Source organism: Yersinia vastinensis (assembly GCF_044905075.1).
GTDB lineage: Bacteria > Pseudomonadota > Gammaproteobacteria > Enterobacterales > Enterobacteriaceae > Yersinia > Yersinia vastinensis.
Genome location: NZ_CP173260.1, coordinates 3,972,828 through 4,088,170 on the forward strand (window position 1 = coordinate 3,972,828; position 115,343 = coordinate 4,088,170).

Sequence of the window (115,343 nt, forward strand, 5' to 3'; positions counted from 1 at the left end):
CCGCACCGACAAAGCTTTCTTCCAGCTCACGTAACAGTTGCTTCTGTTTTTCGCTCAAATGGACTGGTGTCTCAACAACAACGCGACACAGCAAGTCACCTTGGCTACCACCACGAACAGATTTAACCCCTTTACCGCGCATACGGAACAGCTTGCCGGTTTGGGTTTCCGCAGGGACTTTCAGCTTAACCCGACCATCCAGCGTCGGGACTTCAATCTCGCCACCCAAGGCTGCCATTGCAAAGTTAATAGGCACTTCACAATAGAGGTTATTGCCTTCACGCTCGAAGATTGGGTGCGCTTTGACTTGAACCTGAACGTATAAATCACCCGCTGGTGCACCGTGTTCGCCTGCTTCACCTTCGCCACTTAAACGAATGCGGTCACCGGTATCCACGCCCGCCGGGATCTTAACCGACAGTGTTTTAGATTTCTCAACACGACCATGACCATGACATTTATTGCACGGGTCTTTAATGATTTGACCGCTGCCATGACAAGTCGGACATGCCTGCTGCACGGTAAAGAACCCTTGGCGCATATGTACCTGACCTGCACCACGGCAAGTCGAACATGTGACAGGGGAACTACCTGGTTTAGCACCGCTACCGTGGCAAACATCACATTCATTTAGCGTCGGGATACGGATTTCTTTGGTCACACCCCGGACAGCTTCTTCCAGTGTCAGATCCATGTTGTAACGCAGATCCGAACCACGGGAGGCACGTTGACGACGGCCACCGCCAAAGATATCACCGAAAACATCACCAAAAATGTCGCTAAAATCGGCACCGCCGCCGCCAAAACCGCCGCCGCCCATACCACCTTGTTCAAAGGCGGCATGACCATACTGGTCGTAAGCTGCACGTTTTTGCGGGTCAGTCAGAATTTCGTAAGCTTCTTTAACTTCTTTGAAATTTTCGCCGGTATCATTCTCGTCCTGGTTACGGTCCGGGTGATACTTTACCGCCAGGCGTTTATAGGCCTTTTTGATTTCACGTTCATCGGCGTCCTTTTTAACGCCTAAAACCTCGTAATAATCTCTCTTCGCCATTCTCTTTTTTTCCTACCCTTAACATGCGTGCACGGGCGTAGAGTTTCCTCGACGCCCGTGCTGGTTTCCAGCAACAGTAAGGCCTACCACTGCTGTGCCCGCTTAAGGGCGATTATTTTTTATCTTTCACTTCTTCGAATTCGGCGTCTACGACGTCGTCTTCTTTCTTAGCACTGGTATCGCCAGCATCACCACCTGCGGCAGCTTGCTGCTGCTGGGCCATTTCCAACAACTTGCCAGAAACCTGCACCAGAGCCTGAGTTTTCGCTTCGATTTCAGCTTTGTCTTCGCCTTTCAGAGCTGCTTCCAGCGCTTTCATCGCATCTTCGATTGCAGTTTTGTCTTCTGCCGGCAGCTTATCACCAGCCTCTTCCAACTGTTTACGAGTACCGTGAATCAGGTGGTCAGCTTGGTTACGGGTCTGTACCAGTTCTTCAAACTTACGGTCAGCTTCGGCGTTAGCTTCAGCATCACGTACCATTTTCTGGATCTCTTCCTCGTTCAAACCAGAAGATGCCTTGATGGTAATCTTCTGCTCACGGCCGGTATTTTTGTCTTTAGCAGACACATGCAAAATACCGTCGGCGTCGATATCGAAGGTGACTTCGATTTGCGCCATGCCGCGAGGTGCAGGCTGGATGCCGTCCAGATTGAACTGACCCAGTGATTTGTTATCCTGAGCACGTTTACGCTCACCCTGAAGCACATGGATGGTTACCGCAGACTGATTGTCTTCTGCAGTAGAGAACACCTGGCTGTGCTTAGTTGGGATAGTGGTGTTTTTAGTGATAAGCGGAGTCATCACACCACCCATGGTTTCAATACCCAGTGACAGTGGCGTTACGTCCAACAGCAGAACGTCTTTCACTTCACCAGACAGAACACCACCCTGCACTGCCGCACCAATAGCTACAGCTTCATCTGGGTTAACGTCTTTACGTGGCTCTTTACCGAAGAAGTCAGCAACTTTCTTCTGAACCATTGGCATACGAGTCTGACCACCAACCAGGATAACGTCCTGAATGTCAGAAACAGATAAACCAGCATCTTGCAGAGCCACTTTCAGTGGTTCAATTGAGCGGTTTACCAAATCTTCTACCAGTGACTCAAGTTTCGCACGAGTCACTTTGATATTCATATGCTTAGGACCATTGCCATCTGCTGTGATGTACGGCAGGTTGACGTCGGTCTGCTGGGCAGAAGACAGCTCGATTTTTGCTTTCTCAGCGGCTTCTTTCAGGCGTTGCATTGCCAGTGGATCGGTACGCAGATCCATGCCCTGATCTTTCTTAAATTCATCAACCAGATAGTTGATCAGACGGCTATCGAAGTCTTCACCACCCAAGTGGGTATCACCGTTGGTTGCCAACACTTCAAAGGTTTTTTCGCCATCAACTTCGTCGATTTCGATAATTGAGATATCGAAAGTACCACCACCGAGGTCATAAACCGCGATAGTACGGTTACCGACTTCTTTATCCAGACCGTAGGCCAAGGCCGCTGCGGTTGGTTCGTTGATGATACGTTTTACTTCCAGACCTGCGATACGGCCAGCATCTTTAGTTGCCTGACGCTGAGCATCGTTAAAGTATGCAGGTACAGTAATAACCGCTTCAGTCACTGGTTCGCCCAGATAATCTTCAGCCGTTTTTTTCATTTTCTTCAGCACTTCAGCAGAAATCTGCGGTGGTGCAATTTTCTGGCCCCGAACTTCCAACCAAGCATCACCATTATCAGCTGCAATGATTTTGTACGGCATGATGCTTTTATCACGCTGCGCTTCTTCGTCCTGGAAACGACGGCCAATCAAACGCTTGATCGCAAACAGTGTATTCTCTGCGTTAGTGACAGCCTGACGTTTAGCTGGTTGACCAACCAGAATCTCACCATCTTGGGTATACGCGATAATAGAAGGCGTTGTGCGATCGCCTTCGGCGTTTTCAAGCACACGCGCAGTAGTGCCATCCATAATTGCTACACAAGAGTTGGTAGTACCCAAGTCGATACCAATAATTTTACCCATCTAGAACGCCTCCACTAAAAAGTCATATTCGGTCAAGTTACTAATCTATATGTGGGCGGATTGTGTATTTTCAACTGCCCATATTTTTACAATCAATGTTCTCACACTCAGAATTCTACTGATGTATGCCTCCGCTGATCCACGATTAGTCCCTGCGGTTGGGAATAAGATGGGGCCACGAAACTCAGCATCAAGGGGGAAGATGAAAAAAAATTACTTTTTATCACCCTCAAGATCATTGTTTCCAATCGCGCGGATCATTATGATGCCGCGCGCACTGAGGGAATAGACGACTTTTTAGTCATTCAGGCGCTTTATACTTATTCGGATAATTATCCTTTTTTATTAGCATTCTGTTACTTGCAGAGGACTTATGAACACCACCAAGTTGGCGAATCCTGGCCCATTAGGCCTGATGGGCTTTGGGATGACTACCGTCTTGCTTAACCTGCACAATGCAGGCTTCTTTCCCTTAACCTCTGTTATTTTGAGTATGGGAATTTTTTATGGCGGTCTGGCACAGATTCTAGCGGGTATGCTGGAGTACAAAAAGGGCAATACCTTTGCCGCGACAGCATTTACTTCATACGGTGCATTTTGGTTGAGTCTGGTTGGTTTGCTGATGTTGCCCAAAATGGGCATGGCAGAAGCCACTGATGCGCAATTCCTTGGCGTCTACTTAGGGCTATGGGGTATTTTCACGCTGTTTATGTTCTTCGGGACGCTACCTGCAAACCGTGCCTTACAGTTTGTTTTCGGCAGCCTGACACTGCTGTTTGCTCTGTTGGCCATTGGCAACTTCACCGGTAACCACTCACTGCTGGTGTTCGCTGGTTTCGAAGGCATTATCTGTGGTGCGAGCGCCATTTATCTGGCAATGGCAGAAGTATTGAACGAACAGTATGGTCGTACCGTTCTGCCAATTGGTGAACCAAGCCAAGCGCTACAGGTACAAGCTGTAGTTTAATTACAGCCTACTTAGCAAAGTAATATTTTACAGCCCCCTAAATATGATTTTAGGGGGCTTTTTTATGCTTATTTTTATTTATACCGCGATGAGTTACTCAGACTCATTATTGACTTATGAAGTCTAAAAAATTGAATAAATCATTAATACTATAAAATAATTAAATAGAATAATGAAAATAGATAAAGCAAACGAATAGCTCATAATATAATATCAAAATCTAGCGAATAATATGGATCGAAAACAAACAAATCCAAGGGGCGTAGATGAGCATCGCCATAAAACTATTAATAAGCATTATATGCATGATATCAAACCCCGTCTATTCAACTGAGGCAAAAATCTGTTTTTATGCCTTTGCTGATTTTGATGGAAAATCATTTTGTGCTGCTGAAAGTGAGTCAAAGTCGATTTATCATTATGATGACGATTTTGATCATGGAATTGCCTCTATTTCAGTCCCTCCGGGGATGGTTATTACTCTTTATACTGGCACTAACTTTTCGGGTACAAAAAAAACTTTTAAAAATGACATTAACCTGCAAGCATTAAAATCATCTGGTTTTTACCAAAAAATAGGTTCATATCAGGTAGAACCTGCAATTTGTTTTTATACAGAAGATCAATTCCAGGGTGATAGTACTTGTTTATCATCAAACCAACAGATTGATTTCTATCATGACAGCCAAGGAATAGTTGACTCTGAACGCCATGTCTTACTAATAAGAAATGACAGCACTAAATCGATAAAAATCCCTCAAAGAATGATGGCGACAATATATAAAAACGATGATTTTAATATTCCTTTTTTTAAATTAACAGAGAGTGCGAACGATGAAGATTTAAAAGCACTGGGAATGCACGATGACATAACTGGTGTTAGAGCCTCAAAAAGCACAGATATGAGTTGTGACCAGCAATGTGTCATTATATCCGATCGAAGTATGGAGCTGTCCGATGCATTTGGTCAGTACTGGGATGATGATCGTTTACCGAACAAACAAGTGCTGTTTGTGTTTAGCAGTAAAGGGTTAGGTGAAGATGATAATTATAGTATTAGCTTATTTGACGGCCCCAACATTAGCATAATTGATAGGCAAATTATCTTTTCTGACCAAAAAATGATTAATAAATTTTCTTTTGACCGTTATAAACACATAGACAAACTTTCGTTTATTATACAAATAAAAAATGGAACGGTACAAACTCAATATGTACAGACATTAAATAATCAGTTAATCGACATATCTCCTATTATATCGTTTGAATGGTTAAAGAAAGAAAATGAAAATCCAGTGATAGAATTAGCAAATTACAACGTTAGAAAACCCTTAGTCTTAGCTAAAACCATACTCACAGCAGATACAGGTAATAAACATTGGGGAAAAAGGGATCTGACCCAAACCAGTCAAATAATATGCGCATTCATTCCATTTTTAAACATCTATAACTATCTTACTCAAGGGAAATGCCAACAACTCGATGGGATTGTTTTCAATGCAGTACAATATTTCAGTAGCAGTACAAAAGGGAAAACACTACACATTGCTGGTAACAGCCCTCCCCTTAAGCAAGAGGCCAGTTCTACAATAGAAATGTTAAACAAAGATGATGCAAGTAACTTTCTGTCATTAACCTATATTGATAATACTAAACAAAACCAATCACTGAGCTTACCTGCAGCGGCGAAAACCTGTATGGTTTCTATCTATTCTTTACTCAATGCCCGTCAGACTCGCCAAATAAGACCTAACTGTATTGATTGGACGCTAGATATTATGACTGACTTCACTTTATTGTTTGGTCAGAGTTTAGAAACATGGAATTCTGAATATTTTTCTCGAATTGTAGATTCTATTATCAGAACAGGAAGCTCTGGCGTTGCAGTAGAAAACCAAGAAGTCGAAAAGCGATTCAGCCAAGCAATAAAAGAAAAAGTCACACAGCAAAATACTGAAAACGAACTAGGTCACATCAAAACGGCCTTCGACTATGCCCAGCTTAGTTATTTAACCTACAGCTTTTATTACACATCTGATGATACACCAGCAGTCGTAGAATTACTGCCGCTCGGTATTTATGAGTTATTGCTTGAGACATTCATATACGTACCAACTCATCCTGTCATCATGACTCAAGGAGAGCCTGTTGAACAACCTGAATTAGAATTTGAAGTGGAAATATTGCCAACACTTCCTCCAGAAGAAGAACAAAGACTCTCAGATGCTGAAATTAAAAATGCTCAAGCCATGCGAAAAAAACTCAGTGAAACTATTGCTCAATGGGGGCAACAATATCAAGGGGCTCATTTTGACCAAAGTACCAGTGACGAAGATTCTGGTCTCAGCAAAACCCTGCACGCCGGGCATATTGTCACTGGGATCATTCATCGAAGACTAATGATTCACCGGCCAGGTGAAATCTATGTGATTGTCAAATTACGCGGGAGAATTATAGCGGTTGTTCTTGCTGACCGTTTTAATAGCCGAGACGAGGTTGAACTCGTGGCATCAGCAACTCAGCCTGAGTATATATTATTTCCCAACCGTGAAGGTACAGTCAGAGGGGCAGGAACCACCGCAGTAAGAGAATTAGCTCGATATTTACAGCAGCTAGGTGCCAGAACATTATTTTCTGAAGTCATTTCCCAACCATCTGCCCGGGTCAAGCAAAAGGTCGGTTTTAATTTTAGAACCGAATTTTAAATTCTAAGGGTAAAAAAATAGCCCATAACGTGATGGGCTATTTAGCAAAATTAATTAATGGTGTTACGACTCAGCCCATCACTTTCTTTGTCATCTGAACTTTCACATCGCTGTTAATATCGTTACGCAGATAAACGCCCAGCAACAACCCCACCAGCGATAATAACAACATGTAATACGCTGGAGCCATTGGTGTCACCTTCATCAATAAGGTCACAACAATGGGCGTCAATCCGCCAAAAATAGCGTAGGCCACATTGTAAGAGAAAGAGATACCCGTAAAGCGAACTTCTGCCGGGAATGCGCGAACCATGACATAGGGCACGGCACCGACAATGCCGACACAAAATCCAGCCATCATATAATGGCTGAAGAGTTGGCTCGGATCAGTCAAATTGGTGTGATAGAACGACCATGTCGACGCAGCCAACATCAAGCTACCGACAATAAAGGTTTTGCTGGCTCCGAAGCGATCGATAGCCAACCCCGCAATCACGCAGCCAAAGACTAATGCCACAATGGCCAGACTGTTTGCCTGCAATGCCAGAGCTGGCAGAACACCGAACTGTTTCTGTAAATAAGTTGGCGTCATCAGAATAACAACCACAATACCGGCAGAAAGCAGCCAGGTCAGCAGCATTGAGACAAACACTTCTTTCTTATGATTGACGACAACCGATTTCAAAGGCAATTCGTCTGCTAAAGTTTTACGTGCCTGCATCTCTTTGAAGATAGGTGTTTCCTGCAACCAACGGCGTAAGTACATGGCGAACAAGCCAAAAATCCCACCCAAGAAGAACGGCACACGCCAACCACCATCCAAGATGGCTTGATGGCTTAATGTGGTATTCATCGCGGTAGCCACCAGAGAACCTAATAAAATCCCTGCGGTTAAACCTGCCGTTAACGTACCGCAGGCAATACCTACGCGTCGGCGTGGAACATGTTCTGCGACAAAGACCCATGCTCCGGGAACTTCTCCCCCGATCGCCGCACCTTGTAACACACGCATTAATAACAGCAACAAAGGAGCTGCAATGCCGATTGATGCGTAAGTCGGCAGCATACCAATCGCCAATGTTGGTAATGCCATCAGCAAAATGCTCAGCGTAAACATTTTCTTGCGACCGACCAGATCGCCAAAGTGTGCCATGATAATGCCACCCAACGGGCGCGCCAAATAACCCGCAGCAAAAATGCCGAATGTCTGGACCTGACGCAGCCACTCAGGCATATCTGTTGGGAAGAACAGATCCCCAATGACCGCCGCAAAAAAGACAAAGATGATGAAATCATAAAATTCTAACGCGCCGCCAAGAGCAGCCAGAGTCAGTGTTTTATAATCCTGCTTATTTAACCGGCGATTATGATTATGCTGTTGGTCAACATGAGGCTGGGATAAGTCGTTTTGAGTTGAGTTGTGTTCTTGAGGCATATGACACCGTAGTAAACCAGAGTAGGGGAAGAAAAACATTTCCAACTTTTTGTAAAGTAAACATGACTATACCGTACAAAATTCCCCACACGGTTATAATGGAGTTTTATGCTATAAAAAACTCTAATTTAGTCTTATGCACCAATAATGGCACTCTTAGGACGAAAAGACGCTACCACTTCACTGTTAGTTTCGACGTAAGGGCCATCCAATAATTGAATACAATAAGGCACACTAGCAAAAATACCGGCAACCACCACGTTTGACTGTGCGTCTTTTACACCTTCAAGGGTCTCTTTGATGGATTTAGGTTGCCCAGGTAAGTTAATAATCAATGCTTGCTTACGGATAACCCCGACTTGGCGGGATAATATCGCGGTAGGAACGAAATGAAGGCTGATTTGACGCATCTGCTCGCCAAAACCGGGCATCTGACGATCGGCAATAGCCAAAGTGGCATCTGGAGTCACATCACGCCTTGCTGGGCCTGTTCCGCCGGTGGTCAACACCAAATGGCAGCCCATTTCATCGACCAACTCACACAAAGTTTGCTCAATTAGCGTTTGCTCATCAGGGATAAGGCGAGTTTCTATTTCAAATGGTGTGGTCAATGCGCTGGTCAGCCACTCTTCCAGTGCTGGAATACCTTTATCCTGATATACCCCACTCGATGCGCGATCAGAGATGGAAACTAAACCGATACGTAATGTATTCATGTAACTACCTCGACGAAAATCCTGTTATCTGTGGCGAATAATAGCATATACAGCGTTATGGACACGGCACTCAAGCATGGATAGCAGGCAATAAAAAAGGTGGCTTACGCCACCTTTTCATCAAATAGCTGCGGATAATAACTTACCGCAAGCAAGAGAGATTACAGCAAATCAGAGATCATTTTCTCAAGTTTGCCTTGGTCGATAGCAAATTTACGGATGCCATCAGCCAGTTTATCAATCGCCATTGGATCCTGATTATGCTGCCAGTAGAACTCAGCTTCCGTCAGCGGTGCTGGTTTCGCCTGAATTTCACCGGTATAAGCTAATTTACGCTCTACCGGGCCTTCGCTCTCTGCCAATTCTTTCAACAGTGATGGTGCAATAGTCAGGCGGTCACACCCAGCCAGCTCAATGATTTCACCCAGATTACGGAAGCTTGCGCCCATCACCACAGTCTTATAACCGTGCTTTTTGTAATACTGGTAAATCTCGGTAACGGAAACAACACCCGGATCTTCGTTTGGCGCGAACTCTTTTTTGTCACCGTTAGCTTTGTACCAGTCAAGAATACGGCCAACAAAAGGTGAAATCAGGAACACACCCGCTTCAGCACAAGCACGCGCCTGAGCGAAGGAGAACAACAGAGTCAGGTTACAGTTGATGCCTTCTTTTTCTAGCTGTTCCGCAGCACGGATACCCTGCCAAGTGGAGGCCAGTTTAATCAGAATACGGTCATTGCTGATACCGGCTTCGTTATACATTTTGATCAGGCGTTTCGCTTTTGCCACGCTAGCAACCGTGTCATAAGACAGACGAGCGTCGACTTCAGTAGAAATACGGCCTGGGATCAGTTTTAAAATTTCCAAACCAATATTGACAGCTAACTTATCTGTTGCATCAACAATTTGTTGAGCATGGTCGCTGCTTTGCGCGCGAGCCCAAGCAACAGCTTCATCAATCAGTTTGCGGTATTCAGGAATTTGAGCAGCATTCAAGATCAGAGATGGGTTGGTGGTTGCATCTTGCGGCTGATACAGTTTCATTGCCGCGATATCCCCCGTATCTGCTACTACAGTGGTGATTTGACGTAGGGAAGTAAGTTTATCGGTCATGTTGTCGTTTCTCGTCGTTTGTGCATGAACTTTTGGCATGTCGCCGCTGTTTATCTCTGTCAAAACAGCTAACCATCTCATTTCGATGTTAGCCATTTCTCACAATTGGCTATTTAGACGCTCTGCCTTGTCTTGATAATAACATGCGTAAGCCGCGGTGCAAGGCAGTAAAATTGATTAAAAAAAGCGCAAATGGGCTATCTTGGGGTCGCAACCGTTTTCGCCTTTTAAAACAGCCGGAAACCGGCAGGTTAATAGCAACTTCGTCCATTCTTGTGGTGCTGAGACGATTTAGCTAAAACTATATCCTTTATGAGTAAAGCCGCCTACCTATCTTAGCAATCGACCAATCTTCTTTTAGAAGGCAGGGGCTTTTTGCTACAGTGTGTCATCTGGATAAATAGGATGTCGTTATGCTTATTATTATTTCCCCGGCCAAAACCCTTGATTATCAAAGCCCATTGGCGACCAAGAAATTTACTCAGCCTGAAATGTTGGATAAGTCACAACAGCTTATCGAGATTTGCCGTGAGCTGACGCCCGCGCAAATTAGCAGTCTGATGGGGATTAGCGACAAACTGGCGGGGTTAAATGCTGCCCGTTTCAGTGAATGGCAACCTGATTTTACACCAGAGAATGCGCGTCAGGCGATTTTGGCTTTTAAAGGCGATGTCTATACCGGGATGCAGGCGCAAGATTTTAGTGCCGCTGATTTTGATTTCGCTCAACAACATCTGCGTATGCTCTCTGGCCTGTACGGCGTGCTGCGCCCACTCGATTTAATGCAGCCTTATCGGCTAGAAATGGGGATTAAGCTGGCAAACCCACACGGCAAAGATCTCTATTCATTCTGGGGCGATCAGATAACCGAGAAACTGAATCAGGCATTAGAGCAGCAAGGCGATAACGTGCTGATTAATTTGGCCTCTGATGAATACTTTAAGGCAGTAAAACCCGCTAAATTAGCGGGTTCACTGATTAAACCGGTCTTCTTGGATGAGAAAAATGGTAAATATAAAATCATCAGTTTCTACGCCAAAAAAGCACGGGGCCTGATGAGTCGTTTTATCATTCAGAACAAATTGACTAAACCGGAGCAATTGATTGATTTTAATCTGGAAGGCTATGAGTTTGATGCCGGGCTATCGGCGAAAAACGAGTTAGTGTTTAAACGGAGTGAAACTTAAGGTTTAGCTGTCATAACTCACCTCATCCCAGATGAACCAACCGCCAAAGTAAGATGGCCACTGAACGATTATCAACCGAAACAGTGGCCCACACTTAACAACCGCACCCTAATCTATTATTTTTAACTAAAAATAGATAAAAACTACTTTGGCAAAGCCATCAAGAAACCACGTAAATCTGCAAAATCTGCCGACAGATCATGGGATAGCAGAGGCAACTGCGCACGTACTGCCAATGGTTTTGGTAACGGCAACTCCTGCCCGAGAATCTCTTCTACACTCTCTTTGAATTTCGCCGGGTGGGCAGTACCGATAAACAACCCGAATTCACCATCCTGCAATTGGTCACGCAAAACTCGGTAGGCAATAGCGGCATGGGGTTCTGAAATATAGCCCAACCCCGCCAGCTCACGCATCGTGTCTTTGGTGACCGCATCACTGACCGCGCCGTGGCCCAAATCTTTTAACTGCCAGATTTTACGACGATAGAGTTCTTCAACGCGTGGCCAGTTATTTGGCTGGCTGACATCCATCGCATTTGATAACGTCGCCACCGTCGGCTTAGGTTGCCACTGCCCATTAACCAAGAAGCGCGGCACCGTGTCATTGGCATTGGTTGCTGCAATAAAGCGTTTTACCGGTAACCCTAAGGATTTTGCTAGCAGGCCCGCCGTTAAGTCACCAAAATTACCACTTGGCACCGAGATAACCAGTTGATTGCGTGCCTCTTGTGGCAATTGAGCGACCGCTTCAAAGTAATAGCAAATCTGCGCCAGCAAGCGGCTGATATTGATTGAGTTCGCAGAGTTCAGGCTCAATTCCTGCTTTAACTCTTCATCATCAAAGGCTTGCTTTACCAGAGCCTGGCAGGCATCAAAATCGCCATCAATAGCTACGGTGTGAATATTGCCACCCAATGTGCAGAACAGTTTTTCTTGCAGTGGACTGATTTTGCCACGCGGATAGAGAATAACCACGCGTACGTTTTTCAGACCATAAAATGCATGCGCAACCGCCGCTCCCGTGTCGCCAGAAGTTGCAGTTAAGATAGTGACTGGCTGATCACCGGCTACTTCGGCCAACATTTGCGCCATAAAACGTGCGCCAAAGTCTTTGAATGCCAGTGTCGGGCCGTGGAACAGCTCCAGTGCGGCGATATCATTCTCAACCTGCGCTACCGGTGCCGGAAACTCAAAAGCCGCCTGTACGCGTTTGGTTAAAACCTCAGGGGCAATTTCACTGCCGATAAAAGCAGATAAAATGCGGCTACTACGTGTAACAAAATCCAGATCCAGCAATTTATCAATTTCGGTCAGTTCAAACTCCGGCAACTCCAGCGGAAAGAAAAGCCCCTGCTGTTTGCCCAGCCCCTGTTTGATCGCTTGAGCGAAGCTGACCTGTTCGTTGTGATCTTTAAGGTTATACAGTTTCATGCGTTATCCCAGTAGTCGTGCGCCGGCAGTATCCAGACGGCAAATATGAACAAAACCTTCGTCGTTTTGTAGGTAATGATTTTGTAGCCAGCTCGCCATGCGCTGTGCGGTTTCGCTATCATCACAGACAGCAAACAGGGTCGGGCCAGAGCCGGAAATACCACAAGCCAATGCGCCGATATCCTGCGCAGCTTGCCGGGCAGCCGCAAAGCCCGGTAGCAATTGGGTGCGATAAGGCTCGGCGATGACATCTTTCATCATTTTAGCGGCTAAATCAGGTTGCTGAGTGTGGCAGGCATGAATGAACCCTGCGACATTGCGCCCGTGCGTGATGCAATCTTGGCGGCGATATTGCGCAGGTAGAATCGCCCGTGCTTGCGCAGTAGAAACTTTAATGCCCGGATATGCCATCACCCACAGCCAATCATCAAAGCTGGGCACCTCTTGGCTGATATAGCCATCCTGCTCAAGAATTAATTGCATTCCGCCCAAATAGCACGGCGCAACATTATCAAAATGAACACTACCCGATACCCGCCCTTCCAGTTCACCCATCAGACCGAGCAAGGTGACTTTATCCAACGGCTGGCCACAGAACTCGTTCATCGCCATCAAACCGGCGACGACTGAACAGGCGCTAGACCCTAGCCCTGAGCCAATCGGCATGTTCTTTTCCAGTACCATCGCCACGGGGATCTCTTGACCAATCTCTTGGCAAAAACGCGCCCAGCATTGATAAACAATGTTTTCTTTCGGGTCGTCAGGCAGTTTACTAACAAAACGGCCTTCATTGCGCAGGCTGAAACGCTCTGCCGCCGTCACACTGACGCAATCACCCAGTAGGGTGCCGTCAATCGGCGAAACCGCAGCCCCCAGCACATCAAACCCGACGCTAACATTGCCAATCGATGCCGGAGCATAGATCTTAACCATATTTAAACTCCCAACTTCCATGATAATGTGCGTAAAAGATCGGCGAATACCCCGGCTGCTGTCACGTCATTACCCGCGCCGTATCCGCGAAGCACCAACGGAATTGGCTGATAATAGTGGGTGTAGAAGGCCAACGCATTCTCACCATTTTTAACTTTATATAGCGGATCGTTACCATCAACGGCATCCATCCGAACAATACAACGCCCTTCCTCAATAACGCCAACATAGCGCAGCACTTTGCCCTGCTCGCTGGCATCAGCCACTAAACGGGCAAACTCGGCATCCAGCGATGGCAACCGGGCAAGGAAGCTATCAACGTCACCCGATGCATCAAAACTTGCCGGCAGAACAGACTCAACCTCAATATCGGCCAGTTCAAGTTTGTACCCTGCTTCACGGGCCAAGATCAACAATTTACGGGCTACATCCATCCCAGAAAGGTCATCGCGTGGGTCCGGTTCGGTATAGCCCATGGCCTTAGCTTGCAACGTCGCCTCTGACAATGTCATCCCTTCATCCAGCTTACCGAAGATAAAGGAGAGCGAACCTGACAGAATGCCAGAGAAACGCATCAGTTCATCACCCGCATTAAGTAGATTCTGTAAGTTTTCAATGACTGGCAAACCTGCACCCACGTTGGTGTCATACAAGAATTTACGACAAGATTTTGCCGCCGCCGCACGCATCTGACGGTAGTAATTCATTGATGAGGTATTGGCTTTTTTGTTTGGTGTCACAACATGGAAGCCATCCGCCAGGAAATCAGCATATTGATCAGCAACGGCCTGACTGGAGGTACAATCAACAATCACCGGGTTGAGCAAATGGTACTCTTTCACCAGACGAATCAGGCGACTCAAGTTAAATGGCTCTTTCACTTCAGCCAGCTCGTGACGCCAGTTGTCCAGCTCAATACCGTGCACATTGGTCAGCATGGCTTTGGAATTGGCAATACCGCACACACGCAAATCGATATGGCGCTGCTTCAGCCACGGCTGTTGACGATAGATTTGCTCGATTAATGCCCCGCCTACCCCACCAACGCCGATGACAAACACTTCAATGACCTGATCGGTATTGAACAGCATCTGGTGACAAACACGCACGCCAGTGGTAACGGCATCATTACTGACCACCACCGAAATAGAGCGCTCGGATGAACCTTGAGCAATCGCGATGATGTTGATATTGGCACGAGCCAGTGCCGAGAAGAAACGAGCCGAAATCCCTCGAAGGGTGCGCATGCCATCGCCGACGACTGAAATGATCGCCAGATGCTCCATCACATCTAGTGGGTCCAGCAAACCGTCTTTTAGCTCCAGATAAAACTCTTCCTCCAATGCTCGACTAGCGCGAGATAGCTCTGACTGCGGCACACAGAAGCTGATGCTGTATTCAGAAGACGACTGAGTAATCAGTACCACTGAAATCCCACTGCGTGACATCACCGCGAAAACGCGGGCAGCCATGCCAACCATCCCTTTCATGCCTGGGCCTGAAACGTTAATCATCGCCATGTTATTCAGATTGGTGATGCCCTTAACCGGGAAACCATCGTCACTGCTTTCGCCACCAATCAAGGTACCGGGAGCTTGTGGATTCGAGGTATTTTTAATCAGACAAGGAATTTGGAACTGGGCGATGGGAGCAATAGTGCGGGGGTGAAGAACTGAGGCACCAAAATAGGAAAGCTCCATGGCCTCTTGATATGACATCGATTTCAACAATCGCGCATCGGGAACAACACGCGGGTCACAAGTATAGACCCCATCGACATCCGTCCAGATTTCACAACAATCGGCGCGCAAACACGCAGCTAACGCAGCAGCAGAATAGTCAGAACCATTACGTCCCAGTACTACCAGTTCACCTTTATCATTACCGGCGGTGAAACCTGCCATCAGGATAATATGGTCAGTAGGAATAGCACTCGAACCAATACGGCGGGTAGACTCAGTGATATCAACCGTGGACTCAAGATAGTGCCCATGAGCCAGCAATTTTTCGACCGGATCAATTACGCTAACTTGATAACCTTTGGCTTGGAACACAGCTTCCATGATAGCAATGGAGAGTTTTTCGCCACGGCAGATGATGGCAGCATTGATACTGTCCGGGCATTGACCCAGTAGTGAGATGCCGTGCAGAACATGCTTGAGTTGCGCAAATTCATGCGCAACCAACGCTTTTAAACGCTCATAATCAAAGCCGGGTTGAACATCAGCTAACCCACGTAATAACTCGGCAAAAATTCGCTCTGCATCGCTGATATTTGGCGAGATATCTTGCCCTGCGACCATTTTGTCGATCATCGCAACCAGATGATTCGTAATTTTTGCAGGAGCGGACAACACTGTAGCCACCTGTCCCTGACGCGCATTATTTTCAATGATATCGGCAACACGCATAAAGCGTTCTGCATTTGCTACTGATGTCCCGCCAAATTTCAGCACTCGCATTTCTGATTCTCTCCCGCTTTCGCGCTATTTTTATCGCAAACTTTTTTGCAAAGATTTAATTGAAAAAAAAAGCCCGCACTGTCTAGGTGCGGGCTTTTTTCTGTTGTTTCCTGTACGCGTCAGCCCGCCCCGTAACCTGTGGTTTCGGTGGTGGTAATAATCGTTGTGTTCAGGCTGATGTATCGCATGTCGTTTGTCTGTCTCATAAATAAAGTTCTCCCTCTATTGGTTAAAGCAATCGTCCTCTCAAGTCAAATTTTTTCATCCGCCAACACAAAAAAATTAACTGCTCCATAATGAGTAATCGTCTATTTCAGAGAGCATTATCAGCGAGGGTGAATAAAATTGCGGGTTAATTCCCAGAGAATAAAACCATAAAATTCCCTTTACTCACTATAAATAGCTTCAATACTTTTTTATCTTAATAGCATCAGATATGCAGGCCGATCATTGATGTGAATCTGCAGAGTAAAAATTTAAATGAAGAGAAAAATATTCATTTACCGGCTCGTCACTCGCCTAAATGATACAAAACACAACAAAAATGAAAACTTCGTCACTTCTCTTTACATTTCACCAACATTAGTGATAATTCTTCTTATGCTTCTAGACGAAATAGACCGCTGGCAAGAAAAATAGCCTCATTGGCTTTATGTCGAAAGAATATTGATTTTAAACAATAAAAATCAACAGATTAGAAAAGTCATTTTTTTGTTACGTCTGACACTTAATTTTTAATATTAATAACACTGAATCGATCACATAATTTAACCAACTATCGCTTAAGCTGGTATTCTTGTAAGTCTTTTTCACAAAAGTGTTAACGTGCTACAATTGAAATTGATATATGTCAACAAAGCGTAGTTTTGTTGGGTGGTAGATTCGGCTCACACTGTTATATTGCTGTTAATAGGGTTAGGATATGCGCCGCTTTTGTCACCTTTGGGGCTGTAGGGAGTAACACCCCGACCAAGCTAGTGATGTTGTTGACGTTGATGGAAAGTGCATCAAGAACGCGTTTACGTACTTTAGTCATGTGATGAACGGGATGACGAGTAATTAGTCAATAAAAATCCTAATATAACAAAGACTTCTGTACTTCCTATTTCTATTTGTTGGCAATTTTAGGTAGCAAACATGCAGACCCCGCACATTCTGATCGTAGAAGACGAGATCGTTACTCGTAACACCCTGAAGAGCATTTTCGAGGCGGAAGGCTATGTTGTTCATGAGGCTAATGATGGCGCAGAAATGCACCACATTCTGTCTGAGAATGATATCAACTTAGTTATCATGGACATCAATCTGCCGGGCAAAAATGGCCTGTTGCTAGCACGAGAACTTCGTGAACAAGCAAGTGTTGCCCTAATGTTCCTGACTGGTCGTGATAACGAAGTCGATAAAATACTTGGCTTGGAAATTGGTGCTGATGATTACATCACCAAACCTTTCAATCCGCGCGAATTAACTATTCGGGCACGTAACCTGCTGTCACGCACCATGAATTTGGGTAGCGTAGGTGAAGAACGTCGTCTGGTTGAGAGCTATAAATTCAATGGTTGGGAGCTGGATATCAATAGCCGCTCACTGATCAGCCCTGCTGGCGAGCATTATAAACTGCCACGCAGTGAATTCCGTGCCATGCTGCACTTCTGTGAAAACCCGGGCAAAATTCAATCCCGCGGTGAATTACTGAAGAAAATGACTGGCCGTGAGCTGAAACCGCATGACCGTACTGTTGACGTCACTATCCGTCGTATTCGTAAGCATTTCGAATCTACACCGGACACACCTGAAATCATCGCCACTATCCACGGTGAAGGTTATCGTTTCTGTGGTGACCTGGAAGAGTAAGCCTCTGCCAGCCGTCTACAATAAAAAAGCCAGCTGCAAATGCTGGCTTTTTACTTTTCTACTGTTCACGCCACGGCATAATCGGCACCGCGCTTAACGCGTTTTTCGGTGAACCGTCGACAATTCTATCGGAGTAAGTGAGATAAACTAAAGCATTACGTTTTGGGTCATAGAAACGAACCACCTGTAGCTTTTTAAAGACCAATGATGTCCGCTTTTGGAAAACCACTGAGCCGTCAGATTTTCTATTCTTAATTTTCTCGCTTAACTCAATTGGCCCGACTTGCTGACAAGAAATTGCGGCATCAGACGTATCCTCTGCCAGCCCCAATCCCCCTTTGATACCCCCCGTTTTTGCCCGGCTGATATAACAAGTTACATTTTTAACATCAGGGTCATCGAAGGCTTCAACCACGATTTTATGGTCTGGCCCCAGTAACTTAAACACCGTATCAACGGAGCCAATTTCCTCCGCATGGGCGGTTATTGCCCCAAAAGAAAGCACGCAACCAAGGAATATCCAATTTTTTTTCATACACTTACTCCATGACGTTGAATAACGTTATTCAACGTTAAATATTTTAACGAATAATAAAACATTCGTTAAAAAGCCATTTTTTAAATCTTCGATACTTTTTTAACACACAATGCCAGTAAATTCTTAAGCAGTCGGAAACATAAAAAGTTGCTACTATGCGCCAGAGCTATTCTTTTGAAATTACTAATACCCTAAATTTAGGCCGCTTTACGAGGAAGATCTATGGATCAAGCCAGTATCATTCGTGATTTGCTTAGCTGGCTAGAAAGTCATTTAGACCAGCCTTTAGCATTGGACAATGTCGCTGCCAAAGCCGGCTATTCAAAATGGCATTTACAGCGAATGTTCAAGGATGTCACCGGGAATGCTATCGGTGCTTATATCCGTGCCAGAAGGCTGTCTAAAGCCGCTGTTGCATTACGATTAACCAGCCGACCTATTCTGGATATTGCTTTGCAATATCGCTTTGACTCACAGCAAACTTTTACCCGAGCCTTTAAGAAACAGTTTGCGCAAACACCTGCGCTATACCGCCGGGCGGAAGATTGGCATTCAGCGGGGATATGTCCGCCTATCCGGTTGGGGGAATATACCTTACCTCAGCCTGAGTTCATTACCTTACCTGAGCAACATCTGGTGGGGTTGACGCAAAGTTATTCCTGTACGCTTGAGCAAATATCGACTCATCGTACTGAATTACGGACTCATTTCTGGCAACAATATCTTGGTGGTGCCGATCAAGTGCCGCCGGTGCTCTATGGCTTACATCATTCCCGGCCAAATCAGGAAAAGGATGATGAGCAAGAAATTTTCTACACTACAGCCATCGAACCACAACATGTACCGAGCAATGTGCAGGAAGGACAACCCGTTATCTTACAGGGTGGCGAATATGTGCAGTTCAGTTATGACGGACCATCGGAAGGGTTGCAGAATTTTATTCTGACCCTCTACGGCACCTGCTTGCCGCAATTAGAGTTGACCCGTAGACGTGGGTACGATATTGAACGGTTCTTCCCTCAGGGGCGGCCGAAAGAGGGGCCTCCGGCCACACTGAAGTGTGAATATCTCATTCCAATCAGGCGTTAACGCTGTAGTTCGTCAAGTGCTGGCATATCCAAGTGGGCGGTATCGCCAGCACTTTCAATGACCCATCCAGACGCTAACCACGGGCTTTCCTGATAATCGACACGTGATAGTGAACAGTTGCGCAAACGCAATCGCCGTTCAGCGTAAGCGGGTAATCCAAGCAACGTACTCAGTAAGCACCCCAACGCCATACCATGGCTCACCAACAGCGGCTTGCTGCCAGCAGGAAGCTCTAAACAGCTATCCAGTGCTGCACGCATCCTCCCCCCAAGTTCTGTCATCGACTCCCCTTGAGGAATTCGCCCCCCTTCGGTGCCGTTGACCATCTGCTTGCGCCATTGTTCTTCTTCTGGCGTTAGGCTTTCAATCGGACGCGTTTCCAGCACCCCCATATTCAGCTCGCGCAGACGCGGGTCCGTCACTATTTTCAACCCACAAGCATCAGCAATGATTTTTGCCGTTTGCTGGGTACGCCCTAGGTCGCTGGTGATAATATGGGTGATGCCTTGGCTGCGAACTCGTTGCGCAACCAAGTGCGCCTGACGTAGACCCGTATCGGTCAGTGGGCTGTCTGATTGGCCCTGAATCTGGCGCGATGCGTTCCATACGGTTTCGCCGTGGCGCACGAGATATACCTGTAGCATGTCATTTTTCCGTTATACTGCGTGAAATATACGCCAAACCTATTAAATCTATTCTGAGACTTATTATGTACCATGTTGTTGCCGCAACTACCAACCCTGCAAAGATTAAGGCTATTAGCCTCGCGTTTGATGATGTTTATGGCCCCGGCAACTATCACATTGAAGGTATTAATGTTGATAGCGGTGTTCCCCTGCAACCGATAGGCAGCACCGAGACACGCTCAGGTGCCAGACAGCGAGTGAGCAATGCACGTCAGTTACGCCCTGAGGCTGATTTTTGGGTCGGAGTTGAAGCCGGCATTGAAGATAATATGACCTTTGCATGGATGGTAATTGAACACTTACAGCTGCGAGGAGAATCGCGCTCTGCCAGCTTGATGTTGCCCGAGAGTATATTGCAAGGAATTCGCCAAGGCCGTGAGCTGGGCGACGAAATGGCAGATTTAACGGGGATATCGAATGTAAAACATCAGGGCGGTGCGATTGGTATTTTTACCGATGGCAAACTGACCCGTACCAGTGTCTATCATCAGGCACTGCTGCTGGCACTGGTGCCGTTTCATAATGAAATTTACCAGCGCCCGAAACAGTAAGAGCGGCTTATTTTGTGTCTGTCAATAACTGCGCCTCTAGCCAGCTTTTCAACTCTGGAGGGGCAGCTTTCAGACTATTTGAACCACGGGTGATGGTTGCAATACCCGCACCCAATTGATTTTTCAGTTCACGCTGGCTCAACTCCCCACGCATTAACTCTTCAATAATACGCACACGGGTTCCCAACGCTGTACGCTCATCTGGCGTCAGCATCAGTTGTAACAGGGGCAGATGGAGGTCTTGCGCAATGGCGTCTTGCAGCAGCGCAACGAAAGTCAGCCAGTGCTGATTATCTTCAGTCGACAGATTCGGATCCGTCAATCGTAGTTTTGTCATGATATGCAGCCATACTATTTAACTAGTACAGCAGCATACCATAACCTCACTTATACCCAAAGTCCTTGACGCCACAGCCAGGCGCCGATAAGCAATGATTCGGGTAAGTGCGCGCCGCTAGCCCCCGGTGTCTTCAAGGACGAAGGGGAATTAATAGCGCCGCTGCCACTCAGCATCACTCAACACCTTCGCTGGGCGATTCATAAAGTGGCGATAAAAGGCATCATAGGCCAATACGTTTTTTACGTAGCCACGGGTTTCGGAGAAAGGAATGCTTTCAATAAAGGCCACGGCATCCACCTGCCCGCCACTATTACCTAACCATGTATTGACTCGCGATGGACCGGCATTATAGGCCGCACTGGATAAAATACGATTACGGCCAAATTGCTGATACACCTCTTCCAAGTAGCTGGTGCCAATTTCAATGTTGGTGATGGGGTCAAGCAACTGGCTGCTGTTGACGTAACCAGAGATGTTATTCAACTTGACCGTATGCTCCGCAGTTCGCGGCATCACCTGCATCAGACCTGACGCCCCGACCGGTGATTGTGCTTTCGGATTCCAGGCACTTTCCTGACGCGCAATCGCCATAGCATAACTTGGCGTTATTCCTTTACCTTCCGTCGCCCGACGGAATTCTTTCGGCCATGCCAGAGGGAAGCGCTCTTCCAGATGGTCCCATAATTTAGCCACGATAGTCGCCTGAACACTCAAATCCGCCCACTTTTGGTTAAACGCGTAACGCGCTAAGGCTTCCTGTTCCGGCTTGCTGCGGCTGGCAACCAGATAGCTCCATTCGCTGCGGGCCAGATTATCCATATTCCAATACATTAACTCACGCACTCGGGCGATTTCTGGCCGCTGTGCCAGCGAAGCATCGGGCTTGGTGGCAACCTCAACATTAATGGGATAAGGAACCCCCAGTTTTTGGGCAGCAACCATCGGATAAAAACCGCGCTCCTGCATCAGGCTACGTAAAATAGCCTCGCCCTCCGCTTTCTTACCTTGCTCCAACAACAACGAAGCCCGCCAGTAGCGCCATTCATCTTTATTTTGCGCTTCTGCAGGTAGGCGAGCCATCCAAGTGGCTAACCCTTGGCGATCACCACTGCCCAAAGACATGCGAATACGACGTTCCAGTAATGGGGTTGAATGGCTGCGTAAAGTGACCTGATCCCGCCATTTAGCCTGATCGTAAGTCGCATCATTGCCCATCAATCGCCAAGCCACCGCTTCTTCCAACTCCAGCTTCTCGCTGTCACTCATTTTTTGTAACCGCGCCAACGTCGGTATCATTGCCCACGCATTTTCCACGTCCTGCCGCGCCAATCGTGTAAAGGCAATAATGGTGGCTGAACGCGTGAAATCTGTCGGCCCGACTGTACGAGCAAAACTTTCGACACTGGCTGGATCACTTTGCAATTTCGCCAGTGCGGTACCCATGGTCTGATAATCTGCAGGCAATTGTTTGAGTAAATAACTCACCAGACTGGCATTGCCCTCTTTTAGGGCCAGCTTCATACGCGCCAGTGTCGCCAAAGGGGTTTGGTGCCCGGCTTGCTGCCAAACACTGAATAATTTATCGCAGCTACTGGGTAGCGCCTGACCGTTAAGCCAGATCTCGCTGGCACCATCCCAAGCCGCTTGCTGCTCGCCTGTGGCCCATTTGGCATAGTAATAGTTACAGCGGGCCGCAGCCGGTTTTGGAGCTTGCGGACTGAATGCCAATAACCCGCGCCAATCTTCACGACGCGCTAGCTCATTCACAAACCGGGATGACAGCGAGCTTGCAGGAGGTAATGTGGGATTACGACTCAGAAAATCGTTCACTTGCGCCGCACTGACCTGACTTAAATCTTGTGTTAGCTGGCGGTATTCCAGATACGGGTACAGTGGATAGTCACGTAGCGTCGGCATCAACTGCGCCACGGTATCCATCTGATTGCTGTCCCAAGCCTGTTTAACTTGTTGATAGCGTTGCCGTTGGGCATCAATAGAGTCTGCGGATGCAACTCCTGAAGTCGTCATCAGACACACGCCAATCGCCAGATATCGCCACTTATACATACTCACTGTTTCCTCACTGGTTGTTGGCTACTGCATTTCACTTACCGCAACTTCTGATTAGCATAGTCATAATTAGTTCCGGCAGCAGGACATACTAACTAAGAGTTTCACCGGATAGCCAGCGATTACACGTACAAATAGATAGGGAAACTTAATCTTTTCGGGCTATAGATTAAATTAAGGGAATTTAAGGAAGATAACCGACAAGATAGTTCAGTGTTTAATGGCTTATTATTCACTATGTTAGCCATTATTTACGACTAAATGTTCTGACTTTATTATCTCAGATCAAGACACTATTTTGATAAAAATCTACTATCCTTGCTTAATATAACTATGTTGTTGTAAATATATCATTCAGAATCATTTTTTTTGTCTTTTAATAAAAATCAAATAATGAAGGAGCAGGCTCTTTTCATGGAAGAAAGAAGATTATTCTCTCTGCCCCGTATCGGTGAAATAGTCCGATGATTTTAGATGAAATGGATAGATAGATTTCAGATTTATTAATTTTTAAGAAGGTTCTTTCAATGCAAAACTCATCAAACCATACATCCGGAGCGAAACCCCCAGAGGGAAAGGCCTGGTATCAGCTAACTGCGGAAGAATCTTTGCAGCATTTAAATAGCCGCGAAGAAGGTTTAACTCAACAAGAAGCAGAAGAACGTCTTAAACAGTACGGTCCTAATGCGCTTCCCGCCAAAAAAAGTAAGCATCCTTTACTTCAGTTTTTAGCGCATTTTAATGACGTCCTGATTTACATTTTATTGGCTGCGGCGTTAGTCAAAGGTCTAATGGGTCACTCTGTTGATACTATTATTATCCTTTGTGTGGCTGTCATTAATGCATTAATTGGTTATGTTCAAGAAAATAAGGCTGAGAAATCGCTGAAAAGCATTCAAAACATGCTTTCCAGTAAAGCTGTCGTTATTCGTAATGGCAGCGCGCAAACCATTGACGCACAAAATTTAGTACCGGGTGATATCGTTACCTTGAAACCTGGAGACAAAATCCCTGCCGATTTACGGCTACTTGAAGCGCACAACCTCCAAATTGAAGAAGCTATTCTGACCGGTGAATCCACCGTCGTTGAGAAGCAAATCGATGTCATTGAAAATGAGTCTGTCATTGGTGATCGCAAAAACCTGCTGTTCTCTGGTACCACCATCAGTGCGGGTACGGCGAAAGGCTTGGTGATTGCCAGTGGCGGTGACACTGAGCTGGGTCATATCAACCAGATGATGTCGACAGTCGAATCAACCCGCACCCCTCTGCTACAACAGATGGACCGGTTGGGTAAAGCTATCTTCATTCTGATTCTGGTTATGATGGCTTTCTTGTTCGTCTTCGCCTTTATCTTGCGTGACCTACCTGTCAATGAACTGTTATTGGCCTTGATAAGCTTGGCAGTAGCATCCGTTCCTGAAGGGCTACCGGCCATTATTTCGATTATTCTGTCCTTGGGTGTGCAAGCGATGGCGCGTAACCGCGCGATTATTCGCAAGCTACCAACGGTAGAAACTTTAGGTGCTATGACCGTCGTCTGTTCCGATAAAACCGGTACTCTGACGATGAATGAAATGACGGTGAAAGCCGTGATTCTGGCCGAGCATTGCTACCGCGTAGAAGGCGAAAGCTATGAGCCAGTTGGCAATATTTACCCTGAGGGCAGCGATCAGCAAGCCACTCTTGAAGGGCCGTTAAAAACATTTATCACCGCGGTGAATCTATGTAATGACAGCCAGATTCAAAAGAATGACCAAGGCCACTGGACCATTACCGGTGGGCCAACTGAAGGCGCACTGAAAGTGTTGGCAGCTAAATCCGGCATTGAGCTGGGTCAGGTGACACAACACGGTAAAATTCCATTCGATTCAGCTTATAAATACATGGCCACCAGCCATCAAGTTCAGTCCGAAAACAGTATTTTCCTGACGGGTGCTCCTGATGTGCTGTTTACCTTCTGCCAGCAAGAACTGACGGATAACGGTGTTGCACCATTCCGTCGTGATTACTGGGAAGCCGAAATGGCGCGCTATGCCAAGCAAGGCTTGCGTATGGTTGCCGCTGCCTACCGCCCAATAGAACAAGCCATTAGCGAGCTAGGCCACAGCGATATTCAGCAAGGAATGGTGTTTGTCGGTATTGCCGGCATGATGGACCCACCACGCCCTGAAGCTATCGATGCCATTGCCACCTGCCAGCAGGCCGGTATTCGCGTGAAGATGATAACCGGCGACCATCAGGAAACGGCGATGGCGATTGGTGCCATGCTGGGGATAGGGAATGGGAAAGACTCCATTACTGGTGGTCAGTTGGAGCATATGGATGATAAGGAACTGGCTGAAGCGGCCGTTCGTTATGATATTTTTGCCCGTACCAGCCCGGAACATAAACTGCGTCTGGTAAAAGCCCTACAAGAGAAAGGTGAAATCGTTGGGATGACCGGCGATGGTGTAAACGATGCACCAGCGCTGAAACAGGCTGATGTGGGTATCGCCATGGGTATCAAGGGTACCGAAGTCACCAAAGAAGCGGCCGATATGGTGCTTTCAGATGATAACTTCGCCACCATTGCCAGCGCGGTTGAAGAAGGCCGTCGTGTTTACGATAACCTGAAGAAAACCATCCTGTTTGTGTTACCGACCAACTTGGCGCAAGGGTTATTAATTATCTTTGCAATATTGGTGGGTGCTGTTATCCCATTGACACCATTGCAAATCCTCTGGATAAACATGGCGACCTCCACCACACTTTCCTTCGGTTTAGCCTTTGAACCGGCAGAAAGAGGCATCATGCGCCGCAATCCACGTGACCCATCAAAACACGTGCTAGACGGCCATGCCATCTGGCGTATTGCGTTTGTAGGTACATTGATTGCTTGTAGTGCATTCGCCCTAGAAGCCTATATGGAACCTCGCGGTTACAGCACCGAGTTTATCCGTACCGTGTTGATGCAAACACTGGTGACCGCGCAGTGGATTTATATGTTTAACTGCCGCGTCATGGACAGATTCCCATTGAACAAAGAAGTCTTTGTGAACAAAGGGCTTTGGTTAGTCTCTGGTGTATTGATCCTATTGCAGTTAGCCATTATCTATCTACCGTTTATGAATACCGCTTTCGGTACTGAGCCATTACCGGCTTATTACTGGGGTGTGACATTGCTAGTTTCTATCGCGATCTTCCTGATCGTTGAGGTTGAAAAATGGGTTATCGGGCGCTTTAAACGCGCATAGAAGCCCAGCCTGATATTCATCAGTCACCACCGAAAAAGCCCGGCAAAACCGCCGGGCTTTTTTTATCGTCAATCTTTTGGGTATTACTCTTAAGATAAATCCTAACATGCCGATAATACGGCTATTATTCCGCCAATTAAATCTTATAATAGCATCGCGGCAATTTATTCTTCGACCGTAGCAATGAACACGTGAGCCTCATCGCCCTACAGGAAGCGCAAAAATGAACACCTCACCTTGCGCAATTAATGGCGTCAGCAATGATAAGCGCAATTATTCGTCCAAACTGATTATGCCACGGCGTATCGGGAGGGCCTGTGTCTGCGGTTTCTTACTTCTCACACTGTTATTCGCCTCTGTGCCTTTAATGGCAGCCAATAATGTCAGTGAAACGCTCGTTCATACCCGTAGTGATGCCGCCACCAAAATGGTGCTAGGGATTATCAGTTATTCTCGCTGGCCTATGCCGCTACCGGTCACTCGCTTATGTGTTGTTGCTCCAACAAATTATGCCGAAGAGCTGTTTAATCCCGCATTAATGCAAACTGATCATCCCATTAAAACACAGCGCTATTCACTGCCCAATGACTCAATAGCGACCAACTGTGATGTCGTTTATTTGGGGCTTATTGGAGAGCAACAACGCCAGGAGCTGGCAAGCCAACTCTCTGGGCATCCGGTTCTTACCATCAGTGAAAATTATGACGAATGCACCTTGGGCAGTGCATTTTGTTTGCTACTGGAAGACAAGCAAGCCTCTTTCAAAGTCAATATGGATGCATTAGCACGCGGTGGGGTCAGAGTTCATCCCAACGTGTTGCAACTTGCCCGTAAAAAGGCTGACGCATTATGAGTTCAATAAAAAATAAATCTGCGAGTCAGATAAAAAATCAAACAAATACGACCAAGCTCCCCACACTGGGCCGTGTATTGGGCAAAATACATTTAACGGTAGCTATTGTGTCGGTGGCGACGGCAGGTATTTTCCTGACCTTAGCGGCGTTATTTGCATTACGAGTTTATGCTGACCATAACCTACATTTAATTGCTCGCTCCATCAGTTATACCACTGAAGCTGCAGTTGTTTTTGGCGATACCGTGGTGGCTAACGAAGCGTTGTCCCTGATTGCGGCAAACGAAGAGATTGCGCAGGCCAAGATTTTAGATACCAATGGCCGGGAAGTCGCTAGTTGGACGCTGCCTGACGATGGCCCGATACACTATATGGAGCAGAGTGTTGCTCGCTGGGCACTGCCTGAACCTGTGGTACTGCCAATGGTTCATGCGGGTAATGAAATCGGCAGAATAGTGATTGTCGGCCATGGTGGCAGCTTGCTGCGTTTTCTGCTGCAAGGATTAGCCGGGCTACTTATCTGCTTGATTCTCAGCTCGGCGGTGGCGCTATTTCTGTCGCGTCGCATGCTTTTTGGCATTATTGGCTCGCTCAATCGAATCACTGAAGTGGCCCATAATGTCAGCCGTAACCGTAGCTTTGGTCAACGTGTGCCTTCGGCGCAAATTGCCGAGCTAAATGAATTAAGTAATGACTTCAATGGATTATTGGAAGAACTTGAAGTTTGGCAGCGGCACTTAACGCAAGAAAATGATTCACTGGCACACCGAGCTGCCCATGATAGCCTCACCGGTTTGGCCAATCGCGCGTTCTTTGAAGGCCGTTTAACGCGAACACTTAAAGATTGCAAAACCAACGAACACGCCGCCGTTTTATTCCTTGATGGTGATCGCTTTAAAGAGATTAATGACAACTATGGTCATGCCGCGGGTGATGTCGTGCTCACAACCATCGCCGACCGTATTCGTGCTTTATTGCGTGAGTCCGATTTAGTGGCTCGCTTAGGCGGCGATGAGTTCGCGGTATTATTGGCACCGATTCATGATACTCACGATGTTCTCACCATCGCCGAGGACATTATAGAGAGTATGACTCACCCCATAATATTGGCCGACGGGAGTGAAATTACGACCTCACTCAGTATTGGTATTGCTATCTATCCTGACCATGCGCAAACACCGGAAGAGTTATTACAACGAGCAGATGAAGCCATGTATCAGGCAAAGAAAGGTTTCCGCCCTTCTGAACGAGGTATCGTGCAACTGGCGGGCTTGACTCACACAGAACGTTCTCCAACAGAAATCTTAGGGTAGGTGACATGCTGGGTTTAAATAGTCGTCGTCAGAGAAATCCCATTTGGATTGGTTTTTTTGCACTTTTTCTGCTGGTATTAGCCGGTTGTCAGACCAAACCACAGGGGCTGACGCCAGAGCAAGTTGCTGCATTACAGGAGCAAGGCTTTAAATTAACGGATAATGGTTGGGAATTTGGATTAGCCAATAAAGTTTTATTCGACAGTGACGTCAAGAAATTGAATTCATCCGGCGTACAAACTGTTCAGAACATTGGCCAAGCATTGCACAGTGTCGGTATCAATCATTTACGGGTAGATGGGCACACTGATGCCACTGGCCAAGACAGTTATAATCAGAAACTCTCCTACGAGCGAGCCGCAACAGTCGCTGATTCACTGGCAACCATCGGTATTCCAAGGGCAAATATTGATGTGCGTGGCAGGGGGAAATTGGAACCGGTAGCTGATAATCGAACCGCAAAAGGCCGGGCAGAGAACCGCCGCGTGGCAATGATAGTCACCGCGCCGTAAGCTTTTACTCGAAAGATGACGGGTATAGTAAAACGGGCTACACTCCGCACCAGACATCCAATAAAAACTGATATATAGAGAGGCAGACGCAACGTGGCTCAATACGTCTATTCCATGCATCGCGTCGGCAAAGTAGTTCCGCCGAAACGACATATTTTGAAAAACATCTCCTTGAGTTTCTTCCCTGGGGCCAAAATTGGTGTGCTGGGCCTGAACGGCTCAGGTAAATCGACTCTTTTGCGCATCATGGCGGGCATTGATACCGATATTGAAGGTGAAGCGCGCCCACAACCGGGGATCAAAATTGGTTACCTGCCACAGGAACCAAAACTGAACCTTGAACAAACTGTACGCGAATCGGTTGAAGAGGCGGTTGGCGAAGTTAAACGCGCCCTGACTCGGTTGGATGAGGTTTACGCGCTGTATGCCGATCCAGATGCAGATTTCGACAAACTGGCGAAAGAGCAAGGTGAACTGGAAGCGATTATCCAATCCCATGACGGCCACAATCTGGATAACCAGTTAGAACGTGCTGCGGATGCTTTGCGCCTGCCACCTTGGGATGCAAAAATTGCCAACTTATCCGGTGGTGAGCGCCGTCGTGTTGCTATCTGCCGCCTATTGCTAGAAAAACCTGACATGCTGCTGCTGGATGAGCCAACCAACCACTTGGATGCTGAATCCGTGGCTTGGCTGGAGCGCTTCCTGCATGATTACGAAGGCACTGTTGTCGCCATCACCCATGACCGTTACTTCCTTGATAACGTGGCGGGTTGGATTCTGGAACTTGACCGTGGTGAAGGTATTCCATGGGAAGGTAACTACTCCTCATGGCTGGAACAGAAAGATGCTCGTCTGGCGCTGGAAGCCTCTTCCGAAGCGGCCCGTCGCAAATCTATCGAGAAAGAGCTGGAGTGGGTTCGTCAGAATCCAAAAGGCCGTCAGGCGAAAGGCAAAGCTCGTCTGGCCCGTTTTGAAGAACTTAACAGCGTTGAATATCAAAAGCGTAACGAAACCAGTGAGTTGTTCATTCCGCCTGGCCCACGTTTAGGCGACAAAGTGCTAGAAGTTGAGCATCTGTGCAAGTCTTATGGTGACCGCGTACTGATTGACGACCTGACTTTCTCACTGCCAAAGGGTGCTATCGTCGGGATTATCGGGCCGAATGGTGCGGGTAAATCAACCCTGTTCCGCATGTTGTCTGGTCAGGAACAACCTGATTCCGGCACGATTTCACTGGGCGACACTGTGCTGTTGGCATCGGTTGATCAGTTCCGTGACAACATGGATGACAGCAAAACCGTTTGGGAAGAAGTTTCCGGCGGTCAGGACATCATGAAGATCGGCAACTTTGAAATTCCAAGTCGCGCTTATGTTGGCCGCTTTAACTTTAAAGGGATCGATCAGGGCAAGCGAGTCGGCGAGCTGTCTGGCGGTGAACGCGGTCGTATCCATCTGGCCAAATTGCTACAAGTTGGCGGCAATATGTTGCTGCTCGATGAACCGACCAATGATCTGGATATTGAAACTCTGCGCGCACTGGAAAACGCCTTACTGGAATTCCCGGGCTGCGCCATGGTTATTTCCCATGACCGTTGGTTCCTCGACCGCATAGCTACCCACATCATCGACTATCAAGATGAAGGCAAAGTGGCGTTCTTCGAAGGTAACTTTACTGAATACGAAGAGTGGAAAAAACGCACTCTGGGCGCTGAAGCGCTGGAGCCACACCGTATTAAGTATAAGAAAATGACCAAGTAATGAGTTTCCGGTGAAAACCGGAAAAAGATGACCGAGTTATATCAGAGGCCTGCGATTGCAGGCCTTTTTCAATGGGAAAAAACCGCCTATTAATACGATGGCGAGCCGAATTCCTGCCGCGATAACCTCTCCCATTAAGCCGTCCGTCACCAGAATTCTATTCTGTGATCATCATCATTGTTACCCACTGAATTTTGCCAGCTTTCCTTGTCTTAAGGCAGTCAGCCGAAGGTGACAAGACTGCACACTATTTAGACTCCTTCGTCATCAGCGGTTTGTGCGCCCTTCCCGTTCTGCGCCTCCCCGCACCATCACAACGAAGGATAATAAGATGAACAATGCGATTATATTGGGGATAATTTGGCATCTGGTGGGCGCTGCCAGTGCGGCGTGTTTTTACGCGCCGTTTAAACAAGTAAAAAAATGGTCATGGGAAACCATGTGGTCAGTGGGTGGCCTCGTCTCTTGGCTCATCCTGCCATGGACAGTTAGCTATTTATTATTACCTGACTTTTGGCAATATTACGGTTCTTTCAGCATCGCCACCTTACTGCCGGTATTCCTGTTCGGGGCCATGTGGGGGATTGGTAATATCAACTACGGCCTGACGATGCGCTACCTTGGAATGTCGATGGGGATTGGGATTGCCATCGGTATCACACTGATTATCGGCACATTGATGACACCGATTCTACAAGGGCGTTTTGATGTGCTATTCGGTACCGCAGGCGGACGTATGACCTTACTAGGGGTGCTTGTGGCTCTAATAGGTGTTGCCATCGTTAGTTATGCTGGGTTACTGAAAGAGCGGGCTATGGGGATTCAGGCAGAAGAGTTCAACCTGAAAAAAGGGCTAATACTGGCTGTAATGTGCGGTATCTTCTCTGCTGGCATGTCATTTGCCATGGATGCCGCCAAACCTATGCATGAAGCGGCCAGTGCGTTAGGCATCAATCCACTCTATGTCGCACTACCTAGCTACGTCATCATTATGGGGGGTGGGGCGCTCATTAATTTGAGTTATTGTTTTATCCGCCTAGCGACACTCAAAAACCTGTCAGTCAAAGCTGATTTCTCGATTGCCAAACCACTGCTGATCACCAACATTTTGTTCTCAGCATTAGCCGGGTTGATGTGGTATCTGCAATTCTTCTTCTATGCTTGGGGCCACGCCAAGATCCCACAACAATATGATTATATGAGCTGGATGCTGCACATGAGCTTCTATGTCCTGTGTGGAGGCATTGTTGGTCTGCTACTTAAAGAGTGGAAATGCTCAGCCAGAAAACCGGTGACCGTACTATGTATTGGTTGTCTGGTGATTATTCTGGCAGCCAATATCGTTGGCTTGGGCATGGCGGCTTAGTATCCATAATTAAACGTTATTATATGGACGGGCAGAGTTGAAAAACCTGCCCGTTATCTTATGGATAGGCGTTGCGAAGGAGGGGGCTAGACAAGAGCACTGTGGTTATCACTGCCATTTTTAGCCAACGATACAGGGGAGCGAACAAAACGTTGACGATAATCTCGTGGTGTCATACCGGCCTCACGGGTAAAAACGACAGAGAAGTAATTACTGTCATCAAATCCACAGCGAGCGGCAATATCACTGATACGATGCTCACTACACCGCAAGAGAGACTTGGCATGGCACAACCGAATTTGACGAAGATAATGGTTAATACTCATCCCTGTTTGCTGGCGAAAAAGCTGCTTTAGCGAACGCTCAACCAATTTATTTTTATTACAAAAATCAGTCATGTCAAAATGAGTCCCCAAACTTTGCTGCAACGCTGACATAATTAAATCAAGTTGCTCACCATCTGGTAATAAGTGAGCTTGTTCAGCCCGATAGCGATGACGTTTCAGTACGATGGCAAGTTGCAGCAACAATGCCTCAGTCAATTGTATTGACCAAGAATCTGTCTTGCGCGACTCCTGCGCCAACTGCTGAATGATAGGCCTCGCCTGCGCCATTCCTTGTGTTGTTAACCGCCAATATCCCTGATTCTGTTCATGCCCAAAAGGTGGCAGTAACTTATGCCATTGCGCATTCAGACGAAGCCGCTCTGGACAATAAATAATATTATCTAATACCAAGTCATGTACGGATTCGTAGCTATGATGATCTTCTGCCTGGATATAGAAAACATCTCCGCAGGTAATGCGGTAAGGATGGTCGTTCAGGATATGTAAACCATTCCCCCGCCAGACAATCACAATTTCGCAAAATTGATGGGTGTGCTCTGCGAAGACTTCCTGCGGATATCGGTTGGTTACCGCCACCGGCATCTGTTCCGATGGTAAATAATCCCGGCTTTCTAACAGCAGTGGTGTCCGCATGCATACAGCCTTATTGTTATAGATTAATTAATGAGCAGAACATTATCTTGAAACTGCCAATTTTTACCGTGATACCATTCACGCCCTTATCGGTTAGCATAGAAAGGTGCTAAAGCTGACTGCGTAAATCACGAGGAGATTGTGAAAACTCCCGCTTAAATAAGGTTGAGAAGTGATTGCTGTCACCGAAACCACATTGATAGGCAATATCAGTAACACTGCTGTCGCTGTAACATAGCTGATGGCGAGCTTGTAGCAAGCGCAACCGAGTAAGATAGCGTTGAGGTGTCATTCCAGTCTGATTCTTTAGCTGGCGGTGTAGCGTTCGCAGTGGCAATGCAAAGCGGTCGGCTAATTCTGTCCACTCAATTACCTCGCTATAGTTGTTCTGCAACCAATCCAATAGTTGGCATAACCGCCCTTCCTGATCATCTCCTACTTGTGCCCGGCATCCCTGCCACAGTTTCACCAATAACTGCATAAAAACACTCTCATGCAGAGCAATATCTTCCGCCAAATCACTTTGTGGTGCGTGTTCAAGACAAGCAATCAAACATTTTACCTGCTGCAAAATCTGTCCATTTATTCGCCAATGAGAGGGGTAAACCCCCTCACTCTCTTGGGGCAGAAAATGACCAACGCCGGATAAAAAACGAAAAGCATCAGGAGCACGAAACAGCACGTTGGTGAGGAATAAGCCCTCCGTTGATTCAAACAAATGGCGATCATGGTCACGAACAAAACAGACACAACCACTGCTTAATGTATAAGGATTACCATTAAAAACATGTACGCCAGCCCCTTCTTCGACAATAACGATTTCATAAAAATCATGATGATGCTCAGGAAATGCAGGTTGTGGTGCACGAGCTTCAATAGCTACTGGTGATGAGCTGGAAGAGAAAAAATCAATACTGTGCAATACAGTCATCTTTTGCCCTCTTTCGACAGGCACGGCGAAATCGCCCTGCTTCATCTCTCGATAGTAAAAGCAGCAGTGGTGAATAAACCTTCAATTTTTGACACTAAAAGCCACTTTAGCGGCGGTTTTTTTTAGATAGGCGCGGCAATGTTGAAAAATATGCGCAAGGTCACAGGTGGGGGATGGTATGCATAAATACGAAACTGTGAGCTGTTTCACTTTCACTTTTGTCATTCTGCCAGATAGCCATAGTGGTTGGCAGTGATGAGAAGGTCGTAGATCAGGCAAATTTCTACACTGTTGGGCATCGAGAAACAACAGGCCGCTTATCATGCCCACACAATCCACATGTTCATCATCAACAGCCACATCACCAAACGCCTCACGGCACATGGTCGCGATTGACCTTGGAGCCTCTAGTGGGCGTGTGATGCTGGCAAGTTATTATCCAGATCAACAAGAGCTGACATTGCGGGAAGTCTGCCGCTTTACTAATCAGATTAAATCCATTGATGGCTCAGATGTCTGGGATATTGATGCCATTGAACAATCTATCCGTCAGGGTTTAAATCAACTCGACAGCGAAGGGATAGCGCTGGACAGCATCGGTATTGATAGCTGGGGTGTGGATTTCGTATTGCTAGATAAGCAAGGCAAGCGTGTCGGGCAGCCAGTCTCTTATCGTGATAGCCGCACTCAGGGTGTCATGGAACAGGCACAACAGACACTGAGCAGCAAGGCGATTTATCGCCGCACCGGTATTCAATTCTTGCCATTTAATACTCTGTATCAATTACGGGCATTCAGTGAGCAGCAACCCCATCTGCTTGCCGATGTCGCTCATCTCCTACTGATCCCAGACTACTTGCATTATCGCCTTACCGGCCAACTTAACTGGGAATATACCAATGCCAGCACGACCCAATTACTCAACATTGACACCGATGACTGGGATAGCGACTTACTGACTTATGCTGGCGTGCCGGCCCATTGGTTTGGCAAGCCCAGCAAACCCGGTAGAACTATCGGCTACTGGCACAGTCCCCGCGGCCAACGAGTTCCGGTCATTGCTGTTGCCACCCACGATACAGCCAGTGCGGTTCTTGCCGCCCCCCTGATTGATGCTGATGCTGCCTATCTTAGTTCCGGAACTTGGTCACTGATGGGTTTTGAAAGTGCAACGCCACTCACTCACCATCAAGCGCAATGCAGCAATATCACCAACGAAGGTGGTGCTGAAGGTCGCTATCGGGTACTCAAAAATATTATGGGTCTGTGGTTACTGCAACGCGCAACGGACGAATTACAGATTGACGATTTACCGCAATTGATTGAGCAAGCAGCGCAACAACCCGCCTGTCGCTCGCTGATCAACCCCAATGATAGTCGATTTATCAATCCGCCTAATATGTGCCGCGAGATCCAAGATGCTTGTCGCGAACATGGGTTTTCAGTCCCCCTCACAGCCGCTCAACTGGCCCGCTGCATTTTTGATAGCCTCGCCATGCTATACCGGCAAGTGGCGCAAGAGTTGGCAGAACTACGCGGACGCCCTATCAGCCATTTACATATTGTCGGTGGCGGATGCCAAAACCAATTTCTCAATCAACTCTGCGCCGATGCTTGCGGTTTGAATGTCAGCATGGGGCCAGTTGAGGCTTCAACACTCGGTAATATTGGTAGCCAATTAATCTCATTGGGCGAAGTGGCTGATGTCACTCATTACCGCCGCATCGTGGCGAATAACTTCCCTCTGCATCATTTATCCCCTCACGACAACGCTGACTTTGCCGCCCATTGGTTGCAATTCCAGTCACTGAGTCAATTACCTAAGGAACTTTGCATATGACGAACTCTATTGAACAGGCCTGGGATCTGGCTAAACAGCGATTTGCCGCTGTCGGCGTTGATGTCGATGCCGCACTGACCCGTCTTGATACGTTGCCAGTTTCCATGCATTGCTGGCAAGGCGATGATGTCACCGGCTTTGAAAACCCAGAAGGCGCATTGACCGGGGGGATTCAGGCCACCGGCAACTACCCCGGGAAAGCGCGCAATGCGACCGAACTACGCTCTGACCTTGAATTGGCACTAACATGCATTCCCGGTCCTAAGCGACTCAATTTACACGCCATCTATCTGGAGTCTGATACCCCGGTAGCGCGCAATAAAATCGAACCACGCCACTTTAGCCGCTGGGTTGAATGGGCTAAAAAACATCATTTAGGGCTGGATTTTAACCCCTCTTGCTTCTCCCACCCATTGAGTGCCGACGGTTTTACCCTGTCGCATCCAGACCCGGAAATCCGTCAGTTCTGGATTGAACACTGTCAGGCTAGCCGCCGGGTTTCTGCCTATTTTGGTGAACAATTAGGCACACCATCCGTCATGAACATTTGGATCCCCGATGGCATGAAAGACACCCCCATTGATCGACTAGCCCCCCGTCAGCGCCTGCTATCAGCACTGGATGAGGTCATCAGTGAAAAATTAAGCCCAGAGCACCATATTGATGCCGTTGAGAGCAAATTGTTCGGTATTGGTGCTGAGAGCTATACCGTCGGTTCCAACGAATTTTATATGGGTTATGCCGCCAGCCGCCAAACGGCACTGTGCCTAGATGCCGGTCACTTCCACCCTACTGAAGTGATTTCCGACAAAATATCCAGCGCCATGTTGTATGTCCCGCGCCTGCTGCTGCATGTCAGCCGACCGGTTCGTTGGGACAGTGACCACGTGGTCTTGCTCGATGATGAAACACAGGCCATCGCCAGTGAAATCATCCGCCACAACCTGTTTGATCGCGTTCATATCGGTCTGGATTTCTTCGATGCCTCTATCAACCGCATCGCCGCATGGGTCATTGGAACCCGTAACATGAAAAAAGCCTTGCTGCGCGCCTTATTGGAACCTACCGACATGCTGCGCCAACTGGAATTACGCGGTGATTACACCGCTCGGTTGGCACTACTGGAAGAGCAAAAATCTCTGCCATGGCAAGCCATTTGGGAAGGTTACTGCCAGCGTAATGACGTGCCAGTCGATGCTCGCTGGCTTGATGCCGTCCGTGAATACGAACAACAGATTCTCAGCCAACGTTAAGGACTCATGATGATGCAATCAATTCTATCTTCCTGGTTTATTGAAGGAATGATTAAAGCCACCAGCGATATGTGGCGCAAAGGGTGGGACGAACGTAACGGTGGCAATATCAGCTTGCGGTTGCTGGCTGAAGAGGTTGAACCTTATCGTCGCGATTTTTATCCTCAGCCGCGTCACGTAGAGCTGACGCAACCCGCGCCCGAACTGGCAAATAGCTGGTTCCTTGTCACTGGTTCTGGCAAGTTTTTCCGCAATGTGGAATTGAATCCGGCTGAAAATCTGGTGTTGCTGCAAGTCAGTAATGATGGCATGGCTTATCACATTCACTGGGGGCTAACTCAGGGAGGGCTGCCCACCTCTGAGCTGGCGGCCCATTTCCAATCTCATATTGTGCGGATGCAAGTCAGCGGCGGGAGTAATCGCGTCATCATGCATTGTCATGCCACCAATCTGATTGCTCTGAGTTATGTACAAAAACTCGAGAACGCCAGTTTCACCCGCCTGTTATGGGAAGGCAGTACCGAATGTCTGGTGGTCTTCCCTGATGGAATTGGCATTGTGCCGTGGATGGTGCCGGGTACTGATGGGATTGGCACTCAGACGGCGGAACAAATGCGCGAACACAGTCTGGTGCTTTGGCCTTTCCATGGCATTTTCGGCAGTGGGCCTACGCTGGATGACGCCTTTGGTTTGATTGATACCGCCGAGAAATCGGCCGAAATCATGGTGAAGGTTCTGTCGATGGGCGGCAAGAAACAGACTATTTCACGCGAGCAACTGATTGCGCTAGCGGCACGTTTTGATGTCACGCCGTTGGCTGCTGCACTGGACGCCTAATCCCTCAGCCCAAGCCCCGACCAACATCGGGGCCATCATCATCTATGCATTATTTGAGGAGTACAGTATGAGTTTCATGTTGGCACTGCCGAAAATCAGCTTGCACGGCACCGGTGCAATCGGCGATATGGTTAACTTACTCAGCGACAAACGGTGGGGGAAAGCACTGATTGTGACTGATGGGCAATTGGTCGAGCTGGGATTGTTGGACAGCTTATTTGTTGCGATGGAGCAGCACCAGTTACCTTATGCGCTGTTTGCTGAGGTATTTCCTAATCCTACCGAAGAGTTAGTACAGACGGGTTTTACTGCCTTCACGCAGCATCAATGTGACTATCTGATAGCCTTCGGTGGTGGCAGCCCCATTGATACCGCTAAAGCGATTAAGATACTGACGGCCAATCCGGGGCCATCTACAGCTTATTCTGGCGTGGGTAAGGTCAAACAAACCGGTGTTCCACTAATCGCCATCAACACCACAGCAGGGACTGCAGCAGAATTGACCAGTAATGCCGTTATTATTGATAGTCAGCGGCAAGTGAAGGAAGTGATTATCGACACCAATATCATCCCCGACATTGCGGTGGACGACCCTTCGGTGATGCTCAATATTCCTGCCAGCGTCACTGCCGCAACCGGAATGGATGCCCTCACCCATGCAATCGAAGCGTATGTCTCGCTAGGTGCACATACGCTAACTGACCATTCAGCACTCGAATCAATCCGCCTAATTAGCCAGTGGCTGCCATTAGCAGTGGAGGATGGCAAGAATCTGCATGCTCGCGAAATGATGGCCTGTGGGCAATATTTGGCTGGCATGGCGTTTAACAGCGCGGGGTTAGGTTTGGTGCACGCACTCGCTCATCAGCCCGGGGCCACACATAACCTTCCTCATGGTGTATGTAACGCTATCTTACTGCCAGTAGTTGAAGAATATAATCGCCCACAAGCCGTCAGCCGTTTTGCTCGCATTGCGCAGGCCATGGGCGTAAACACTCAAGAAATGAGTGATGAGCAAGCCAGCCATCAGGCGATAGCGGCTATTCGTGAATTGTCGCTGCAAGTCGGTATTCCTCATGGATTCTCCTCCTTAGGTATTGAGGAAAGTGATATTGAAGGCTGGTTAGATAAGGCACTGGCCGACCCTTGCGCGCCTTGCAATCCGCGTCCGGCGAGTCGTGAGCAAGTCAGAACCCTGTACTTACAGGCACTTTGAGTGGAGATAACTTCATGATACGCAAAGCGTTTGTTATGCAAGTCAATCCAGATTCTCATGCTGAATATCAGCGTAGACACTCACCTATTTGGCCGGAACTAGCAGCGGTACTGAAAGCACATGGCGCTCACCACTACTCAATTTTCCTCGATGAAGCACGCAATTTACTGTTTGGTTTTGTCGAAATTGAATCGGAAGAGCGCTGGGATGCCGTAGCACAAACCGCGGTGTGCCAACGCTGGTGGCAACATATGGCCGATGTTATGCCAAGTCACCCGGATAACAGCCCGGTGAGCCAGCCCCTGCGCGAAGTGTTTTATTTGGAATGAAGGTTGTAATCTGAAATAGCGAACAAAGTGGAGCCGGTAGCCCCGTACTCCACTTCTCTTACGACATGTCCAGCCCCTGCACATAATCCTCAAACACTGGATGCCCAATCACCACATCGATAAAACAGCTCAATGCGGGTGAGTTCAACTTACGGCTTGGGTAGACCAGATACAGCTCATTCCCCTCAGCTTGCCACTGCGGCAACACTTCAATTAATTGCTTATTAGCCACCACTTCACGGCTTAAGAAGGCGGGAAGTAGCGTAATACCGCCATCGTTCAGTGCACATTCTCGGGCATATAACAGATTATCAGTCACATGCAGCGCAGGTACCTGCCAGCGATAAAACTCATCATCGCGACGCAAAATCAACGCCTGCCAAGCACGGTGGGCAATACAGCGATGAGTATCCAATTGGCGCGGGTGGATCAGTGGCGGGTGTTGTGCCAAATAAGCAGGAGAGGCCAACAGATAGCGCGGGGCATATCCCAGCCGCCGGCCAATCAGTGACGAATCCTGTGGTTTACCGGTTCGCAGTGCTACATCAAAACCATCTTCAACCAAATCCACCATGGTGTCTGAGACTAAAACTTCCAGCAGAACATCAGGATATTGCTGCTGAAAATCTGTTGCCAGCCGGGCGAGTAATGTGGCACCCAACCCTGCCGGTGTGGAAACACGCAAACGCCCACTGGGATTATCCTTCAGCCGTTGCAGTGCCAAATCAGCCCGCTCAGCGGCTTGTAGCATCTCCTGACAATGCACCAGATAGCGCTCACCGGCAAAAGTCAGGTTCAATTGCCGGGTGGTTCTGTTGAGCAACCGAATCCCCAGATTTTGCTCCAACTGGCTAATGCGCTGGCTGACGCTAGATTTAGGTAAACCAGCCATATCAGCCGCACGAGTGAAGCTGCCACACTCTGCGACTTTGGCGAACAGCGCCATATCTTGAAGTTGCTTAAACATGATTAGGCTTCTTAAGCATGATTGTTTATCTCAGGCGAACACTGCGTTAGTGATTGTCCATCTTATCACCATCACCAGAGTGGTCTAGACTCAGTTGATACGCTAAACAGGAGCAGGAATACCATAATGTCCATTAAAGCCATTGCCGTAAACCCACAACAACCCGCTGATTTTATTGAAATCACTTTGGATTCACCCACACCTGGCCCCTTTGATTTACTAGTCGATGTTAAAGCCGCTTCCATCAATCCAGTGGATACCAAAGTACACGGTGGTCTGAAGAAAAATGGCCTACAACAACCGCGTATTCTGGGCTGGGATGCCGCAGGTGTGGTCATCAATGTCGGTGAGAAAGTGACCGATTTTCGTGCCGGCGATGAAGTTTGGTATGCCGGTGATATCACCCGCCCCGGTAGTAATGCCACTCAACAGTTGGTTGATGCGCGTATTGCTGCTCACAAGCCAAGTTCACTCAATTGGGCGCAAGCCGCGGCCCTACCACTCACCGCTATCACTGCGTGGGAAGCACTGTTTGAACATCTGAAAATTCAGCAGGCCAGTGCAGGTAAAAGTTTGCTTATCATTGGCGGTGCCGGTGGTGTGGGATCACTGGCGATCCCTCTAGCTGCATTACGTAGTTCGGTAAAAGTGATTGCGACTGCATCACGCCCAGAATCAGCGGCTTGGTGTCGTGAACGCGGTGCAGATTTAGTCGTGGATTATCGTGAGTTAAAAACACAGTTGCAGAAAGAAGGTATCAATAAAGTCGATTATATTCTTTGTTTGAATGATACCGACGGTCACTGGCCCGCCATCAGCGAACTGATCGCCCCTCTGGGACAAATCTGTACCATTGTGGAGAACGAAAAACCACTGGATCAGAATCAGTTGAAACTGAAAAGCGCAGCTCTGCATTGGGAATTTATGTTCACTCGCAGCATGTTCTCTACACCGGATATCGCCCAGCAAGGGGAGATTTTAAAACAAGTCAGTCAGTTAGTTGATGAAGGGAAACTGCAAAGCACGCTAAGTGAAACATTGCATGGTCTGACGGTCGAGAATTTGAAAGCGGCCCACGACCTAGTGGCGGGTGGGCATATGCGCGGTAAGGTCGTGATGAGTTACTCATCAAAAGGGCTATTTTAGCCGCTATTTGATATTTGGGCAGTGCTCGAAATCCTCACGCATTCTGTGTGCGCTCTGGATTCTGCGCACTGTCCGCATGCAAGCGGCCAGGACTATTCCGCCCTTGAATGCAAAATTCACATCAATCTTCTTGCTGTATTTCACTTAATACTGATGGGCGAGCTAGCCTTTGCAAATCGGCAGCCAGTAATTGCTGAACCAGTTCGACACAGCGCAGGAAGCGCTCGTCGTAATCCGCCGACTCAACATGGACGTACTCAATATTATTGCTGCGCAGCATCTGTTCCAGTAGTTTCTGGAAAGATTTGCGGTCACGATCACTGCCGAGGCTGCGTAAACCATCAGCGACCCACGGCGTGTTGTTCTCCAACAAAATCACCAAGTCAAAACGGTATTCATCAATCAGCGCCTGCACAAACGGGTGTTCGCGCCCTTCATATTTCTTACAAAATGCCTGAGTGGTGACAAAATCAGTATCAATAAAAGCCACTTTATTGGCGTATTTAACCGCAAAATCAACATATTGCGCCTGACCCAATGCAATCTTGTCATAATCAGAATATTGCAGTGCCATCTCATCGCCCCCCAGATGAGAGAAAACATAATCACGGCCATATTCCCACGCACTGGTGGTATTGAAAATATTGGCTAACTTATTGACTAACGTGGATTTTCCGCTGGATTCCCCCCCCAATATTGCTACAGTACGCACAAAGAAAGGCTTCACTTCGGTGGGGATATAATCCCAGTAGCGGAAAGGATCACGGCGGATCTGGCGGCCACTGATATTCATAAATGAACGTTGCGGGTCGATCAGAATGGTTTCGATACCAAATTGTTCATGGTAATGCGGTGCATCCTGACTTTCGCTGGAATAAATAAAGCTGGGGACAATCCCCTTTTCCGCCATGAAGTTTTTGACGCCATGGCTCCAGACATCCCAACCATGGGGATACGGCTCAATCCCATGTTCATCAAATGAATGAATATGAATATTTTTCTGATATTTAAAGGTTTGCAGTAGCCAGCGCAAGCGGTCACTGACCGTTGGTTGCTGCGACATAGAACTATTTTCAAACAGCTCACGGTCGCGAGGCTCATCGAAACAAAGAATGATATGCAGCTCATCAACCTGACTACAAGCACGTTGAATGAGATAGATATGCCCGGTATGCAATGGGTAAAATTTACCAAACACCACGCCGACTTTTTTCTCGCGACGCGGAAATTCCAGCTCAAGGTAGCGGTGCAGAGCCTCTAGCTTTTGTGCGCTGGGGCTTTTGATTTTGTCATTGAGTAACTGACTTAAGTAACCTTTGGTCATGCCACTGGCATCGGCCACCTGCTGTAAAGTACAACCCTTTTGCTTAATCGCTGTTTTAAGATAGTCGAACTGCAGCATACCGCCTCCTTGTTTAGCACACTAAACAAAAGTAACACAGTATGCCGCGCGATGGACACGACTAAATGTGCGCTATGGCGTTACAAATCTTCCAACACTGCCAGTGCATCGGCCAGCTTCTTCACGCCGAAAACTTGCATATTCGGTAGCGGTTTCTTTGGCATATTGGCATACGGCACGATAGCGCGCTTAAACCCGTGCTTGGCCGCCTCTGAAATACGCTCCTGGCCACTCGGCACTGGGCGAATTTCACCCGCCAGCCCCACTTCCCCAAAGACCACTAAATCTTGCGGCAGCGGACGGTCACGTAAGCTTGAAACTAGCGACATCAGCAAAGCCAGATCGGCACTGGTTTCTGTCACTTTTACGCCACCGACCACATTGACGAACACGTCTTGGTCAGACATCTGCAAACCGCCATGTCGATGCAAAACGGCCAGTAAAATAGCTAATCGGTTTTGTTCCAACCCGACTGCGACTCGGCGCGGATTTGACATCATCGAGTGGTCCACCAGTGCCTGAATCTCAACCAGCAATGGGCGCGTCCCTTCCCATACCACCATCACCGAACTGCCTGCTGTGACTTCATCGCCACGGCTGAGGAAAATGGCTGATGGGTTACTGACCTCGCGTAGACCTTGCTCAGTCATGGCAAAGACACCCAGTTCATTGACAGCACCAAAGCGGTTTTTGTGGCTGCGCAGCGTGCGAAAACGTGAGTCACCGTCACCATCAAGCATCACTGAACAGTCGATGCAGTGCTCCAAGACTTTCGGCCCCGCCAGCGAGCCATCTTTGGTCACGTGCCCAACCATCACAATGGCAACACCACGGGTTTTCGCAAAACGGGTGAGATAAGCGGCGGTTTCACGCACTTGCGCCACACTGCCCGGCGACGATTGGATATCCGCCATATGCATGACTTGGATTGAGTCGATAACCATCAATCGTGGCTGTTCTTGCTCGGCAATCAGGCAAATCTGTTCAATACTGGTTTCCGACAGCATATTCAGGCCAGCAGTGGGTAACCCCAGACGATGCGCCCGCATAGCAACCTGTTGTAGTGACTCTTCGCCAGTGACATACAGCGTTTTCATGCTTTCGGAGAGTTTGCAGAGGGTTTGCAGCAGCAAGGTACTCTTCCCTGCCCCCGGATTGCCACCAATCAGGATAGCACTGCCCGGGACAACACCGCCGCCCAGCACTCGGTCAAACTCAAGAAAGCCGGTAGAGAACCGCGGCAATTCTTCCAGACTGATATCGGATAGTTTTTGTACCCGGCTAACTCCGGCATCCCCCGCGTAACCACCAAAACGCTCATGACGGGATGAGGACGTCGCCGCAGCGGCGAGCCGAATTTCAGTAATGGTATTCCAAGCATTGCAGGCGCTGCATTGCCCTTGCCAGCGCGGATAATCAGCCCCGCATTCATTGCAGACGAATGCCCGTTTTGGTGCTTTAGCCACGTTTCACCTCAATATGACGGCCTAACAATCTATTTTTTTACTTAGTGCTATCCCCAAAGCCATTGGTACTACAGCAAGGCTGCAAACAAACGCATCCCGATGAGCTGACTCAAGTCAGTGATTCGGGTAAGTGAGTGCCGCTAACACCGCTGTAGTGCCAAGGGCGCGGGGGATTATCGTTCTTCGTGCTTAAGACTCCCGGTCAAGATACACAGCACACTCAGCAAATCACCATGGCGAATCGCCACTTTGGATTTAGCGTACACTTTCGGCTTGGCGTGGAAGGCCAGACCAAGACCGGCGGCTTGCATCATTTTCAGGTCGTTAGCACCATCACCGATAGCCACGGTTTGCGCGACAGGGATATTCAGCTTCTCTGCCAGTTTGAGCAGCGTGTCGGCTTTATATTGTGCATCGACAATCGGCCCGAGCACCTTGCCTGTCAGTTTGCCGTCTTTGATTTCAAGCTCATTGGCCGCAACATCTACCAACCGCAATTTGTCGCGCAGGTATTCAGCGTAATAGGTGAATCCGCCGGAGGCTATTGCGACATGCCAATCCAACGCCTGAAGTTTACGTACTAGGCTGGTCAACCCCGGCATCAAGGGTAATTCGTCACGCACTTGCTTAAGAATATTGGCATCGGCCCCCTTCAGGGTCGCGACTCGTTGACGCAAGCTGGCTGAGAAATCCAGCTCACCCTGCATCGCACGTTCAGTGACGGCTGCCACTTCCTCACCCACTCCCGCCAACTTGGCAATCTCATCGATACATTCAATTTGGATGGCGGTGGAGTCCATATCCATCACTAACAGGCCCGGAGTGCGCAGATGCGGAATAGTGCCAAGCGGGGCTACATCTAGCCCATTTTCATCGGCCAGCGTTTTAATTCTTGGGGTCAAACTGCCCGCCAAGCGAATCACTTGGTAATCTTCAACACACCAAGCGGAAACAATCACCATGGCGGCACCGAGTTGACGTTGGAAGTGGGTAATGCGCTTTTTATCCAGTTTTCTGCCGTACAACAGCCAACCTGTATGACCAGCACGATAATCCAGCGGCATGACTTCATCACCACTGAGTGAAAGTGGTAAACCCGGCCATTGATAGATCTCTGCGGGGAGATCGCAATAGGTCAGACTATTAGACATGAACTACTCCTGTAGAAAACGAAAATCGACAACATGTACCCAGTAGATTTTGCGTTGCACCAAGGCGGCAACAGAGAAAATCCCCAAGAGCTTACTTCACTCTGTAACGGGTGTGAGTGAAGGAAGCCAACACCGCAGCAATGTGAAATATGCAGGGTAGAAATAGTGCATCAAACTATCCTATCGTAATAACTTCTGGCAACATAAAGTCATCAAATACGGCAAGGAACCTGAATGGCCAAGGCTAAATTAAAATTTCGATTGCACCGTACTGCTATTGTGCTGATTTGCTTGGCATTGCTGGTTTTGCTTATGCAAGGTGCATCCTATTTCAGCCTCAGTCATCAACTGGCCCGTTCGGAACAAGTTGAAGAGTTGGCGAAGACACTGGCAAGACAAGTCACTTTCAGCCTGTCGCCCATTATGGATACTAGCGATGATGATATTGATAGCCAAAAAGTTGATGCCATTCTCCAGCAATTGACGCAATCAAGCCGCATATTAGATGCCAGCGTATATCAGATTGACGGGACTCTGGTCGCCGCTGCTGGAGAAAACGTAAAAGTACGCGACCGGCTGGCTTTAGATGGCAAACGCCCCGGCAGTTATTTCAATCACCAGATTGTCGAACTGATCCCCGGTAAAAGCGGGCCAAGTGGATTTTTGCGCATGACACTGGACACTCACGTGCTAGCCACTGAATCCAAGCAAGTGGATAATACCACCAATTTGTTGCGGCTGATGATATTGGTCGCGCTGGCCGTGGGCATTATTCTGGCCCGAACCCTATTACAAGGTCGCCGCAGCCGTTGGCAGCAATCACCTTATCTGCTGACCGCCAATACCCCCGTCAAAGAAGATGATAATGACGATGGCGCATCAGAGACACCCACAGCTACGCCAGAAGCAGACAAAAAACCGGATGATAAATAGTGGGATGGTGTCAGGAACAGGGAATTACGCCATGCGCTCAATGATAGGTGACAATGACGCTATCTTCTCCTGCATCTGACTGGCTATAACTTTAAAGTTCACACTGATATTAGGATGGGTACTAACAGTACCCCAAAATTGTTCGGCCAGTTGCTTTGCCTGCTGCCAATGTTCACGACCAACATCAGCCGATAACGTGATATCCGGCACCATTTGTCGCATATTCCCCGTGCCTGATGGAGCAAAAGCCATAGGTAACATGTCATAGATAGGCGCAAGAGATAGGGGACGATTTTCCGGATGCAGGAAAGATAGATTTCCATGGTGCATATCAGTATTCGCAATTAACACCCCGAAAGCCCAAAACAGTCTGACTTGCTCAAGGTCAACCATACTCAGTAAACCTATCTCGGCCAATTCTCGACATACTTTCGGCCAACTGGCTACAGGTATGCCGATAAACTCGGCATTTACTGCCTCCAAAGACACCATGCCAATACGGCCACGCTGACCAAAACGGTCAAAACGCTCAACTTCCAGAAAAGTTTGTCTATCCTGATATTGCAATATGTGACTGACAGCGGCGCAATATCCTGCATTTCTTAAGGTATTTAACGCCAAAGACTCGGCAATAAGTAAATCCGCCCAACGCTGCGCGTTAGGGTTATCCTGCGCAGCAGTAAATTTGACGATAACATATGACGGAGGCTTTTCCTCATATCCGGCATAACAAGTAAATTTAGGTTGCTCCCCACCAGCTGAGGAACCCACCATTTCCCCCGCAAGCGCCATTAGAGACAATTCATTATAACGTTGCAGCTTGTCTGATGGTGGAATGGGAACAGCATCAGGCTTAACGAGCCAATGCTGATAACTTTCTTGCCCGAGCAAAATATTGCCGTTACTGTCATCCGCCATGCGAGATAGCGCGAGCAGGATATTATCTTCATTCCACCCACGAATATCCTTATTAAGCTGCAAATGTTCAGCGACAGACTTGCCCCAAATTCGGCCAAGAAACCCCTGTGGCCGCATATCTGCCAGATACCAAGGGAGGCTGTCAAATTGTTGCCATGTATTGTCATCCAATTGATGGACACAACACATTTCTGCCGGATAGATCGGGTATAAATTGGCAAAATGGCTGGCATTCCCGAAGCGGTCAATTCTGTAGAGTGGGAATTCACTAATGCCTGTAACCAGCCGAAGTAAAGCATAACGGGTCGATTTTCCTTTCCCGATCTTTAGCACTCGACTTTTTAACCCATTGATTAGACGAGATACGGTCGGCTGGCTAATGGCCAAAGCCTGTGCCAAGGAGCTTGCCGTAGCGGGGCCTTGTCGTAATAACATTTCCAAGGAAGGCATTTGAATAGCTCCATGAATAGAAAAATGAATAGAACTGTGAATAGATTTATATCGCTAATAATATGATATGTAAAGGAAGGAGGTGAAAATCAAAAGGACAGATGAATAGATTAGTGAAGATTAAAATAACGCCTAACAGAACCGAAATACTGTGGTTCGATTCTGTTAGGTTAACGAAATTACGCTTGGTCGCCCAGTAACACAGATTCTAATGCTATCTCAATCATATCGTTAAACGTGGTCTGGCGCTCGGCTGCGGTGGTTTGCTCACCGGTACGGATATGATCAGATACGGTACAGATAGTCAGGGCTTTAGCACCGAACTCAGCAGCTACACCATAAATACCTGCTGCTTCCATTTCTACACCTAAAATGCCGTATTTTTCCATAACATCAAACATTTGTGGATCTGGCGTATAGAACAGGTCAGCGGAGAAGATGTTACCCACACGGACATCAATCCCTTTCGCTTTAGCTGCATCAACCGCGTTACGGGTCATTTCAAAATCAGCAATTGCCGCGTAATCGTGGTCTTTAAAACGCAGGCGGTTGACTTTGGAGTCCGTACACGCGCCCATGCCGATGACTACATCGCGCAGTTTAACGTCAGCACGCACCGCGCCACAGGAACCCACACGAATAATTTTCTTTACACCGAAATCAGTGATCAACTCTTTCGCATAAATGGAGCAGGACGGGATCCCCATGCCGTGGCCCATCACAGAGATTGGACGCCCTTTATAGGTGCCGGTGAAGCCCAACATGCCGCGCACATTGTTCACTTCGCGCACATCTTTCAGGAAGGTTTCTGCGATAAACTTTGCACGCAGTGGATCCCCTGGCATCAAAACAACGTCAGCGAAATCACCCATTTCAGCATTAATATGTGGCGTTGCCATAATCACTTTCCTTAAAAATCAGATAATTAAAATTTATATCACTGAAATGTTAGTGTTTTCCCACAATCCCAATTCAGTAGAATTCTATTAACTAGAAGACCTAGATGAGCATAGGCAGTTTGGGTGCGGCCAGCGCGCAAAAACCGGTGCGTACACGCAGTACGCGAGGATTCTTAGCACTGCCCACGCCCAACTTGGCCCTACAGCATACTTTTTCCGTAATCCATGGGTGACAAATCAAAATACTTGGCAACCGTCTGCCCAATATCGGCAAAGGTTTCACGGTGCCCCAGTGAACCCGGCTTAACTTTCGGACCGTAAACCAAGACCGGAATATGCTCACGAGTATGGTCGGTGCCCGGCCAAGTTGGGTCACAACCATGGTCTGCCGTCAGGATCAGGATGTCATCTTCTTTCACCAGCGCCATTAACTCTGGTAGACGGCGGTCGAACAATTCCAAAGCCGCGGCATAGCCTGCAACATCACGGCGGTGACCGTAAGAAGAGTCAAAATCAACAAAGTTAGTGAACACGATAGTGTTGTCACCGGCTTTCTTCATCTCTTCGATAGTGGCATCAAACAAGGCATCCAGACCTGTGGCTTTCACTTTATGCGTGATCCCAACATGCGCATAGATGTCGGCGATTTTGCCGATAGACACCACTTCGCCGCCCTTCTCATCCACCAGTTTTTTCAACATAGTCGGTGCTGGCGGTTCAACAGCCAGATCGTGGCGGTTGCCAGTACGTTGGAAGTTGCCCGGTTTATCACCAATGAACGGGCGCGCAATCACACGACCAATATTGTAACCGCCCTCGGTCAGTTCTTCGCGAGCAATCTCACACAACTCATACAAGCGATCCAAACCGAATGTTTCTTCGTGGCAGGCAATCTGGAACACCGAGTCGGCAGAGGTATAGAAAATCGGTTTTCCGGTTTTCATGTGCTCTTCACCCAGTTGATCAAGGATCACGGTGCCTGAAGAGTGACAGTTGCCCAAATAACCCGGCAAATTGGCGCGTTTGACCAGTTTATCCAGTAACTCTGGTGGGAAGCTGTTTTCCACATCACTGAAATAACCCCAGTCGAACAAGACCGGTACGCCAGCAATTTCCCAGTGGCCTGATGGCGTGTCTTTACCAGAAGATAACTCACTGGCATAACCATAAGCACCAATGATATCTGCATTCTTATCCAGACCTACCGGGAATTTACCGGTCGATTCTTCGGCAGCTTTACCCAGACCTAAACGGCACAGGTTAGGCAATTTCAATGGGCCGCTACGACCAATATCGGCTTCACCACGGGCGCAGGCCTCGGCGATATGGCCCAACGTATCAGCCCCTTCGTCGCCAAATTTCTTAGCATCGGCGCTAGCGCCAATACCAAATGAGTCTAATACCATAATAAATGTACGTTTCATCATTCTCTCCTGCATCGGTTCGCACGCGTAGCGGCGTCCCATAAAATATGGCGTTTATTCAGTGATACGGCGATAAACCACGGGGGTTTCTTCCGGCACTTTATCACCCAAAGTAATAGCTGCTCGTACCGCATCTGCCGCCAGTTGCCAATCATCTTCATTATTGGCATGAATTACAGTGAGTGGTTGCTGACCGTCAACACGGCTCCCCAAACGGGCCATATCGGTCAGACCCACACTGTAATCGATAGGGTCTGATGCAAGGCGACGGCCTCCCCCAAGGGAAACGACAGCCATACCAAGTGCACGCGTATCCATCGCAGTGATAATCCCCGGGCGTTCGGCAAATACTGGCTTGCTCAACATGGCTGCGGGTAAGTAATGGTCATAACGTTCGACGAAATCACTCGGGCCTTTTTGTGCCGCCACCATGCGGCCAAAAACTTCCGCCGCTTTGCCGTTGTCCAATACCGTTTGCAGCTTGGCTCTGGCATCGGCATCGTCCTGTGCCAATCCACCCGACAGCAGCATTTCCACACACAGGGCCATCGTCACTTCAAGCAGCCGCGGGTTACGATATTCGCCCGTCAGGAAGCGCACGGCTTCGCGCACCTCTACCGCATTACCGGCACTGGATGCCAGCACTTGGTTCATGTCGGTCAGCAGCGCCGTAGTTTTACACCCTGCACCATTCGCGACACTAACGATAGCCTGCGCCAGATCTTCAGATAGCTGATAAGTCGGCATAAAAGCACCACTACCGACTTTGACATCCATCACCAACGCATCCAAACCTTCAGCCAGTTTCTTGGCCAAAATAGAGGCGGTAATCAGTGGGATGGAGTCCACTGTTGCGGTGATATCACGGGTGGCATAAAAGCGCTTATCTGCCGGAGCCAATGAGCTGGTTTGGCCAATAATGGCAACACCAACATCCTGAATGATCTTACGAAATGTGCTGTCATCGGGGAAAATATCAAACCCAGGAATCGCTTCCAATTTATCCAATGTCCCGCCAGTGTGACCTAAACCACGGCCAGAGATCATCGGGACATAGCCACCGCAGGCAGCAACCATCGGGCCAAGCATGAGAGACGTGACATCACCGACACCGCCAGTGGAGTGTTTGTCCACCATTGGGCCATTGAGGTTCAGACTCTTCCAGTTCAGCACGGTGCCAGAGTCACGCATTGCCATGGTGAGTGCCACACGTTCTGGCATGCTCATATCATGGAAATAGATGGTCATCGCCAAAGCAGCTATTTGACCTTCGGAAACGACGTTGTCGCGAACACCATTGATAAAGAAACGAATTTCTTCTTCGCTCAGTGGCTGACCATCGCGTTTTTTACGGATAATTTCTTGTGCCAGAAACAAGGCATCCCCCTGCTTGACATACGCCCCTCACACTCGAGGCCGGGGCATAAATATGGAAAAAGCCACACTGTGGGCAAAATAGCCCACAATGCATCTGCTCAGTTCAAAGTCTGCGATAACCGCTAGTAACCGCTGGTGTTGCTCTCACTCTGATGACCCAGAGTTGTCAACAAACTGCCCAACAGGCTAGATGCGCCAAAGCGGAAGTGGCGAGCATCAGCCCAACCGTCACCCATCAATTTATCGGCCAGTTGCAAGAATTGTGCAGCGTCTTCAGCGGTACGTACGCCACCGGCGGGCTTGAAGCCGACGGTTTCCCCGACACCCAAGTCACGAATGGTACGCATCATGATGTCGGCACTTTCCAACGTGGCATTGACGGGAACTTTACCGGTGGAGGTTTTAATAAAATCAGCCCCTGCTTTGATAGCAATCTCAGAAGCCTGACGAATTAAATGTTCTTGTTTTAACTCGCCAGTCTCAATAATCACTTTCAACAACACGTTCGCGTCAGCACAGGCATCTTTGCACTGTTTGACTAATTCGAAGCCCACTTTATCGTTACCCGCCATTAAGGCACGGTAAGGGAAAACCACGTCCACTTCATCTGCACCATAGGCAATTGCGGCGCGGGTTTCAGCCAGCGCAATGTCAATATCATCATTGCCATGAGGGAAGTTGGTCACCGTGGCTATACGGACCTCAGGTGTTCCCTGCTCACGTAATGTTTTACGAGCAATAGGAATAAAGCGAGGATAAATACAGACTGCTGCCGTATTGCCAGCAGGGCTTTTTGCCTGATGACACAAAGCAATAACTTTGTCGTCGGTATCGTCGTCATTCAGGGTGGTTAAATCCATCAAACTCAGTGCGCGTTTAGCATAATCTTTTAGACTCGCACAGGCGGTTAAATCGGTCATAAAACTCTCCAACACTATTTCAGTCCCGGCACATTACCAAGACTGAGTATGTATTTATGAGCGGACAAAGAGATCATTTAGACCTCTTTGATGATGAAAAAAACTATCTTGCTCAATACGTTGGCGAGCGGACTTGGTTCCTTGAAGATAGCCCCACGGAGATAACCCTTGGGGAGCAATTGAGATCCATCTCACCGCACTAACTTATAGCTCTATTTGAACACGTTACACGGTCATGAGATGTGTTCAAATTCACATAAATTGATAGCAACTTGTAACGCAACAGTATTATATGTGATTAAAGTCACAAAATAACCTGATTTATGCCTTAAAGACAGTAAATGCCCACTCGCATCAAGAATAGCTTATGGGCAGGAATCCACCTGATTATTGATATGAACCACAATACGAATAAATGAGAGTAATACCGAAAGTTTGGGCGCGGAAAACACACAAAACCGTCACATACATACAGTATATGACGGTGATGAGCGCGGTCCATTCGCCCTACTGATGACCGAACAGTATCAAGTCACCAAACTTAATCAGAGAGCCAAGAAGAAACCGGCAATAGTCGCGCTCATTAAGTTCGACAACGTCCCTGCGGCTACGGCTTTCAGACCAAAGCGTGCAATATCATGGCGGCGATTAGGTGCCATACTGCCTAACCCACCCAACAAGATAGCGACAGATGACAAGTTGGCAAAACCACAGAGAGCAAAAGAAATAATGGCTTTTGAATGCTCAGAAAGCACCTGCAAACCTGCGGCTTTCACTAACTCTTCGGCCTGGAGATATTGGCCAAAGTTCATAAACGCCACAAATTCATTCACAATGATCTTCTGGCCGATAAAGGAACCAGCCACCATCGCTTCATCCCACGGAATGCCGATCAGATAAGCAATTGGCGAGAATACCCAGCCGAGAATTAATTCCATTGACAGCTGCGGATAGTCGAACCAGCCGCCAATCCCGCCCAAAATCCCATTGAGCAATGCAATCAATGCAATAAAGGCTAATAACATTGCCCCGACATTCAGTGCCAGTTGCATACCGGAAGCCGCACCAGATGCCGCGGCATCAATAACGTTAGCAGGGCGATCGTCTTTATCAATCAGCGTAATAGCATCGACTTTATCGTGCGTTTTTTCAGTTTCTGGCACCATTAATTTCGCGAACAATAACCCACCGGGTGCGGCCATAAAGGAAGCGGCGATCAGATATTCTAATGGCACCCCCATTTGCGCATAACCGGCCAATACTGAACCCGCAACCGAGGCTAAACCACCACACATTACAGCGAACAATTCAGATTGCGTCATGGTAGAGATGTAAGGGCGTACAACCAATGGGGCTTCGGTCTGGCCGACAAAAATGTTCGCCGTCGCAGAAAGAGATTCGGTACGCGATGTGCCCAAAAGTTTTTGCAGCCCGCCACCTAATACCTTAATCACAAGCTGCATAATGCCGAGATAATATAAAACGGCGATTAGTGAAGAGAAGAAAACAATAACGGGTAATACGCGCAGGGCAAATACAAAACCACCGCCGCCAAAAACTTCAAACATTTTGTCGGAAACTAGCCCGCCAAACATAAATGAAATACCGTCATTACCATATGCAATAACGTTCGCTACCCCTTGAGACATCCCGCCAAGGATACGACGACCGATTGGCACATATAACACCAGCGCACCAATACCAACCTGGATAATAAATGCCCCAACTACAGTGCGGATATTAATCGCCCTAAAATTGCTTGAAAGAAGCACGGCTATTAATATCAGTACTGCCATTCCGACTAAACTCATGAGCATGTCGATAATCCTGTTAATGATTTATATTTAAATAATGTGTGTGGAGGGGATTATACTGGCATGATCTCGCTATCAAACAATCTCTGTCACAAATAAACACAACTGGAAGCAACTGTTAGACAATTAATGTGATTAACATCACATTATAAAAGTGAGGTAGGTGAAAGCAGACTAACTATTAGTGTGATTTGCATGTGTTCGCTCAGTCTACAGAACGCATTTCTCGACTGGCGGCAACTGGAATAAACGCTGACTATTCTCCAATAGATGGGCAGCAATCTCTTGTGGTGTTTCTGAGCGTAATTCACATAATACGGCAAATACATTTGCCGCCCGCTCTGGCCGGTTAGGCTGCCCCTGAAAACCCGCAAGGGGCATATCCGGGGCATCGGTCTCTAACAACAATGCTGACAGCGGTAATGTTGCCATGACATTTCGTGTTTTCTGCGCTCGTTCATAAGTGATGGTACCGCCCACGCCAATGTAATAGCCCATACGAATAAATGCCTGCGCCTGCGCTAAGCTCCCGGCAAAACCGTGTACTACGCCCGTGCGTGGCAAGTCAGCTTTACGCAAGGCGGAAGCGAGCTGATCGTGCGAGCGGCGCGAGTGCAATATCACCGGCAAATCATGCTGTTTGGCTAGCGTCAACTGAGCGCGTAATAACGCTAATTGACATGGCAACTGCGGCTCATCCATGTAGAGATCTAGGCCAATCTCCCCCACCGCCACCAATTTTTCCGTTTTATTCTCCAGCAATGATGCCAGCAGCGCTAAATCAGCTTCCTGATGTTGGGCAATATAGAGTGGATGCATACCGAGCGCGGCGAAGAGCGGCGGGTAGTTCGCAGCCAAATCAACAATACGAGAAAAGTAAGCTGCGCTGACCGCGGGCACAATGACTTGCTGCACATTCGCCTGTGCAGCACTGGCTAAACTGGCAACCTCTCTACCGCTAAAGGGGGGGAAATCAAAGTGACAATGCGTATCGACAAAATACGGCATCGGCTCGCCAGTTTGCGCCATTAGGCTGTATCACCTTTAGTTTTCGCCACGCCCGCAGGCAAAATGATCTCCGCGGGTAGCGGTTTCTTTTTATTGCGTGTCGTGGTGGGAATAATCAGCCCACTGTCTGCCACCGTCATTTGAGCAGAAAGATGATTTCCTGTGGCGTTTGCAGTATCAACCGATGTGATGATATCTGGCGACTGATTGATATCAAAAGTGGACTCATCAGTGTCGATCAACTCGGCCATCTCATCTGTCTGGTTAATATCTTGTGGCTGGATCATACGGCGAGAAAGGGAGATCGAAGGCTTGTTCTCTTTGATTTCAGCGGAGTCCATCTGATCTTGTGGCAGTAACCAGTGTCCAACCGTTGCCAAGAAATAGCGGCCACAGCGACGACCTAAATGGTAATCCCGGTTTAGGGCTGCAACCCGACTACCCAGTGCGCTACTCGCCAGTGGTTTCGGAGGGAAAATCTCAAAAATACGCAAATCACCTGGCGGTTTCTCAATGAATTGCTGGATACGATGATAGCTCTGCTCATGCTGCTGCATAATGCGCACCAGTTGTTGCAAGCTACTTTCACTCAACCAGTGCTCCATCCGCTTCATCCATTGCGGTGTATAATAAGCCTGCGAAGGTACGGTTCGAATGACCACAATGGTATCCGCCCCACGCCGATAAGCCTCTTCGACAGGAATAGCATCACTGATTCCGCCATCCTGATAACTTACGCCGTCTAGCTCAACGCCTTGGCGATACAACCCCGGAATAGCACTGGAGGCTTTAATTGCCGGTAACCAGCTTTCCCGAGTTGGAGAAATATAGGTGGGTTCGAAATCCTCACTGCGGCAAGCACACATGAGAAACTCACGACCATTCTGGAGATGTTGTTCGGCGCTGTCGATTGCCAGAGGTAACTGCTGAGAGGTGATATCTACCAACCAATCAAGGTCAATTAAGTGCCCACCACGCACAAAACGCAATGGATTGAAGAAGTCGGCGGTGGTGGTGTAACGAGTAATCACACGGCGAGCGTAACCGGGTTGACCGCAGATAAAAGCAGAAAGGTTTTGTGCCCCTGCGGAGGTTCCGATCATCAGATCAAAAGGATTAAAGCGGGCACGTTGGAATTCATCCAGCACACCGGCTGTAAAAATTCCTCGCTGCCCGCCCCCCTCGCAGACCAACGCCATTTTACCGGGTTGGTATGGTTTATAGGCGAGTGGCTCAATATTGCCGAGCGTGATAGGTATTCTGTATCCCACCATCCATCCTTAATTCCATTACAACAGGTGTCGAGGATACCCCTTCTTACCTTTGCTGTAACCATTACGCTTTACTAAAGGCGCTTACGTCCTGTAAACAAACTGATGAGGAATAGGATAATACCCACGACAAAAACAACTTTTGCGGCCCAAGCTGCCGTACCGGCTAGCCCACCAAAACCTAATGCCGCAGCGATTAACGCAATGACCAGAAATATAATGCCCCAGCGAAACATAAGCTTCTCCTTACCATTTGAAAAATGACTTCGTAAACTCTCGTTCAAGAACCATTCTTTAATGACCTCTGTCTATTTAACAGTAGCGTATTTAACAGAAGTCGTTTTATTGGGTTTATTGGATGGGTTATTTAGCTGACGGACTGATTAAAGGTATTTCGTGGATAATATGACGGAGCCACGAAATACCTAACCGCCTGATAATAATTAAGGCTTGATGCTGAGGTCGTTTTTAACGCTTTTCACGCCATCAACCGCTTTAGCAATGCTCTCTGCACGCTCGGATTGTGCTTTATTTTCAACATCACCAGATAACTGCACGACACCATCCGTTGTTTCTACTTTCACTTTACGTGAAGGGACGATGTCATCGGCCAGTAGTTTGGCTTTGATTGAGCTGGTTGTTGCAGCATCACCAGCATATTCGCTGACTGATTGCGTTTTTTGATCTTTTACATGGAGCTTATCGCTGACCGATTTAACACCTTCAACATTACCGGCGATTTCAACGGCGGTTTCAGCTTCGGCCTGAGAGGTAACGAAACCACTGAGCGTGACAACGCCATGGTTGGTTTCGACAGAGATATCTGTGCTTTTAAGGGATTTTTCTTCCAGCAAGGCACTTTTTACTTTTGCCGTTGCTGCACTATCCCCCATGTAATTATCAACTTTCTTCATGGAACTATCGAGTTTAGCACCGGTACTGTCCACAGCGTTGGAGGCTTTATTTAGCATCGTTTCTTCAGCAAATGCGCCACTACTCATCAACGCAGTACCTAAAACAATAGCCATCACTGAACGGGCAAATTTTGTGTTTGTCATCGATTTCTTCCTTTTTTGTTTTGAACCCCAAATTGGATATAACGCCCAATTTACTGATTCTTACGCCACCTTATATCGGTGGGTACTTGATGAATACTTTACGATTACTGCAGGTTAACTGACCTAAAATTGATGCAAGTCAATCCTGCTGGTATCTATAAAGATAGAGCATCTCAGGAGAAAGACAGTCGGAATAGGACTAAAGCAGGAATTTTATTACTAAGTCGGAGTTATCTTAGAGGAAAAATAGTGAGATATATTAATGAATCGGGGCACTGAGTACCCCGATAGAATGCGGCTTGCAGCTTGATTAATGTTCGCGAGTTTTACGGAAACGAACTTCCGGGTAACGCTCTTGCGTAATATTCAAATTAACCATTGTAGGGGCGATATAGCTCAAATTATCACCGCCATCTAATGCCAGATTAACTTCATTCTTACGTTTAAACTCTTCGAATTTCTTCACGTCGTCACATTCAACCCAACGGGCTGTCGAAACGTTAACGGATTCATACACCGCTTCCACGTTGTATTCACTTTTCAGTCGTGAAGAAACGACTTCAAACTGCAGAACACCGACTGCCCCGACGATCAGATCGTTGTTGGTCAATGGACGGAAGACTTGCACCGCTCCCTCTTCTGACAACTGAACCAATCCTTTCAGTAACTGTTTCTGTTTCAACGGATCACGCAAACGGATGCGACGGAACAATTCAGGGGCAAAGTTCGGAATACCAGTGAACTTCATATCTTCACCTTGAGTGAAGGTATCACCAATCTGAATAGTACCGTGGTTATGCAGGCCGATAATGTCGCCCGCATAAGCTTCTTCAAGATGCGAACGGTCGCCCGCCATAAAGGTCAAAGCATCTGAGATAACCACATCTTTCTTAATACGTACCTGACGCAGTTTCATCCCTTTTTCAAAACGGCCAGAAACCACACGCAAGAAAGCAACGCGGTCACGGTGTTTTGGATCCATATTAGCCTGAATCTTAAAGACAAAACCGGTAAATTTCTCTTCAGCTGCAACCACTTCGCGCGTGTCTGTTTTACGTGGCATTGGCGCAGGAGCCCACTCAACCAAGCCATCCAACATATGGTCAACACCAAAGTTGCCCAGTGCAGTACCAAAGAAGACTGGGGTTAAGTCACCGGACAGGAATGCTTCATGGTCAAATTCATGCGACGCGCCCTGTACCAGTTCAAGCTCTTGGCGGAACTGCTTCGCCAAATCCTCACCCACAGCAATATCCAAGTCTGGGTTATTCAGCCCTTTAACAATGCGAACTTCTTGGATGGTGTGGCCTTTACCGGTCTGATACAGGTAAGTTTCATCTTTATAAAGGTGGTAAACCCCTTTAAACAACTTACCGCAGCCAATCGGCCAGGTTATCGGTGAACACGCAATTTTTAGCTCGCGCTCCACTTCATCCAGGACTTCCATAGGATCACGAATATCGCGGTCCAATTTGTTCATGAAGGTCAGGATCGGAGTATCACGCAAACGGGTGACTTCCATCAGCTTACGGGTTCGATCTTCTACCCCTTTCGCTGCATCAATCACCATCAGACAACAGTCAACCGCCGTTAGAGTACGATAGGTATCTTCGGAGAAGTCTTCATGCCCCGGGGTATCCAGCAAGTTAACCAGACAGCCACCATACGGGAACTGCATCACGGACGTAGTGATGGAGATACCACGTTGTTTTTCCATTTCCATCCAGTCAGATTTGGCATGATGGCTAGAGCCACGGCCTTTTACCGTACCAGCGGTCTGAATGGCGTGTCCGAACAGCAACACTTTTTCGGTAATGGTGGTTTTACCGGCATCGGGGTGAGAAATGATCGCGAAAGTACGTCTTTTCGCGACTTCCTGTGCATATTCACTTGGAGACATAGTTTGAAGTTTCTACTTTTAGGCCCCCTGCTCTGGCATGACATCTGGTGCCATGCGCGATTCAGGAAAGCGAGAATCAGTGTTATAGCGCGGTATTTTCCCTGATTTAACCGGGATAGACAATTTATTATCCGTAAAACGGCACTACCCCATGGGCAACGCCATCATAATGGCATCTTCACGCCCATTCGCACTTGGATAATAGTTGCGGCGCACGGAAACCTCGTTAAACCCGAGGCTTTCATACAAGGCTATCGCGCCTGCATTTGAGGCCCGAACTTCAAGCCAAAGAGTGAAGATATTACGCGTTTCCAACTGTGCAATCACATGCTCAAGCAGCAAACGGCCATAACCTTGGCGCTGATGCTGCGGATCAATGGCAATATTAAACAGCGTTGCTTCATCCAATACCATTTGGGTAATGGCAAAGCCGACCATTTGCTGATCAACACTCAGTTTAAAATTGAGGTAGCGCTCACCCTGATTGCTCGCCAAGGTTTTTTCCGTCCACGGAAAAGCGTGGCTGGCTTGTTCAATTTGATACGCTGTGGCCAGATCGGCTGGCGTCAGGATAGAAATCTGCTTCATGATGACAAATCTGCTGCCAAAGTGCGCGCTTCGCGCTTGCGTCTTGATAAAGCCCGGCCAGTGCCGGACTGTGTAATTGTGCGCCTGCAACGGCAAGAGGTTCACTGATGCCCAATCGCCAACTGTTGCACTGTGTTTCTTCGGGTAACATCGCAACCTGATCAGGCGTCAGCGCATAAGCCTGATGCGGAGTCAGCCCTAAGCTACGCAATACGTCGCACAACAGCGGGTCATCTGATTCAGGAAGCGGGTCTGCCACAATCAACAGACGGGTATCTTCAGGCAAGCGGATGGCGATTTCCCCCTGCAAAACGGCCGGGCGGCGCAATGTCCACTGCGTAATGCCAAGCTGTTGTAACAGCAAGTCTCGTCTTGATGCCATGCCCTTTCCTATCAAAGCGACCCCTATTTCGGCGCTATGCTAGCAAACCCATCGAACATGCGCCAACAAACCTCTATAATCCCCGATTATATTATTGAGGAGCCAAAGACTGATGTCAGCATTAACCCCAGCCAGTGAAGTGATACTGCGCCATAGTGATGAATTTATAGCCCGCCACGTGTTATTTGCCGGTGACCTGCAGGATGCGCTGCCAGCGCAATTTGATGCCGCCGGGGTACGGGTTCACACCAATCAATATCACCACTGGCAATTACTGAGCAATACGCTGGAAGAGAATGTTCAATTCGGTCTTTTGGCAACAGCGGAAACGGCCGCAACCTGCGATACGCTGGTTTATTACTGGCCAAAAAGCAAGCAAGAAGCCCAGTTCCAACTGGCTAATCTGCTCTCTTTATTGCCGGTGGGTAGCGATATCTTTGTGGTGGGTGAGAACCGTAGTGGTGTGCGCAGTGCAGAAGAAATGCTGTCTGAGTTTGCGCAACTGACCAAAATTGACAGTGCTCGCCGCTGTGGTCTCTATCATGGCCGTTTGGATAAGCAGCCCGAATTTGATGCCGATGCTTGGTGGGAAAGCTATCAGATCGGTGATGTAACAGTAAAAACCTTGCCGGGCGTATTCAGCCGTGATTCGCTTGATTCTGGTAGTCACCTGCTGCTGTCCACTTTCAGCGAGCCGTTTAAAGGCAGCGTGTTAGATGTTGGCTGTGGTGCCGGGGTGCTAGCATCAGTTCTGGCGCAGCAATCGCCGAAAATCAAATGGACATTGAGTGATGTCAGTGCGGCAGCCATTGAATCTAGCCGAGCAACATTGGCGGCGAATAATATTGAAGCGCAAGTGATTGCCAGCAATGTCTACTCTGACATTAAAGGCCGTTTCGAGATGATTATTTCAAATCCGCCGTTCCATGATGGAATTCAAACCAGCCTGACGGCGGCGGAGATGTTGATCCGAGGGGCGACCGCGCACCTGCATGTCGGCGGTAAATTACGTATCGTGGCGAACGCCTTCTTGCCTTATCCTGCGCTGCTGGATGCTGCATTTGGCAGCCATGAAGTACTGGCACAGAATGGCCGCTTTAAGGTGTATCAGGCAACGGTCGGGCGCCCACCACGAGATCCTAAGAAAAAACGTTAATATTAGGCGTTAAGATAGACCATCCCTTCTGCGCCGTAGCGTTCACCTGCTGCGGCATGGAAGGGGAATACTGCATCAAGTGTTGCCAATTCTTGTGGGCTGAGTAGCACATCAGCTGCCGCTAAATTCTCTTCCAGATAGGTTCGGCGCTTGGTTCCAGGGATAGGGACAATGAAACTTCGTTGTGCCAGTACCCATGCCAATGCCAATTGTGATGGTTTAACCCCTTTCTCTTGCGCCATTTTTATCACGGTATCCGCCAGTGCCAGATTCAAGGCAAAGTTATCCCCCTGAAAACGTGGATTATTACGACGGAAATCATCAGCAGCTAAATCTTCTGGGCTGCGGATAGCCCCAGTCAAAAAACCACGACCCAACGGGCTATAGGCAACAAAACCCACACCTAAGCGTTCGCACATTGCCAAGACTGACGTTTCTACATCTCGCGTCCACAGTGAGTATTCACTCTGTACAGCAGTAATCGGGTGTACCTGATGAGCTTTTTCCAATGTTGCCGCCGAGACTTCACTCAGGCCGATATACCGAATTTTACCGGCGGTGATCAAATCAGCCAGCGTCCCTACTACGTCCTCCACCGGCACACTCGGATCACCACGGTGTTGATAATAAAGATCGATAACATCAACACCTAACCGCTTCAAACTGCCATCAACAGATTTGCGGATATAATCAGGATGACTGCTCACGCCACGAGCCGCTGGGTTTGCTGGATCACGCACAATACCAAACTTAGTGGCTAAAAAGACCTGCTCTCGCTTTCCTTTGATTGCCCGCCCCACCAACTCTTCATTGGTAAACGGGCCATACATATCCGCGGTATCCAGTAACGTGACACCCAGTTCCAGTGCTCGATGCAAAGTCGCAATGGACTCATTGACGTCCTGATTGGTTGAGTAAAAATCACTCATGCCCATGCAGCCAAGGCCAAGAGCAGAAACCAGAGGGCCATTCGAACCTAATTGACGTTGTTGCATTGTGATATTCCCCATTAGTGATGTCGGAGGAAAGTGTGGTTGTTTCGTAGAGAAAGATAAATAATGCAGATAGCTCATCACTGTTCAAAAAACACCAACAATAGGCGGACACGATTATGGACCAAATACAAGCCATGCAGATTTTTGTTCGCATTGTTGAGTTGGGCAGTTTCAGTCGAGCGGCAGAAAAACTGCAGTTGCCACGCGCCACGGTCAGCCATACCTTAAAGAGGCTCGAGCAGCGGCTCGGTGTCCGCTTGCTGGTTCGTACCACCCGGCAAGTGAATATCACCGCTGAAGGCTCGCTCTATTATCAGCGCTGTTTACAATTACTCTCCGCATTTGAAGAAGCAAACGCGCTATTCAGTCATCAACGGCTGCAACCAGAAGGAAAAGTGCGCATCGATATGCCACATTCACTGGCGCGCAATGTGGTTATCCCAGCACTGAGTGACTTTTACCAGCGCTATCCCCATATCACACTGAGTCTCAGCGCTAATGACAGCACCATCGATTTAATGCGTGAAGGCGCGGATTGTGTATTACGTGCCTGGATCCCCCATGATGAACAACTCGTCGCGCGCAATATTGGTCAGCAACCCCAAATAACCTGCGCCTCTCCTGCGTACCTCGAAAAATATGGCGTTCCGACGTCACTTGAGGATTTAGCGGGCCATCAAGCCGTAGGGTATTTCTCGCAACTCAATAGCCGTGATTATCCATTGGAATTTGTTCACCAAGGGAAAGTTGAACGCCGCGTATTGCCCGGTATGTTGAGTGTTAGTGGTGCTGATGCCTATATCGCCGCAGGTGTCGCGGGTCTGGGCCTGATTCAAGCACCTACCCCTGGAATTCATCACCAATTAGCACAAGGTGAACTGATAGAGGTATTACCCGATATGCCGCCACCGGCAATGCCATTGTTTATTATGTTCCCACCGGGGCGTTTTTTGGCCCCGCGCGTTAGAGTCCTTATAGACTGGCTAATCGCGCTATTTGCTCATTACCCACCCAGCCCTTCCGATATAGAGAACAGCGCTTAAAATTTGAAATGCTTGAGTAATCAAAGCAATTACTCAACATATGATGCTTTTTACAGCAAACGTCCCGCTTAGGGGAAATAAGTATTGACCTGTACGTGAAAATCTCTAGAATTCGCCCCCGTGGTTGCATCAAAAAGTCATGTTTCCGGTACGCGATGGTGGCGGAATTGGTAGACGCGCTAGCTTCAGGTGTTAGTGTTCTTACGGACGTGAGGGTTCAAGTCCCTCCCTTCGCACCAAACATTTCTTTCTCAATGAACAACTTCAGCAGTAAAGATTTATATTGCACAGCACATGCGATGGTGGCGGAATTGGTAGACGCGCTAGCTTCAGGTGTTAGTGTTCTTACGGACGTGAGGGTTCAAGTCCCTCCCTTCGCACCAAGCTGGTGATATAAATCCTAAGTTTTACGCAATTCATAACAAACAGTAAGAAATCATTTGGGCGATGGTGGCGGAATTGGTAGACGCGCTAGCTTCAGGTGTTAGTGTTCTTACGGACGTGAGGGTTCAAGTCCCTCCCTTCGCACCACGATGATTTCAATTATTACTGTCCGCAAACTCGTCAAATCTCTTAGCGACTTCAGGCCAGACACACTACTTTTCAATACCATCAATCAATGAATTCCGTTGTGCATCAATATGGCAGCCAGACCTCCCAATAGCGCTATGCAAGAAGGTAATAACAGGAAATGCCGTAATCGAGAGTGATACAGCATACTGACCGTTGCCAGCATCGCGATAATGATCAGCACCCGCAACTGCCCCACCGTAATATCAGCCCACTCGAGCACCGGCAGCAAAGCAAAAGGCAGCAAAATTCCCCAACCACTGGACATTAAGCGACTCAAAACACCGCTGATTCCCCATGAACGATAAGCTGCTAATCTGGCTGTAATCATCATGACGCCTCGCTCAAATGATAATATAAATGATAATGATAACTAATATCATATATCACTACTGAGCAATCTGCACCAGGAAGTTGTCATTAAAAAAAGCATTATTTAACTGAAATAGCCTTGTTGACACGACCGGGATATCAGATTTCGAAGAGTAAATTGATGAGTTGATCGACATCATGATGACAGGCTGAAACAAAAATGGTAATTTTGACTAAGAAAATTCCTAAAGCCATAAAAACGATTCAAACAAAGATAATTACTTATAAGAACTATTTATCGTGATGCCTGAATAAAATGGCTTCATGAGGATATTGTTTATTTGTCTACTGACAGCACGCCATTATGCAGAGTGAATTGAATATGAATAGCCATTCCTACGATCAGCTTTTGAAAAGTAAGCATCGGCTCTCTTTACTGCTTTTTCTATTTCTTAATGCGGCGTCAGCTATTTTCAGTATGATATTACCCTCGTCAGAAACACCGGCGATCACATTACCTGTCGTGCTGATCACCGTTATCAGCCTCGGTTCTGCTGCTTATTTATATTTTATTTCGAAGAATTATGCCGATAAATTGAATTTATTTGCAATTATCATGGGCGTACTCTGGGCCTGGCAAATCATTCTTAAATATGAATATTTGGGAACCAATGAAAATAATTACTTATTACTCAGCTTGTTTACGATTTTCTTCATCAGCACGATTGCGCTATCAGATAACTTTCTTGCCTTTTGTCTGCACACGGCACCTTCGGCACTAACCGTTATTTTTCTGGATGATTTTCAAAATATTTCCCGCATTATATTTACTATCATGCTGCCGCTCATTGGCTTCTCTTTACATCATTTGATGCTACGCCGCAGCGATGACTTCACTCGAAAACTTGTCGCACGCCTTTATAATGAAAGAGAAAAATTCAGTGATTTAAGTATGATAGACCCTTTAACCAGCTTGTATAATCGCCGGGGATTGGAAAATAAACTTGAAACACTATTAGCGCAGTCTCCTGGCAATCATTACGTACTGCTACTCGATATCGATCATTTCAAGGCTTATAACGATAACTATGGTCATACCATGGGAGATCAAGCATTGGTGCGGGTTGCTGCCGCTATTCGCGATGCTGTTCGTTCACGGGACATCGTTGTGCGCTATGGTGGTGAGGAGTTTTTGGTATTATTGACACATGTGAGCGAAGAGTACGCAAGCCAGTTGGCTGAAAGAGTCCGACAGAAAGTTTTAGGCCTTGATATTCCACATGTTTTTAACCACAAAGTCTCTACGACAGTCACATTGAGTGCTGGGATTTCGCCCTTACAATCCTATGATCTGGCATCGTCACTCAAAGCCGCAGATGAAGCACTGTATCGGGCTAAAAAGGATGGACGCAATAAAGTTGCCTTTGCCGAAGATAAATTATCTAAGGTTGAATCTTCGCCCTGATAAAATCACCGAGCACAATACTCAACTATTATTTCTTCAGTTAATAGTTGAGTTTGGCACTATTATATTTATCTTTAATTCTGTTATTAAATCGCTCCATGTCATAGGTAAAAATAAATGGTCGGCTAATTTATTGGTAGATACCCCTATTTAAGCTAATCATTATAGTCATTTCGTTTAGCACATAATTAGCTTTTTATTGATAATTAACTCCATTATTCCTATCCGTCGACCAAGTGATCTTGTCTTACATATCGATTAAGAAGATGAATAATATTCACACTCGATAATACGAGTGCAATAATGATTATCATTTATATAAATAATGGATAATTCAAGTAAAAGAACCCACTACGCAGGGAGAACACGAGGTGAATACTCAGCCCAGCAAATGGCATAGCCGCTGGGTTTAAGCGGCTGTTGTACAGCCGCTTGCCATGATGGGATCAGAATGCCACAGACCCTTGGACGAAGAAGGTGCGCGGTTCTCCCACATATTTCCCGGAGTTATTGTCGTTAGAACGCGTGAAATAGCGCTGATCAAACACGTTTTTCACCCCTGCGCCAATTGTCAAATTAGACCAAGCTGGTCCGAAATTATATTCAGCGCGGGTATTCCACACCATATATCCCGGAATGCGGCCAAACTGACCATCAGCACTTTCGGCAGTAATATACTGCGGACCTGCTCCTGGAGACTGCTGTTGAGATTGCGCATAACTATCCAAATTCCAGACCCAGTTACCCGTCTCATAACGCGTACCGACGGTATATACCTGACGTGAATAGAACGGCAAATCCTTACCGGCAAAATCACCGCTTTTGGTAGTGGCTTTGGTATAGGTGTAGCTGGAGTAAACACTCACCCCATTCAGCAGCGGGTTCACTTCGCTTAAGTCATAGCTAAACGCCAACTCCACACCTTCATGCGTTGTCGCACCCAAATTTGTCCAACCAATATCATTGCTGATGTATTGCAGTTGGTTATCAAAATCGATGTAGAACAACGTCAATTCACCGGTCATTACTGTGTCATCAAAACGGGTACCCACTTCATAGCTATGGGCTTTTTCCGCCGTCAGACCCGGCGCGGGCGCGTTACCATTGCCCCCTTTACTGAGTTGGAAATACTGCATGCTGCCGAAGGAGGTGTTGGCATTAGCAAACAACTTCCACTCATCGGACAGATGGTACATGACGTTCAGTGAAGGTAATGGCTCGCTGTATTGCTTTTCACGTCGAGTATTAGCAAAAGAATCATCCACATTGGTGCGTATATTTTCATAACGTAGACCCGGTGTGATAGTCCAGTCAGAGATATTGATTGCATCATCAATATACACAGCATGGGCTTCAGTACCGCCGGAGGTATGCTGATAATACTGTGGTGTAGCCGGCGTGGAGGTCACTGTTGCCGGATTATACCAAGGGGAGCGATAGGCTTTCTCATCCATGGTTTCATTCAGGTAGCGATACCCTACCGTCACCTCATGGGCGCTGCTACCCATTCTGAATAACTGTGAATAACTTGGCTCAATAGCATAGGTGGTGTAATTACGTGGATAAGCCACCATGCGTTTTTGGCCCTGATTAGCCCCAGTGCCTTCAGATTCAATGTTGCTACCACGGAAGCTTTTGGTGAAATACGTCAGTAACTCAAACTGCTTATCATCTTCCTGATGAGTATATTTGAATGACATATCACGACGACGTCCATCAAACTGATCATAAGGTCGGGTGGACTGGAAAGGATTCTCAGCGTATTGCGCGCGGGTCAACCCACCCGACATGCCGGCATGGGCTTCGTAATAGTGGAAGTTAGCTTGTAGCTCATCATGTTCAGTTAATTGATAGCGCGTTTTCAACATGAAATCATCAATATCAGTGTTGTCGTTATTGTCGCGATATCCCTGACCATGCAAACCAGAATAGAGTATTGCTGCACCAAAACCATTATCTGCGGTACCACCGAGTGAAGCACTGCTCAGGGTTTTTAACCCACCATGATTGGCACCTTGTGTCTGCGCACTGACTGCTCCACTGAAATCCTGTGGGATAGCTTTGGTATTAAAGTTAATGATTCCGCCCACATTTTGCGGCCCATAACGCACCGCGCCGCCGCCACGAATCACATCGACCGATTGCAGATTACCAATGGATAAAGGGGCCATCGAAAGTTGGGGTTGACCATAAGGGGCCACGGCCAGCGGGATGCCGTCCATCAGAATCGTCGAGCGAGGAGACAAACGAGAGGTTAACCCACGCACGCCGACATTCAGCGAGATATCACTCCCTCCCGTACCATTACTTTCGCGCACCTGTACCCCAGGAATACCACGAAGCGAATCCCCAATAGTCTGAGCGCCCTTTTCGTGAATACGTTGTTGGGTCACGATAGTACGAGCACCGGGGTGATTCAGAACAACAGTGCTGTTGTCGGTATTATCAAGCCAGTTGCCGACGACAGAAAGCTGGTCATTCTTATCTGTTTTAGGTTCGGCTGACTGAGCAGCAACGGGCTGGGAAGACTTCTCCGCGGCAACAGCAGGTAATGCCAGCATGACAGAAGCAGCCAGCAGGGACAGACGGGAAAACGTTAACATTTTGAGCCTATTGCGAAAGGAGGTATGTCTAATTGTTTTTTTGGAAACGCTAATCTTAATGATTACGCTTACCAAGTAAATCAATTTTGTCGCAGATAGGGAGATTATTTGCCGCCATCTTCAAAGGGCGGCAAATAATAATAACCATTAAAAATTAAATGGTTATAGGCCGTTACTGTGAATAATTAGAATGACGTTCTTATTCAATTTAGGGATGGGAAGTCACCCAAAACACCCCGGAATAATCAATCGCGGTATATTTTTTATGAATCATTTCCAAATCGGCCTGCGGATCCAGATCTGCAAATAATCCCGGGTGAAGAAACTTGGCAATCGCTTCCACCGCAACCACATTGAGCGGGCTGTCATAGAACTGATGATAGACCGCCATCACTTTCTTATCCTGCACCGATTTCAATACGCTAACGCCCGTACGCTCCATCAAATGTGCCAATTTTTTCTGTGTTGTCCCTGCATCCGTGTTGTAGCCCAAAGGTACAGCGACCGAACCTTTGTGACCGCGACTCCAGTCAGCCCCTGTCATCAAATAGAAATCAGGATTACTGACAATAAGTTGCTCGACGTTAATCTCTCCGCCCATTTCCGCAAACAGTTGGCTACCAATATTATTTCCGCCCGCTTCGGCAATAAATTGCCCAAAACTCCCCTTACCGAAAGTAGAACAACATTCCTCACCGGTCATCCCGGCATGGCGTTCAATGAAGACACTAGGACGCTGTTCCGGTTTCAGCGTTGCCACTCGTTGTCGAATTAAATCAAGGCGTTGCTGATAGAACCGCACAAAATCTTCAGCGTTCTTTTCTTCGCCAAACACTTTGCCGAGTAGCAGCATGCTGGGGACAGTATTGGTCAACGGTTGCTGGCGAAAATCAATAAACAGCACAGGAATACCGGACTTATCCAGTTGGGCTAATACACCACTGGCTTTAAGTTTTGCTAGCAATCCGGTATCAAAAATGATGAGGTCAGGCTGCAATGATACCGCTCGTTCGACGCTAAAATCCGTCACGTAGGGGTTATCAAACATAGGGATATCATTCACTTCCGGGAATTTTTTGGCATATGCCTCCACCAAGTCGGCGGCTTTCACTTTCAGTGAATTATCCCAAGCAATGATACTTTTAAGTGGGGTTTGCGGGTGAAGAATATTCAGTGCCATCAAAGCTCTGGCATCAGCCAATATCACGCGAGAAGCTGGCTGGGCTAATGTCACCTGCCGGCCAGCAACATCAGTCACCACAATAGGTGTGGCTAAAACAGAAAATGAGGCCGTTATCGTGAAAAGTATAGCGACGGATAATAAAAATCGGCTGACAGTATGACCTAGCATGAAATGTCCTTTGAAAAATAAAATGCTTTCCCCAACAGATTCCGAGTTGTCGCCTAGCGACAACTGAGCGAACTCAACAAGTTGAGATAACTCAATGAATTGGGCAAATAATGGCAGACAACAGCTCTGCATTTTAAAAAATGATGAGGAGAATGATAATCCATATCATTTCATAACTTGAATCATTCTCTGCGCTATGGCGATAAATTCTTTTTAATGGCATTTACCGGTGTTTTTCTCCATCACAGAATATTTTGTTGCTTTGCTAAACCGATTCTTCTACTTTTAGCAGCAAATAGAATTGATGAAAGTAGGGGTTTATCATGGAAAATACCATTTGGGTTTTAGGCGATGCAGTTATTGATCTTGTCCCTGAAAATTCAAATAGTTACCTAAAGTGTCCGGGCGGTGCGCCAGCCAATGTTGCTGTCGGTATTGCCAGACTTGGCGGGAAAAGTGCCTTTATTGGTCGGGTTGGGCAAGATAGCTTTGGCCACTTTATGCAGCAGGTGTTGCAGCAGGAAAATGTTGATACCCGCGCAATGAAGCTGGATCCACAGCATCATACTTCGACGGTGGTGGTTGATTTAGATGAGCACGGTGAACGCACTTTCACGTTCATGGTAACGCCAAGTGCTGATCTATTCCTACAACCTGATGATTTACCTGAATTTAAACCTAACCAGTGGTTACATTTGTGCTCTATCGCTTTAAGTCAGGAACCTTGCCGCAGTACCGCATTTGAGGCTATGCGTCGTATTAAAGCTGATGGGGGATGGGTCAGTTTTGACCCCAATATTCGTGCTGATATTTGGCGTCAACCACAGGAGTTACTCCCCTGCCTGCAACACGCATTGCAGTTGGCTGATGTAGTCAAGCTGTCTTTGGAGGAGTTGAATTTTATCTGCCCACAGCAGGATATCGCGACGGCTATGGAGCAACTCATGGCTGACTATTCTTGTAAATTACTGCTGGTCACATTAGGGGCTGAGGGGGTTTGGGTACATAACCGCCGTGGCCTGCAAAAATATCCGAGCAGGAAGATAACCCCGATAGACACCACCGGCGCGGGCGATGCTTTTGTTGCTGGGCTGCTGGCAGCGCTGGCACAAAAACCAGACTGGCATCTTAGCCCAGACCTTTCTGCCGTCATCAGCCAGGCACAGGCTTGTGGTGCTTTAGCCACGACTGCCAAAGGGGCTATGACCGCGTTGCCGAATGCGCAAGAACTGGCCTCATTCTTACAATGCAATCGCTAACCACTTAAAAAGTGACCGGATGCCGTCCTGAGTCAGCATCCGGCGTCCTCTTTAACTTGGTCAATTTTGCTAAACACCCTGTTTTGCCTGATATCTCCCCCTTTCACCACCTCATGTCACACGCCATATCACTCGATTTGCAGTCCAGATCACAATAGCTGAATCGGGTTAGCAAAATGTTTTGCTAATCCCCAAGGTTCACCCTTATGTTAGCCATGAAAAACCGGTTTAGCTGTTTAGCATAAATACAATCAATCACATACCGAGTGATATAAAAATGATGATAAAACCAAGCTATCTTGCTGTATCAATAGGACTTATCCTTTCTTGTGCAGCGACCTCCGCCTCAGCAGCCTCCTCTTCGGACAGGGATATCGAAGCCCGTCTTAATGCTTTAGAACAGCGACTACAACAAGCTGAACTTCGAGCAAAAAATGCAGAATTACGTGCCGAAATAGCAGAAAAACAAGCGCAAAAACTAGAAACTCGCACACTGGCGGCGGAAGAAAAAACCGTTCAAGTCGCTAAGCGTACCGAGAAATTAGAAAGCAAAACACAGAACGACAATGGTTTTGAGTTTCACGGCTATGCCCGTTCCGGTTTGCTGATGAACAGCTCCGGCACCGGTACACAAGGTGGCCCTTATGTTTCCCCAGCCGGTAGCACCGGTGGAGCCGTAGGCCGTTTAGGCAATGAACCCGATACTTATGTTGAAGTCAATTTAGAGAAAAAACAGACGCTGGATAATGGCGCGACCACTCGCTACAAAGTGATGCTGGCCGATGGCCAGCGTAGCTATAACGACTGGACAGCCGACAGCAGCGACCTCAATGTCCGTCAGGCTTTTGTCGAGTTGGGCACCTTGCCAACGTTCAACGGTATCTTCAAAGACAGTACCCTATGGGCAGGTAAACGTTTCGATCGCGATAACTTTGATATTCATTGGCTCGATTCTGATGTCGTCTTCCTCGCCGGCACCGGTGGCGGTATTTATGACATCAAGTGGACTGATAATCTGAAAAGCAACTTCTCGTTATATGGCCGTAATTATGGTGAGATTGAAAATGTTAACAGTGATATTCAAAGCTATATTTTCACCACTAATAACTATATTGCCGTAAATAATGGCGGTGGTAAGTTCCAGTGGATGCTGAGTGGTCTACGCGCCAAAGATAATGAAGCACGTCAGAATAGCGGCGAAACCGTCAATACTCATGCGGCGGATAAAGGTGTCCACAGCATGGTGGCCTACCACGGCGACAGCTTCTATGGGTTACGCGAAGGAACGTCGAAAACCGCGTTACTGTATGGTCATGGCTTAGGGGCCGAGGTGAAATCCATTGGTTCCGATGGCAATCTGACCAGCGGTGCCGATACTTGGCGTCTGGCCTCTTACGGTACTACGGCACTGAGCAAGAATTGGAGCCTGGCACCCGCTATTTTAGCCCAGCAAAGTAAAGATCGTTATGTTGCGGGCGATAGCTATAAATGGGTGACATTCAATGCCCGTCTGCTCCAAGAGATCACCGAAAACTTTGCACTGGCTTATGAGGGCAGTTACCAGTATATGAATCTGGACCCGCAAGGTTATAAGGATTATCACAAAGTCAGTGGCGGTTTTTATAAATTGACCTTTGCCCCAACCTTTAAAGCTGGAGATATCAGTAATTTCTTTAGTCGACCAGAAATACGTGTCTTTGCCACCTATATGGATTGGAGCCAAGACTTGGATAACTACGCCAAGGATGATGCCTTCGGTAAAAGCGATTTCGCAGCCGGTGGCCAGTGGAACTTCGGTATTCAAATGGAAACCTGGTTCTGATAATCCCCCGTCGTGTGCAGGGGGTTGGCTGCTGCGACGGGAAACCTAATTGACGACAATTTCGCGATAATATCCTGCGGCGTAGATAAACCACGGCACAGGACGCGGAATGATTATGCGAGGGATATAATGAATATTAATGAGACCGCAAAGGCTCTACTCCCGTTGCTCGGCGGTAAAGAAAATATTGTCAGTGCAGCCCATTGCGCTACCCGCCTGCGTTTAGTGCTGGCTGATGACACGTTGGTACAAAAATCGGCAGTAGAAAAACTTGAGGGAGTGAAGGGCTGCTTCAGTAATGCTGGGCAATTACAGATTATTTTCGGCACCGGGCTGGTGAATAAAGTTTATGCTGAATTTATCAAAGTCGCGGGCATCAATGAATCCAGTAAATCAGAAGCGGCTGATGCCGCAGCGCGGAAACTGAACCCATTCCAGCGCATTGCTCGCCTGTTATCCAACATTTTTGTTCCTATTATTCCAGCAATTGTAGCCTCTGGCCTGTTGATGGGCTTGCTCGGCATGGTGAAAACCTATGGCTGGGCCGACGCTAACAGCGCGCTATTTATTATGCTGGATATGTTCAGCTCCGCCGCCTTTATCATTTTGCCGATTTTGATTGGTTTCACCGCCGCTAAAGAATTTGGTGGCAACCCTTATCTGGGCGCAACACTGGGCGGCATTTTAACCCATCCGGCACTCACCAATGCTTGGGGAGTCGCTGGCGGGTTCCATACCATGAATTTCTTTGGTATGGAGGTGGCGATGATTGGCTATCAAGGCACGGTATTCCCAGTGCTGCTCGCGGTGTGGTTTATGAGCATACTGGAAAAGCGCCTGCGCAAAGTCATTCCAGATGCACTGGATTTGATCCTCACGCCGTTCCTCACCGTGATCATCACCGGCTTCGTTGCATTGCTGTTTATCGGCCCTGCTGGGCGAGTACTGGGGGATGGAATCTCACTCATACTCAGCACATTAATTACGCATGCCGGTTGGCTGGCCGGATTACTGTTCGGTGGGCTTTATTCGGTGATTGTCATAACCGGTATCCATCATAGTTTTCATGCTATCGAAGCAGGCTTACTGGGCAATCCGAATATCGGCGTTAACTTCCTGCTGCCGATTTGGTCAATGGCGAACGTTGCACAAGGCGGGGCTTGTCTGGCGGTCTATTTTAAAACTCGTGATGCCAAGATTAAGGCGATTGCGATCCCGTCGGCATTTTCTGCCATGCTGGGGATTACCGAAGCGGCTATTTTCGGGATTAACCTGCGCTTTATAAAACCGTTCTTGGCGGCGTTGGCAGGTGGGGCATTCGGTGGCGCATGGGTGGTAGCAAATCATGTCAATATGACGGCCGTTGGCTTAACCGGAATTCCGGGTATCGCCATTGTTCAGGGCAACTCTATTGTTAACTATCTGATTGGGTTGGTGATTGCCTTTGGCACCGCCTTCGTTATTTCTTTGCTCCTTAAATACAAAACGGACAGCGAATAATGCAAGAAGCCAGTTTACTTAAACATCTTACGCTGGCAGTGATGCGCGGTCAGATTCGCGCATCCCAAGACCCACATCGGCCAGACTGGCATCTGGCCCCCTGTGTCGGGCTGCTAAATGATCCCAATGGGTTTATTTATCATGCTGGCTTTTATCATCTGTTCTATCAATGGAACCCACTGGATTGCCGCCACGGCAGTAAATATTGGGGCCACTGGCGCAGCACTGATCTGGTGAATTGGGAACATCAACCCGTGGCTTTAGTGCCTAGTGAAACCTACGAAAGTCACGGTTGTTACTCTGGTTCTGCCGTCATTGCTGATGGCCTCATCACCCTGATTTACACTGGCAATGTGAAATATCCCGATGGCTCTCGTACCGCATTCCAATGTCTGGCACAGGAAAATGAGCGGGGAGAATTCGACAAACTGGGGCCTGTGCTCCCACTACCGGCGGGTTATACCGGCCATGTCCGCGACCCCAAAGTCTGGCAGCACGACGGCCTGTGGTACATGGTGCTAGGGGCGCAAGATAAGCAACTGCAAGGCAAAGTTTTACTACTACGTTCAGATGATTTGCATCAATGGCATAATTTAGGCGAGATTGCTGGCTCTGGCCTCGGTGGTCTTGGGCCTTTTGGTTATATGTGGGAGTGCCCGGACTTATTTAGGTTAGCTGAGCAGGATGTTTTGCTCTTCTGCCCACAAGGCATTCCGGCTGAAGCTGAACATTATCGTAATACTTTCCAAGCGGGCTATCTGCTCGGCAAATTGGATTATTCTCATGCAACGTTCAATCATCAAGATTTTCATGAACTGGATGCTGGTTTTGAATTCTATGCACCACAAACCACACTAGCCGCAGATGGTCGTCGTCTGCTATTCGGCTGGATGGGTATTCCAGATGAAGATGAGCTATATCAGCCAACCGTGGCCTATGGCTGGATCCACACCATGACCTGCCCGCGCGAGTTAAGTTTGCAAGGAGGCAAACTAACTCAGCAACCCGCTCGCGAATTAACCGCGCTGCGCCGCGAATATCGCCAGTGGCAAGGTCGCGCTCAAGATGCACCACATTTTTCCATCAGTAGCGCTGAAATGGTTATCGACGTGAACGCGCCCTTTGCTCTTGAATTAGGCAAAACGCTCATGCTGGAATGGGATGGCTCTCGCATAACGTTAAGCCGCAATAACCTGCGCACCGGGTTACGGGAGTTCCGCTACTGGCGTGGACAGTTGCAGCAATTACAATTACTTTGCGATCGTTGCAGCATAGAAATCTTTATTAATCAGGGGGAAGCCGTAATGACATCAAGTTACTTCCCACCAGAGCCGCCGCAGGCAATATTGACCGGAAATGCCGAACTGTGCCTGCAACACTGGTTGTTGTCTTCGCCCATGTTAGAATGAGTTATCTTTCAAGGCGACAGATTCACTCAGTGAAAAACAATAACCGGTGAAAAACAACAAACGTATTACCATCAACGATATTGCCAAGATGGCGGGTGTGTCGAAGTCGACCACCAGCCTGGTGCTCAATGGACGCAGCAAGGAATATCGTGTTTCAGATGAAACGCGGGATCGTATTATTGCCTTGGCAAGCGAACACAATTATCAACCCAGTTTCCACGCCCGTTCACTACGCTCAAGCCGCAGCCATACTATCGGGCTTGTGGTGCCGGAGATGACCAACCACGGTTTTGCCCTGATTTCTCGTGAGTTGGAAATGCTATGTCGTGAAGCAGGGTTACAGCTACTTATCGCCTGTACGGATGAAAATCCCGGACAGGAAATGATGGCCGTTAACAGTCTGGTGCAGCGTCAAGTCGATGGTCTGATTGTGGCCTCCAGCCAGCTCAATGACGGTGAATACCAAAAAATTAATGCTCGCTTGCCGGTCGTGCAAATGGACCGACTTATTGGTGATTCGGATTTGCCACTGGTGATCACTGATTCCGTGGCCTCTACCACTGCATTAGTTGAAAACGTAGCCCGCCAACATCCTGATGAATTTTACTTTCTCGGTGGCCAGCCTCGTATCTCCCCGACTCGTGATCGTTTAGCCGGTTTCCAGCAAGGCTTACAACAAGCGGGAGTTAAATGCCGCCCGGAATGGCTCTTGAATGGCCATTATCTGCCCAGTTCCGGCTATGAAATGATTGCCCAGCTTTGTGCGCAATTAGGCCGCCCACCCAAAGCGGTATTTACGGCGGCCTGCGGTTTATTGGAAGGTGTCCTGCGCTATCTTAACCAGCATCAATTAATGGACAGCGATATACATCTTTGCAGCTTTGATGATCACTATCTTTTTGATTGTTTGCCATTGAAAATTGACACTATCGCGCAGGATTGCCAAGGGCTGGCGCGGCATAGCTTTGAGATGATCACCGCCTTGATCGCCGAAACACCACTGGCACAAAATCGGCTGATTCTACCGGGGCAGATCCATTGGCGTCATCCGGGATCAAAGGCGCTAAATGAGTCATATTGAGCCGACGACGACACCGGCGCTAATCGGCTCATGGCAGCGTTGCCAAAAGCTGATGCAAGCCCAGCAATGGCGCAAGCCACACCGTGCCGTCGGGGCAACGTTCCAATCCATTTGTCAGCGAAAAAATGACTTGCTGGTGCTAGGCCAAGCGGCATTGGAAGATGCCTATGAATATATGGAATCACGCCACTGCGTGCTTTTAATTCTCGATGAAAGTGGTTGTACCCTGTGGCAATGCGGCCATCCGCAAACCATCAGCCAATTACGAGAGTTGGGGATTGATTGTGGTAGCTATTGGACCGAAGGACTAATGGGGACCAACGCCCCCGCGCTGGCCATTTCTGAAGGCCATCCGGTACAAGTCAGTGGACAGCAACATTTCAAGCAAGCACTGCATGCTTGGCGCTTTTGCGCCACCCCCGTTTATGACAACAGTGGCCGCCAACGCGCAGTGATTGTATTGGGCAGTTTACTGAACGATAACGCCGCCAGTGACTTGCCGCTGACGCTGGCGATTGCTCGTGAAATCGGTAATTACCTCCACGCCGACACTTTACTGGCCGAGACAAACCGTCATCTCAATGAACTTAATGCCCTGCTTGATGGGGTTGAAGATGGCGTAATGGCATGGGATCAACGTGGCTGTCTGCTGTATCTTAACCGCCGTGCAGCCGCAATTTTGCAACTTGATGAAACCAGCAGCCTCGGTAAGCCGGTCACTGACTTGCTCACCCTCCCCGCCTTGCTGACTCAGGCTATTTTGCATCGCAATCCCCTCAGCCATGTGGAAGTGACCTTTGAAAACCAACAGCAATTTATTCCCGCGCTGCTGACCCTTAAGCCCATTCCTGATGGCGATCGCTGCGGTTTTATTGCCTTGCTGCATCCACAAGAATTACTGCGCCAAATGGTCCACAATCAATTAGGGCGTGCCAGTTATACCTTTGACGATATGCCCGTCGCATCACTAGAAATGCGCCGTCTGGTACGTTATGGCAAACAAGCGGCGAAAGGCCGACATCCTATTTTATTGCACGGAGAAGAAGGCGTCGGCAAACAACAGCTAGGGCAGGCCATCCACAATGCCAGCAGCCGCGCAGATGGTCCGTATATTGTGTTGAATTGCCAAGCATTACCGCAAAATCTGATGACAAGGGAGTTTCTTGGCAGCGACGCCAGTGAAGGCGAATCCGGGCAACCCAGTAAATTTGAGCTAGCCAATGGCGGCACACTTTATCTGGAGCAGGTTGAATATTTGTCGCCAGAAATGCAGTCAGCACTGCTGCAAATCGTCAAAACCGGCATGGTGATGCGGGTGAACTCCAATCGGGTGATTCCGGTGGATGTTCGGATAATTACCGCCACCGGCGCGGACCTGCCATTGTTAGTAAAACAAGGGCGCTTTCGCCGCCAACTGTTCTATACCTTACAATCTTTTGAGCTGCATATCCCGCCCTTACGCCAACGCCAACAAGACATCCCGCTGCTGGTTCAGCATACACTGGCAAGTTTAGGACAACATTTTCACTGTCAGTATCAGCCCGATGACAGTGTTATCCGACAGTTATGTCAGTACCCTTGGCCGGGCAATGATCAAGAACTAAAAAGTGTGGTCGAGCGAGCTGCCATGGCGTGTCGTAACAATCGCATTAATCTCAATGATTTGCCGGAACATTTGTTAGGGGAAAAACTACTACTGGAACCGGATATGCCACAGCCCCAGCCGGTTCTATCACTGCAAGAATTAGAAAGACAGGCCATTATTCGTGCAGCCTTAGTGTGCCAAGGTCAGTTGAATGAAATGGCGGCCTTATTAGGAATAGGCCGCACAACATTATGGCGAAAAGTGAAACTCCACCGGCTGGATATCCATCAATTTAAAGGGGGCGAATCTCTGCCCGTGTAGCCTTAATTCACGGTCCAATCAGGAAAAATCATCGGCAAAGTGAAGGCTTTAAGCTGTTCAGCAGATAACTGACGACGCCCTGCATTCATTTCAGCGCCCGGCCCTGTACTGTTTGCTTCAAAGAAACGGGAATCTTGCGGATAAAACCAAATTTTCTCGCCTTGCTTATCTTTACCAGACATTTTATCCCAACCGTAAATATGATCATCCATCGTCGTATTGATAAATACAGCCTGACCGATTGCCGCCGGATCAGCATAACGCCCATCGTCAAAGGTGGTTGTTGGATGCCATGGCCGCCCTAAAGCAAAACTTTTGGCCGGTACACCCGGTTCTTTTGTCAAACGACTATTTATAAATATCAAACCGTAAGGTGACGTTTTTAATGTGCTGGGCGCGGTAATATAGCCATAGGGTGGCTCAATATCACTGCGGTCACGCGCCACAATATTACAGTTATCAAATACGGTAATACCTGAACCAAAAATAAAATCAACGTGACCACTGATTTCACAATCAGTGAAATAGCTCCGGCTACCTGTTTTGCTATAAAGCGTATCCTGATAACCCTCTAGCTTCACTTTTTTGAAACGTGCTTTATCACTATTTTCGGCTAATAATAATGCTACCGCTTGGGTATCTTTTAATTTCGTCGGATCGGTATCTGCTTTTTTCTTATTGGCAGGGAAGTCAAAGTCATTTCGAATAGTGAGATCTTCGGCAGTAAAGTTTGGCGCATTCACCAATACGGTACTGCTGCCTGACGTTCCCCATTTTTCACCTTGTGGGTTGAGCATGCCTGCGGCAGTGTTTGCGCCAATCACTGTGCCATCACGGGTTTCCCCCTTCAGTGTGATATGACTGCGTGTGATCTCCAACCTTTCAGTGTAAACCCCATCTTTAAGGAAAATAATAAACGGAGAATTATCTGCCGGGGCTGACTTTACCGCCGCATTAATCGAAGAAAACTCATTTCCCTGAGGAGCAGTAGACACGACAGCATTATATTGCGCACGGGCCTCACCTAATACCGCAAATGATACCAACCCCAACAATAGGGTTTTACTCATAAAATGAATCGGCATTTCATGATCCTTAAAGAGGAATACCGCCAGATTAAAATAACCTTGCGTTATTATTGACTTTAGGAAGATAATTTTAATATTAGAAATGCATAATCCATAAAATGAAACGCGGTTCCATTTACATGGATCACATTATTGAGAATAACCGAATACACAAGGAATAATTAATTTTTGACGAGAAATGTGCGCGAAATAAAATAATATAAATTAATATCCATTATTAATAAAATAACAAGATAACTGGAAAAATCAGATTTTAGCACCGTAGTGTCGTGGAATAGCATAGTTAAGCGTGATGTTCCGGCAGACAGCCGCTCTGAGCGAGCGCGGCTGTCTGCCGATGATCTGGATCACTGAAGCTTAAGCACTCCGACGGTTGTATCTAATATTGCAATTTGCCCATTGCGACTGCCATCAAGACACCCCTCCGCCCCGACTAGCATTGGGATATCCAACTCTTTTGCCAAAATAGCACTGTGGGACATGATATTCCCCTGACTTAAACAGATGCCTTTGACTTGTTGGTGATCAAGCCCAACCATCTGCGACGGGAATAACTCTTCAGCTACGAGTAAAATCTCACCACAGACTGAAAGTGGAACCGGGGGTAGCCCTGTTAAATGACCTAAGGTACGATTCAGAATATCGCGAATATCCAATTCCCGGACACGCAAATAATCATCATCCAGTGCCTGATAATCAGCCACCATTGCCATCAGTTCATCCTGCAATGCCGACTCTGCACAAATCAACTGCTGTGTTATCCGTGCTTTTATTGCCAAGTGAAGTTCTTCGTCATCAATTAGCATGGCATGCGCATTGAAAATAGCTGCGGCCTCAACGCTAATCTGCTGTTCTGCCTGCTGTGCCAACTGCTGTAAGTCAACGGTGGTTTGGGCCAAAGCCAAATCCAGACGCTGTTGCTGATCCACCACTTGTCCGGCGTGAAGCGTTTGCGGTAAAAAAACAGGTTTGGCAGGTAACCACTGCAACACAGGGGCATGAATCACACCGCGAGGAACCATCACACCAGTAAATCCATTATCACTGGTGGTGGTAACAGACTCCCCAAAATGCTGATGAGCCAGTTGCAGGAATGCATCCAGCGCCTCACCTGCTTGCGCACCACTGGCGAGCAAACGAATGGTATCGCCCTTACGGACTTGCAAAATAGCTAACTGGTTTAAGCTGCGTGGATTAACACATTGACCATTTTTTTCCAGCAGTAAATCTGCCGTGAAGGGGGCGAGCACTTCGACCAATTTAGCTGCAGGCCGCACATGCAGCCCATTAGGGTTGCGCACCACCCAACTGACACTCTGCGCGTCAGGCGCAACTTTAGCTGCTACAGCACTAGCGGCTGTGGGTATCGTGGTATCTTCACCTAATTGAGAAGCTTTTGCTGTCAGAGCACTCATCGCTTCAGCACACACCTCGGCCAGTGATGCCCCAGATGATGCAGCCACCACAGCGGCCAGAGTCCCTTCGACCAGCGGGGCGGCGCAGAGCCGCACATTTTGTGCCATCTCTGGGTCCAATAATTCCAGTGCGGTTTCTGCACTGAGCAGCGCACTCCCTAAGTCCATCAACACCAGCACACCTGATGGAGAATAAACCGACTCAATGGCCTCCATCACTTTAATGGCATCCGTGCCGATAGGATGATCTCGGTCGTCTACACCGGCGGCTATCGCCAACTGGCAGCCCCCCTGTGTCATTTGCTGTGCCAGTTCAGCCACACCCTGAGCCAGCAGCGCGCTATGAGAAACTACAACGAGATTGACCATCTTTCCTCCTGATAAACTTGTCGGTTGCGCCATATTAGTGGCTGGCAACCTGCCATAGGGCCTGCATCATTAACATCGCAGATGTTGCCCCAGGATCCTGATGACCAATACTGCGTTCGCCAAGATAGCTGGCGCGGCCTTTACGGGCTTGCATAGTGATAGTCCCTGCCAATGCCTGCTGGGCACGCTCGACGGTTTGCTGTAACGCATCCACCAGCGGCACGCCTTGCTGATTGGCTTGCTCAAGTTGTGCCACGACGGCCCACCAAACATCACACATGGTTTTATCGCCCGGCTCAGCTTTGCCACGCATAACCACCCCTTCCACACCATCTTTGAACATCTGACAAACCGCAGCCAAGTCCAAACTCTGTTTGGCATTAGTGCTCTGCGCCGCACGGATAAAGAATGTGCCAAATAAGGGGCCACTGGCTCCCCCAACACTGGAAAGCAGAGTCATACCGGTATTTTTCAGGATGAAGCCAATGTCTTTATCAGCAAATGAAGGTAATTTCTCGACCACTTTATTAAAGCCGCGATTCATATTCAGGCCGTGGTCACCATCGCCGATCTCAGTATCCAACTGCGTCAGAAAATCACGTTGCTCGCTGAAAACTTCAGCGCAAAGTTGCAACCAACTGACAATTTGCTGTTTGGTAAGTCCCATGGTTTTCTCCAGACACATTATTTTTTGGCGATATCGTTTTTCTAGATATACCGTTTTAAATATTTTTTCTCAGCGCAGGTGTATTCACCGGGGCATCCCACAATGACAGCAGTTCATCATCCACTTTCAGTATGGTGATAGACATGCCCTGCATATCCAGAGAAGTGCAATACGAACCAATCAGGTTGCGCTCAATGGTCAAGCCAAAATCAGCGCAACAAGCGGCCAGGCGATGCCAGACACCGTAAAGTTCAGATAGCGGTGTCGCGCCCAGATTATTCACCAGCACGATCACGCGATCGCCTTTCGCCAATGGCTGCTTAGATTGCTCCGTTTCACTCCAATCTCCCGCTTGTCTATCCCACTGACGTAACTTGCGCTTATAGCTACCGTGTTCGATTAAAGTCTGGAACATGGCATCCACCGTGTCATTCAACGAAGTGAATGGGCGGCGTTCAATACCGGGTTCACCATGGATCCCCACCCCAAACTCCATCTCATTCTCAGCCAACGTAAATGACGGTTTACCCGCTGCTGGCACAGTACAAGCCCCCAGCGCGATGCCAATGGAATGGCCCTGATTATTTATTTTCTGACCGAGTGCAACACATTCATCCAATGAATCGCCCCGAGCTGCTGCCGCCCCCAACAACTTTTCGATAATGACAGTATTGGCTACGCCACGCCGCCCTGCGGTATATAGACTGTCTTTGACAGCGACATCATCATCAATCACTAAGGTGGCAACCGCCGTACCATCGGCATGCAGCAGTTCTGCGGCAGTTTCAAAGTTAAGAATGTCGCCGGTATAATTCTTAATCAGCATCAACACCCCTTGCCCGCCATCAATAGCTTGACCGCATTCATACATTTGATCAGGAGTGGGCGAGGTAAAAATCTCACCAGGGCACGCACCATCCAGCATCCCTTCACCGATAAAACCGCAATGCATTGGCTCATGACCACTGCCGCCGCCAGACATCAATGCCACTTTACCTTTCACCGGCGCATCTATTCGCGTGATGAAAAGCGGTTCCTGATGCAATACCAACTCAGGATGGGCCTCAACCAGCCCCTGAATTTGTTCCTGTAATACACTCTCAACGCTGTTAATTAATTTTTTCATTTTATGCTCCGCGAACGGGAATGCCGGAAAATTGAGCTGCCGATGATGAGGGCACCGGCAAGCTCAGTCAGTTAGCTTGTCTATCATCGAAATCAGTTAAGGAAGGCCTGTCCTAAACTGTCAGCTACGATAATTGCGGCGTAAACACTGTCTGGTGTGACGGCAAATGGCATGTTGTGAATAGTTTCACCCTCTGCACAACTGGCTTCGGCAACGGCACGAATTTTGCGCTCGATATCCTGCGAAACGCCCATTTCCGCCAAAGTAATAGGTAAACCCAGTTGCTGGCAGAATGAGAGCACGGTTTCAATCTCTTCCATGCTGCTGTTTTGCAATACCAACTGCGTTAGGGTGCCGAAAGCTACTTTTTCGCCATGGTATAAATGATGGCACTCTTCCAGCACAGTAAAACCGTTGTGAATAGCATGAGCTGCCGCCAAGCCACTGCTTTCAAAACCAATACCACTCAGGTAGGTATTGGCTTCAATAATGCGCTCAACCGCTTCAGTCACCACTCCCGCTTCTACCGCCAGCTTGGCTTTGTAACCCTCTGCCAGCAATGTTTCGTAGCATAAACGGGCCAGTGTGACCGCCGCTAAAGTTGACGCACCACCCGCCATGCTAATGGCTTTGGCATCAAAACAGGCTTGCGCTTCAAAATAAGTAGATAGCGCATCCCCCATGCCAGCGACCAGCAAACGTACCGGCGCTTTAGCAATAATCGTGGTATCCATCAGCACGATGTCAGGATTTTTCGGGTAAATCAGATATTCAGCAAACTCACCTTGTTCAGTGTAAATCACCGACAGTGCGCTGGTTGGTGCATCGGTGGAGGCAATCGTCGGCACGACAACCACCGGGATATGCTGATAGTGAGCAATCGCTTTTGCTGTATCGAGCGTTTTCCCACCACCAATACCAATCACCCCATTGCAATGGTGTTTCTTCAGCTCGACGGTCAGGCGCTCTATTTCCTGACGAGAACATTCACCATTAAAACGGCTGAAATGACTGTCCAACCCACTGGCTTGCAAACTTGAGCCGACGGTATCAGCTGTCAGCTTCATCACAAAATCATCAGCAATGATAAAATAGTTATTTGCCAGTAACTTAGCAAACTCACCAATGGATTGAAGTGCATTGGCACCTTGAATATATTTAGACGGAGATTGAATGACTTTCAGCATACCTTGCTCCTATAGCGTAAGAGATAACATCATAATGAATAATTTTTAGGGTCAATTTGATGAAACTGGAACCACTATAAGCGCAAAAAACAAGCTGAAAATGGGTGGCGAAAATGTTCCATAATGAAACATCAATGACGGAATTAGGTTTCATATTGGAACAATAAGGCTAACGTTTGGGAACAGGAAGAGAAGTAGCGCACAATTTGATTTTGTGTATGAGTTAATATTACCGCCCCCAGTCGAGAGGATCCTCTGTAGCCCAATAATTTTCTTTCGTTGCCCTCTTAACATTAAAAATAAAACCTGACTAAATTACTTATTTTGTACATAGAAAAAATGTCAGAAGCATATAAAAAGAAACTCTTAAAAATTAAACTTAATATTGTATAAATTGAGAAAATCACTTAGCCTATTTTAGTCATTTATTCAAATCGACTAAAGTTAACTACTCAATAAAATTCAATCTAATAAACTCAATAGGATATTTATAATGAATAAAGTATCTATAGAACCAAGCCTTTCATATCAATCTAATGATGCTTATACAGGCCCAGTCAATCCTGTGTAGCTATTACTTTTCATCTCAATCGGCAGTTAGACTGGCTGACTGCCATACCTATGGATAATTATAATAAAAATGAATACAACTGATCCTTTTATTTTTATAGCAATAATTAGTGGTAAATTAATTTTATGGGATTATAGACATCATAATCAATATGAGATAAATAGTTATTATATAAAAAGAATTAAAGAACTTGCTAATGGCGATAAATTTACTGATTCCTTAATAGATAAAAACATTATGGATAGTAAAATATTAGATGGAGATGATAGAGATATGTTTTATTGGGGTTGGGATTGCCTCTCAAAAATATTTCACATTGGAACTCAAGTTATCTTAGACAAAGGAATGGAATTACCAACTGATGACAGTTATGAAGGCTATGTAAATTACTGTGCATCAATCGCAGATAAGATTCCTGAATTAGACTACCAACGCTCAGGTGAGACAATTCCATTACCAAAGCCAGACTAGAATTTCTTATTTGATAAGAGGCTGATGGATACATTATTTGCGCGAAAGACTAGCAGAGAATTCAAAAGAGAAACAGTTTCATTGCAAGAAGTGGCCGAGGTTTTATTCTGGACCTTTGGTACCCCTCACGGTTCAAAGCGCACTGAAATGGAAGTTGCAGGACTAAAATCTATCGGTTATCGCCGCACCTCACCATCAGGAGGTTCCCTACAAACAAGTGAAGCTTATTTGGTTGCTTTAAATATAATTGGATTAGCATCAGGAATATATCACTATCAGTCTCATAGACATGAATTGACGCTAGTCAGTACCGATATCAATGGGGAAAAATTAGGGAGCCTGCTTTGTGCCCAAATGTTTGCCAAAGACTTAGCTTTTGGTATTTTTATCACATCATGCTTTAAAAAGATGTGGTGGAAATACCCTCACTCCAGAGCCTATAGGGTCGCATTGTTTGATATAGGCTGCTTAGTTCAAACATTTCAACTAATCACCACTGCCATGCAGTTAGGCTCTTGGCCAACTGGCTATTTTTTGGATAGGGAAATAAATAAGCTACTTGGTGTAAATGAAGTTGAAGAATCTGTAATGTTCTTCTTAGGCGCGGGGCCAAGTTCGGGTTCCTCTTTTTCCCCTAAGTTGCTTGAAACTATAAAACGTCAAACTAGTCATGGGGAAAGTAACCAATGAAAATTTTATCATTTAAACCAGGGCATGATGGCAGTATTTCTTACATTAAAGATAGCAAGCTAATTTTCTCTCATGAAGCAGAAAAAGGCTCTGGATTTCGTTATTGTAATATTACTACTGAGTGCATTATTGAAGCTCTATCAACTATTAATGATGCCCCAGATATTATTGCACTTAGTGGTTGGTCATCCGGTAATAATCCACATAATCATGATATTGGTGCCGGTTACTTTGGGCTAGAATTGACCAAGCCGGTGAAAATGAATTTTCTTAAACATGATGTGTTTTATTTTACCTCTTCTCACGAACGTTCACATTTATTATGTGCCTATGGTATGTCACCTTTTCGCCAAGGAAAACCTTGCTATGCACTTATTTGGGAGGGACATATTGGTTCATTTTATTATATAGACCAACATGTTAGAATTAAAAAACTAGCTGATATTATTCCTGATATAGGTATTCGTTATGCTTTTTCATATGGCATTGCTGATAAAACCTTTCCATTTACTCAAGGCCAAGTAAGGCTGGGTGATGCTGGTAAAATAATGGCTTTGGCGGCTTACTGTAACAGGGAGGAAATATCAGCTCAGGATGATGAATTAATATCCTATTTATTATCAACACCATTGAGTTATGAAAAACTATGTAAGAATCAATTTGTAAAGTCACACCTATATAATATAGGCGTCGAAAGTGATGTTTTTAAGCAATTTACAGGGTATTTAACTGATGCAATATTTGCAAAATTTTATACCGAAGTTAAAAAAATAGTTAGTAAGAAATTACCATTACTGATAAGTGGTGGTTGTGGTTTGAACTGTGATTGGAATAGTAAATGGCTAAATTGTGATTTATTTGATGATGTTTTCATCCCGCCCTGCACTAATGACTCTGGTTCTGCCATTGGTACAGCTATTGATGCACAATATTATTTTACAGGTAATGCTAAAATTGATTGGAGTGTTTACTGTGGCCAGATTTTCAATAATGATGTGATTGATATTGTTGGGCTTAAATATGAAAAATTAGAATATCCTAATGTCGCTTATGCTCTGGCAAAAGGTGCTGTTATTGGTTGGGTTAATGGCAAAGCCGAAATTGGCCCAAGAGCATTAGGTAATAGATCAATATTGGCAGCACCATTTAGTAAAACCACATTAATGCGTTTAAATACTATAAAAAATAGAGAATCATTTAGGCCAATTGCTCCAATTTGTTTGCAAAGTGATGCATTAAAATATTTTGATTTAAAGAAACCCAGCCCTCACATGCTATTTTTTTCTCATGTTTTAGATAGTTGCCTTCAAGCTATTACTCATGTTGATAGTTCATCCAGACCACAAACAGTTAATAGCGAGCAAAACAATAATATATATCAACTGATTTTAGCTTTTAAAAAAATAACAGACTATGGTGTGTTATGTAATACCTCACTCAATTTTAACGGAAAAGGCTTTATTAATAAAACAAGTGAGTTAGCAGAATATATGCAGCAAAGAGGGCTTGATGGTTTTGTTGTCAATGATCGGTTTTATACCAAAAAACATTCACATGAAAATAATAAGAAATCATTTTAATGCTAAAACTATTTCTTATAGCTGGATTCCCTTCTTTATTTTTATCCCGAATACTTAACTCTATCGCAGTTTGGGTTGATTTTACCCTTATATTCACTGTAATGAGTTTTCATTTTAATGCTCCGGCCTACCAGCTAGGGATAGCAGCGGCATTATATGGTTTTCCTGGATTATTATTAGGGCCATTTATTGGTCAACTGGCAGATAGATACTCGCCAGTGGTAATATTATTAACGAGTTCTTTTGGTCGATTTGCAACCTCTCTATGGCTTGCTACATCAACTCATCAGGAACTGTTTTTACTTGGAATTCTTCTAAAAGGAATCAGTAACTTAGGTGCAAGCCCTGCTGAGCAAATACTTATTAGGGAGTTATTAAATAAAGAACAAATATTACTTACTGTCGCACTTTGCAATATTATTGATCAATGCATAAAAATCATTTCCCCACTATTTGCCTCTGCCATCTCTGCCATAGTAAATTTGCAAGGGGGGTTTTATTTAACCGCCGTTATGGCGCTAATTACAGCATTACTATCTATAAGAATGGGCTTTATTATTGGATGGGTTAAAAAATCAATTATTGTCACAGAAACTCTACCTAACTTCAATCTAGTATATAATATCATTAGGAAAAGCTCTATATTGTTTTCTTCTTTCTCCGTCGTTCTGGCCGCCTCACTTACATTGGGTTTATATGATTCTATTCTTTCTATTTTATTAAGAAATCAGGGATTTGGCCCAGGTACATTTGGCATTATCGTGAGTAGCACCGCTGCTGGTGCTATTTTATCGGGCTTTTTATTCAAGAAAATATATGCATTATTTAGCAACCAATGGTTGATGATTTGTGGGCTTATTGGCTTCAGTGTCACTGTACTCAGTGCCGGTACTCTCTGTTTGATTTTTGATAATCTCCATCTTTATATTTTCTGCACTATTTGGTTTATTAATGGTTTTTGTTATGCGTGTATTGTGATGTCATTTAGCATTGTTTTACAAAATGAAGCGCCCACAAATATGTTAGGTGTCATTTCAACCAGTTGCCGCAGCGTACAATTAGCCACACTGGTTGCCGGCCCGGTTATCGGTTCTGGTGTTGCTCATTATATCGGCATCCCTATGACATTCGTTATCGCGGGCAGTACTGGCCTTGCGATAGCAGGATATTTATTATTTACCCCCCTAAAAAAGATCACCAAATAAAAAAGCAGCCCCGAGAATTGGGGCTGCTGAGATCACGGCAAACTGAGTGATACGATGAGCGAGTTATTCACTCACCGGCTCATCATGCACTTTTTCTTTAGGTTCTGGGTTCATACTGCTGTAAATCACTGGCAAGACCAGTAATGTCAACACGGTGGCGAAGCCCAGACCGAACATAATAACCACCGCCATACTTTGGAAGAAGGCATCACTCAACAGCGGTGCCAGCCCCAGAACAGTGGTAAATGCTGTTAGCATAATGGGCCGTAGACGGGCGGTAGAAGCATCGATAATCGCTTCACGTAGCGGTTTTTCCTGCCGCTGCAAACCGATCTCTTCAACCAATACAATACCGTTACGAATCAACATCCCACTCAAACTTAATAGCCCTAATAGGGCCATAAAGCCGAACGGAATACCCGTCAATAAGAAGCCCACTGTCACTCCGATCAACGCCAATGGCACTGTCAGCCAAATAGCCAGCGCATTGCGTACAGAGCTGAACATCAGCACCGTGACCACGAACATAATCAAGAAGGCGATAGGTAGACTGATGAAAATACCTCGTTGAGCTTCCTTGGTACTTTCGTAGTCGCCACCCCATTCCAGTTCATACCCGCGTGGTAACTGCACGGCTTCCACTCCCGGTCTAATGCGTCGCAATAGCTCCGCCGAGGTCTCGCCCCCCTGTTGAGTCGGATCCGTTTGTACCGTCAGTGTGCGCTTACGATCCAGACGCATAATCAGTGGGTCTTCCCACTCGGTTTCAAAACTGGTCACAACGTTATCAATCGGGATAAAGGCTTGGCGTGCCTGGCTCCACACCATCACGTCATTAAGACGTTCTGCATTAAGCCGCTCAGAATCTGGAGTGCGTAACACAATCGGCATTAGGCGTGTGCCATCACGGTACAGCCCGACCGGTAGACCACCAAAACTCATGCGCAACGTGCCATCTACCTCACGTTTATCGACACCCAGTTCACGGCCCAAATAATCAGAGAATTGTGGCCGGATCATTTTGCTACGATCTTGCCAGTCATGCCTTGCACCATCGGCCATCGGATCAGCAATGATCGCCTTTTCCGCTTGTGCGGCCAGTGAACGCAGAACCTCTGGATCCGGACCAATAAAACGAGCTTCGATGGAACTGTTGTTTGACGGCCCAAACATGATGCGTTTTATCTGCGCATCAACTTGCGGGTATTCGTCATGCATGTAGGATTCGATTTCATCAATCAGGCCCGGTATTTGGTCAAGCTGCTCGGTACGAACCATCACCTGCGCATAGTTAGGATAATGACGCTGGGCATTGTAGGTCAGCATAAAGCGCATTGCGCCCTGACCAATCGTCGCCATGGTGTCAGCCACCCCTTCTTGCTGTTTGATATACTGCTCAACTTTATTTGCCACCCCTTCGGTATAACTGATATCTGTCCCATAAGGCAGCCAAATATCAACAAAGAAGATAGGGGTGTTTGAGGGGGGGAAGAAGCTCTGGCGCACATTGCCAAACCCAACCACCGATGCCGCCAACAGGGCTGCCAGCAATACCAAAGTGATGGTGCGGTGTTGCAGTAATTTGCCTAAAACCACACGATAATAACGGAACAACCAACCATCATAAGGTTGCTTGGCTGGCTTATCCGCATCGGCTTGTACTGGCTTCTGATTCTCAAATGCCCACTTGGCAAAGACCGGCGTCAGTGTCAGTGCGGTGAACCAACTCAACATCAGCGAAATCAGTAATACCTGGAATAAGGATTTACAGTATTCACCGGTGGCATCATTGGACAGGCCGATTGGCGCAAAAGCCAGAATAGCAATGATAGTGGCCCCCAATAATGGCATCATTGAGCGCTTGACCACATTGCTGATAGCCGTAAAGATATTTTCGCCGCGCTGGCGGCCTACCACTATCCCTTCCACCACCACAATGGCGTTATCTACCAACATACTGAGCGCGATAATTAACGCGCCTAACGATACGCGCTGTAGCTCGATATTAAACAGCCACATAATCAGCAGTGTGCCGAGAACATTAAGTGCCAGAGAAATGGCGATAACTACACCACTGCGGACCCCCATAAAAATCAGCAGGGTGACAACAACAATTAACAATGCCAGCAAGAAGTTCAGGATAAAGCCGTTAACTGCCCCCTCAACTTCATGGGATTGGTCATAAAACACATTAATGTGCATGCCTGATGGACGTTCGCCTTCAAGCTGTGCCAGCCGAGCTTTAATGGCATTACCCACATTGACAACGTTGACGTTCGGGGCAAATGAGATCCCCAATGCCAACGCTGGCTTACCATTAGCGCGATAAATGTTGGTGGGTGAATGACCAAAGCCCTGTGTCACCGTCGCGATGTCACGAAGATAGACACTTTTCGGGCTGCCGGGCTGGCTGACCAATAAATTCCCCAACTCTTGTACGCTTTGGAATTCACCAGTGGGATGCAAACGAATCGACTCGCTGCCCACCTGTAACTGACCAGCATCAGACACCACATTCTGACGACTCAGTAAGTCGGACAATTGCTGCGGTGTAATGCCAGCGGCCGTCATTTGGGCGCGGGAAATCTCTACCTGCACTTCTTCTGGCAGAATACCGACAATCCCCACTTTCCCAACCCCGGGCACCAAGACCAATTCACGCCGCAATTGTTCGGCAAAATTGCGTAAATCCTGGTTACTGTAGCCATCGCCCGTGAGCGAGAAGAAGAACCCATACACGTCGCCAAAGTCGTCGTTGACCATTGGGGCACTCGCCCCCGGCGGTAAGCGCACACTGTTGTCGTTAATTTTACGCCGCAACTCATCCCAGATTTGCGGTAACTCATTCGCGCCATATTGTGCGCGAATATTGATAGTTATTTGCGATAAACCGGCACTGGAAATCGACGTCACATCATCTACATAGGAGAGTTCTTGAATAGCATTCTCCAGAGGTAACGTCACTTCCTCCTCAACCTGCTGCGCCGATGCACCATCATAGCGGGTCACTACCACCGCCGTTTTGATGGTAAAAGCCGGGTCTTCCAGCCTACCTATATTGAGATAGGCAATAATGCCACCAATACCCAGCAACAGAATCGTTAGCCAGATACGTGTATTATTATTGATGAAATTATCAGTCAGCTTCATTAGAGGCCCCGCTCACGTACCCAAGCCCGAACAATTTGATTTGGACGAAGCTCACCCGTACCTGCGGAGACAATTTGCTCGCCATCAGCCAACCCGGAAGTGATTTGAATACCGTTTGCCGTGAGTTGACCCACTTGTACTTTGCGCTCTTCGACATGCATCTGACCATCCTCATTTTTGATAACCCAGACCCGTGCATCATTGAGCTGTGCACTGTCAGGATTAAAGACCGCTTCAACCGGTACGATAATGGTGGGATGGGCAGTGCCAGACAGATTGCCGGAATTGATTCTCACCCGGCCACTGATACCTGAAAGCAATGGCATATCTAGCGGGCGTTTCATGGTCAACGTCACTTGGAAAGTCTGGGAGGCGGAAGTCGTCGAGGTGGTATGTTCTTTATATTCAGCAATAAACTCGCGCCCCGGCAGGTGATTTAGTAATACCGTTGGGGTGTAATTGCGATTGCTGATGTCCAGTGTGGTAAATAGACGTTCGGGTACACTGAACACGACATCTAGCGTATCCAATGCACTTAATGTTGCCACTGCTTGACCTGGGGCCATGACCTGATGGTTACGCACATTAACATTGGCAATAATGCCATCGAAAGGTGCGGTAATGGTGGCATCACTGAGTTCTTTTTGCGCAATTTCCAACGCAGCGCGAGCAGATTCCATCTCAGCACGGCGGACGTCCAACTCGGCACGTGAAACTGCACGTTGCCCTTGTAATGTATTGAAACGGTTGAATTGATCTCGTGCCAGATTAAAAGTTGACTGACGATCCCTGACTCGTAAGTTCAGATCAGTGTCATTAAGCATCGCAATTCTCTGACCTTTTTTGACCTGCTCACCTTCACGCACCCACAATTGTTGTAGCTGCCCGCTGCGTTTAAAGGAGAGTTGAGTTTCATCACCAGCTTGTAATCGTGCCGGGAAGTAACGAGTCCCATTTTGCCCACTGTCTTCAACAGTAAATATTTTAACCGGACGCACACTTTCCACGACTTCAGGGGGAGTTCTGTCGCAAGCAGCGAGAAGAAACGTTAATAGCAGAATGACTACTGTTTTTATCTTCACTATAAGATCTCATTGAGTCAGATTTTCAAAATTATTGCAGATTAGTTATTCACACTTTTTTATCTGTCTTCTGTGACAAGTTGCGCACTAGCGCTCTTATTAGTGTGATTAATAATCCCCCGGTAAACATCCCTAAAAAATAGATCAGCACAATTAGTACAGAAATGGGTAGTGTTATTTGCGTGAAAAGTAGAGATAAGTTCACTGTCCCGCTATTTTGGAATGCAAACAGCGTAGTCAGAACCACAATCAACAAAAAGCACGCACCATAAACGTATTTCACTCAATAATCCTTTTCATTTCGGTACATCACATTTCAGTCTTAAAAAGGGAATAAACACAGATAGCCGAGAGTAAAATAGCGCTGTTCTGCTATTCACTATCGGCTATTTTTTTAAGAGCAGCTCTATCTATTAAGCGCATCCCGAATCACTTACATAAGTAAATGATTCGGGTAAGTGCACGTAACTAACCCCCTACGACTTCAAGAACAAAGGGAATTAGTAGTCAACGGCATCTCGAATAATCGGGCATGTCATGCAGTGACCGCCTCCGCGCCCACGGCCTAATTCACTGCCGACAATTTCAATCACTTCCACCCCTTCTTTACGCAACTGGGTGTTCGTTTTCGTATTACGGTCATAAGCCAGAACAACCCCAGGAGACAATGCAACCATGTTATTGCCGCTGTCCCACTGCTGGCGTTCGGTGTCGTAATCGTTGCCTTCCGTCTCTACCACACGCAGTTTTTTCAGGTTCAATGCCCCAGCAACCGCCTCAACAAAAGTGCCTTTATCGCGACTCAGCTTAATACCGGTTGGGCCTTTATCTGGGCGCAGTGAGAAGGTTTGAATCTGATTAACAATTGCCGGATACAGAGTCACCACATCACGGTCACAGAATGTAAATACCGTATCCAGATGCATGGCAGCACGCAGTTTTGGCATTGCGGCAATCATGACACGCTCGACTTGCCCTTCACTATTTTTAAACAGCGATTGAGCTAACTGAGTAATCGCCTGATGAGAGGTACGCTCACTCATGCCGATTAACACGGTTTTGTTACCAATCGGCATCACGTCGCCGCCTTCCAGTGTCGCCGTACCGTGGTGCTGCGTCGGATCACCCCACCATACTTTTACATTTGCGTCGCCAAAATCTGGGTGGAATTTATAGATAGCGGTGGTCAGAATAGTTTCTTCATGACGTGCAGGCCAATACAGCGGATTCAGTGTGACCCCACCATAAATCCAGCAGGTGGTGTCGCGGGTATAGAGCGTATTTGGCAGTGGCGGCAACAGATATTCGGTGATGCCAACTGCTTCGCGGATCAGCTTCAGTTCTTCTTTGTCACACTTACCGTCTTTATGTAATTCAGTGGTCGATAGCCCACCGATCAATACTTCCGCCAACACGCGTGATGTCAGGCTTTCCAGATAACTGCGGGTTTCATGCAAAATACCGAGTGACACTTCATTTGGCACAATTTGTTGATCCAGAATCCACTTTTTCGCGGCCGGATTTTCCAGTGTTTCCGCCAGCAAATTATGCATTTCAACCACATCAACACCGCGTTCACGCATTTTGGTCATAAAATCAAAATGGTCGCGTTTAGCTCTTTCTACCCACAGAACATCATCAAATAATAATTCATCACAATTGCTGGGGGTCAGGCGGTTATGAGCACGACCGGGGGCGCACACCATGACTTTATGTAACTTCCCGACTTCAGAATGGACACCAAACTTAGTTTTAGCGTGAGTTTTCTTCGCTTTATCTGACATAAGAACTCCAATAAATTATATGGTGATAATTCCGGTAAAGATGCTGTAAAGCGCAATAACCGCCGCCACGATGAGCACAATAAACAGTATTCTTTCGTAGGTATTAAAGGCTTTTTGATGCTGTTCACGTTTGGCAATCAAATACAAAATAGTGCCCGGGCCATAGATAATGGCCGACAGCAGCAAGTATTTCAGGCCACCTGCGTAAATCATCAGTGCGGAATAGAAGGTCGCGATAATGGCAAAAATAAGATCCTTGCGATGCCCACGTGCATTGGTTTCGTAAGTTTCACCGGTCCATGCCAGTTTTAATCCATATGCCCCGACGAGCAAATAAGGGATAAGGGTTAATGAGCTGGTTAATTCCAACGCCAACTGGAAAGCATAATCAGTAAACAGTGTCAGAATTAAGAACACTTGAATAAAGATATTTGTCAGCCAAACCGCCGCGGAAGGTACTGCATTACTATTTTCCGTCGCGAAGACTTTCGGCATACTTTTACTTTTGGCGGCGGAGAACAACACTTCTGCAGCCAGCAATGACCAAGACAAATAAGCGCCTAATACCGAAATAATCAAACCGACGCTAATGAAGATGGCCCCCCAACGCCCAACGATAGCTTCCAATACCCCCGCCATTGATGGTTGACGTAAAGCCGCAAGATCTGGACGGAGCAGCACACCGTAAGACAGCATGGTGATCAGCACCAACAGGCATAAAACACCAATGAAACCGAGAACAGTCGCAATACCCACATGGCTACGCTCTTTGGCGTAACGTGAATACACACTGGCCCCTTCAATGCCTAAGAACACAAACACCGTAACCAGCATTGTGCTGCGGACTTGAGAGAATAAGGACTCAGGTTCAACAACAGGTGCCATCACTGCCGCTGCATGACCGACATAGCCATAATCATTCAAGTGGGATAAATCCACGCTTTTAACAACGTCTGGTGTGCCCCAAAAGTTCAATGCAAAGACATCACCTTTAAAGGCAAAAATCAGCACGATGACGAAAATGAAGATAGGAATGATTTTTGCGAAAGTCGCAATAGTATTAATCGCCGCCGCTTCTTTAACGCCCCGCAATATCAGGATATGGAATCCCCATAAAATAACGGAAGCCACTAATACTGCGGGGATGGTATTACCATCGCCAAATATAGGGAAAAATGCCCCGAGTGTTGACTTGATAAGTACGAAGTAAGAGACGTTACCAATACAAGTGCCGGCCCAAAAACCTAATGCTGAAGCAAAACCGAGATAATCCCCGAAGCCTTCTTTTGCGTAAATGAATACACCGGAGTCGAGATTAGGTTTACGCTGCGCTAATGTTTGAAAAACAAAAGCCAGCATTAACATCCCCCCCCCAGCAATACACCAAGCAATTAGTGCACCAAACCCACCAGTTGCTCGTCCGAAAGTCGCTGGTAATGAAAATATACCGGCCCCGATCATTGAACCGACCACTAAAGAAGTTAGGGCCGGCAAAGATAATTTATTCGTAGATGAATTGGCCATGATGTTCTCAATGACATTGGATAAATTAAGTTAAATGTAAATTCTGCTTATCCCACAAACAGATTCACCTGGACCCACTTACCGAGATAAATACATTTTTATGATAGCTTCCTTTAAAACTATTGCATAATGTCCGGAAAGTAGACCAAAAATAACAATATGTAAATTGTTGCAAAAATTATCACACACAACAGAATTTTGTAATAGTGATCAAAATCATCATTTCAGATATTCAACAATGTTCTAACCAGTTTAATTCACTGCATCAAAGATACTTCATTAGCATAGGAATCTGTTTTTTTTAATTAGGCCATTTAAGATGATTACCGCATGCCAATTCATTAAATAACTTAGGTATAGATAAGGGTGCTCGCACTCTTGCAGACACTGAACCCATGGTCTAAAATTAATGATTAAGCCATAAACCATTAATTATAAAGCTCTTAAAATTCAACGCGTTAAATAACTCACATTCAGCTATAAAAATAGGCGTAATCTTATAAAATTTTATCTATTTCTTCGCCTTCATCACCTTACCCCCCCTATGTAATCACAACCATAATCAGAGAGTGACCGTTCATAATCATCGCGTTTTATTTTTTATAAAACGTATAGGTAATACTCTTTTTTTATATTTCCCACGCGTAGCTATACTTGTGTGAAAAATCAACAACAATAGCGAAAAGATGATCGCCATTTAGGTTTTATTTAGATTTCATTTAGATTCAGCTTACTTTTGTTATCGATACGTTAAAAAACAACCGTTACATTTCTACTAACGTAAATCACTATGAACTAACGCCATGACACGACAACAAACTAGCATTTTATTTTTTCACAAAAAGAAATGTCAGCATAAAAAACCGCAGTAACAATTTAATTTAAATAAAGAAAATATCCATTATTCTTTATGATCGCATTAGAAAGGCTGATGTTTTATGTTGAAATGTCCGATAGAGGTGCAGGTCATAATGATGAAATAGCGTAGGAATTATCCCTCAAACCTAACGTATTATTCTCTCATTGCCGGAAATAACGTAAATAAAACTGGTTAATTTCGTATTTAAAATTTACAACCTAGTCAATAACTCCCTAGTCAAATATACATATTGACGGTTATTTTAAAGGCATCACTTTACATTTAGGTTATTCGTTATCATTACCCTAGAAGTGATAACGTCTTGTGATGCTCTATCGCAAATACACGCTATTGCAAATGTTACCGAACAATAAAAACGGCCCCCATTGGGGGCCGCACTCAGTTTGTATATTCGTTAAACACACTGGTTTTAGGTTACTTGCTTATCCGATGCATGCTGAGTGCCCGCAACAGAATAACCGGCTAAAATCGCCACAAAGATCATAAATAGATGGCCTTCAGATGAATCCAACAAGAATGAGTTAAAGAAGTTGCAAGCCATATAGCTGGTCAAAACGGCTAACAAAATATTACGCAGAGCCGGTGTTTGCTGCCAGATAACCCGATAACAGCAGACAATCCACGCCAAGAAGATAATCAAACCCACCACTCCGGACTGAATAGTCTCCAGCAGATACTGGTTATGTGGATTATTGATTTTGTAGTTTATTTCTGGATTTTCATAATAGAAGCCACCAGCGCCGTGACCAAGAATCGGAGCCGCTTTAATCAGCCGTACCGCCTCTATAGCAAATGCGGAACGTTGCCCCATTGAGGTACTGCAAGCATCATTCTCATGGCCTGCAGACGCTGCTATGCAGACTTTTATTTCATCAATACCCTGAGTGATACGCTGCGTTGCTTTATTGGGGATAAATAAGAGTGCGGCGAATGCAACCACGCCCAGTATCACCAGTAGCCCGCGTTGACGGTTGCTCAACGAGAAAAACAACCAAACACCGAGTCCAACAACTAATGCAACATAACCGGTGCGTCCCAGAACCAAAAACAACACACTGTAACTGGCCGCGACGACAAGTAGGCCATATGCCCAGCGTTTCCACCCCTGGTTTTTAACCGCCAGAGCCAACCACAGCATAGCCGCCAAAGCCATGAAGAAGTTTTGGGTAATTTGCAGTTTAAAGATGGTGGGATTGGTTGGATCAACATTACCAATCGGGATGTGTAACACTCCAACCGCCAGTGTGCCAGCCAAAGCCACTGCGTTAGCCGCTAAAAACCCAATAGAAAACAGTTTAATCAGCCGTGGCTGATGAATAAAGAAGAGTGCCAGCGGCAGGATATAAAGAAACTTTTTATCTTTACCGACCATCTCCGGGCCATAACTGTTGTGATGAAATAACAATGACAATGCCAAAAGCGCAAACATAGCTGCTGGCAAGTAGACAAGTGGATTTGTCAGCAAGGGTTTAAATTGCAGTGAGTTACGGTTAACTATCAGACAAATCAGGACTAAAACCAACGATATATTGATAAGTGAGCTGGATGACGGCAAAGCAATACCGAGCAGTAATGCTGTGATGCCACTCAGTATGTCGCTACGACGGTTAGCCGGTGTCGTGACCGGCGAAGAAGTCGATGGGATGATCATAATTCTCTCAGTTTGAGCAGGTTGGGAGGCGATTAAGGTGGCTGGCAGACACCCGTTTTAACAGACTACCGGCTCTGTACACGCCAGGCGTCAACAGCCTCTATGACATCACGCACCGGAATTGCGTTCAAATAGCGATCGGTGGTGTCAGTATCTATCTCATTCGGGTGTGGCAAAGTGCGGTAGTGACCCGCCCATAAAAGGGTATGCGGAGCCTGCCACGGGTGCCATTGGTTAAGGTTGCTAGGGCCAAAAAGTACCACGGCCGGAGTTTGTAATGCCGCTGCCATATGCATAGCAACAGAATCCACACCAATAAATAGTTTAGCGTTATCGATCAAGACAGCCAGTTCCGGTAGTGCCAATTGACCAGATAGATTGATGACTTTCTCTGGTTGCACGCAACCGGCAATAATGTCAGCAATATAGTCCAGTTCAGCTTGGTCTTTGCCGCCTGTCAGTAGCACCGTTTCACCTTGCTCAGTTAAGTGGTTTATCAGTTGGCTAAAGGATTCACTGGCCCACGTTTTAAATTTCCAACGGGCCGAGGGCTGGATCAAAATGTAGTCATTAATGCTGTATTGCTGGCATAACTGTTTTACCCGCTCAACATCGTGCGCACCATAAGACATGGTGACATCAGTACAAACCTCAGTCAGGTGTAGCGGTTCAAGAATATCCAGATTATTCAGTACGGTGTGCCGTTCGCCCGCATTAGGAATATCCACCAAAGCAGAATGGCAGTAGCGCCAGAGCCAAGTGTCACGTTTCGGGTAATGAAAACCAATACTGAAGCCGGGTTTTAAGAGGCGACAATAGGCTGCGGCGCGCCATTGGTCGGATAGGTTGAGAATCAGATCATAATGGTGCTCTTTTAATGCAGCAAATAACGCCTTTTCGCCACTAATTTGAGCTGGCAAGCCGGCATGTTTGAGACCACGATCCACAATAAACGCGTGATTGACCGTTTTATTCTCACGCAGCATATCTTGCGTGCCGCCATACAGTAGCACGTCAATTTTGGCTTGCGGATAGTGGGTTTTTAGCGTGCTGATTAACGGCGTAGTGAGAAGAACATCGCCGAAATGGCGTAATTTAATAACTAAAATGCGCTGAACTTTATCTTTCTCCCGCAATGTTTCTGGCAGGTTATATACCCTCTGTTGGGCGGTAGAAACAGGAGCAGAAAGTTGCCCGGCAGGTGATTCTGTCTTATTTGATGTATTCATCATAGGATGCGCCATCATCGGCAACGAAAGGGGGCAACAATGCTATCCAAGCACTTGCGACATAGCAATGATTTTTGGTGTTGCCCAGAGAGAACAAGCAGGCAGTGAAGATGCCATCAGCCTATCCCTAGAGGTTTACGCCGCCCCCCACGGCACGCTTTCCCGCCGAGTCATTCTTGGGTTGTCGATTTACCCCACGAAACCCATTGACGTTATCGGTGCAGGAAGATTGAGTGCGGACAGTGCGCAAGAACCGTAGCATACAGCGGTATGTGACGGTGATGAGTACTGCCCGAAGTTCAAGCTGGCAAACAAGATAGTCAATTTTAATCGTCAATGTCACAGACCCGGAGCTTTCCACAACGACGTCGTCAACCCACTATCCACCAGCGTCAACTGGTCGGTATACACGGCTTGCCAATTGGTTTTGGCTGCCTGATAGAGTGCTTGATGCTCAGTATTGGGTGTATATTCTCGCTCCCAGCGCACCAGCCGTTCGCCGGTTTTATCCAGCGCGTCATAAAGCCCAACACCCACCCCTGCCGCAATGGCGCAACCTAACGCAGTGGCTTCTTTGACGACTGGCACGCGGACCGGAATGCCAGTGACATCCGCCAAGATTTGGCTCCACAGTTTGCCTTTTGATCCTCCCCCCGCAAAGACAACGGAAGAGGCTTTGACGCCAGAGAATTCGGCAATTTGTGCCAGATTACAGGCCGAGACTATCGCCGCATTCTCTTCTAACGCACGGAATAAGGTCGCTTTGTTGCACTTTTCGGGGTCGAGTGAAAGGTTGATAAATGAAGGTGCGGCGTGATACCAAGATTTAAAGCGCATCACATCAGAGAAAATAGGCATGACGCCATAAGCTCCCGCCGGCACCCTTGCCGCCATATCTTCCAGCAGACTGTAAGTATCAATACCCAGCCGTTGTGCGAGCAATTTCTCTTCAGCACAAAAAGCATCTCGGAACCAGCGCATCGTCAGGCCAGTGAAGAAACTAATAGATTCTGCTTGCACCATGCCGGGAATAACATGAGGGTTGATACGTGTATTCATATTGGGATCAATGATGGGTTTGGGTAAGTTAACCACCTGCTGCCAGAAGGTGCCGCCCAATACCGCCGTCTGGCCCGGCCGCACCACACCAAGCCCCAAACAACCGAGTTGCACATCGCCACCGCCCATGACCACTGGCGTACCTGCCAACAAACCACACTCTTCTGCTGCTTGTGCCGTGACATGGCCGAGCAAGGTGCCCGTTTCTTTGACTGGCGATAAAATATCGGCACGTAATCCCGCCATCTCCAGTAAATTCGGTTGCCAGTTGCGGGTAGCTAAATCCAACATACCAGTGGTGCCCGCATTAGAGGGATCAACCGCCAGCTCGCCACTGAGCATATTCGCCAGCCAGTCACTTATCATGGTCAATGTGCCGGCCTGACGATAAATATCTGGCCGATAATGTGCCAGCCACAACAGCCTCGGCATGGCACTCAGCGCCAGCGTCTGCCCAGAGCATTGGTAGACTTCAAACTCAAATCCATGATCATGCAACTCTTTCAGCTCACTGACTTCGCGGCTGGCACGGGCATCCACATTAGCGCAGGCCCAGATAGGCTTGCCGCTACGGTCATAAAGCACAATACCTTCACGCATTGAGCACGCCGCAACCGCACGAATAGCACTGGCGGGTAGTTTGGCCTGATGCAAAGCCTGACGGATACACTGACAGGTCAATTTCCAGTTAGTGGTTAAATCAAACTCCATCGACCCCGGAACATCAGGTACTGGCAGATGTAGCCATTCAGCCTGCCCGGCGGCTATCTGATTACCATTAAGATCAAATATCACAGCCCGAACACTGCCCGTGCCTGCATCCAGAGCCATCAGGTATTCACCCGACGTGGTGGTCGTACAGAGTTGACTCATTGCGCTATCCTCTGTTTTATATGGATTTGTGAATAAACCGGTCCTCTACTGCTATAAATGAAATTTTGTAAAAGAAAAAAATATGGGCGTCATTGCCGTCGTCAGATTAGGGGCGCCCCGCGCGGAAAACCGGCGCGTACACAGAATTCGTGAGAATTTTAAGCACCACACAAACCGAAACTGACACGCCAAATAGCCAATTAAATCAGTTTAATAATAGAACGTGCTGTCAGCTCATCGGTCACTAAGGCGTTCACATATTTGCCCTGTAGTGCAGCAACAATTGCCTCTGATTTCTCCACCCCACCTGCGACACCAATAACTGTCGGAATATTGGTCAACTCGGCCAGTGAGATGCCGATCAATTCTTGGTGAATTTGCATATCCGGCACCAATGCACCATCGGCTTGCATAAAGTAGCCGAGGATATCGCCGACGGCACCTTTGCGGCTGAACATCAACTGTTCACCTTCGCCGATGTAGCCGGAGCGCAAAATGGTGGCCTCTTTTTGCTGATTAACTGAGCCAATACCAACCACTGCAACATCTGCCGCTCGTGCTGCCAGCATCACATCACGCACACTGTTTTCCTGACGAAATGTTTCAGCCACTTTGGCACTGGATGCTCGCAAGGGAGCCGGAATAATGCTGACCTGACAGGCGGCATCTAGCTGACCGATTCCGGTCATGTAAGAGCCGACTCCGCCGGAAAGAGTCACCAGACGTACTTGCTGTGAGGCGATAAACCCACTCAGGTGCTGTAGCGCACACATGGTGGTTTCGCCAAAACCCACAGCCAGCAGTTGCTGCGGTTGTATTAATGCCATCAATAAATGTGCAGCACCAATTCCCAACCGGCTACTGATACTGAGGGAGGCCAGAGCGGGCAGAATACGGATATGTTTGAGGCCAAAATGCTGTTGCAGTTGGTTTTCCAGTTCCAGACAACCTTCATAACGCGAATTAATCTGTACCCGAATGACCCCTGACTGCCGGCCTTTCTCCAGTAATCTGGAGACCTTCAGTCTGGTCAACCCCAGCAGTTCGCCAATATCCCCTTGTGTTAAGCCATCGTGATAATAAAACCACGCAATACGAGCGAGCAGTTCCTCTTCACTCATGCTATTACCCGGATATTTGTATTCATCATTGGACGACATAGGCTTTTCTTTTGTGAGCACTTTTTCTTTCATCATTACCGACGTTTCTCTTCTGATTCTTCTCAACATTCATCAGCTCAACCGCTGAACACCGAATGTTAAATCTCAATTGATAACTACGCTAACAGCTTAAACAACATATTTGAACACATTTTAATTTAAATTTTTTTATTCACGAAAATGTGATCTTGATTACGCCATAAATGGGATTATACAGCTATCTTTTTTGAACACTTTTAATTTTAAATTATTTTTGTTCACTTGGAGCCACGATGCCGCAAACTATGACTACCCCGCCACCGCTGCTCCAAGTACGTGGTATTAGCAAACAGTTTTCCGGCGTAGTGGTATTGAAAAGTATCGACTTTACTCTGCAACCGGGCCAGGTTCATGCACTGTTAGGGGGGAATGGAGCGGGCAAATCAACACTGATGAAAATCATCGCCGGCGTGCTCCCCCCCGATAACGGCACTATTGAGATTAATGGGCAACCTTGTTTAAACCTCACACCTGCCAAGGCACATCAACTGGGCATTTATCTGGTGCCGCAGGAACCGATGCTGTTTGCCAATCTGTCGGTGCAGGAAAATATCTTGTTCCGGTTACCCAAGCATCAAGCCGACAAGAAGAAGATGGCGCAGTTACTGCAAAGTTTGGGCTGCCATCTGGACTTAACGACCAGTGCCGGTTCACTGGATGTTGCCGACCAACAATTAGTGGAGATCATGCGCGGCTTGATGCGTGATTCACGTATTTTAATTCTTGATGAACCTACCGCGTCGCTAACACCTGCGGAAACCAACCGTCTATTTAGCCAAATAAAAATGTTATTGCAGCAAGGCGTCGGTGTGGTCTTTATCTCTCACAAATTGCCGGAAATTCGTCAATTGGCCGATTGGGTTAGCGTCATGCGCGATGGGGGCATTGCCCTGAGTGGCGCGACGGCTGATTTCTCAACCGACACCATTATTCAGGCGATCACACCACAGGCGAAAAATAGCGAGTTATCTGATACCCAAAAATTATGGCTAGAGCTGCCCGGTAACCGCCGATCTCAAGCTCGCGCCCAATCGAATCAACCGGTAATACAAGTGAACGATCTGAGCGGCGAAGGTTTTGCTCACATCTCTTTTGAAGTACGCGCGGGTGAAATCCTTGGGCTGGCAGGTGTCGTCGGTGCTGGCAGAACTGAATTGGCCGAAACGCTGTATGGCTTACGCCCCGCCAGTAGTGGCCATGTCTTGCTGGAAGATATCAACATCACCACCATGAAAACCGTCAATCGGTTGGCTACCGGTCTGGTGTATCTGCCAGAAGACCGGCAGGCATCCGGGTTGTATCTGGATGCTCCCTTGAGCTGGAATGTGTGTGCGCTGACTCAAAGTAATCAGGGATTATGGACTCACCCGGCACAAGAGGCTGCCATTCTGGAGCGCTATCGTCGGGCGCTGAACATCAAATTCAATCACCTTGAGCAACCGGTAAGAACCTTATCCGGGGGAAACCAACAGAAACTACTGATTGCCAAATGCCTGGAAGCCAATCCGTTATTGCTGATCATTGATGAACCCACCCGTGGCGTGGATGTGGCGGCCCGCAGTGATATTTATCAATTGATCCGCAGCATTGCCGAACAACATGTGGCGATCATTTTTATTTCGTCTGATCTGGAAGAAGTGGTGCAGATGGCGGATCGCGTGTTGGTAATGCATCAAGGAGAAATCAGTGGCGCACTGGATGGCAGCGCCATGAACGTCGATACCATTATGCATTTGGCTTTCGGTGAACATCATGCCGACGCCCATCAGCCAGCTAAAAATGAGGGCGTATCATGTTGAAGTTTATCCAAAATAACCGCGAAGCGACTGCGCTGCTGGCGATTCTCGCCTTATTTGCCCTACTCGGTGTCATCGATCGTAATTATTTCAGCATGCAGACCTTCACCATGATCTTCAGCAGCGCGCAGATCCTGATCCTGCTGGCGATCGGGGCCACCATGGTGATGCTGACTCGCAACATTGATGTCTCTGTCGGCTCAATTACAGGTCTGTGTGCCGTGACCGTCGGTATGGCGCTGAATGCGGGATTCGGGCTAGCACTCTCCTGCCTGTTCGCTCTGCTTGTTGGCATGGTGACCGGCTTCTTTAATGGCATTTTGGTGACTTGGCTGAGGATCCCAGCGATTGTCGCCACTCTGGGAACATTGGGGCTGTACCGCGGCTTAATGCTCTTACTGACTGGTGGCAAATGGATCGAAGGGTTACCGGCAGACCTCAAAAGTTTATCAACGCCCATTCTGTTTTCTATCTCCCCTATCGGCTGGCTGATTATGTTGCTGATTGTCGCGATGGCCCTATTGCTAGGGAAAACCGCCTTTGGCCGCAGCTTTTATGCCACTGGCGATAACTTGCAGGGCGCTCGCCAATTGGGGATCCGTACCGACAGCATTCGTATTTTTGCTTTCTCAATGAATGGCGTGATGGCGGCCCTTGCCGGGATCGTCTTCGCTTCACAGATTGGCTTTATCCCGAACCAGACCGGTAGCGGGTTAGAGATGAAAGCCATCGCCGCCTGTGTGCTGGGTGGGATCAGTCTGTTGGGGGGCACCGGCACGATTATTGGCGCAATCCTTGGTGCGTATCTCCTGACACAAATCGACAGCGTATTAGTCCTGCTACGCCTCCCTGCCTGGTGGAATGACTTTATCGCCGGCTTGGTGCTGCTGGGGGTGCTGGTCTTTGATGGCCGCCTACGTTGTGCTGTTGAACGCAATATCCGCCAACAGAAATATGCCAGATTCACTACCCAGCCAGTAAGGGCTGATAAGAAGAAAGAGAAAACCATCAGCAGTAAATCGTCGAGTGATAAACCCGCGAATAACAGCAAGCCTTTTAACAAAATCAAAAAAGAGGTGGCACCATGAGTTTATATCGACGTTACGGATGGGAACTGGCTCTGGCCGGATTATTGGTACTGGAAATCCTGCTGTTTGGTTTATCGAATCCGCGCATGTTAGATATCAATGTGCTGCTGTTCAGTACCAGCGACTTTATCTGCATCGGAATAGTGGCCCTGCCGCTGACAATGGTGATTGTCAGCGGCGGTATTGATATCTCATTTGGCTCTACCATTGGATTGTGTTCCATATTCTTGGGTGTGATGTTCCAAGCCGGTGTACCAATGAGTATCGCTATTCCGCTTACCTTTTTGGTTGGGGCGCTGTGTGGCCTGATTAACGCGGGGCTAATTCTGTATACCGGTGTCAATCCGCTAGTTATCACTCTTGGCACCATGTATCTGTTCGGTGGTAGCGCCTTACTGTTGTCGGGGATGTCGGGCGCTACAGGCTATGAGGGGATTGGCGGTTTCCCAACAGCCTTTACCGATTTTGCTAACCAAACCCTCTTCGGCCTACCCGTACCTCTGGTTATCTTTATGGTCTGCGTGTTGCTGTTTTGGCTGTTAATGCACCGCACCCATAGCGGTCGCAACGTTTTCCTTATCGGGCAGAACAGTCGGGTGGCACGTTACAGCGCCCTGCCTGTCGCTCGTACCCTCTGTATTTTGTATGCCCTGACTGGCGTGGCATCTGCTATTTCCGCCGTCTTATTGGTGTCTTACTTCGGCTCGGCACGCTCTGATTTAGGCGCATCATTCCTGATGCCTGCGATCACGGCTGTCGTCTTGGGGGGAGCCAATATTTATGGCGGTTCTGGTTCCATCCTCGGCACTGCACTGGCGGTATTACTGGTGGGTTACTTGCAACAAGGCCTGCAAATGATTGGCACACCCAACCAGATATCCAGTGCACTGTCCGGTGCATTACTGATTCTGGTGGTGGTTGGTCGCTCCATTAGCCTACATCGGCACCTGATTTATGAATGGCTGCAACGTCGTCGCAGCAGACACACCCTAGGTTAGCATTCTCATTTATATAGAAAATATTGTAGCGAAATGCCAACACCTCTACCCCTACAGAACAGTGATTCGGAGAACGCAATGAAAACACAAAGACTAAAAAAGCTGGCGCTGGTTTGTGCCCTCGGATTTGCTTGTACCACTTTTGGCTCTATAGCAACCGCACAAGCGGCTGAACGCATCGCATTTATCCCGAAACTGGTCGGGGTTGGTTTCTTCACCAGCGGCGGTAAAGGTGCTGTCGATGCCGGTAAAGAACTGGGCGTCGATGTGACCTATGATGGCCCAACAGAACCGAGTGTTTCGGGTCAGGTTCAGTTAATCAACAACTTCGTTAACCAAGGCTATAACGCCATTGTCGTCTCTGCCGTTTCACCTGACGGCCTGTGCCCGGCGCTAAAACGTGCCATGCAACGTGGCGTCAAAATCCTAACTTGGGACTCTGACACCAAGCCAGAGTGCCGTTCGGTTTATATCAATCAGGGAACCCCGAATCAATTAGGGTCAATGCTGGTTGATATGGCAGCAAATCAGGTGAAAAAAGATAAGGCTAAAGTCGCATTTTTCTATTCCAGCCCGACAGTGACCGACCAAAACCAATGGGTGAATGAAGCGAAGAAAAAAATCCAGCAAGACCACCCCGGCTGGGAAGTGGTTACCACGCAATTTGGCTATAACGACGCCACTAAATCATTACAAACCGCGGAAGGTATTTTGAAAGCGTATGGCGATCTCGATGCCATTATTGCCCCTGATGCTAACGCTCTGCCTGCTGCTGCTCAGGCCGCTGAAAACCTGAAACGCGACAATGTAGCAATTGTCGGTTTCAGTACCCCGAATGTGATGCGCCCTTATGTTGAACGCGGCACGGTCAAAGAGTTTGGCCTATGGGATGTGGTGAACCAAGGCAAAATCTCAGTTTATGTTGCCAATGAGATGCTGAAGAAAGGCGACCTGAATGTTGGCGATAAAATTGATATCCCAAATATTGGTGTCGTCGAAGTCGTGCCAAACAGTGTGCAAGGCTATGACCATGAAGCCAAAGGCAACGGCATTGTATTACTGCCGCAGCGGGTCATTTTCACCAAAGAGAACATCGACAAATACGATTTCTAATCTCGGCGGCCCGCGGCGAGGTAGCCGCGGGCCACAATAGTATCTTTCACCTCCGTTTGGAGTAATTACAGATGGCTGATTTAGACGATATCAAAGACGGTAAAGACTTCGGAATTGGCGTACCGCAGAAAAATCCTGCTTTTACGCTAAAAGGCTGTGGCTCGCTCGATTGGGGTATGCAATCTCGTCTGGCACGGATATTTAATCCGAAAACCAATCGCACCGTGATGCTGGCGTTTGATCACGGCTATTTTCAGGGGCCAACCACCGGTTTGGAGCGGATTGATATCAATATCGCCCCGCTGTTTGACTATGCCGATGTCTTAATGTGTACCCGCGGTATTTTGCGCAGCATCGTACCCGCCGCAGCTAACCGCCCAGTGGTGCTGCGTGCATCTGGGGCTAACTCAATTCTGACAGAGTTATCCAACGAAGCTGTGGCTGTCGCGATGGAAGATGCTTTGCGGCTCAATTCCTGCGCCGTAGCAGCACAGGTTTACATCGGCACCGAGCATGAACATCAGTCAATCAAGAACATTATCCAGTTAGTTGACCAAGGCTTGCGCTACGGTATGCCAACCATGGCCGTGACTGGCGTCGGTAAAGACATGGCTCGCGACCAACGTTATTTCTCTTTAGCAACCCGCATTGCCGCCGAAATGGGTGCGCAGGTGATTAAAACCTATTATGTCGATAGTGGCTTTGAGCGTATTGTGGCAGGTTGCCCGGTGCCGATTGTCATTGCTGGCGGCAAAAAATTACCAGAGCGAGATGCACTGGAAATGTGCTATCAGGCAATTGATCAGGGCGCATCTGGCGTGGATATGGGGCGCAATATCTTCCAGTCAGAGGCGCCAATTGCCATGCTGAAAGCTGTGCATGCCGTGGTGCATAAAAACGAGAATGCAGAAACGGCTTATCAGTTGTTCCTCCATGAAAAAGGTTAATTCGAAATAGCTGCCGGCCTCGGCTGGCAAGCAATGACAAGGAGAAGGTTATGCATGTCACCCTCGTCGAAATTAATGTAAAAGATGACAAAGTTGCACAGTTTATTGAGGTTTTCCGTGCCAACCACTTAGGTTCTATCCGTGAGGCAGGGAATTTACGTTTTGATGTGTTGCAGGACGAGACTATCCCGACCCGCTTTTATATCTATGAAGCCTATATCGATGAAGATGCGGTAGCGGCCCATAAGAAAACACCGCATTATCTGAAGTGTGTCGAAGAACTGGAAGGGTTGATGACCGGCCCACGTAAGAAAACATCCTTTATTGGTCTGATGCCTTAACCGATACGGGCAGCACATGCTGCCCGCGCTCTCTCCCCAAAAATCCCTGAGAAACAAGGCATGAGCCGCGCTACTCTGATGGCTTTCCAAGCCGTTAAGCTGCTACTGATGGCTCATTCACAACCCGGTTACTGTGAATTAGGCCGTTTTGTGGCGGCAATTAATCTATGGAAGTCCATTAATGATTGTGCCTTTGCATATCGAAGCCAATTGATGGCGCAGATGCGTCAATGCTCTTCCCGACGCGGGCATACCAATGTATTGCAGCATATCCAAGGCTATTTCAGCATATCCAAGGCTATTTCAGCCACCAACTCAGTCCCCGACAGCTATCTTATGCAACAGCGGTATTTTGATCCTTATCCAGAAGTTTTGCGCTTAAGGTATGGGCATTAGCGTCATAAATACTCCGGTTATCAGATAACGCCTATCAGCAAAATGTTTTCTGTGCGCTATTCTTAGCGCCGAAGATAATGATTAGCAGCCTTTCTGCGGTATCACGCGCTATGTGCTGTGCTCTCCACTGTAAAACAGGAGTTTCTATGAATATCACTCATCGCCTGGTACTGGCTTTGGCTTTCTCAACCACCTTGCTTGCCGGCTCCGCCAATGCAAACAGCTTATTAGATTCAGTAAAAAGTGCGGCGGACCAGTACAGCAAATCAGGCGACAGCTCATCTTCACTGTCGTCGCTAACCGGTTTACTCAATGGTGGCGATAAAGGCTTGAGTGCTAGCACCATGACCAATGCCGCCGGTATATTGCAATATTGCGTGCAAAATAACGTGCTGTCTGCCAATGGCACTACAGCGATTAAAGATCAATTGATGAGTAAACTGGGGATCACCAGCACTGAAAATGCCAAGAGCCAAGACTATCAAGAAGGTTTGGGTGGACTGCTGAAAACCGGTGAAGGGAAGAGTTTGAATCTGAACGATCTCGGTAGCGAGCAAATCACAGAAAAAATCAAAACCAAAGCCTGTGATTTAGTATTAAAACAAGGTAAGTCATTCTTGTTAAATTAATACAATAATAAATAGCAAAGCGCGGCTTTTAGTCGCGTTTTTATTTATCAATATATTCTGATGAAATATCCCACGTTTAGTTTTCTCCTATTGCCTACTTAAGAAAATAATTCTATTGAATGAGTTAACTATGTCAGGGATATAAAAAATAGAGAGTCACCTTTTTATAGCATTATACTCCCCTTGATCGGGGAGTATTGGCATTATTCGCAACTATGTTAAATTGCTTTTTCTGATTCGATTGGTTTTTGATTGCGGCTGGTAGCCACTTTGAAGACCCAATAAATAAGGCTGGCGGCAACCAGTGAATTAATGGTTGGAATCCCCCACTCAGTCACTAGCCCCACAATACTGCCGACAATACTGGCAATAATCGCAACCCAGCCAATAACCGGTGTTTCATCTGGTAATTTTCCTTCCTGCCGGCTCTTGTCCAGAATGTTACGATGAGAGCGCAGGACATAGTAATCAACCAACATAATACCGATGATCGGTGGGAACACGACACCCAGTACTGTAAGGAAGTCCACAAAGCGGTCTAATATGCCCAGTACAGACAGGGTCGTTCCTAACACACCAATAACTAATGTGGTCAGTGTGTACTTCAGTTTCTTACCGGTTAAACCTTCAACGGCGTTAACAATACCGAGCGATGAAGAGTACAAATTGAGGTCATTAACCCTCAATGTGGAAAACACCACAACCAGCAAACCCGCTCCGCCGGCGGCCTGAGACATAATGGTCACAACATCCGCTGTGCCAAGAGTTTTGGCGATAAGGATAGCCAGACCGTTGACGATAAACTCCCCGGCAATAATGGTAAAAATAGTCACGCCAAGGACATGCTTACTGTTTTTGGAGTAGCGCGTCAGATCAGGCGTCATTAGGCTCGCCACAATGGCCCCCCCAACCACAATCGTGATACCGGCACTGATAGGAAGATGCTCACCGGGTGGTACTAACTGAATAATTTCATGGATATTATGACCTGATAGCGTAGTAATGGAGATATAAGCCACCAGCAAAATAAACATCGGAACAGCAATGCGAGCGGCAATACGCAGTGCTTTAAAACCAAAGGCGACTAAAATGGTCAACAAGGTGCCCGATAAAGCAGCAGCAAATCCGAACCCTAGTTTATGGCCTAGTGCAAAATCTAGCGATTTAGCAAAAATAGCATTTTGAATGCCAAACCATCCGAGTAGACTCACCGCCACAACAATCCCTATCAGTACAGATCCCAAACGACCAAAACCACACCAGCGAGCCAGTAGGCTACCGGAAATCCCTTCACGCATACCCGCCAAACCAAGACCGTAAGTGACTACGCCAAATATTATGCTGCCGATAAGGATCGCAGTGAATGCATCAGTTAGGGTCATAGAATTACCGAGCACTGCACCGAGCATAAATTGATCCAGCGCAGTCAGCATACCCATATGAACGATGGCGACACTTAAAAATGAAACCCTTTTATCCTGTGGCACTCGGCTCAATGGATAATCTTCAATTTTGATCACGATAAGGTGTACCCTTAGTTGTCAGATAAACTGGATCCCTTTTGCCACCAGTCGATCAGGAATATAATTATCCAAATGTGCAAATTTGCAAAACTCCTCAAATTGTTGCAACGTGTGGACATCAGATTTTTGATAAATAGTATATATTCTATTTTCTATCGTTTTAGTACTGATGTTATATATCTTGGCAATCTCTTTAACTGAGAATCTTTGTAGCATTAAAAATATAACGTCAAGTTCAGCCCGAGTGAATGTACTGCTATTAATTTCAGTCGTTAAAATACTGGGTTTTTGTTGGTTTATATATTTTAATGGAGATAACGTATTAAGTGGTTTGGCACTCCACATAACGCCAATGACTTCTTTTTTATCATTATAAATAGGTAGCTTTTCACTAATAAATGGTGTCAGCGTGTCTTTGCCATACCAATAATGTGTTTCTATTACGGTAACCCGGTTTTGTGATTCCTCCGTCCGTTTATCATGCTCTATAAACTCGGGAGAAAACTCAGCCCAGTGAGCAGGAAACTCATCATCCATTTTCCCCTCTATCTCAAAACTCAATGGTGTATTGGTATAGAGGTAAGCGGCCCTATTCATATAAATATGGCGGGAGTTTAGATCTTTAATGCCCCATGGCTCACTTAAGTGTTCCATCATGGCAATAAGGCCCTTGAAATAAATATCATTATTTTTATCGGGCAAATCCATTACGACCTCGCCGATCAAAAATGGGTTAAACTTCTTTTATCAGTTCTTTTGCCAGATAGTGCCGCGTATGCTTTTTGGCATACCCACCTAAATTACCATATACACGGTAACCTAACTTTTCATAAAAGCCTCTCGCCTGAAAATCGAAAGTGTCTACATAAGCCATATGACATCCACGCTTAATGGCTTCCTCTTCCGCTCCTTTCATTAATTGACGGCCATAGCCACTTTCACGATAACCGTCACTGACCCAAAGATATTGTACTTCAAGTCCGCCCCACCAAGTTCTGGCCACTAATCCCGCCACAATTTTATCATTGTCGTCGGTCACAGTGAGGAACAACGGGTGGATATCTACCGCTTGCGTTTTATGGTTATGTGTCCAAAGACCATCGATAACATATTCTTCGTCTAGTGGGTTTGGCGTATCCGTAACGTTGATATTCATTTTTGTAACATACCTTCCTATGCTAATAATTATAGTCAAATGAATGAATCCCAACTATCTGTAATATCATTTTCCTTAAAGTGTTACAAGAGTGGTTTTCACCCGTTCCCGCCATCATGTTAAGTGTTTATATTTATTGTGACAGAGCTAAAAAATATCAATACAAGTTGTAGGTGTAATCTATTTTTCTTGCTCTGCCTGCAAATGCTGATATCGCCTCACCAGGGCTTCATCGGGGAAACCTACCATAATTTACGGCTCCACCCGTAGAGCAAGACTAACTTGCCAGAGGGAGGAGCCGCTCATCAATACACCAATCCATAAATCTTACTACTTAATATCTGCTTCATCGAAAAACCAGTAGCCCTGATTGACCAGCTCGGTTAACTCAGCAACAAAAGCAGGATTGTTGAGTGACTCACCCAGTTCCTTTTTCCCAATAAGGGTGTGGCGGCACAGCGCGTCAGCCGCTTTAGGATCGACAGTGTCCAAGCACTCATTGTTGATGAAGACACTGTCACCAACTTGCAGCACTCGCAACCCACCAAGGCGCGTCAATGCATCTCCTTGCATGAGGGCGTCAACAATCTCACTCGGCTCATAAGGTGGCTCCGCCGGCGCGATATCAAGCTCATGGCGCGGCGTGGTTACGAAGCGGCCAAACCACTGTTTAAACTCTTCCGGCTGATTAATCATGTCGATCATCATGGTACGCACACGATCGAGTTCATAATCTTCCACCCGCCCAGGATGTTCCCGACAGGTTAAATCGGGGTCGCTATAGTGCTCACTGCCAAGATCGTTCTCCAGCACATAGTCAGCAAAACTACTGATGAGATCCCTGCCGTTTGGCCCACGAAAACCGACTGAGTAGTTAAAGGCTGTTTCATGAGTAAAACCGTCGTGTGGGAAGCCTGGCGGAATATATAAAATGTCGCCGGGTGCTAAATCTTCATCAATGATCGGTGTGAAAGGTTCAACGTGAAGTAATGCCGGATGCGGGCAAAACTGTTTCAGAGGCAACTTATCACCCACGCGCCAACGGCGGCGGCCCATCCCTTGAATAATAAAAACATCATATTGATCGATATGTGGCCCAACACCGCCGCCAGGAACAGAAAAGGAGATCATTAAGTCGTCTAAGCGCCAATCCGGTAATACCCGAAATGGGCGCACCAGTTCGGCTGACGGAGCATGCCAGTGATTAACCGCCTGCGCCAATAATGACCAGCCGGTTTCACCCAGATTATCAAAATGTTCAAAAGGCCCATTACTGGCCTGCCACTGACCATTTTGATGACTGACCAAACGGCTATCAACCTCCGCTTCCATCGCCAGTCCCGCCAGTTCATCCGGCGTAATAGGATCAACAAAGTTCGGGAAGGCATTTTTTAATACCACAGGTTGTTTTTGCCAGTACTTTTC

General features: G+C 47.2%; 95 protein-coding genes, 3 tRNA genes, 2 pseudogenes and 1 other annotated feature (2 of these 101 cut by a window edge). Of the genes and pseudogenes, 44 read left to right on the forward strand and 56 right to left on the reverse strand.

Features of this window, described 5'->3' with window-relative positions; translation table 11 throughout:
• Positions 1-1,054, reverse strand: partial view of a molecular chaperone DnaJ gene (dnaJ, locus tag ACIOG0_RS18385; protein WP_019211140.1) — the 5' portion only. The gene continues 77 nt to the left of window position 1, outside the view; the window shows 1,054 of its 1,131 coding nt (coding positions 1-1,054); the start codon lies at positions 1,052-1,054; its stop codon lies off the left edge, out of view.
• A gap of 112 nt (positions 1,055-1,166) precedes the next feature.
• Positions 1,167-3,077 carry a molecular chaperone DnaK gene (dnaK, locus tag ACIOG0_RS18390; protein WP_050101728.1) on the reverse strand — a complete coding sequence of 637 codons (1,911 nt, stop codon included), beginning with the start codon at positions 3,075-3,077 and terminating at the stop codon, positions 1,167-1,169.
• 373 nt (positions 3,078-3,450) lie between these two features.
• Here dnaK and satP point away from each other — a divergent pair, with 373 nt between their 5' ends.
• Both satP and ACIOG0_RS18400 read left to right on the forward strand, forming a co-directional pair.
• Positions 3,451-4,044, forward strand: coding sequence for an acetate uptake transporter (gene satP / locus ACIOG0_RS18395; protein ID WP_050101727.1), 594 nt, complete (start codon positions 3,451-3,453; stop codon positions 4,042-4,044).
• A gap of 266 nt (positions 4,045-4,310) precedes the next feature.
• Positions 4,311-6,749 carry a GNAT family N-acetyltransferase gene (locus tag ACIOG0_RS18400; protein WP_404704886.1) on the forward strand — a complete coding sequence of 813 codons (2,439 nt, stop codon included), beginning with the start codon at positions 4,311-4,313 and terminating at the stop codon, positions 6,747-6,749.
• 70 nt (positions 6,750-6,819) lie between these two features.
• Here the strand turns inward: ACIOG0_RS18400 and ACIOG0_RS18405 are convergent, their stop codons facing one another.
• From ACIOG0_RS18405 to tal, 3 genes are all read right to left on the reverse strand, one after another.
• Positions 6,820-8,184, reverse strand: a complete 1,365-nt coding sequence (locus ACIOG0_RS18405) for an MFS transporter (RefSeq protein WP_050100119.1) — start codon at positions 8,182-8,184, stop codon at positions 6,820-6,822.
• A 134-nt stretch (positions 8,185-8,318) separates the two neighbouring features.
• Positions 8,319-8,900, reverse strand: a complete 582-nt coding sequence (mog, locus tag ACIOG0_RS18410; RefSeq protein WP_050100117.1) for a molybdopterin adenylyltransferase — start codon at positions 8,898-8,900, stop codon at positions 8,319-8,321.
• A 161-nt stretch (positions 8,901-9,061) separates the two neighbouring features.
• Positions 9,062-10,015 (reverse strand): transaldolase, encoded by a 954-nt coding sequence (tal, locus tag ACIOG0_RS18415; RefSeq protein WP_050100116.1) that lies wholly within the window; start codon positions 10,013-10,015, stop codon positions 9,062-9,064.
• Positions 10,016-10,428: 413 nt separating this feature from the next.
• Here tal and yaaA point away from each other — a divergent pair, with 413 nt between their 5' ends.
• On the forward strand, positions 10,429-11,202 hold the full coding sequence (yaaA, locus tag ACIOG0_RS18420; RefSeq protein WP_050100115.1) for a peroxide stress protein YaaA: 774 nt from the start codon (positions 10,429-10,431) through the stop codon (positions 11,200-11,202).
• Between the two features lie 143 nt (positions 11,203-11,345).
• Here yaaA and thrC read toward each other — a convergent pair whose 3' ends face one another.
• From thrC to ACIOG0_RS18445, 5 genes are all read right to left on the reverse strand, one after another.
• Entirely contained in the window at positions 11,346-12,635 is a 1,290-nt protein-coding gene (gene thrC / locus ACIOG0_RS18425; protein ID WP_050100114.1) for a threonine synthase, read from the reverse strand.
• A 3-nt stretch (positions 12,636-12,638) separates the two neighbouring features.
• Positions 12,639-13,568, reverse strand: coding sequence for a homoserine kinase (thrB, locus tag ACIOG0_RS18430; protein ID WP_050100113.1), 930 nt, complete (start codon positions 13,566-13,568; stop codon positions 12,639-12,641).
• 2 nt (positions 13,569-13,570) lie between these two features.
• Positions 13,571-16,030: a bifunctional aspartate kinase/homoserine dehydrogenase I gene (gene thrA / locus ACIOG0_RS18435; protein ID WP_050100112.1), complete on the reverse strand. Its 2,460-nt coding sequence runs from the start codon at positions 16,028-16,030 to the stop codon at positions 13,571-13,573.
• 62 nt (positions 16,031-16,092) lie between these two features.
• Positions 16,093-16,211, reverse strand: a sequence feature (Thr leader region).
• A complete protein-coding gene (gene thrL, locus ACIOG0_RS18440; RefSeq protein ID WP_404705058.1) occupies positions 16,150-16,236 on the reverse strand; it encodes a thr operon leader peptide in 87 nt (28 codons plus the stop codon). It overlaps the preceding feature by 62 nt.
• Positions 16,237-16,925: 689 nt before the next feature.
• Positions 16,926-17,066, reverse strand: coding sequence for a hypothetical protein (locus tag ACIOG0_RS18445; protein ID WP_004706054.1), 141 nt, complete (start codon positions 17,064-17,066; stop codon positions 16,926-16,928).
• Positions 17,067-17,167: 101 nt separating this feature from the next.
• On the opposite strand from ACIOG0_RS18445, the gene arcA (ACIOG0_RS18450) reads away from it, so the two are divergent.
• Entirely contained in the window at positions 17,168-17,884 is a 717-nt protein-coding gene (gene arcA, locus ACIOG0_RS18450) for a two-component system response regulator ArcA (protein WP_004706052.1), read from the forward strand.
• Positions 17,885-17,942: 58 nt separating this feature from the next.
• Here the strand turns inward: arcA (ACIOG0_RS18450) and creA are convergent, their stop codons facing one another.
• The gene (gene creA / locus ACIOG0_RS18455) at positions 17,943-18,419 is read right to left on the reverse strand and encodes a protein CreA (RefSeq protein ID WP_050100111.1); all 477 of its coding nucleotides are present in this window, start codon (positions 18,417-18,419) and stop codon (positions 17,943-17,945) included.
• A 225-nt stretch (positions 18,420-18,644) separates the two neighbouring features.
• Between creA and robA the strand changes: the two genes are divergently transcribed.
• On the forward strand, positions 18,645-19,511 hold the full coding sequence (robA, locus tag ACIOG0_RS18460) for an MDR efflux pump AcrAB transcriptional activator RobA (protein ID WP_050100110.1): 867 nt from the start codon (positions 18,645-18,647) through the stop codon (positions 19,509-19,511).
• On the opposite strand, the gene gpmB is transcribed toward robA, so the two are convergent.
• Entirely contained in the window at positions 19,508-20,155 is a 648-nt protein-coding gene (gene gpmB / locus ACIOG0_RS18465) for a 2,3-diphosphoglycerate-dependent phosphoglycerate mutase GpmB (protein WP_050100107.1), read from the reverse strand. The genes robA and gpmB overlap by 4 nt on opposite strands.
• A gap of 65 nt (positions 20,156-20,220) precedes the next feature.
• Between gpmB and yjjX the strand changes: the two genes are divergently transcribed.
• Positions 20,221-20,748, forward strand: coding sequence for an inosine/xanthosine triphosphatase (gene yjjX, locus ACIOG0_RS18470; protein ID WP_128451295.1), 528 nt, complete (start codon positions 20,221-20,223; stop codon positions 20,746-20,748).
• A gap of 7 nt (positions 20,749-20,755) precedes the next feature.
• Here the strand turns inward: yjjX and trpR are convergent.
• A pseudogene (trpR, locus tag ACIOG0_RS18475) lies at positions 20,756-21,064 on the reverse strand (trp operon repressor); the annotation flags it as partial.
• Between the two features lie 171 nt (positions 21,065-21,235).
• The gene (gene sltY, locus ACIOG0_RS18480) at positions 21,236-23,155 is read right to left on the reverse strand and encodes a murein transglycosylase (RefSeq protein WP_128451296.1); all 1,920 of its coding nucleotides are present in this window, start codon (positions 23,153-23,155) and stop codon (positions 21,236-21,238) included.
• Between the two features lie 530 nt (positions 23,156-23,685).
• Here sltY and ACIOG0_RS18485 point away from each other — a divergent pair.
• The 6 genes from ACIOG0_RS18485 to rhaT all read left to right on the forward strand — a co-directional run bounded on the left by ACIOG0_RS18485 (position 23,686) and on the right by rhaT (position 32,199).
• Entirely contained in the window at positions 23,686-26,394 is a 2,709-nt protein-coding gene (locus tag ACIOG0_RS18485; RefSeq protein WP_050100100.1) for a cation-transporting P-type ATPase, read from the forward strand.
• Between the two features lie 223 nt (positions 26,395-26,617).
• A complete protein-coding gene (locus ACIOG0_RS18490) occupies positions 26,618-27,247 on the forward strand; it encodes a YfiR family protein (RefSeq protein ID WP_050100099.1) in 630 nt (209 codons plus the stop codon).
• Positions 27,244-28,560, forward strand: coding sequence for a diguanylate cyclase domain-containing protein (locus tag ACIOG0_RS18495; RefSeq protein WP_050100098.1), 1,317 nt, complete (start codon positions 27,244-27,246; stop codon positions 28,558-28,560). The genes ACIOG0_RS18490 and ACIOG0_RS18495 overlap by 4 nt, the downstream gene beginning before the upstream one ends.
• 5 nt (positions 28,561-28,565) lie before the next feature.
• Positions 28,566-29,072, forward strand: coding sequence for an OmpA family protein (locus ACIOG0_RS18500; protein WP_050140881.1), 507 nt, complete (start codon positions 28,566-28,568; stop codon positions 29,070-29,072).
• 93 nt (positions 29,073-29,165) lie between these two features.
• Positions 29,166-30,833 (forward strand): energy-dependent translational throttle protein EttA, encoded by a 1,668-nt coding sequence (gene ettA / locus ACIOG0_RS18505; RefSeq protein ID WP_050140882.1) that lies wholly within the window; start codon positions 29,166-29,168, stop codon positions 30,831-30,833.
• Between the two features lie 331 nt (positions 30,834-31,164).
• Entirely contained in the window at positions 31,165-32,199 is a 1,035-nt protein-coding gene (rhaT, locus tag ACIOG0_RS18510) for an L-rhamnose/proton symporter RhaT (RefSeq protein WP_145581869.1), read from the forward strand.
• 86 nt (positions 32,200-32,285) lie between these two features.
• On the opposite strand, the gene rhaR is transcribed toward rhaT, so the two are convergent.
• The 3 genes and pseudogenes from rhaR to ACIOG0_RS18525 all read right to left on the reverse strand — a co-directional run bounded on the left by rhaR (position 32,286) and on the right by ACIOG0_RS18525 (position 34,494).
• Positions 32,286-33,179, reverse strand: coding sequence for an HTH-type transcriptional activator RhaR (gene rhaR, locus ACIOG0_RS18515; protein ID WP_050140883.1), 894 nt, complete (start codon positions 33,177-33,179; stop codon positions 32,286-32,288).
• A 109-nt stretch (positions 33,180-33,288) separates the two neighbouring features.
• Entirely contained in the window at positions 33,289-34,110 is an 822-nt protein-coding gene (rhaS, locus tag ACIOG0_RS18520; protein ID WP_050100089.1) for an HTH-type transcriptional activator RhaS, read from the reverse strand.
• Positions 34,111-34,331: 221 nt separating this feature from the next.
• Positions 34,332-34,494 (reverse strand): annotated as a pseudogene (locus ACIOG0_RS18525) (phosphoribosylaminoimidazole synthetase).
• Here ACIOG0_RS18525 and rhaB point away from each other — a divergent pair.
• The 5 genes from rhaB (at position 34,493) to rhaM (ending at position 39,585) form a co-directional block, all read left to right on the forward strand.
• A complete protein-coding gene (gene rhaB / locus ACIOG0_RS18530; RefSeq protein WP_128451359.1) occupies positions 34,493-35,950 on the forward strand; it encodes a rhamnulokinase in 1,458 nt (485 codons plus the stop codon). The pseudogene ACIOG0_RS18525 and the gene rhaB sit on opposite strands and share 2 nt — an antisense overlap.
• On the forward strand, positions 35,947-37,203 hold the full coding sequence (locus ACIOG0_RS18535) for an L-rhamnose isomerase (RefSeq protein ID WP_050100081.1): 1,257 nt from the start codon (positions 35,947-35,949) through the stop codon (positions 37,201-37,203). The genes rhaB and ACIOG0_RS18535 overlap by 4 nt, the downstream gene beginning before the upstream one ends.
• A gap of 12 nt (positions 37,204-37,215) precedes the next feature.
• Positions 37,216-38,040, forward strand: a complete 825-nt coding sequence (gene rhaD / locus ACIOG0_RS18540) for a rhamnulose-1-phosphate aldolase (RefSeq protein ID WP_050100151.1) — start codon at positions 37,216-37,218, stop codon at positions 38,038-38,040.
• A 67-nt stretch (positions 38,041-38,107) separates the two neighbouring features.
• Positions 38,108-39,256 (forward strand): lactaldehyde reductase, encoded by a 1,149-nt coding sequence (gene fucO / locus ACIOG0_RS18545; RefSeq protein ID WP_050140927.1) that lies wholly within the window; start codon positions 38,108-38,110, stop codon positions 39,254-39,256.
• A 14-nt stretch (positions 39,257-39,270) separates the two neighbouring features.
• Positions 39,271-39,585, forward strand: a complete 315-nt coding sequence (gene rhaM, locus ACIOG0_RS18550) for an L-rhamnose mutarotase (protein WP_050100079.1) — start codon at positions 39,271-39,273, stop codon at positions 39,583-39,585.
• A 58-nt stretch (positions 39,586-39,643) separates the two neighbouring features.
• Here rhaM and ACIOG0_RS18555 read toward each other — a convergent pair whose 3' ends face one another.
• Positions 39,644-40,552, reverse strand: a complete 909-nt coding sequence (locus ACIOG0_RS18555) for a LysR family transcriptional regulator (RefSeq protein ID WP_128451358.1) — start codon at positions 40,550-40,552, stop codon at positions 39,644-39,646.
• 126 nt (positions 40,553-40,678) lie between these two features.
• Between ACIOG0_RS18555 and ACIOG0_RS18560 the strand changes: the two genes are divergently transcribed.
• Positions 40,679-41,698, forward strand: a complete 1,020-nt coding sequence (locus ACIOG0_RS18560; RefSeq protein ID WP_128451357.1) for a zinc-binding alcohol dehydrogenase family protein — start codon at positions 40,679-40,681, stop codon at positions 41,696-41,698.
• A gap of 121 nt (positions 41,699-41,819) precedes the next feature.
• Here the strand turns inward: ACIOG0_RS18560 and nadR are convergent, their stop codons facing one another.
• The 3 genes from nadR to serB all read right to left on the reverse strand — a co-directional run bounded on the left by nadR (position 41,820) and on the right by serB (position 45,717).
• A complete protein-coding gene (nadR, locus tag ACIOG0_RS18565) occupies positions 41,820-43,100 on the reverse strand; it encodes a multifunctional transcriptional regulator/nicotinamide-nucleotide adenylyltransferase/ribosylnicotinamide kinase NadR (RefSeq protein ID WP_050100075.1) in 1,281 nt (426 codons plus the stop codon).
• 80 nt (positions 43,101-43,180) lie between these two features.
• On the reverse strand, positions 43,181-44,566 hold the full coding sequence (gene radA, locus ACIOG0_RS18570) for a DNA repair protein RadA (protein WP_050100073.1): 1,386 nt from the start codon (positions 44,564-44,566) through the stop codon (positions 43,181-43,183).
• 173 nt (positions 44,567-44,739) lie between these two features.
• Positions 44,740-45,717, reverse strand: a complete 978-nt coding sequence (serB, locus tag ACIOG0_RS18575) for a phosphoserine phosphatase (protein ID WP_050140889.1) — start codon at positions 45,715-45,717, stop codon at positions 44,740-44,742.
• 234 nt (positions 45,718-45,951) lie between these two features.
• On the opposite strand from serB, the gene ACIOG0_RS18580 reads away from it, so the two are divergent.
• Positions 45,952-46,650 (forward strand): YtjB family periplasmic protein, encoded by a 699-nt coding sequence (locus tag ACIOG0_RS18580; RefSeq protein ID WP_050296348.1) that lies wholly within the window; start codon positions 45,952-45,954, stop codon positions 46,648-46,650.
• Between the two features lie 24 nt (positions 46,651-46,674).
• Here ACIOG0_RS18580 and yjjJ read toward each other — a convergent pair whose 3' ends face one another.
• The 13 genes from yjjJ to ACIOG0_RS18645 all read right to left on the reverse strand — a co-directional run bounded on the left by yjjJ (position 46,675) and on the right by ACIOG0_RS18645 (position 60,659).
• Positions 46,675-48,018 carry a type II toxin-antitoxin system HipA family toxin YjjJ gene (gene yjjJ / locus ACIOG0_RS18585; RefSeq protein WP_050100067.1) on the reverse strand — a complete coding sequence of 448 codons (1,344 nt, stop codon included), beginning with the start codon at positions 48,016-48,018 and terminating at the stop codon, positions 46,675-46,677.
• Positions 48,019-48,197: 179 nt separating this feature from the next.
• A complete protein-coding gene (deoD, locus tag ACIOG0_RS18590; RefSeq protein ID WP_050100064.1) occupies positions 48,198-48,917 on the reverse strand; it encodes a purine-nucleoside phosphorylase in 720 nt (239 codons plus the stop codon).
• A 200-nt stretch (positions 48,918-49,117) separates the two neighbouring features.
• Complete coding sequence (deoB, locus tag ACIOG0_RS18595) at positions 49,118-50,341, reverse strand: phosphopentomutase (protein WP_050100062.1); 1,224 nt, start codon at positions 50,339-50,341, stop codon at positions 49,118-49,120.
• 54 nt (positions 50,342-50,395) lie between these two features.
• Positions 50,396-51,718, reverse strand: a complete 1,323-nt coding sequence (gene deoA, locus ACIOG0_RS18600) for a thymidine phosphorylase (protein WP_050100060.1) — start codon at positions 51,716-51,718, stop codon at positions 50,396-50,398.
• Between the two features lie 122 nt (positions 51,719-51,840).
• Positions 51,841-52,638, reverse strand: coding sequence for a deoxyribose-phosphate aldolase (deoC, locus tag ACIOG0_RS18605; RefSeq protein WP_050100058.1), 798 nt, complete (start codon positions 52,636-52,638; stop codon positions 51,841-51,843).
• Positions 52,639-53,183: 545 nt separating this feature from the next.
• A complete protein-coding gene (locus ACIOG0_RS18610; protein WP_072086645.1) occupies positions 53,184-54,455 on the reverse strand; it encodes a NupC/NupG family nucleoside CNT transporter in 1,272 nt (423 codons plus the stop codon).
• A 207-nt stretch (positions 54,456-54,662) separates the two neighbouring features.
• Complete coding sequence (locus ACIOG0_RS18615; protein ID WP_072086656.1) at positions 54,663-55,460, reverse strand: TatD family hydrolase; 798 nt, start codon at positions 55,458-55,460, stop codon at positions 54,663-54,665.
• A 20-nt stretch (positions 55,461-55,480) separates the two neighbouring features.
• Positions 55,481-56,734: a patatin family protein gene (locus tag ACIOG0_RS18620; protein ID WP_050100051.1), complete on the reverse strand. Its 1,254-nt coding sequence runs from the start codon at positions 56,732-56,734 to the stop codon at positions 55,481-55,483.
• A 71-nt stretch (positions 56,735-56,805) separates the two neighbouring features.
• Positions 56,806-56,967 (reverse strand): DUF1328 domain-containing protein, encoded by a 162-nt coding sequence (locus ACIOG0_RS18625; protein WP_004389381.1) that lies wholly within the window; start codon positions 56,965-56,967, stop codon positions 56,806-56,808.
• A 207-nt stretch (positions 56,968-57,174) separates the two neighbouring features.
• Positions 57,175-57,789 carry a molecular chaperone OsmY gene (gene osmY, locus ACIOG0_RS18630; protein WP_050100049.1) on the reverse strand — a complete coding sequence of 205 codons (615 nt, stop codon included), beginning with the start codon at positions 57,787-57,789 and terminating at the stop codon, positions 57,175-57,177.
• 310 nt (positions 57,790-58,099) lie between these two features.
• Positions 58,100-59,689, reverse strand: a complete 1,590-nt coding sequence (gene prfC / locus ACIOG0_RS18635) for a peptide chain release factor 3 (RefSeq protein ID WP_050100047.1) — start codon at positions 59,687-59,689, stop codon at positions 58,100-58,102.
• 144 nt (positions 59,690-59,833) lie between these two features.
• Positions 59,834-60,277, reverse strand: coding sequence for a ribosomal protein S18-alanine N-acetyltransferase (rimI, locus tag ACIOG0_RS18640; protein ID WP_050100046.1), 444 nt, complete (start codon positions 60,275-60,277; stop codon positions 59,834-59,836).
• Positions 60,222-60,659 carry a DNA polymerase III subunit psi gene (locus ACIOG0_RS18645; RefSeq protein WP_050100043.1) on the reverse strand — a complete coding sequence of 146 codons (438 nt, stop codon included), beginning with the start codon at positions 60,657-60,659 and terminating at the stop codon, positions 60,222-60,224. The genes rimI and ACIOG0_RS18645 overlap by 56 nt, the downstream gene beginning before the upstream one ends.
• A gap of 112 nt (positions 60,660-60,771) precedes the next feature.
• Between ACIOG0_RS18645 and rsmC the strand changes: the two genes are divergently transcribed.
• Positions 60,772-61,815, forward strand: a complete 1,044-nt coding sequence (gene rsmC, locus ACIOG0_RS18650; protein WP_050100041.1) for a 16S rRNA (guanine(1207)-N(2))-methyltransferase RsmC — start codon at positions 60,772-60,774, stop codon at positions 61,813-61,815.
• A 2-nt stretch (positions 61,816-61,817) separates the two neighbouring features.
• On the opposite strand, the gene ACIOG0_RS18655 is transcribed toward rsmC, so the two are convergent.
• Positions 61,818-62,810, reverse strand: coding sequence for an aldo/keto reductase (locus tag ACIOG0_RS18655; RefSeq protein WP_050100038.1), 993 nt, complete (start codon positions 62,808-62,810; stop codon positions 61,818-61,820).
• Between the two features lie 116 nt (positions 62,811-62,926).
• Between ACIOG0_RS18655 and ACIOG0_RS18660 the strand changes: the two genes are divergently transcribed.
• From ACIOG0_RS18660 to ACIOG0_RS18675, 4 genes are all read left to right on the forward strand, one after another.
• Positions 62,927-63,853, forward strand: a complete 927-nt coding sequence (locus ACIOG0_RS18660) for a LysR family transcriptional regulator (RefSeq protein ID WP_050100036.1) — start codon at positions 62,927-62,929, stop codon at positions 63,851-63,853.
• Positions 63,854-64,005: 152 nt separating this feature from the next.
• Positions 64,006-64,092: transfer RNA gene (locus ACIOG0_RS18665), tRNA-Leu, on the forward strand.
• A 57-nt stretch (positions 64,093-64,149) separates the two neighbouring features.
• Positions 64,150-64,236, forward strand: a tRNA-Leu gene (locus ACIOG0_RS18670).
• A gap of 61 nt (positions 64,237-64,297) precedes the next feature.
• Positions 64,298-64,384, forward strand: a tRNA-Leu gene (locus ACIOG0_RS18675).
• Positions 64,385-64,469: 85 nt separating this feature from the next.
• On the opposite strand, the gene ACIOG0_RS18680 is transcribed toward ACIOG0_RS18675, so the two are convergent.
• On the reverse strand, positions 64,470-64,754 hold the full coding sequence (locus ACIOG0_RS18680; RefSeq protein WP_050100035.1) for a DUF1435 domain-containing protein: 285 nt from the start codon (positions 64,752-64,754) through the stop codon (positions 64,470-64,472).
• Positions 64,755-65,099: 345 nt separating this feature from the next.
• Between ACIOG0_RS18680 and ACIOG0_RS18685 the strand changes: the two genes are divergently transcribed.
• Positions 65,100-66,200, forward strand: a complete 1,101-nt coding sequence (locus ACIOG0_RS18685; protein WP_050100033.1) for a GGDEF domain-containing protein — start codon at positions 65,100-65,102, stop codon at positions 66,198-66,200.
• Positions 66,201-66,646: 446 nt separating this feature from the next.
• Here ACIOG0_RS18685 and ACIOG0_RS18690 read toward each other — a convergent pair whose 3' ends face one another.
• Together ACIOG0_RS18690 and ACIOG0_RS18695 are read right to left on the reverse strand one after the other, a co-directional pair.
• The gene (locus tag ACIOG0_RS18690; RefSeq protein ID WP_128451355.1) at positions 66,647-68,803 is read right to left on the reverse strand and encodes a TonB-dependent siderophore receptor; all 2,157 of its coding nucleotides are present in this window, start codon (positions 68,801-68,803) and stop codon (positions 66,647-66,649) included.
• A gap of 208 nt (positions 68,804-69,011) precedes the next feature.
• Positions 69,012-70,154 (reverse strand): ABC transporter substrate-binding protein, encoded by a 1,143-nt coding sequence (locus ACIOG0_RS18695; protein WP_050140928.1) that lies wholly within the window; start codon positions 70,152-70,154, stop codon positions 69,012-69,014.
• A 323-nt stretch (positions 70,155-70,477) separates the two neighbouring features.
• Here ACIOG0_RS18695 and ACIOG0_RS18700 point away from each other — a divergent pair, with 323 nt between their 5' ends.
• The 6 genes from ACIOG0_RS18700 to dhaR all read left to right on the forward strand — a co-directional run bounded on the left by ACIOG0_RS18700 (position 70,478) and on the right by dhaR (position 79,131).
• Positions 70,478-71,413, forward strand: coding sequence for an aminoimidazole riboside kinase (locus ACIOG0_RS18700; protein ID WP_050100030.1), 936 nt, complete (start codon positions 70,478-70,480; stop codon positions 71,411-71,413).
• Positions 71,414-71,690: 277 nt separating this feature from the next.
• Positions 71,691-73,235, forward strand: coding sequence for a carbohydrate porin (locus tag ACIOG0_RS18705; RefSeq protein WP_128451354.1), 1,545 nt, complete (start codon positions 71,691-71,693; stop codon positions 73,233-73,235).
• A 129-nt stretch (positions 73,236-73,364) separates the two neighbouring features.
• Positions 73,365-74,735 (forward strand): sucrose-specific PTS transporter subunit IIBC, encoded by a 1,371-nt coding sequence (locus ACIOG0_RS18710; protein ID WP_050100028.1) that lies wholly within the window; start codon positions 73,365-73,367, stop codon positions 74,733-74,735.
• Positions 74,735-76,144 (forward strand): sucrose-6-phosphate hydrolase, encoded by a 1,410-nt coding sequence (locus ACIOG0_RS18715; protein WP_128451353.1) that lies wholly within the window; start codon positions 74,735-74,737, stop codon positions 76,142-76,144. Before ACIOG0_RS18710 ends, ACIOG0_RS18715 begins: the two co-directional genes overlap by 1 nt.
• A gap of 46 nt (positions 76,145-76,190) precedes the next feature.
• Positions 76,191-77,225: a substrate-binding domain-containing protein gene (locus ACIOG0_RS18720; protein WP_128451352.1), complete on the forward strand. Its 1,035-nt coding sequence runs from the start codon at positions 76,191-76,193 to the stop codon at positions 77,223-77,225.
• Positions 77,212-79,131: a dihydroxyacetone kinase operon transcriptional regulator DhaR gene (gene dhaR, locus ACIOG0_RS18725; protein ID WP_050296343.1), complete on the forward strand. Its 1,920-nt coding sequence runs from the start codon at positions 77,212-77,214 to the stop codon at positions 79,129-79,131. Before ACIOG0_RS18720 ends, dhaR begins: the two co-directional genes overlap by 14 nt.
• 2 nt (positions 79,132-79,133) lie before the next feature.
• Here dhaR and ACIOG0_RS18730 read toward each other — a convergent pair whose 3' ends face one another.
• The 5 genes from ACIOG0_RS18730 to ACIOG0_RS18750 all read right to left on the reverse strand — a co-directional run bounded on the left by ACIOG0_RS18730 (position 79,134) and on the right by ACIOG0_RS18750 (position 84,983).
• Positions 79,134-80,216: a pectinesterase family protein gene (locus ACIOG0_RS18730; RefSeq protein WP_050296342.1), complete on the reverse strand. Its 1,083-nt coding sequence runs from the start codon at positions 80,214-80,216 to the stop codon at positions 79,134-79,136.
• 350 nt (positions 80,217-80,566) lie between these two features.
• Positions 80,567-82,003, reverse strand: a complete 1,437-nt coding sequence (dhaM, locus tag ACIOG0_RS18735) for a dihydroxyacetone kinase phosphoryl donor subunit DhaM (RefSeq protein WP_050100018.1) — start codon at positions 82,001-82,003, stop codon at positions 80,567-80,569.
• A 34-nt stretch (positions 82,004-82,037) separates the two neighbouring features.
• Positions 82,038-82,670, reverse strand: coding sequence for a dihydroxyacetone kinase subunit DhaL (gene dhaL, locus ACIOG0_RS18740; RefSeq protein WP_050100015.1), 633 nt, complete (start codon positions 82,668-82,670; stop codon positions 82,038-82,040).
• A gap of 55 nt (positions 82,671-82,725) precedes the next feature.
• Positions 82,726-83,796 carry a dihydroxyacetone kinase subunit DhaK gene (gene dhaK, locus ACIOG0_RS18745; RefSeq protein WP_050100013.1) on the reverse strand — a complete coding sequence of 357 codons (1,071 nt, stop codon included), beginning with the start codon at positions 83,794-83,796 and terminating at the stop codon, positions 82,726-82,728.
• A gap of 92 nt (positions 83,797-83,888) precedes the next feature.
• Positions 83,889-84,983, reverse strand: coding sequence for a glycerol dehydrogenase (locus ACIOG0_RS18750; RefSeq protein WP_050100011.1), 1,095 nt, complete (start codon positions 84,981-84,983; stop codon positions 83,889-83,891).
• Positions 84,984-85,623: 640 nt separating this feature from the next.
• On the opposite strand from ACIOG0_RS18750, the gene ACIOG0_RS18755 reads away from it, so the two are divergent.
• Genes ACIOG0_RS18755 through ACIOG0_RS18770 form a run of 4 tightly spaced genes read left to right on the forward strand, consistent with a single transcriptional unit; the run spans position 85,624 to position 89,500 of the window.
• On the forward strand, positions 85,624-86,025 hold the full coding sequence (locus ACIOG0_RS18755) for a hypothetical protein (RefSeq protein ID WP_404704887.1): 402 nt from the start codon (positions 85,624-85,626) through the stop codon (positions 86,023-86,025).
• 24 nt (positions 86,026-86,049) lie between these two features.
• Complete coding sequence (locus ACIOG0_RS18760) at positions 86,050-86,715, forward strand: SagB/ThcOx family dehydrogenase (RefSeq protein ID WP_072086642.1); 666 nt, start codon at positions 86,050-86,052, stop codon at positions 86,713-86,715.
• Entirely contained in the window at positions 86,712-88,295 is a 1,584-nt protein-coding gene (locus ACIOG0_RS18765; RefSeq protein WP_164908351.1) for a carbamoyltransferase C-terminal domain-containing protein, read from the forward strand. The genes ACIOG0_RS18760 and ACIOG0_RS18765 overlap by 4 nt, the downstream gene beginning before the upstream one ends.
• Complete coding sequence (locus tag ACIOG0_RS18770; protein ID WP_128451349.1) at positions 88,295-89,500, forward strand: MFS transporter; 1,206 nt, start codon at positions 88,295-88,297, stop codon at positions 89,498-89,500. Before ACIOG0_RS18765 ends, ACIOG0_RS18770 begins: the two co-directional genes overlap by 1 nt.
• Before the next feature lie 63 nt (positions 89,501-89,563).
• Here the strand turns inward: ACIOG0_RS18770 and ACIOG0_RS18775 are convergent, their stop codons facing one another.
• The 7 genes from ACIOG0_RS18775 to rfaQ all read right to left on the reverse strand — a co-directional run bounded on the left by ACIOG0_RS18775 (position 89,564) and on the right by rfaQ (position 100,803).
• Positions 89,564-92,650 (reverse strand): efflux RND transporter permease subunit, encoded by a 3,087-nt coding sequence (locus ACIOG0_RS18775; RefSeq protein WP_050140900.1) that lies wholly within the window; start codon positions 92,648-92,650, stop codon positions 89,564-89,566.
• A complete protein-coding gene (locus ACIOG0_RS18780; RefSeq protein WP_128451348.1) occupies positions 92,650-93,732 on the reverse strand; it encodes an efflux RND transporter periplasmic adaptor subunit in 1,083 nt (360 codons plus the stop codon). Before ACIOG0_RS18780 ends, ACIOG0_RS18775 begins: the two co-directional genes overlap by 1 nt.
• Positions 93,733-93,781: 49 nt before the next feature.
• The gene (locus tag ACIOG0_RS18785) at positions 93,782-94,015 is read right to left on the reverse strand and encodes a lipopolysaccharide assembly protein LapA domain-containing protein (protein WP_050100001.1); all 234 of its coding nucleotides are present in this window, start codon (positions 94,013-94,015) and stop codon (positions 93,782-93,784) included.
• A 217-nt stretch (positions 94,016-94,232) separates the two neighbouring features.
• A complete protein-coding gene (arcA, locus tag ACIOG0_RS18790) occupies positions 94,233-95,516 on the reverse strand; it encodes an arginine deiminase (RefSeq protein ID WP_050099999.1) in 1,284 nt (427 codons plus the stop codon).
• Positions 95,517-95,531: 15 nt separating this feature from the next.
• Positions 95,532-97,040 (reverse strand): amino acid permease, encoded by a 1,509-nt coding sequence (locus ACIOG0_RS18795; protein WP_050099997.1) that lies wholly within the window; start codon positions 97,038-97,040, stop codon positions 95,532-95,534.
• A 1,289-nt stretch (positions 97,041-98,329) separates the two neighbouring features.
• Positions 98,330-99,571: an O-antigen polysaccharide ligase WaaL-ps gene (gene waaL-ps, locus ACIOG0_RS18800; RefSeq protein WP_050099994.1), complete on the reverse strand. Its 1,242-nt coding sequence runs from the start codon at positions 99,569-99,571 to the stop codon at positions 98,330-98,332.
• Between the two features lie 65 nt (positions 99,572-99,636).
• Positions 99,637-100,803, reverse strand: coding sequence for a putative lipopolysaccharide heptosyltransferase III (gene rfaQ / locus ACIOG0_RS18805; RefSeq protein WP_050140902.1), 1,167 nt, complete (start codon positions 100,801-100,803; stop codon positions 99,637-99,639).
• A 64-nt stretch (positions 100,804-100,867) separates the two neighbouring features.
• Here rfaQ and ACIOG0_RS18810 point away from each other — a divergent pair, with 64 nt between their 5' ends.
• Positions 100,868-101,059, forward strand: a complete 192-nt coding sequence (locus ACIOG0_RS18810) for a hypothetical protein (protein WP_128451347.1) — start codon at positions 100,868-100,870, stop codon at positions 101,057-101,059.
• A gap of 80 nt (positions 101,060-101,139) precedes the next feature.
• Here ACIOG0_RS18810 and lsrK read toward each other — a convergent pair whose 3' ends face one another.
• Together lsrK and lsrR are read right to left on the reverse strand one after the other, a co-directional pair.
• Positions 101,140-102,732, reverse strand: a complete 1,593-nt coding sequence (lsrK, locus tag ACIOG0_RS18815) for an autoinducer-2 kinase (RefSeq protein WP_050099990.1) — start codon at positions 102,730-102,732, stop codon at positions 101,140-101,142.
• A gap of 200 nt (positions 102,733-102,932) precedes the next feature.
• Entirely contained in the window at positions 102,933-103,925 is a 993-nt protein-coding gene (gene lsrR, locus ACIOG0_RS18820; RefSeq protein ID WP_050140931.1) for a transcriptional regulator LsrR, read from the reverse strand.
• Positions 103,926-104,164: 239 nt separating this feature from the next.
• Between lsrR and lsrA the strand changes: the two genes are divergently transcribed.
• The 8 genes from lsrA to ACIOG0_RS18860 all read left to right on the forward strand — a co-directional run bounded on the left by lsrA (position 104,165) and on the right by ACIOG0_RS18860 (position 111,239).
• Positions 104,165-105,730 (forward strand): autoinducer 2 ABC transporter ATP-binding protein LsrA, encoded by a 1,566-nt coding sequence (gene lsrA / locus ACIOG0_RS18825; protein WP_145581854.1) that lies wholly within the window; start codon positions 104,165-104,167, stop codon positions 105,728-105,730.
• A complete protein-coding gene (gene lsrC, locus ACIOG0_RS18830; RefSeq protein WP_050099986.1) occupies positions 105,724-106,815 on the forward strand; it encodes an autoinducer 2 ABC transporter permease LsrC in 1,092 nt (363 codons plus the stop codon). Before lsrA ends, lsrC begins: the two co-directional genes overlap by 7 nt.
• Entirely contained in the window at positions 106,812-107,813 is a 1,002-nt protein-coding gene (gene lsrD / locus ACIOG0_RS18835) for an autoinducer 2 ABC transporter permease LsrD (RefSeq protein WP_050295896.1), read from the forward strand. Before lsrC ends, lsrD begins: the two co-directional genes overlap by 4 nt.
• A gap of 78 nt (positions 107,814-107,891) precedes the next feature.
• Positions 107,892-108,926, forward strand: coding sequence for an autoinducer 2 ABC transporter substrate-binding protein LsrB (gene lsrB / locus ACIOG0_RS18840; protein ID WP_050140907.1), 1,035 nt, complete (start codon positions 107,892-107,894; stop codon positions 108,924-108,926).
• A 71-nt stretch (positions 108,927-108,997) separates the two neighbouring features.
• A complete protein-coding gene (gene lsrF / locus ACIOG0_RS18845; protein WP_128451343.1) occupies positions 108,998-109,873 on the forward strand; it encodes a 3-hydroxy-5-phosphonooxypentane-2,4-dione thiolase in 876 nt (291 codons plus the stop codon).
• 50 nt (positions 109,874-109,923) lie between these two features.
• Positions 109,924-110,214, forward strand: a complete 291-nt coding sequence (gene lsrG, locus ACIOG0_RS18850; RefSeq protein WP_050099979.1) for a (4S)-4-hydroxy-5-phosphonooxypentane-2,3-dione isomerase — start codon at positions 109,924-109,926, stop codon at positions 110,212-110,214.
• 60 nt (positions 110,215-110,274) lie between these two features.
• The gene (locus ACIOG0_RS18855; protein WP_128451342.1) at positions 110,275-110,610 is read left to right on the forward strand and encodes a DUF1722 domain-containing protein; all 336 of its coding nucleotides are present in this window, start codon (positions 110,275-110,277) and stop codon (positions 110,608-110,610) included.
• Between the two features lie 146 nt (positions 110,611-110,756).
• Entirely contained in the window at positions 110,757-111,239 is a 483-nt protein-coding gene (locus ACIOG0_RS18860) for a DUF2501 domain-containing protein (protein WP_050099975.1), read from the forward strand.
• Positions 111,240-111,457: 218 nt separating this feature from the next.
• Here ACIOG0_RS18860 and ACIOG0_RS18865 read toward each other — a convergent pair whose 3' ends face one another.
• From ACIOG0_RS18865 to ACIOG0_RS18880, 4 genes are all read right to left on the reverse strand, one after another.
• Positions 111,458-112,759: a cytosine permease gene (locus ACIOG0_RS18865; protein ID WP_050140909.1), complete on the reverse strand. Its 1,302-nt coding sequence runs from the start codon at positions 112,757-112,759 to the stop codon at positions 111,458-111,460.
• A gap of 21 nt (positions 112,760-112,780) precedes the next feature.
• Positions 112,781-113,470 carry a PAS and helix-turn-helix domain-containing protein gene (locus ACIOG0_RS18870; protein ID WP_050099972.1) on the reverse strand — a complete coding sequence of 230 codons (690 nt, stop codon included), beginning with the start codon at positions 113,468-113,470 and terminating at the stop codon, positions 112,781-112,783.
• Positions 113,471-113,495: 25 nt separating this feature from the next.
• Positions 113,496-113,918 (reverse strand): GNAT family N-acetyltransferase, encoded by a 423-nt coding sequence (locus ACIOG0_RS18875; RefSeq protein WP_050099970.1) that lies wholly within the window; start codon positions 113,916-113,918, stop codon positions 113,496-113,498.
• Positions 113,919-114,248: 330 nt separating this feature from the next.
• Positions 114,249-115,343, reverse strand: partial view of a cupin domain-containing protein gene (locus ACIOG0_RS18880; RefSeq protein ID WP_145581855.1) — the 3' portion only. 39 nt of this gene lie beyond the right edge of the window; 1,095 of the gene's 1,134 nt are visible here — the last part of the coding sequence; the start codon falls outside the window, past its right edge; it ends in the stop codon at positions 114,249-114,251.

Excerpts from the sequence above, each read along its gene's own strand:
- dhaR (WP_050296343.1), top strand. The coding sequence starts at position 77,212 with ATGAGTCATATTGAGCCGACGACGACACCGGCGCTAATCGGCTCATGG.
- ACIOG0_RS18610 (WP_072086645.1), bottom strand. The coding sequence starts at position 54,455 with ATGCTCATGAGTTTAGTCGGAATGGCAGTACTGATATTAATAGCCGTG.
- lsrC (WP_050099986.1), top strand. The coding sequence starts at position 105,724 with ATGTTGAAGTTTATCCAAAATAACCGCGAAGCGACTGCGCTGCTGGCG.
- ACIOG0_RS18495 (WP_050100098.1), top strand. The coding sequence starts at position 27,244 with ATGAGTTCAATAAAAAATAAATCTGCGAGTCAGATAAAAAATCAAACA.
- rimI (WP_050100046.1), bottom strand. The coding sequence starts at position 60,277 with ATGAAGCAGATTTCTATCCTGACGCCAGCCGATCTGGCCACAGCGTAT.
- rfaQ (WP_050140902.1), bottom strand. The coding sequence starts at position 100,803 with ATGATGAATACATCAAATAAGACAGAATCACCTGCCGGGCAACTTTCT.
- lsrR (WP_050140931.1), bottom strand. The coding sequence starts at position 103,925 with ATGAAAGAAAAAGTGCTCACAAAAGAAAAGCCTATGTCGTCCAATGAT.
- satP (WP_050101727.1), top strand. The coding sequence starts at position 3,451 with ATGAACACCACCAAGTTGGCGAATCCTGGCCCATTAGGCCTGATGGGC.
- ACIOG0_RS18795 (WP_050099997.1), bottom strand. The coding sequence starts at position 97,040 with ATGGCCAATTCATCTACGAATAAATTATCTTTGCCGGCCCTAACTTCT.
- ACIOG0_RS18690 (WP_128451355.1), bottom strand. The coding sequence starts at position 68,803 with ATGTTAACGTTTTCCCGTCTGTCCCTGCTGGCTGCTTCTGTCATGCTG.
- ACIOG0_RS18765 (WP_164908351.1), top strand. The coding sequence starts at position 86,712 with ATGAAAATTTTATCATTTAAACCAGGGCATGATGGCAGTATTTCTTAC.
- mog (WP_050100117.1), bottom strand. The coding sequence starts at position 8,900 with ATGAATACATTACGTATCGGTTTAGTTTCCATCTCTGATCGCGCATCG.
- ACIOG0_RS18755 (WP_404704887.1), top strand. The coding sequence starts at position 85,624 with ATGAATACAACTGATCCTTTTATTTTTATAGCAATAATTAGTGGTAAA.
- ACIOG0_RS18615 (WP_072086656.1), bottom strand. The coding sequence starts at position 55,460 with ATGCCGTATTTTGTCGATACGCATTGTCACTTTGATTTCCCCCCCTTT.
- rsmC (WP_050100041.1), top strand. The coding sequence starts at position 60,772 with ATGTCAGCATTAACCCCAGCCAGTGAAGTGATACTGCGCCATAGTGAT.
- thrA (WP_050100112.1), bottom strand. The coding sequence starts at position 16,030 with ATGCGAGTGCTGAAATTTGGCGGGACATCAGTAGCAAATGCAGAACGC.
- ACIOG0_RS18810 (WP_128451347.1), top strand. The coding sequence starts at position 100,868 with ATGATTTTTGGTGTTGCCCAGAGAGAACAAGCAGGCAGTGAAGATGCC.
- ACIOG0_RS18555 (WP_128451358.1), bottom strand. The coding sequence starts at position 40,552 with ATGTTTAAGCAACTTCAAGATATGGCGCTGTTCGCCAAAGTCGCAGAG.
- tal (WP_050100116.1), bottom strand. The coding sequence starts at position 10,015 with ATGACCGATAAACTTACTTCCCTACGTCAAATCACCACTGTAGTAGCA.
- yjjX (WP_128451295.1), top strand. The coding sequence starts at position 20,221 with ATGTACCATGTTGTTGCCGCAACTACCAACCCTGCAAAGATTAAGGCT.
- rhaB (WP_128451359.1), top strand. The coding sequence starts at position 34,493 with ATGGTCGCGATTGACCTTGGAGCCTCTAGTGGGCGTGTGATGCTGGCA.
- ACIOG0_RS18490 (WP_050100099.1), top strand. The coding sequence starts at position 26,618 with ATGAACACCTCACCTTGCGCAATTAATGGCGTCAGCAATGATAAGCGC.
- ACIOG0_RS18445 (WP_004706054.1), bottom strand. The coding sequence starts at position 17,066 with ATGACTAAAGTACGTAAACGCGTTCTTGATGCACTTTCCATCAACGTC.
- ACIOG0_RS18705 (WP_128451354.1), top strand. The coding sequence starts at position 71,691 with ATGATGATAAAACCAAGCTATCTTGCTGTATCAATAGGACTTATCCTT.
- ACIOG0_RS18760 (WP_072086642.1), top strand. The coding sequence starts at position 86,050 with ATGGATACATTATTTGCGCGAAAGACTAGCAGAGAATTCAAAAGAGAA.
- ACIOG0_RS18655 (WP_050100038.1), bottom strand. The coding sequence starts at position 62,810 with ATGCAACAACGTCAATTAGGTTCGAATGGCCCTCTGGTTTCTGCTCTT.
- ACIOG0_RS18770 (WP_128451349.1), top strand. The coding sequence starts at position 88,295 with ATGCTAAAACTATTTCTTATAGCTGGATTCCCTTCTTTATTTTTATCC.
- rhaM (WP_050100079.1), top strand. The coding sequence starts at position 39,271 with ATGATACGCAAAGCGTTTGTTATGCAAGTCAATCCAGATTCTCATGCT.
- ACIOG0_RS18620 (WP_050100051.1), bottom strand. The coding sequence starts at position 56,734 with ATGGTGGGATACAGAATACCTATCACGCTCGGCAATATTGAGCCACTC.
- lsrF (WP_128451343.1), top strand. The coding sequence starts at position 108,998 with ATGGCTGATTTAGACGATATCAAAGACGGTAAAGACTTCGGAATTGGC.
- yaaA (WP_050100115.1), top strand. The coding sequence starts at position 10,429 with ATGCTTATTATTATTTCCCCGGCCAAAACCCTTGATTATCAAAGCCCA.
- lsrB (WP_050140907.1), top strand. The coding sequence starts at position 107,892 with ATGAAAACACAAAGACTAAAAAAGCTGGCGCTGGTTTGTGCCCTCGGA.
- gpmB (WP_050100107.1), bottom strand. The coding sequence starts at position 20,155 with ATGCTACAGGTATATCTCGTGCGCCACGGCGAAACCGTATGGAACGCA.
- ACIOG0_RS18875 (WP_050099970.1), bottom strand. The coding sequence starts at position 113,918 with ATGAATATCAACGTTACGGATACGCCAAACCCACTAGACGAAGAATAT.
- ACIOG0_RS18680 (WP_050100035.1), bottom strand. The coding sequence starts at position 64,754 with ATGATTACAGCCAGATTAGCAGCTTATCGTTCATGGGGAATCAGCGGT.
- serB (WP_050140889.1), bottom strand. The coding sequence starts at position 45,717 with ATGTCTAATAGTCTGACCTATTGCGATCTCCCCGCAGAGATCTATCAA.
- ACIOG0_RS18560 (WP_128451357.1), top strand. The coding sequence starts at position 40,679 with ATGTCCATTAAAGCCATTGCCGTAAACCCACAACAACCCGCTGATTTT.
- rhaS (WP_050100089.1), bottom strand. The coding sequence starts at position 34,110 with ATGACTGTATTGCACAGTATTGATTTTTTCTCTTCCAGCTCATCACCA.
- ACIOG0_RS18625 (WP_004389381.1), bottom strand. The coding sequence starts at position 56,967 with ATGTTTCGCTGGGGCATTATATTTCTGGTCATTGCGTTAATCGCTGCG.
- rhaD (WP_050100151.1), top strand. The coding sequence starts at position 37,216 with ATGCAATCAATTCTATCTTCCTGGTTTATTGAAGGAATGATTAAAGCC.
- ACIOG0_RS18855 (WP_128451342.1), top strand. The coding sequence starts at position 110,275 with ATGAGCCGCGCTACTCTGATGGCTTTCCAAGCCGTTAAGCTGCTACTG.
- dhaK (WP_050100013.1), bottom strand. The coding sequence starts at position 83,796 with ATGAAAAAATTAATTAACAGCGTTGAGAGTGTATTACAGGAACAAATT.
- arcA (WP_050099999.1), bottom strand. The coding sequence starts at position 95,516 with ATGTCAGATAAAGCGAAGAAAACTCACGCTAAAACTAAGTTTGGTGTC.
- deoD (WP_050100064.1), bottom strand. The coding sequence starts at position 48,917 with ATGGCAACGCCACATATTAATGCTGAAATGGGTGATTTCGCTGACGTT.
- ACIOG0_RS18750 (WP_050100011.1), bottom strand. The coding sequence starts at position 84,983 with ATGCTGAAAGTCATTCAATCTCCGTCTAAATATATTCAAGGTGCCAAT.
- ACIOG0_RS18400 (WP_404704886.1), top strand. The coding sequence starts at position 4,311 with ATGAGCATCGCCATAAAACTATTAATAAGCATTATATGCATGATATCA.
- thrL (WP_404705058.1), bottom strand. The coding sequence starts at position 16,236 with ATGAGACAGACAAACGACATGCGATACATCAGCCTGAACACAACGATT.
- ACIOG0_RS18405 (WP_050100119.1), bottom strand. The coding sequence starts at position 8,184 with ATGCCTCAAGAACACAACTCAACTCAAAACGACTTATCCCAGCCTCAT.
- dnaK (WP_050101728.1), bottom strand. The coding sequence starts at position 3,077 with ATGGGTAAAATTATTGGTATCGACTTGGGTACTACCAACTCTTGTGTA.
- rhaR (WP_050140883.1), bottom strand. The coding sequence starts at position 33,179 with ATGCGGACACCACTGCTGTTAGAAAGCCGGGATTATTTACCATCGGAA.
- sltY (WP_128451296.1), bottom strand. The coding sequence starts at position 23,155 with ATGTATAAGTGGCGATATCTGGCGATTGGCGTGTGTCTGATGACGACT.
- ACIOG0_RS18580 (WP_050296348.1), top strand. The coding sequence starts at position 45,952 with ATGGCCAAGGCTAAATTAAAATTTCGATTGCACCGTACTGCTATTGTG.
- ACIOG0_RS18775 (WP_050140900.1), bottom strand. The coding sequence starts at position 92,650 with ATGAAGCTGACTGATAATTTCATCAATAATAATACACGTATCTGGCTA.
- rhaT (WP_145581869.1), top strand. The coding sequence starts at position 31,165 with ATGAACAATGCGATTATATTGGGGATAATTTGGCATCTGGTGGGCGCT.
- ACIOG0_RS18645 (WP_050100043.1), bottom strand. The coding sequence starts at position 60,659 with ATGGCATCAAGACGAGACTTGCTGTTACAACAGCTTGGCATTACGCAG.
- osmY (WP_050100049.1), bottom strand. The coding sequence starts at position 57,789 with ATGACAAACACAAAATTTGCCCGTTCAGTGATGGCTATTGTTTTAGGT.
- lsrA (WP_145581854.1), top strand. The coding sequence starts at position 104,165 with ATGCCGCAAACTATGACTACCCCGCCACCGCTGCTCCAAGTACGTGGT.
- waaL-ps (WP_050099994.1), bottom strand. The coding sequence starts at position 99,571 with ATGATCATCCCATCGACTTCTTCGCCGGTCACGACACCGGCTAACCGT.
- robA (WP_050100110.1), top strand. The coding sequence starts at position 18,645 with ATGGATCAAGCCAGTATCATTCGTGATTTGCTTAGCTGGCTAGAAAGT.
- thrC (WP_050100114.1), bottom strand. The coding sequence starts at position 12,635 with ATGAAACTGTATAACCTTAAAGATCACAACGAACAGGTCAGCTTCGCT.
- nadR (WP_050100075.1), bottom strand. The coding sequence starts at position 43,100 with ATGCTGCAGTTCGACTATCTTAAAACAGCGATTAAGCAAAAGGGTTGT.
- lsrD (WP_050295896.1), top strand. The coding sequence starts at position 106,812 with ATGAGTTTATATCGACGTTACGGATGGGAACTGGCTCTGGCCGGATTA.
- ACIOG0_RS18710 (WP_050100028.1), top strand. The coding sequence starts at position 73,365 with ATGAATATTAATGAGACCGCAAAGGCTCTACTCCCGTTGCTCGGCGGT.
- ACIOG0_RS18870 (WP_050099972.1), bottom strand. The coding sequence starts at position 113,470 with ATGGATTTGCCCGATAAAAATAATGATATTTATTTCAAGGGCCTTATT.
- ACIOG0_RS18700 (WP_050100030.1), top strand. The coding sequence starts at position 70,478 with ATGGAAAATACCATTTGGGTTTTAGGCGATGCAGTTATTGATCTTGTC.
- ACIOG0_RS18715 (WP_128451353.1), top strand. The coding sequence starts at position 74,735 with ATGCAAGAAGCCAGTTTACTTAAACATCTTACGCTGGCAGTGATGCGC.
- ACIOG0_RS18660 (WP_050100036.1), top strand. The coding sequence starts at position 62,927 with ATGGACCAAATACAAGCCATGCAGATTTTTGTTCGCATTGTTGAGTTG.
- creA (WP_050100111.1), bottom strand. The coding sequence starts at position 18,419 with ATGAAAAAAAATTGGATATTCCTTGGTTGCGTGCTTTCTTTTGGGGCA.
- yjjJ (WP_050100067.1), bottom strand. The coding sequence starts at position 48,018 with ATGCCTTCCTTGGAAATGTTATTACGACAAGGCCCCGCTACGGCAAGC.
- ACIOG0_RS18500 (WP_050140881.1), top strand. The coding sequence starts at position 28,566 with ATGCTGGGTTTAAATAGTCGTCGTCAGAGAAATCCCATTTGGATTGGT.
- dhaL (WP_050100015.1), bottom strand. The coding sequence starts at position 82,670 with ATGGGACTTACCAAACAGCAAATTGTCAGTTGGTTGCAACTTTGCGCT.
- lsrG (WP_050099979.1), top strand. The coding sequence starts at position 109,924 with ATGCATGTCACCCTCGTCGAAATTAATGTAAAAGATGACAAAGTTGCA.
- deoB (WP_050100062.1), bottom strand. The coding sequence starts at position 50,341 with ATGAAACGTACATTTATTATGGTATTAGACTCATTTGGTATTGGCGCT.
- ACIOG0_RS18860 (WP_050099975.1), top strand. The coding sequence starts at position 110,757 with ATGAATATCACTCATCGCCTGGTACTGGCTTTGGCTTTCTCAACCACC.
- ACIOG0_RS18730 (WP_050296342.1), bottom strand. The coding sequence starts at position 80,216 with ATGCCGATTCATTTTATGAGTAAAACCCTATTGTTGGGGTTGGTATCA.
- arcA (WP_004706052.1), top strand. The coding sequence starts at position 17,168 with ATGCAGACCCCGCACATTCTGATCGTAGAAGACGAGATCGTTACTCGT.
- lsrK (WP_050099990.1), bottom strand. The coding sequence starts at position 102,732 with ATGAGTCAACTCTGTACGACCACCACGTCGGGTGAATACCTGATGGCT.
- thrB (WP_050100113.1), bottom strand. The coding sequence starts at position 13,568 with ATGGTTAAGATCTATGCTCCGGCATCGATTGGCAATGTTAGCGTCGGG.
- ACIOG0_RS18535 (WP_050100081.1), top strand. The coding sequence starts at position 35,947 with ATGACGAACTCTATTGAACAGGCCTGGGATCTGGCTAAACAGCGATTT.
- deoC (WP_050100058.1), bottom strand. The coding sequence starts at position 52,638 with ATGACCGATTTAACCGCCTGTGCGAGTCTAAAAGATTATGCTAAACGC.
- ACIOG0_RS18695 (WP_050140928.1), bottom strand. The coding sequence starts at position 70,154 with ATGCTAGGTCATACTGTCAGCCGATTTTTATTATCCGTCGCTATACTT.
- prfC (WP_050100047.1), bottom strand. The coding sequence starts at position 59,689 with ATGTCTCCAAGTGAATATGCACAGGAAGTCGCGAAAAGACGTACTTTC.
- dhaM (WP_050100018.1), bottom strand. The coding sequence starts at position 82,003 with ATGGTCAATCTCGTTGTAGTTTCTCATAGCGCGCTGCTGGCTCAGGGT.
- ACIOG0_RS18685 (WP_050100033.1), top strand. The coding sequence starts at position 65,100 with ATGCAGAGTGAATTGAATATGAATAGCCATTCCTACGATCAGCTTTTG.
- ACIOG0_RS18485 (WP_050100100.1), top strand. The coding sequence starts at position 23,686 with ATGCAAAACTCATCAAACCATACATCCGGAGCGAAACCCCCAGAGGGA.
- fucO (WP_050140927.1), top strand. The coding sequence starts at position 38,108 with ATGAGTTTCATGTTGGCACTGCCGAAAATCAGCTTGCACGGCACCGGT.